The sequence below is a fragment of the Pseudarthrobacter equi genome (assembly GCF_900105535.1).
Classification (GTDB): Bacteria; Actinomycetota; Actinomycetes; order Actinomycetales; family Micrococcaceae; genus Arthrobacter; species Arthrobacter equi.
In genome coordinates, this window is the sequence record NZ_LT629779.1 from 4,158,185 (window position 1) to 4,271,441 (window position 113,257).

103 protein-coding genes and 1 riboswitch (2 of these 104 cut by a window edge) are annotated in these 113,257 nt (G+C 67.1%); of the genes, 63 read left to right on the top strand and 40 right to left on the bottom strand.

Annotated features, from left to right (window positions below; genetic code table 11):
- From BLT71_RS18975 to BLT71_RS18985, 3 genes are all read left to right on the top strand, one after another.
- A protein-coding gene (locus BLT71_RS18975; RefSeq protein ID WP_091724193.1) for an exo-rhamnogalacturonan lyase family protein crosses the window boundary here: on the top strand, positions 1–2,553 show its 3' portion. 129 nt of this gene lie to the left of the window's left edge; only the last 2,553 of its 2,682 coding nucleotides appear in the window; its start codon lies off the left edge, out of view; it ends in the stop codon at positions 2,551–2,553.
- A gap of 251 nt (positions 2,554–2,804) precedes the next feature.
- Complete coding sequence (locus tag BLT71_RS18980; RefSeq protein ID WP_091723338.1) at positions 2,805–3,533, top strand: polysaccharide deacetylase family protein; 729 nt, start codon at positions 2,805–2,807, stop codon at positions 3,531–3,533.
- A 164-nt stretch (positions 3,534–3,697) separates the two neighbouring features.
- The gene (locus tag BLT71_RS18985; protein WP_091723339.1) at positions 3,698–4,699 is read left to right on the top strand and encodes an SRPBCC family protein; all 1,002 of its coding nucleotides are present in this window, start codon (positions 3,698–3,700) and stop codon (positions 4,697–4,699) included.
- A gap of 126 nt (positions 4,700–4,825) precedes the next feature.
- Here the strand turns inward: BLT71_RS18985 and BLT71_RS18990 are convergent, their stop codons facing one another.
- The 3 genes from BLT71_RS18990 to BLT71_RS19000 all read right to left on the bottom strand — a co-directional run bounded on the left by BLT71_RS18990 (position 4,826) and on the right by BLT71_RS19000 (position 10,049).
- Positions 4,826–6,826, bottom strand: a complete 2,001-nt coding sequence (locus tag BLT71_RS18990) for a rhamnogalacturonan lyase (protein ID WP_091723341.1) — start codon at positions 6,824–6,826, stop codon at positions 4,826–4,828.
- A gap of 461 nt (positions 6,827–7,287) precedes the next feature.
- Positions 7,288–8,604, bottom strand: a complete 1,317-nt coding sequence (locus BLT71_RS18995) for an MFS transporter (protein ID WP_091723343.1) — start codon at positions 8,602–8,604, stop codon at positions 7,288–7,290.
- Between the two features lie 14 nt (positions 8,605–8,618).
- Positions 8,619–10,049, bottom strand: coding sequence for a M20 family metallopeptidase (locus tag BLT71_RS19000; RefSeq protein WP_091723345.1), 1,431 nt, complete (start codon positions 10,047–10,049; stop codon positions 8,619–8,621).
- A gap of 127 nt (positions 10,050–10,176) precedes the next feature.
- Here BLT71_RS19000 and BLT71_RS19005 point away from each other — a divergent pair, with 127 nt between their 5' ends.
- Positions 10,177–11,073 (top strand): LysR family transcriptional regulator, encoded by an 897-nt coding sequence (locus BLT71_RS19005; protein WP_172830011.1) that lies wholly within the window; start codon positions 10,177–10,179, stop codon positions 11,071–11,073.
- 65 nt (positions 11,074–11,138) lie between these two features.
- On the opposite strand, the gene BLT71_RS19010 is transcribed toward BLT71_RS19005, so the two are convergent.
- Complete coding sequence (locus BLT71_RS19010) at positions 11,139–11,621, bottom strand: Lrp/AsnC family transcriptional regulator (RefSeq protein WP_091724195.1); 483 nt, start codon at positions 11,619–11,621, stop codon at positions 11,139–11,141.
- A 91-nt stretch (positions 11,622–11,712) separates the two neighbouring features.
- Here BLT71_RS19010 and hisC point away from each other — a divergent pair, with 91 nt between their 5' ends.
- The 3 genes from hisC (at position 11,713) to BLT71_RS19025 (ending at position 14,214) form a co-directional block, all read left to right on the top strand.
- Positions 11,713–12,807, top strand: a complete 1,095-nt coding sequence (gene hisC, locus BLT71_RS19015) for a histidinol-phosphate transaminase (RefSeq protein ID WP_091723349.1) — start codon at positions 11,713–11,715, stop codon at positions 12,805–12,807.
- A gap of 68 nt (positions 12,808–12,875) precedes the next feature.
- A complete protein-coding gene (locus tag BLT71_RS19020; RefSeq protein ID WP_172830071.1) occupies positions 12,876–13,502 on the top strand; it encodes a YitT family protein in 627 nt (208 codons plus the stop codon).
- A 70-nt stretch (positions 13,503–13,572) separates the two neighbouring features.
- A complete protein-coding gene (locus tag BLT71_RS19025; protein WP_091724198.1) occupies positions 13,573–14,214 on the top strand; it encodes an NADPH-dependent F420 reductase in 642 nt (213 codons plus the stop codon).
- 91 nt (positions 14,215–14,305) lie between these two features.
- On the opposite strand, the gene BLT71_RS19030 is transcribed toward BLT71_RS19025, so the two are convergent.
- The gene (locus BLT71_RS19030) at positions 14,306–15,286 is read right to left on the bottom strand and encodes an NHL repeat-containing protein (RefSeq protein ID WP_091723352.1); all 981 of its coding nucleotides are present in this window, start codon (positions 15,284–15,286) and stop codon (positions 14,306–14,308) included.
- Positions 15,287–15,440: 154 nt separating this feature from the next.
- Here BLT71_RS19030 and BLT71_RS19035 point away from each other — a divergent pair, with 154 nt between their 5' ends.
- Positions 15,441–15,779, top strand: coding sequence for a hypothetical protein (locus tag BLT71_RS19035; RefSeq protein ID WP_045731153.1), 339 nt, complete (start codon positions 15,441–15,443; stop codon positions 15,777–15,779).
- 37 nt (positions 15,780–15,816) lie between these two features.
- On the opposite strand, the gene BLT71_RS19040 is transcribed toward BLT71_RS19035, so the two are convergent.
- Positions 15,817–16,746, bottom strand: a complete 930-nt coding sequence (locus BLT71_RS19040) for a threonine/serine dehydratase (protein ID WP_091723354.1) — start codon at positions 16,744–16,746, stop codon at positions 15,817–15,819.
- Position 16,747: 1 nt separating this feature from the next.
- Positions 16,748–17,053 (bottom strand): hypothetical protein, encoded by a 306-nt coding sequence (locus tag BLT71_RS19045; protein WP_091724200.1) that lies wholly within the window; start codon positions 17,051–17,053, stop codon positions 16,748–16,750.
- 159 nt (positions 17,054–17,212) lie between these two features.
- On the opposite strand from BLT71_RS19045, the gene BLT71_RS19050 reads away from it, so the two are divergent.
- Together BLT71_RS19050 and BLT71_RS19055 are read left to right on the top strand one after the other, a co-directional pair.
- On the top strand, positions 17,213–17,830 hold the full coding sequence (locus BLT71_RS19050; RefSeq protein WP_091723355.1) for a nucleoside/nucleotide kinase family protein: 618 nt from the start codon (positions 17,213–17,215) through the stop codon (positions 17,828–17,830).
- 116 nt (positions 17,831–17,946) lie between these two features.
- Complete coding sequence (locus BLT71_RS19055) at positions 17,947–19,434, top strand: cation:dicarboxylate symporter family transporter (RefSeq protein ID WP_091723357.1); 1,488 nt, start codon at positions 17,947–17,949, stop codon at positions 19,432–19,434.
- A 111-nt stretch (positions 19,435–19,545) separates the two neighbouring features.
- Here the strand turns inward: BLT71_RS19055 and BLT71_RS19060 are convergent, their stop codons facing one another.
- Complete coding sequence (locus BLT71_RS19060) at positions 19,546–20,364, bottom strand: IclR family transcriptional regulator (RefSeq protein WP_091723359.1); 819 nt, start codon at positions 20,362–20,364, stop codon at positions 19,546–19,548.
- Positions 20,365–20,544: 180 nt separating this feature from the next.
- Between BLT71_RS19060 and BLT71_RS19065 the strand changes: the two genes are divergently transcribed.
- The 3 genes from BLT71_RS19065 to BLT71_RS19075 all read left to right on the top strand — a co-directional run bounded on the left by BLT71_RS19065 (position 20,545) and on the right by BLT71_RS19075 (position 25,025).
- Entirely contained in the window at positions 20,545–21,855 is a 1,311-nt protein-coding gene (locus BLT71_RS19065; RefSeq protein WP_091723360.1) for an MFS transporter, read from the top strand.
- 109 nt (positions 21,856–21,964) lie between these two features.
- Positions 21,965–23,173: an N-acetylglucosamine-6-phosphate deacetylase gene (locus BLT71_RS19070; protein ID WP_091723362.1), complete on the top strand. Its 1,209-nt coding sequence runs from the start codon at positions 21,965–21,967 to the stop codon at positions 23,171–23,173.
- Between the two features lie 139 nt (positions 23,174–23,312).
- Positions 23,313–25,025, top strand: a complete 1,713-nt coding sequence (locus tag BLT71_RS19075) for an HNH endonuclease signature motif containing protein (RefSeq protein ID WP_231994372.1) — start codon at positions 23,313–23,315, stop codon at positions 25,023–25,025.
- Positions 25,026–25,146: 121 nt separating this feature from the next.
- Here BLT71_RS19075 and BLT71_RS19080 read toward each other — a convergent pair whose 3' ends face one another.
- Positions 25,147–26,037, bottom strand: a complete 891-nt coding sequence (locus BLT71_RS19080) for a Rieske 2Fe-2S domain-containing protein (protein WP_091723363.1) — start codon at positions 26,035–26,037, stop codon at positions 25,147–25,149.
- Between the two features lie 335 nt (positions 26,038–26,372).
- Here BLT71_RS19080 and BLT71_RS19085 point away from each other — a divergent pair, with 335 nt between their 5' ends.
- Positions 26,373–27,320, top strand: coding sequence for a hypothetical protein (locus BLT71_RS19085; protein WP_091723365.1), 948 nt, complete (start codon positions 26,373–26,375; stop codon positions 27,318–27,320).
- Between the two features lie 22 nt (positions 27,321–27,342).
- Here BLT71_RS19085 and BLT71_RS19090 read toward each other — a convergent pair whose 3' ends face one another.
- Positions 27,343–27,711, bottom strand: a complete 369-nt coding sequence (locus BLT71_RS19090; protein WP_231994373.1) for a cupin domain-containing protein — start codon at positions 27,709–27,711, stop codon at positions 27,343–27,345.
- 519 nt (positions 27,712–28,230) lie between these two features.
- On the opposite strand from BLT71_RS19090, the gene BLT71_RS19095 reads away from it, so the two are divergent.
- Positions 28,231–28,719 carry a hypothetical protein gene (locus BLT71_RS19095; protein ID WP_091723368.1) on the top strand — a complete coding sequence of 163 codons (489 nt, stop codon included), beginning with the start codon at positions 28,231–28,233 and terminating at the stop codon, positions 28,717–28,719.
- 101 nt (positions 28,720–28,820) lie between these two features.
- Here the strand turns inward: BLT71_RS19095 and BLT71_RS19100 are convergent, their stop codons facing one another.
- Complete coding sequence (locus tag BLT71_RS19100) at positions 28,821–29,843, bottom strand: Lrp/AsnC family transcriptional regulator (RefSeq protein ID WP_091724203.1); 1,023 nt, start codon at positions 29,841–29,843, stop codon at positions 28,821–28,823.
- 137 nt (positions 29,844–29,980) lie between these two features.
- Here BLT71_RS19100 and BLT71_RS19105 point away from each other — a divergent pair, with 137 nt between their 5' ends.
- The gene (locus BLT71_RS19105; RefSeq protein WP_091723370.1) at positions 29,981–31,225 is read left to right on the top strand and encodes a M20 metallopeptidase family protein; all 1,245 of its coding nucleotides are present in this window, start codon (positions 29,981–29,983) and stop codon (positions 31,223–31,225) included.
- A gap of 73 nt (positions 31,226–31,298) precedes the next feature.
- Complete coding sequence (locus tag BLT71_RS19110; RefSeq protein WP_091723371.1) at positions 31,299–32,588, top strand: MFS transporter; 1,290 nt, start codon at positions 31,299–31,301, stop codon at positions 32,586–32,588.
- A gap of 104 nt (positions 32,589–32,692) precedes the next feature.
- Here the strand turns inward: BLT71_RS19110 and BLT71_RS19115 are convergent, their stop codons facing one another.
- A complete protein-coding gene (locus BLT71_RS19115; protein ID WP_091723373.1) occupies positions 32,693–33,745 on the bottom strand; it encodes a DUF808 domain-containing protein in 1,053 nt (350 codons plus the stop codon).
- Between the two features lie 285 nt (positions 33,746–34,030).
- Here BLT71_RS19115 and BLT71_RS19120 point away from each other — a divergent pair, with 285 nt between their 5' ends.
- From BLT71_RS19120 to BLT71_RS19170, 11 genes are all read left to right on the top strand, one after another.
- A complete protein-coding gene (locus BLT71_RS19120; RefSeq protein WP_091723375.1) occupies positions 34,031–34,831 on the top strand; it encodes a hydroxypyruvate isomerase family protein in 801 nt (266 codons plus the stop codon).
- Entirely contained in the window at positions 34,720–35,742 is a 1,023-nt protein-coding gene (locus BLT71_RS19125; RefSeq protein WP_407681225.1) for a 2-hydroxy-3-oxopropionate reductase, read from the top strand. The genes BLT71_RS19120 and BLT71_RS19125 overlap by 112 nt, the downstream gene beginning before the upstream one ends.
- A 176-nt stretch (positions 35,743–35,918) precedes the next feature.
- Positions 35,919–37,709 (top strand): glyoxylate carboligase, encoded by a 1,791-nt coding sequence (gene gcl, locus BLT71_RS19130; protein WP_091723378.1) that lies wholly within the window; start codon positions 35,919–35,921, stop codon positions 37,707–37,709.
- Between the two features lie 2 nt (positions 37,710–37,711).
- Complete coding sequence (locus tag BLT71_RS19135; protein ID WP_091723380.1) at positions 37,712–38,908, top strand: glycerate kinase; 1,197 nt, start codon at positions 37,712–37,714, stop codon at positions 38,906–38,908.
- Positions 38,901–40,244 carry an allantoinase AllB gene (gene allB, locus BLT71_RS19140; protein WP_056080894.1) on the top strand — a complete coding sequence of 448 codons (1,344 nt, stop codon included), beginning with the start codon at positions 38,901–38,903 and terminating at the stop codon, positions 40,242–40,244. Before BLT71_RS19135 ends, allB begins: the two co-directional genes overlap by 8 nt.
- Positions 40,245–40,349: 105 nt before the next feature.
- Positions 40,350–41,117, top strand: coding sequence for a winged helix-turn-helix domain-containing protein (locus BLT71_RS19145; RefSeq protein WP_091723382.1), 768 nt, complete (start codon positions 40,350–40,352; stop codon positions 41,115–41,117).
- 19 nt (positions 41,118–41,136) lie between these two features.
- Entirely contained in the window at positions 41,137–41,634 is a 498-nt protein-coding gene (bcp, locus tag BLT71_RS19150) for a thioredoxin-dependent thiol peroxidase (RefSeq protein ID WP_091723383.1), read from the top strand.
- A 353-nt stretch (positions 41,635–41,987) separates the two neighbouring features.
- Positions 41,988–43,499, top strand: coding sequence for a CotH kinase family protein (locus BLT71_RS19155; protein ID WP_091723384.1), 1,512 nt, complete (start codon positions 41,988–41,990; stop codon positions 43,497–43,499).
- A 126-nt stretch (positions 43,500–43,625) separates the two neighbouring features.
- Positions 43,626–44,105: a thioredoxin-dependent thiol peroxidase gene (gene bcp, locus BLT71_RS19160; RefSeq protein ID WP_091723386.1), complete on the top strand. Its 480-nt coding sequence runs from the start codon at positions 43,626–43,628 to the stop codon at positions 44,103–44,105.
- Positions 44,106–44,332: 227 nt separating this feature from the next.
- The gene (locus BLT71_RS19165; RefSeq protein WP_091723388.1) at positions 44,333–44,908 is read left to right on the top strand and encodes a GNAT family N-acetyltransferase; all 576 of its coding nucleotides are present in this window, start codon (positions 44,333–44,335) and stop codon (positions 44,906–44,908) included.
- A gap of 153 nt (positions 44,909–45,061) precedes the next feature.
- A complete protein-coding gene (locus BLT71_RS19170) occupies positions 45,062–45,727 on the top strand; it encodes a DNA alkylation repair protein (protein WP_091723389.1) in 666 nt (221 codons plus the stop codon).
- A gap of 197 nt (positions 45,728–45,924) precedes the next feature.
- Here the strand turns inward: BLT71_RS19170 and BLT71_RS19175 are convergent, their stop codons facing one another.
- On the bottom strand, positions 45,925–46,320 hold the full coding sequence (locus BLT71_RS19175; protein WP_231994380.1) for a hypothetical protein: 396 nt from the start codon (positions 46,318–46,320) through the stop codon (positions 45,925–45,927).
- 268 nt (positions 46,321–46,588) lie between these two features.
- On the opposite strand from BLT71_RS19175, the gene BLT71_RS19180 reads away from it, so the two are divergent.
- From BLT71_RS19180 to BLT71_RS19195, 4 genes are read left to right on the top strand one after another with little or no spacing between them, the layout of a single operon-like run.
- Positions 46,589–47,701, top strand: coding sequence for a PP2C family protein-serine/threonine phosphatase (locus BLT71_RS19180; protein WP_091723391.1), 1,113 nt, complete (start codon positions 46,589–46,591; stop codon positions 47,699–47,701).
- Positions 47,698–49,674 carry a glycosyltransferase family 2 protein gene (locus BLT71_RS19185; protein ID WP_091723393.1) on the top strand — a complete coding sequence of 659 codons (1,977 nt, stop codon included), beginning with the start codon at positions 47,698–47,700 and terminating at the stop codon, positions 49,672–49,674. The genes BLT71_RS19180 and BLT71_RS19185 overlap by 4 nt, the downstream gene beginning before the upstream one ends.
- On the top strand, positions 49,664–49,996 hold the full coding sequence (locus tag BLT71_RS19190) for an STAS domain-containing protein (protein WP_091723395.1): 333 nt from the start codon (positions 49,664–49,666) through the stop codon (positions 49,994–49,996). Before BLT71_RS19185 ends, BLT71_RS19190 begins: the two co-directional genes overlap by 11 nt.
- Positions 49,989–50,414 carry an ATP-binding protein gene (locus BLT71_RS19195; protein WP_091723396.1) on the top strand — a complete coding sequence of 142 codons (426 nt, stop codon included), beginning with the start codon at positions 49,989–49,991 and terminating at the stop codon, positions 50,412–50,414. Before BLT71_RS19190 ends, BLT71_RS19195 begins: the two co-directional genes overlap by 8 nt.
- Positions 50,415–50,485: 71 nt before the next feature.
- Here BLT71_RS19195 and BLT71_RS19200 read toward each other — a convergent pair whose 3' ends face one another.
- Positions 50,486–51,712, bottom strand: a complete 1,227-nt coding sequence (locus BLT71_RS19200) for a GAF domain-containing sensor histidine kinase (protein WP_091723398.1) — start codon at positions 51,710–51,712, stop codon at positions 50,486–50,488.
- A gap of 276 nt (positions 51,713–51,988) precedes the next feature.
- Here BLT71_RS19200 and uraD point away from each other — a divergent pair, with 276 nt between their 5' ends.
- The 4 genes from uraD to BLT71_RS19220 all read left to right on the top strand — a co-directional run bounded on the left by uraD (position 51,989) and on the right by BLT71_RS19220 (position 56,204).
- Positions 51,989–52,486, top strand: coding sequence for a 2-oxo-4-hydroxy-4-carboxy-5-ureidoimidazoline decarboxylase (gene uraD / locus BLT71_RS19205; RefSeq protein WP_091724205.1), 498 nt, complete (start codon positions 51,989–51,991; stop codon positions 52,484–52,486).
- Positions 52,483–52,821, top strand: coding sequence for a hydroxyisourate hydrolase (uraH, locus tag BLT71_RS19210; RefSeq protein WP_091723399.1), 339 nt, complete (start codon positions 52,483–52,485; stop codon positions 52,819–52,821). Before uraD ends, uraH begins: the two co-directional genes overlap by 4 nt.
- 157 nt (positions 52,822–52,978) lie before the next feature.
- Positions 52,979–53,788 (top strand): IclR family transcriptional regulator, encoded by an 810-nt coding sequence (locus BLT71_RS19215; RefSeq protein WP_091723401.1) that lies wholly within the window; start codon positions 52,979–52,981, stop codon positions 53,786–53,788.
- A 499-nt stretch (positions 53,789–54,287) separates the two neighbouring features.
- Positions 54,288–56,204, top strand: coding sequence for a BCCT family transporter (locus tag BLT71_RS19220; RefSeq protein ID WP_091723402.1), 1,917 nt, complete (start codon positions 54,288–54,290; stop codon positions 56,202–56,204).
- 325 nt (positions 56,205–56,529) lie between these two features.
- On the opposite strand, the gene BLT71_RS19225 is transcribed toward BLT71_RS19220, so the two are convergent.
- Together BLT71_RS19225 and BLT71_RS19230 are read right to left on the bottom strand one after the other, a co-directional pair.
- Positions 56,530–56,805, bottom strand: a complete 276-nt coding sequence (locus BLT71_RS19225) for a hypothetical protein (RefSeq protein ID WP_231994381.1) — start codon at positions 56,803–56,805, stop codon at positions 56,530–56,532.
- A gap of 275 nt (positions 56,806–57,080) precedes the next feature.
- The gene (locus tag BLT71_RS19230) at positions 57,081–57,761 is read right to left on the bottom strand and encodes a GntR family transcriptional regulator (RefSeq protein WP_091723404.1); all 681 of its coding nucleotides are present in this window, start codon (positions 57,759–57,761) and stop codon (positions 57,081–57,083) included.
- A 123-nt stretch (positions 57,762–57,884) separates the two neighbouring features.
- On the opposite strand from BLT71_RS19230, the gene purU reads away from it, so the two are divergent.
- The 8 genes from purU to BLT71_RS19270 all read left to right on the top strand — a co-directional run bounded on the left by purU (position 57,885) and on the right by BLT71_RS19270 (position 69,825).
- Positions 57,885–58,805, top strand: coding sequence for a formyltetrahydrofolate deformylase (gene purU / locus BLT71_RS19235; RefSeq protein ID WP_091723406.1), 921 nt, complete (start codon positions 57,885–57,887; stop codon positions 58,803–58,805).
- A gap of 54 nt (positions 58,806–58,859) precedes the next feature.
- Complete coding sequence (locus BLT71_RS19240; RefSeq protein ID WP_091723407.1) at positions 58,860–61,352, top strand: GcvT family protein; 2,493 nt, start codon at positions 58,860–58,862, stop codon at positions 61,350–61,352.
- A gap of 2 nt (positions 61,353–61,354) precedes the next feature.
- The gene (locus tag BLT71_RS19245; protein ID WP_091723409.1) at positions 61,355–62,026 is read left to right on the top strand and encodes a cyclodeaminase/cyclohydrolase family protein; all 672 of its coding nucleotides are present in this window, start codon (positions 61,355–61,357) and stop codon (positions 62,024–62,026) included.
- Positions 62,023–62,904 (top strand): bifunctional 5,10-methylenetetrahydrofolate dehydrogenase/5,10-methenyltetrahydrofolate cyclohydrolase, encoded by an 882-nt coding sequence (locus tag BLT71_RS19250; protein ID WP_091723410.1) that lies wholly within the window; start codon positions 62,023–62,025, stop codon positions 62,902–62,904. Before BLT71_RS19245 ends, BLT71_RS19250 begins: the two co-directional genes overlap by 4 nt.
- Before the next feature lie 197 nt (positions 62,905–63,101).
- On the top strand, positions 63,102–64,418 hold the full coding sequence (locus tag BLT71_RS19255; protein ID WP_091723412.1) for a molybdopterin molybdotransferase MoeA: 1,317 nt from the start codon (positions 63,102–63,104) through the stop codon (positions 64,416–64,418).
- Positions 64,406–65,299, top strand: coding sequence for a formate dehydrogenase accessory sulfurtransferase FdhD (fdhD, locus tag BLT71_RS19260; RefSeq protein ID WP_091723413.1), 894 nt, complete (start codon positions 64,406–64,408; stop codon positions 65,297–65,299). The genes BLT71_RS19255 and fdhD overlap by 13 nt, the downstream gene beginning before the upstream one ends.
- Positions 65,300–65,665: 366 nt before the next feature.
- Positions 65,666–67,072, top strand: coding sequence for an MFS transporter (locus BLT71_RS19265; protein ID WP_091723415.1), 1,407 nt, complete (start codon positions 65,666–65,668; stop codon positions 67,070–67,072).
- 245 nt (positions 67,073–67,317) lie between these two features.
- Positions 67,318–69,825 carry a GcvT family protein gene (locus tag BLT71_RS19270; RefSeq protein WP_091723416.1) on the top strand — a complete coding sequence of 836 codons (2,508 nt, stop codon included), beginning with the start codon at positions 67,318–67,320 and terminating at the stop codon, positions 69,823–69,825.
- Positions 69,826–69,988: 163 nt separating this feature from the next.
- Here BLT71_RS19270 and BLT71_RS19275 read toward each other — a convergent pair whose 3' ends face one another.
- From BLT71_RS19275 to BLT71_RS19285, 3 genes are all read right to left on the bottom strand, one after another.
- On the bottom strand, positions 69,989–72,340 hold the full coding sequence (locus BLT71_RS19275; RefSeq protein WP_091723418.1) for an FdhF/YdeP family oxidoreductase: 2,352 nt from the start codon (positions 72,338–72,340) through the stop codon (positions 69,989–69,991).
- Between the two features lie 98 nt (positions 72,341–72,438).
- Positions 72,439–73,059, bottom strand: a complete 621-nt coding sequence (locus BLT71_RS19280; protein ID WP_091723420.1) for an MBL fold metallo-hydrolase — start codon at positions 73,057–73,059, stop codon at positions 72,439–72,441.
- Positions 73,056–74,174 (bottom strand): S-(hydroxymethyl)mycothiol dehydrogenase, encoded by a 1,119-nt coding sequence (locus BLT71_RS19285; RefSeq protein ID WP_091723421.1) that lies wholly within the window; start codon positions 74,172–74,174, stop codon positions 73,056–73,058. The genes BLT71_RS19280 and BLT71_RS19285 overlap by 4 nt, the downstream gene beginning before the upstream one ends.
- Before the next feature lie 319 nt (positions 74,175–74,493).
- On the opposite strand from BLT71_RS19285, the gene BLT71_RS19290 reads away from it, so the two are divergent.
- From BLT71_RS19290 to purM, 3 genes are all read left to right on the top strand, one after another.
- Positions 74,494–74,808: a hypothetical protein gene (locus tag BLT71_RS19290; RefSeq protein ID WP_091723422.1), complete on the top strand. Its 315-nt coding sequence runs from the start codon at positions 74,494–74,496 to the stop codon at positions 74,806–74,808.
- Between the two features lie 104 nt (positions 74,809–74,912).
- Positions 74,913–76,583, top strand: a complete 1,671-nt coding sequence (gene purF, locus BLT71_RS19295; RefSeq protein WP_091723424.1) for an amidophosphoribosyltransferase — start codon at positions 74,913–74,915, stop codon at positions 76,581–76,583.
- Positions 76,580–77,737: a phosphoribosylformylglycinamidine cyclo-ligase gene (gene purM, locus BLT71_RS19300; protein WP_091723426.1), complete on the top strand. Its 1,158-nt coding sequence runs from the start codon at positions 76,580–76,582 to the stop codon at positions 77,735–77,737. The genes purF and purM overlap by 4 nt, the downstream gene beginning before the upstream one ends.
- 69 nt (positions 77,738–77,806) lie before the next feature.
- Here the strand turns inward: purM and BLT71_RS19305 are convergent, their stop codons facing one another.
- Both BLT71_RS19305 and BLT71_RS19310 read right to left on the bottom strand, forming a co-directional pair.
- The gene (locus BLT71_RS19305; RefSeq protein WP_091723427.1) at positions 77,807–78,571 is read right to left on the bottom strand and encodes a VOC family protein; all 765 of its coding nucleotides are present in this window, start codon (positions 78,569–78,571) and stop codon (positions 77,807–77,809) included.
- A 231-nt stretch (positions 78,572–78,802) separates the two neighbouring features.
- Positions 78,803–79,036, bottom strand: a complete 234-nt coding sequence (locus BLT71_RS19310; RefSeq protein ID WP_091723429.1) for a DUF3073 domain-containing protein — start codon at positions 79,034–79,036, stop codon at positions 78,803–78,805.
- 336 nt (positions 79,037–79,372) lie between these two features.
- On the opposite strand from BLT71_RS19310, the gene BLT71_RS19315 reads away from it, so the two are divergent.
- Positions 79,373–80,080 carry a septum formation family protein gene (locus BLT71_RS19315; RefSeq protein ID WP_091723430.1) on the top strand — a complete coding sequence of 236 codons (708 nt, stop codon included), beginning with the start codon at positions 79,373–79,375 and terminating at the stop codon, positions 80,078–80,080.
- Between the two features lie 36 nt (positions 80,081–80,116).
- On the opposite strand, the gene clpB is transcribed toward BLT71_RS19315, so the two are convergent.
- The 6 genes from clpB to BLT71_RS19345 form a co-directional block, all read right to left on the bottom strand.
- Positions 80,117–82,759, bottom strand: coding sequence for an ATP-dependent chaperone ClpB (gene clpB / locus BLT71_RS19320; protein WP_091723432.1), 2,643 nt, complete (start codon positions 82,757–82,759; stop codon positions 80,117–80,119).
- 273 nt (positions 82,760–83,032) lie between these two features.
- On the bottom strand, positions 83,033–83,785 hold the full coding sequence (locus BLT71_RS19325) for a S1 family peptidase (protein ID WP_091723433.1): 753 nt from the start codon (positions 83,783–83,785) through the stop codon (positions 83,033–83,035).
- A gap of 167 nt (positions 83,786–83,952) precedes the next feature.
- On the bottom strand, positions 83,953–85,038 hold the full coding sequence (locus BLT71_RS19330; protein ID WP_091724207.1) for a sulfate/molybdate ABC transporter ATP-binding protein: 1,086 nt from the start codon (positions 85,036–85,038) through the stop codon (positions 83,953–83,955).
- Entirely contained in the window at positions 85,035–85,910 is an 876-nt protein-coding gene (locus tag BLT71_RS19335; RefSeq protein WP_091723435.1) for an ABC transporter permease, read from the bottom strand. The genes BLT71_RS19330 and BLT71_RS19335 overlap by 4 nt, the downstream gene beginning before the upstream one ends.
- On the bottom strand, positions 85,907–86,701 hold the full coding sequence (gene modA, locus BLT71_RS19340) for a molybdate ABC transporter substrate-binding protein (RefSeq protein ID WP_091723436.1): 795 nt from the start codon (positions 86,699–86,701) through the stop codon (positions 85,907–85,909). Before modA ends, BLT71_RS19335 begins: the two co-directional genes overlap by 4 nt.
- Positions 86,698–87,108: a TOBE domain-containing protein gene (locus tag BLT71_RS19345; protein WP_091723438.1), complete on the bottom strand. Its 411-nt coding sequence runs from the start codon at positions 87,106–87,108 to the stop codon at positions 86,698–86,700. Before BLT71_RS19345 ends, modA begins: the two co-directional genes overlap by 4 nt.
- A 132-nt stretch (positions 87,109–87,240) precedes the next feature.
- Between BLT71_RS19345 and BLT71_RS19350 the strand changes: the two genes are divergently transcribed.
- Together BLT71_RS19350 and BLT71_RS19355 are read left to right on the top strand one after the other, a co-directional pair.
- Complete coding sequence (locus BLT71_RS19350) at positions 87,241–88,110, top strand: DUF4031 domain-containing protein (protein ID WP_091723440.1); 870 nt, start codon at positions 87,241–87,243, stop codon at positions 88,108–88,110.
- The gene (locus BLT71_RS19355) at positions 88,107–88,922 is read left to right on the top strand and encodes a 2-phosphosulfolactate phosphatase (protein WP_091723441.1); all 816 of its coding nucleotides are present in this window, start codon (positions 88,107–88,109) and stop codon (positions 88,920–88,922) included. The genes BLT71_RS19350 and BLT71_RS19355 overlap by 4 nt, the downstream gene beginning before the upstream one ends.
- Before the next feature lie 23 nt (positions 88,923–88,945).
- Here the strand turns inward: BLT71_RS19355 and BLT71_RS20480 are convergent, their stop codons facing one another.
- The 3 genes from BLT71_RS20480 to BLT71_RS19370 form a co-directional block, all read right to left on the bottom strand.
- A complete protein-coding gene (locus tag BLT71_RS20480; protein ID WP_157693512.1) occupies positions 88,946–89,269 on the bottom strand; it encodes a DUF4190 domain-containing protein in 324 nt (107 codons plus the stop codon).
- 231 nt (positions 89,270–89,500) lie between these two features.
- Positions 89,501–89,902, bottom strand: a complete 402-nt coding sequence (locus BLT71_RS19365; protein ID WP_091723444.1) for a YccF domain-containing protein — start codon at positions 89,900–89,902, stop codon at positions 89,501–89,503.
- 105 nt (positions 89,903–90,007) lie between these two features.
- The gene (locus BLT71_RS19370) at positions 90,008–90,619 is read right to left on the bottom strand and encodes a phosphoribosylanthranilate isomerase (protein ID WP_091723446.1); all 612 of its coding nucleotides are present in this window, start codon (positions 90,617–90,619) and stop codon (positions 90,008–90,010) included.
- A gap of 150 nt (positions 90,620–90,769) precedes the next feature.
- Here BLT71_RS19370 and BLT71_RS19375 point away from each other — a divergent pair, with 150 nt between their 5' ends.
- The 5 genes from BLT71_RS19375 to BLT71_RS19395 all read left to right on the top strand — a co-directional run bounded on the left by BLT71_RS19375 (position 90,770) and on the right by BLT71_RS19395 (position 93,560).
- Positions 90,770–91,336 (top strand): HutD/Ves family protein, encoded by a 567-nt coding sequence (locus BLT71_RS19375; RefSeq protein WP_091723447.1) that lies wholly within the window; start codon positions 90,770–90,772, stop codon positions 91,334–91,336.
- A gap of 102 nt (positions 91,337–91,438) precedes the next feature.
- The gene (locus BLT71_RS19380) at positions 91,439–91,969 is read left to right on the top strand and encodes a ferritin (RefSeq protein WP_091723449.1); all 531 of its coding nucleotides are present in this window, start codon (positions 91,439–91,441) and stop codon (positions 91,967–91,969) included.
- Positions 91,970–92,055: 86 nt separating this feature from the next.
- Positions 92,056–92,121, top strand: a riboswitch (guanidine-III (ykkC-III) riboswitch).
- Positions 92,122–92,130: 9 nt separating this feature from the next.
- Positions 92,131–92,454, top strand: coding sequence for a DMT family transporter (locus BLT71_RS19385; RefSeq protein WP_091723450.1), 324 nt, complete (start codon positions 92,131–92,133; stop codon positions 92,452–92,454).
- Positions 92,454–92,813: a DMT family transporter gene (locus tag BLT71_RS19390; protein WP_091723452.1), complete on the top strand. Its 360-nt coding sequence runs from the start codon at positions 92,454–92,456 to the stop codon at positions 92,811–92,813. Before BLT71_RS19385 ends, BLT71_RS19390 begins: the two co-directional genes overlap by 1 nt.
- 120 nt (positions 92,814–92,933) lie before the next feature.
- Positions 92,934–93,560 carry a nucleoside/nucleotide kinase family protein gene (locus tag BLT71_RS19395; protein WP_091723453.1) on the top strand — a complete coding sequence of 209 codons (627 nt, stop codon included), beginning with the start codon at positions 92,934–92,936 and terminating at the stop codon, positions 93,558–93,560.
- Positions 93,561–93,701: 141 nt separating this feature from the next.
- On the opposite strand, the gene BLT71_RS19400 is transcribed toward BLT71_RS19395, so the two are convergent.
- From BLT71_RS19400 to betT, 3 genes are read right to left on the bottom strand one after another with little or no spacing between them, the layout of a single operon-like run.
- On the bottom strand, positions 93,702–95,285 hold the full coding sequence (locus BLT71_RS19400; protein ID WP_091723455.1) for a GMC family oxidoreductase: 1,584 nt from the start codon (positions 95,283–95,285) through the stop codon (positions 93,702–93,704).
- A 2-nt stretch (positions 95,286–95,287) separates the two neighbouring features.
- Positions 95,288–96,787 carry an aldehyde dehydrogenase family protein gene (locus tag BLT71_RS19405; protein WP_091723456.1) on the bottom strand — a complete coding sequence of 500 codons (1,500 nt, stop codon included), beginning with the start codon at positions 96,785–96,787 and terminating at the stop codon, positions 95,288–95,290.
- Positions 96,784–98,958 carry a choline BCCT transporter BetT gene (gene betT, locus BLT71_RS19410; protein WP_091723458.1) on the bottom strand — a complete coding sequence of 725 codons (2,175 nt, stop codon included), beginning with the start codon at positions 98,956–98,958 and terminating at the stop codon, positions 96,784–96,786. The genes BLT71_RS19405 and betT overlap by 4 nt, the downstream gene beginning before the upstream one ends.
- A 298-nt stretch (positions 98,959–99,256) precedes the next feature.
- Here betT and BLT71_RS19415 point away from each other — a divergent pair, with 298 nt between their 5' ends.
- Both BLT71_RS19415 and BLT71_RS19420 read left to right on the top strand, forming a co-directional pair.
- The gene (locus tag BLT71_RS19415; RefSeq protein ID WP_091723460.1) at positions 99,257–99,559 is read left to right on the top strand and encodes a putative quinol monooxygenase; all 303 of its coding nucleotides are present in this window, start codon (positions 99,257–99,259) and stop codon (positions 99,557–99,559) included.
- A gap of 60 nt (positions 99,560–99,619) precedes the next feature.
- Positions 99,620–100,270, top strand: coding sequence for an MBL fold metallo-hydrolase (locus BLT71_RS19420; protein WP_091723461.1), 651 nt, complete (start codon positions 99,620–99,622; stop codon positions 100,268–100,270).
- An 85-nt stretch (positions 100,271–100,355) separates the two neighbouring features.
- Here the strand turns inward: BLT71_RS19420 and BLT71_RS19425 are convergent, their stop codons facing one another.
- Positions 100,356–102,242 (bottom strand): DEAD/DEAH box helicase, encoded by a 1,887-nt coding sequence (locus BLT71_RS19425; RefSeq protein WP_091723462.1) that lies wholly within the window; start codon positions 102,240–102,242, stop codon positions 100,356–100,358.
- A 326-nt stretch (positions 102,243–102,568) separates the two neighbouring features.
- Here BLT71_RS19425 and BLT71_RS19430 point away from each other — a divergent pair, with 326 nt between their 5' ends.
- On the top strand, positions 102,569–103,375 hold the full coding sequence (locus BLT71_RS19430; protein ID WP_091723464.1) for an SAM-dependent methyltransferase: 807 nt from the start codon (positions 102,569–102,571) through the stop codon (positions 103,373–103,375).
- Positions 103,376–103,384: 9 nt separating this feature from the next.
- Here the strand turns inward: BLT71_RS19430 and BLT71_RS19435 are convergent, their stop codons facing one another.
- Both BLT71_RS19435 and BLT71_RS19440 read right to left on the bottom strand, forming a co-directional pair.
- Complete coding sequence (locus tag BLT71_RS19435) at positions 103,385–104,770, bottom strand: MFS transporter (protein WP_091724208.1); 1,386 nt, start codon at positions 104,768–104,770, stop codon at positions 103,385–103,387.
- Positions 104,771–104,776: 6 nt separating this feature from the next.
- On the bottom strand, positions 104,777–106,096 hold the full coding sequence (locus BLT71_RS19440) for an MFS transporter (RefSeq protein WP_172830012.1): 1,320 nt from the start codon (positions 106,094–106,096) through the stop codon (positions 104,777–104,779).
- Between the two features lie 216 nt (positions 106,097–106,312).
- On the opposite strand from BLT71_RS19440, the gene BLT71_RS19445 reads away from it, so the two are divergent.
- Together BLT71_RS19445 and trmB are read left to right on the top strand one after the other, a co-directional pair.
- Positions 106,313–106,693, top strand: a complete 381-nt coding sequence (locus tag BLT71_RS19445) for a hypothetical protein (protein ID WP_091723467.1) — start codon at positions 106,313–106,315, stop codon at positions 106,691–106,693.
- 188 nt (positions 106,694–106,881) lie between these two features.
- Complete coding sequence (gene trmB / locus BLT71_RS19450; RefSeq protein ID WP_091723469.1) at positions 106,882–107,811, top strand: tRNA (guanosine(46)-N7)-methyltransferase TrmB; 930 nt, start codon at positions 106,882–106,884, stop codon at positions 107,809–107,811.
- Between the two features lie 34 nt (positions 107,812–107,845).
- On the opposite strand, the gene BLT71_RS19455 is transcribed toward trmB, so the two are convergent.
- Positions 107,846–108,292 carry a hypothetical protein gene (locus BLT71_RS19455; protein WP_091723471.1) on the bottom strand — a complete coding sequence of 149 codons (447 nt, stop codon included), beginning with the start codon at positions 108,290–108,292 and terminating at the stop codon, positions 107,846–107,848.
- A gap of 4 nt (positions 108,293–108,296) precedes the next feature.
- Positions 108,297–109,877 (bottom strand): fimbrial protein, encoded by a 1,581-nt coding sequence (locus BLT71_RS19460; RefSeq protein ID WP_091723473.1) that lies wholly within the window; start codon positions 109,875–109,877, stop codon positions 108,297–108,299.
- 184 nt (positions 109,878–110,061) lie between these two features.
- Between BLT71_RS19460 and BLT71_RS19465 the strand changes: the two genes are divergently transcribed.
- Together BLT71_RS19465 and BLT71_RS19470 are read left to right on the top strand one after the other, a co-directional pair.
- On the top strand, positions 110,062–110,892 hold the full coding sequence (locus tag BLT71_RS19465; protein ID WP_091723474.1) for a DUF1206 domain-containing protein: 831 nt from the start codon (positions 110,062–110,064) through the stop codon (positions 110,890–110,892).
- Between the two features lie 96 nt (positions 110,893–110,988).
- Positions 110,989–111,477 (top strand): SRPBCC family protein, encoded by a 489-nt coding sequence (locus BLT71_RS19470; RefSeq protein WP_091723476.1) that lies wholly within the window; start codon positions 110,989–110,991, stop codon positions 111,475–111,477.
- On the opposite strand, the gene BLT71_RS19475 is transcribed toward BLT71_RS19470, so the two are convergent.
- Both BLT71_RS19475 and BLT71_RS19480 read right to left on the bottom strand, forming a co-directional pair.
- Positions 111,474–112,247, bottom strand: a complete 774-nt coding sequence (locus BLT71_RS19475) for a zf-HC2 domain-containing protein (protein WP_091723478.1) — start codon at positions 112,245–112,247, stop codon at positions 111,474–111,476. The two genes, BLT71_RS19470 and BLT71_RS19475, sit on opposite strands and share 4 nt — an antisense overlap.
- Positions 112,244–112,744: a sigma-70 family RNA polymerase sigma factor gene (locus BLT71_RS19480; protein ID WP_091723480.1), complete on the bottom strand. Its 501-nt coding sequence runs from the start codon at positions 112,742–112,744 to the stop codon at positions 112,244–112,246. The genes BLT71_RS19475 and BLT71_RS19480 overlap by 4 nt, the downstream gene beginning before the upstream one ends.
- A gap of 178 nt (positions 112,745–112,922) precedes the next feature.
- Between BLT71_RS19480 and BLT71_RS19485 the strand changes: the two genes are divergently transcribed.
- Positions 112,923–113,257 carry the 5' portion of a COG4315 family predicted lipoprotein gene (locus BLT71_RS19485; RefSeq protein WP_091723482.1) on the top strand. Its footprint extends 205 nt past the window's final position, so 335 of the gene's 540 nt are visible here — the first part of the coding sequence; the start codon lies at positions 112,923–112,925; the stop codon falls past the right edge of the window.

The following is a 113,257-nucleotide window of genomic DNA, read 5'->3' on the forward strand; positions in this document are numbered from 1 at the left end:
GCCGGCGGTGCCCGCGTTCCCAGCCAGGCCTGGCCCCTGGCCACCTGGCCTGACGGTTCGCTGAAGTGGGCCGGGATCGCGCTTCCGGCAACGGATTCGCCGTCGGCCAGCTACCAGGTGAGGCACGACGCCGGCGCCGCACCTTCGGAAGGCGACGCGCCGCCGTCGGGCGTTCAGGAAGGCCAGGGCGCTCCGGAAGCCCTGGGCGGCGCCCGCGTCAGCGTCACCGAAAGCCCCGACGCGCTCACCGTGGACACCGGCGCCCTGCAGATGGTGATCAGCCGCAGCGGCTCCACGCTCTTCACCAGCCTCACGCGCGACGGCCGGACCGTGGCACGCGACGCACGCCTGGTGAGCCTTCTCCAGGACGGCATCCCGGAAGAGGCGGGCACCGCCAGCCGCCGGCAGTTCACCGGCGAGGTCACCGCCGTGGAGCTTGAACAGGACGGGCCGGTGCGCGCCGTGGTCCGGCTGGAAGGCCGCCACCGCCAGGACAACGCCGGCAGCGAGGGACGCAGCTGGCTGCCGTTCGTGGTCCGTTTCTATTTCTACGCCAACGCCCGCAGCGTGCGGATGGTGCATTCCTTTATCTGGGACGGCGACGCGTACAGCGACTTCCTGGCCGGCCTGGGCGTCCGCTTCACCGTGCCGCTGGAAGCCGAGCTGCACAACAGGCACATCCGGATCGCCGGGGCCGACGGCGGCTTCCTCACCGAGGCGGTCCGCGGGCTCACCGGCCTGCGCCGGGATCCGGGTGCGGACGTGCGCGCCACCCAGATCGCCGGACGCGCCACCCCCTCCCCGGACACCTGGAACCCCGAAGTCTCCGAACGCCTGCACCTGATCCCTTCCTGGGGCGACTACACGCTGACCCAGCTCAGCGCGGACGGCTTCGAGCTGCGCAAACGGACAGCACCGGGCCACGGCTGGGTGGGCATCTCCGGCGGGACCCGCTCGGCAGGTTTCTGCACCCTGAGCGATACGCGCGGCGGTTTGGGCATCGGCATCAAGGACTTCTGGCAGTCCCACCCCGGCCAGCTGGACATCCGCGGCGCCGCCGGAAACGACGCCACAGTAACAGCCTGGCTCTACTCCCCCGAGGCCCAGCCCATGGACCTGCGGTTCTACCACGACGGCCTGGGCCAGGACACGTTCGAAGAACAGCTCGAAGGCCTGGAAATCACGTACGAGGACTACGAACCAGGCTTCGGGAACCCCACCGGGATAGCCCGCACACATGAGTTAACTCTGTTCGCTTACGACGCCACTCCGTCCACCGAAAGCCTCGCCGCCGACGCCGCTGCGGCTTCCTCACCGGCGCTGCTTCAGGCCACCCCGGAGTACCTGCACTCGGTGGGTGTGTTCGGCGACTGGGATCCGGTGGACCGGGGCACCCCCGCGCGGGCACAGCTCGAGGACCACCTCGACTTCCTCTTCGATTTCTACGCCGGCCAGGTGGAACAGCGGCGCTGGTACGGGTTCTGGAACTTCGGCGACGTAATGCACACCTACGACTTCGACCGGCACGTGTGGCGGTACGACGTGGGCGGCTACGCCTGGGACAACTCGGAACTCTCCCCCGACCTCTGGCTCTGGTACTCCTACCTGCGCTCCGGCCGGGCGGACATCTTCCGCTTCGCCGAGGCCATGACCCGGCACACCGGCGAGGTGGACGTCTACCACTTGGGCCCGTGGAAGGGCCTGGGGTCCCGGCACAACGTGCAGCACTGGGGCTGCAGCGCCAAGCAGCTGCGCATCAGCACGCCGGCCTACCGCCGTTTCTACTACTACCTCACGGCGGACGAGCGCACCGGGGACCTGCTGACCGAGCTGGTGGACAGCGACCAGAACTTCCTGGGCCTGGACCCCGTCCGCAAGGTCCGCCCGGACGCAGACACCTACCGGCCCAACCGCGGCGCCCTGGGCGTGGGGCTGGGCACGGACTGGGGCTCGCTCGCCGCCACCTGGCTCACCGACTGGGAGCGCACCGGCAACCCCCGCTCCCGCGACCGGCTGCTGGGAACCATGGCCGATATTGGCGCCCTCAAATACGGCTTCCTCACCGGCGAAGCGCTGTACGACCTTGACAAGGGACGCTTCGATACCGGCCGGGAGATGATCTCCGTATCCCATCTCAGCGCCGTGTTCGGCCTGGTGGAAATCTGCAGCGAGCTGGTGGACCTGGTGGATGATCCGGAGTTCGAGCGGGCCTGGCTGCAGTACTGCCGGCTGTTCCTGGGTACCAAAGAAGAGCAGGTGGCGGAGGTGGGTGAGCCGCTGTCCGGCATCTACCTCACCCAGGCGCACAGCCGTTTGAGCGCTTATGCGGCGGCGCGTTTGCAGGATCGTGACCTGGCAGCCCGCGCCTGGGAGAGCTTCAGCGAGGGCGGCGAGCACCTGAACCACGAATCCGCGTTCACGCTGCGGACCATCGAGCCGCCCCATGTGCTCCTGCCGGTGGACGAAGCACCCACGGTTTCCACCAACGACACCGCGCAGTTCGGCTTGGCCGTCATCCAGAACCTGGCTCTGATCGGCCAGCACCTGCGCTGATACGCGATCCCTCGAACCAACCCGCGACGGCGGCGCCCGGACCTTTCATGCAAGGCCGCGCGCCGCCGTCGTCCGTCTACCTCACGCCGCCCTTCAAAGGCCCTCCAAATAACGCCCACATAACGGCCTTTTCGTGCCGCCAGATGTTACCCAGTCGAGGCCCGGAGCGTGTTTACACCGCCTTTCAGGGCGCCATAGGGTGCTTCACCTAAACAAGGTTCAGGAGGACCTTGGGAAGGGAAACGAGCACCATGAAAAGCAAATTTGCCGCCGTGGTCCTGGCTGCCGCGAGCTTGGCTGCGGCCCTGCTGATGGGCAGCCCCATGGCGGCCAACGCAGCGGACAAGCCGCTGATCGGCCTTACCTTCGACGACGGCCCGTCAGTCCAGCGCACGGCCTTCGTCCTCGACGTCCTCAAACAGAAGGGGGTCAAGGCCACCTTCTTCCTCCAGGGCAACCATGCACAGCAGTACCCCGACCTCGTCCGCCGGATCAAGGCCGAGGGGCACGTGATCGGCAACCACTCGTGGGATCACGCCAACTTCCCGGAACTGAGCCAGACCAGGCAGCGGCAGGAGGTTGACCGCACCAACGCCGCGATTTCGGCCATTACCGGCGCAACGCCCAAGCTGATGCGCTTCCCGTTCGGCAACAGCACGTCCTACTCGCTGAACTACATCAGGAGCATCGGCATGAGCGGCGGAATCCAGTGGCGCTGGCATGTGGGCCAGCCCGGCGATTTCGAATGCCCTGGTGCGGCCGGCGTGCAGAAGTACGTCCTGGATGAAGCGGCACCCGGTGCGATCATCCTGCTTCACGACGGCAACGATGTCCTGTCCTGCCCCGCGTCGCAGTGGTCCTACCTGGCCCGGACCATCGACGCTTTGCGGGCACGGGGTTACGACTTTGGCGTGGTGGCACCCTCCGCGACCGCCAACCCGCTGAACGAGGGGTCGTACGGGGTGGTGGTGGCACCCTGACAGAAGCCGCCGCCTGACCCTGGCGCCGCCGCCGTCCGCTTCTCCTGGCACTCCGCCGCCCAAAATCAGGGGTGGAAACCTGCTCCTCCGAAAGGTAACTTGGTAAGCATGCTGATGATTTCTACAGATCCATCGGCTTCCGGTAACAGAGCAAAGGAGACGTTATGAGCACGAAGGTGGAAAAGCGCATTCTGGTGAACGTTCCGGTGAGCACGGCCTACAACCAGTGGACCCAGTTCGAGGAGTTCCCGCACTTCATGGGCGGCGTCAAGAGCGTCACCCAACTCAGTGACGACCGGCTGGAATGGGTGGCCGAGATCGGCGGCATCCGCCGGCAGTGGGAGGCCAAGATCCTTGAGCAGGTGCCGGACCGCAAGGTTTCCTGGGCCGCCACGGAGGGCGCAACCAACGCCGGAGCCGTCGAATTCGAGGATGTGGGCGGCGGCCAGACCTCCCTCCGGCTGACGCTCGAGTACGAACCCGAAGGCGTGGTGGAGAAGATCGGCGACAAGCTGCATGTTGTGGACCGCCAGGCCGAGTCCGACCTGCAGAAGTTCAAGGAATTCATCGAGGACGAGCGTTACGCGAGCGGAGCCTGGCGCGGCAGCGTCAACCCCGGCGCATCGATGGGTACGCCCGGCGTTGAGCACGCCGGCACCTCCCGCGGTGACTCCGGCAAGGCAGGCGTCTCAGGCAAGGTGGCAGCCGGCGTCGGCGTAGCCGCAGTGGCCGGCGCTGCAGCGGCCATGGCTGCCAGCGGCAACAAGGACACCGCGGTGGGCGCCGACGAAACGGTCACCCCCGTGGCTCCCGGCGAACCCGTCACCGTCACGCCGATTCCCACGGACACGACCACCGACACCACCGGCAGCGGCGCAGGGGTGACAGGCAGCGGCGGCGCAGGGGTCAATGGCAGCGGCGCTGGCGTAACAGGCACGACGGCGGCAGCCGGCTCCACCGGCACGGTCGCCGACGGATCGGTCGCCGACCTCGGCGATGACAGGATCGGCCACCCGTTCGACCAGACCAACGGCCTGGTGGACACCGCGGGAGAATCCGACGAAACGCGAGAAGGCGAAGAATTCAGCGCCGGCGAACGCCGCGAGGATGAGCGCCGCCCCGACGGTGGCCTGCCCCCGGTAGGCGGCAACCTCGGCCAGCACTGACCGACGCCGCGCCCCGGCTGACGGCCCGCCCAAGGCGGGTGCCGTCGTCGTACGCCGCACTTAGAAACAGAAGCACCGCCCGCCTCTTCCCGAGGCGGGCGGTGCTTTGCTGTCCAGCGGTGTTTGCTACTTCGTCTTGCCTGCGTAGAAGACGGACGGCGCGGCCGGCGTCTCCATGCCCTCGCCGATGAAGAAGCTCGGGTGCGGCGGCTGGTTGTAGCCCACGGTCTCGCGTGCCACTCCGGTCCGGTACATCGGATCGTGCATCAGCGTGCGGAGCCGGACCTCGGTGGGCGAGGTGCTGGTGTAGATCCGCAGTTCGGTGCTGTCGGTGGACGGGAAGACCAGTTCCTCGCGCCAGTCGCCCAGCAGGTCGGCCTGGAGCGACGGGTTGCCCTTGGTGTGGTTGTTGGTGCGGGCGCCGGTGGCGGTCAGCAACCGGTCGCTGGTTTCGGTCTCCCAGTTCCACTTGGAGATGGTGGGTACGCCCATGCCTGCTTCGGCGTCGAACTCGTGGTCCACGATTTCGCGCAGCAGGTCGCCGTCCCACCAGGCCATGAAGTTGGCGGCCGGAATCTTGTCCGAGATCCGCTCGCCCTTGGCGGACTTCAGGAAGCCGACCGGCGAATTCCAGGCAGCGTCGCCGCCCACGGCCCAGCTTTCGGAGCCGGGGAACCGGGGATCGATGTCGCCTGTGGCGCCGCGGCCGGTGTCCTTGATGGCCGGGATGCTCCACAGCACTTCGCCGGTGGCGGCATCGCGGAAGGTGGCACCGCGGTTGCCGCTCTGGCTCATGCTCTCGTGTACCGCGAAGGTTTCCAGGCCGGGCCGTGACGGGTCCAGGTCGCCGGTGTGGATGGCGTCGCCGTGGCCCAGCTTGGTGTTGTAGAGGGGCTTGCCGTCGTCGTCAATGGTCATGGAACCGAAGACGAACTCGTCCTTGCCGTCCTGGTCCACGTCCGCCACGGACAGGTTGTGGTTGCCCTGGCCCTTGTATTCGGCGCCGGCGATGTCCGAGTCGAAGGTCCAGCGTTTTACCAGCTTGCCGTCCACCAGGTCATAGGTGACCAGGACGGTGCGGGTGTAGTAGCCGCGGCTGAACATCAGGGACGGCTTTTCGCCGTCGAGGTAGGCGACGCCGGCCAGAAACCGGTCCACGCGGTTGCCGTAGCCGTCGCCCCAGGCCGAGACGTTGCCGCGCGGAGGGTCGTAGGGAACGGTGTCCATGATGGTGCCCGTTGCGCCGTTGAAGACCGTCAGGAACTCCGGGCCGGACAGGACGTAGCCGGCGCTGTTGCGGTAGTCCGCCGTGGCGTCGCCGATGACGGTACCTGCGGCGTCTGTGGTGCCGTCTGCTGTCTTGAACGACACCTCGGCCTTGCCGTCGCCGTCGAAGTCGTAGGCCAGCATCTGGGTGTAGTGCGCGCCGGCGCGGATGTTCTTGCCCAGGTCGATGCGCCAGAGCTTGGTGCCGTCCATCTTGTAGGCATCGACGTAGACGTTGCCCGTGAAGCCGGACTTGGAGTTGTCCTGGGCGTTGGACGGGTTCCAGAGCTGGATGATCTCGTAGGTGCCGTCGCCGTCCAGGTCTGCCACCGTGGAGTCGTTGGCGCTGTAGGTGTAGGGCTTGCCGTCCTTGCTGACGCCGTCCGCCGGCTTGTCCAGCTTGATGGCCAGGTAGTTCTGCGCCAGCGGGGTGAACTCGGCGCTGAGCTTGTCCTGCCCGTTGCCGTTGCCCACGGTCTTGATGACGTACTTGGACTGGGCCGTTCCGTCGGGGTCAACGAAGGTGGTGGTATCCCGGATGGGCTCCTTGGTGATCTGCTTGCCGTCACGCAGCACCTGGAAGCCCACGCTGTCCTTGTCCAGGCCGAGCATGCGCCAGCCCAGGGTGACGCCCTGGTCCGTCAGCACGGCCACGGGCGCGCGGTCCAGGTTCTCCACCTGGCGCTTGAGGGCCGGCTTTGCGGCCTGGCCCGGCGCTGTGGACTGATCTGCCTGGGCCAGCGGAACTCCGGTAAAGGCGAGTGCCGCGGCAGTGAGGGACGCCGCCGCTGCGGCCAGTGGTGCTGCTTTCCAGGCCCTGCCGGCCCGGGATTTGGGGGAACACTGCGAGTGGTAAACCAAAAGAACATCTCCTTTGATGCGGCGGCAGCTGAGTCTGCCGCTCAACAGTTTGGAACGTTTCAACCGTGCGGAAGCGCACCGCTTTGTAGGGGTGGGCTGGGGTCCGCGTCGGATGGAAAACGCTTTCTGCCCTTCTGGTTTATCAAGGGATGACAAAGCTGGTCAAGGGTTTGACCGTTAATGATTGGGAGAAATTGTTCCGTTACGTTCCTTCTCCCCCGAGACGCGCGCTCACTTTTGGCGGCTATTCCCCACACGCCCGCTCACTTTCGGCGGCTTTCACGGCAACGCCCGCTCACTTTCGGCGGCTTTCACGGCAACGCCCGCTCACTGTTGGCGGCTTTCACGGAAACGCCCGCTCACCTCTGCTCCAGATGGAGGAAGGTGAGCGGGCGTTTCACAAATCTGCCGCACCGTGTGGGCGTCGCGGGCCCCGCCGCAGACGGGCGGGCACCGGGCGCCTACCGGATGCCGCGGAGTTTCACGCCGGCAGCGAGTGCAACGAGGCTGATGATGGCCACTACGGCCAGGTAGTAGCCCGGCGCCACGGCCTGCCCCGTCTGCTGCACCAGGAACGCGGCAATCATTGGCGTGAATCCGCCGAAGGCCACCACGGCCGTGTTGTAGCTGAAGGACAACCCTGTTGCGCGGGTCCTGACGTCGAAGGAATCCGACATGACGGAGGGCAGCGCGCCGAAATAGGCCGCCTTGAGCAGGCCAAGAATGGTCATCACCAGTGCCAGCACCAGGAAGGACTTCGCGCTGATGACCCACATGAAGAGAGGTACGACGGCGAGCAGCAGGACCACCACGGTGGGCACCATGATGTTGAGCCGGCCGTACTTGTCCGAGAGGTGCCCCACCACCGGTGTTCCGAAGGTCAGGATGACGCCGGTAATGATCAGCGAGGTGAACGAGATACCCGGCTCGAGCCCCAGTTCCTTGATGGCGAAGGTTGGCATGTACTGCAGGATGAAGTTGAGCGCCGTTGATACCGCCAGCGCACCACCGGCCAGCAGTATTCCCGTCTTCTGCGTGGCGAACACGTCCCGGATGGGGGAATGCTTCTGCTCCGCAGCGCCCCGCTGGACGGGCACTTCCTTCATCTCCCTGCGGATCAGGAATCCGGCCGGTCCCACCAGCAATCCGAAGAGGAAGGGAATCCGCCAGCCCCATTCGGTCATCTGCGCATCGGTCAGGACCGTTGTCAGGACGGCGACAAAGATCGCTGCGATCAGGCTTCCCAGCCCCTGGCTGGCGAACTGGAAGCTGCCCAGGAAGCCTTTGCGTTTGCCGTTCTGGGCGATGAGGTAGGCGGTGGCGGCGCCGAACTCGCCACCGGCGGAGAAGCCCTGGATTAGCCGCGCCAGGACAATGCCGATGGGGGCCAGGATCCCGATGGTGCCGTAGTTCGGCATGAAGGCCAGCAACGCGGTGCCCAGGACCATCAGCCGGATGGTGACAGTCAGGCCTTTCTTCAGCCCATGGCGGTCCGCGAACGAGCCCAGCACCAGTCCGCCCAAAGGACGGATGAGGTAGGAGACGCCGAACACGGCAAACGCCTGGATAAGTTCGACGCCGGGATCACTGCTGGGGAAGAAGTTCCGGCCGATGTAGATGGCCAGCAGGGCGTAGATGGCAATGTCGAACCATTCGAGGGCGTTACCGATGGTGGCGGCAACGATCCCCCGGGTGGCCGCCCGGGAATCGGGCGCTGCGACCGGCGCATCGTCGGCAGCGCGGGCCGTGGGCTGGTTCTTTTGCTGGGGCATGGTCATGGAAACTCCAGGGTTCAGGATACGGAGCTGACGGTCAGGGAGGGCTGGTCCGCGCCGGTGGACGCGGGGCTGTGTGAATTGGCGAGGTCGAAGAACAGGCCGCTGGCGATCTGCAGGCCTTCCCGGGCCACCTCCACCAGGAGGTGTTCGTCCGGGGCATGCTGCTGGCACCCCGGGTGGGAGTGCGGGATCCAGAGGGTTGGAAGGCCCAGGGCATCTGCGAAGACGTAGCTGGGAAGCGAGCCGCCGATGTTGGGCAGGACGGTGGCCTCGCGGCCGGTGCTTGCTGCCAGTGAGTTTGCGGCCCAGGCCACCCAGGGATTGTCCGGATCGATGCGGCTGGCGGCGAACGAGGTGCCCATCTTTAGCTCCACCATGCCGAAACCCGCCGAGTCCAGGTGCTTGCGGATGGCCGCTTCAAGGTTGTCCACGTCCGTGCCCGGCACGAACCGCAACTGCAGTGCGGCCCGCGCGGTCCCGGGAATGGCGTTGACGGGCTTGTCCGGGTTGCCCGCCCCCAGTGCCAGTACCTCGAGGGTGTTCCAGGCGTAGAGGCGCTCGGCCGGGCTGAGGGTCCGGTCTCCCCAGGCCGGGTCCGTCCGGGGGTCGCCGGGATTCGGCAGCAGGTCCAGTACGTCCAGCGCAGCGGCGACGGAGTCCGGGATACCGGCCGGAAGCAGTTCGGGCAGCTGGATGGTGCCGTGCCCGTCAACCAGGGACGCGACGGCGGCTGCCACCGTGGTGGCCGGGTTCCGCAGGAGCCCGCCCCAGTTTCCTGAGTGGTACGAGCCGGCGCGCAGATCGGCAATCAGTTCGAAGCTGACGCCGCCGCGTGCACCCAGGAAGACCGTGGGGCTTTCGGCGGCGAGGCGGGGGCCGTCGGAGCCGATAAAGACGTCGGCCCGGAGCAGGTCGTGGTGTTCGGCCGCAAAGTCGGCGAGGTCCGGGGAACCGATCTCCTCCGCCCCTTCCAGCAGGAACACCAGGTTGAAGCCGAGGCGGCCCTGCTGTTCGAGCAGCAGCCGGAGCGAGACGATGTTGATCCAGTGCTGGCCTTTATTGTCGGCGGCGCCGCGGCCGTACCAGCGGTCACCCTCGTCGCTGAGCGCCCAGGGGCTGCGGCCCGCACTCCACTCTCCGGCCTGGCCGTCGGTGACATCGGCGTGGCCGTAGCAAAGAACGGTGGGCAACTCTGGATCCTCGTGCCGGGTGGCCACCAGGAAGGAGTTGGCGCCGCCCCGCCAGGCGTCGAACCGGTTTACGGTGCAGCCCATCTCGCGGAACGCGGGCTCAACAACATCATCAAGGTATGACTTCAGTGCAACGCGTCCCTGCGGGCTGAAACTTTCCGTCGGGTAGGAGACCAGCCGGGCCAAATCCTCCCGGAAGCGGCCGGAGTCCACAAACTCCGCTGCTGTGGCCAATAGTCCCGTGCGTTCCTGCATTCGGTTGTTCCTTTGCTCGTATGGCGTGAGTCCAAAGTTAGGTGCCCCGGGAGCAAACAACCAGTATCGTTTTGTCGATGAGCGTTGACTTGAATGCAAACCTCTGGGTCGGACCGCGAGGATGAACATGCTGACTCCGGCGCTGCTGTACTTCGACGCCGTTGCGCAGGAAGGCACGCTCACCGAGGCCGCAACAAAGCTGCACGTGTCCGCGTCCGCCATCAGCCGCCAGATCAACAAGCTGGAAACCTCGCTGGGCATGCCGCTGTTCCACCGGCATGCCCGGGGCGTGGAACTGACGGAGGCGGGAAGGCTCCTGCTGGCTTACGTGCGGCGGGCAGAGGCGGAAGGTGCCGCGGTCCGGGAGGAACTGCTGGTCTCCATGCAGCGGAAGACGAGGACCTTGCGGGTGGCCTGCGCGGAAGGCTTCGCCAGGGTGTGGGTCCCCTCGGCGATCGCCGGCCTCAGCCGCCAGCATGACGACGTCGAGTTCCATCTCGACGTCGTCTCCTCCTCCGAAGGGACCCGCCGCGTGGCGGAGGGCGAGGCCGACGTCGCCGTGGTGTTCTCGCTGGGCCCGCAGTCGAAGGTGACCGTGGAACACTCCACGCCAACCCCTGTGGCCTTCGCGCTGGTGTCCCCGGACCACCCGCTCGCCGCGCAGCAGACCACCACCCTGAAGGACCTGTGCCGCTACAAGCTGGCGGTCACGGCGCCCGGTTCAAGCCAGCGGGAGTTGTTCGACCTCGCCATGCAGATCGAGGGCCTCACCCCGTCGATCACGCTGCAGTCGGACCACATCAACCCGGTGATCCAGTTTGCCCGGTCCGGCGTTGGCGTTTCGCTGGTGGGCGGCCTCTCCCTGGACCGGCGGGACCGCGAGGAACTGGTGGCGGTTCATCTGGACCATCCGGTGTTGCGGCAACGGCACGGGCAGATCCAGACCATGACCGGCCGTGCCCAGCCCGCCATCCTCACCGCGTTCGTGGATGCGCTCATCGACGCTCTGGAGCTGCTCGCCTGACCACGGCACCAGTGAGCGCGCGTCGGCGAAATAGCCGCCACAAGTGAGCGCGCGTCGGAGGGGGGCTACTTGGGGTGGGCCACCGCTTCGAGGAGGGGCAGCGTCCGGGTGGGCATGACCTCCACCAGGGACATTGCCGTGCTGGTGCGTACGACGCCGGCGATCGCCAGCATCGCGTTGGTCACCCGGTGCAGGTCGGCCGGGTCCTTCGCCGCCACTTTCGCGAGCAGGTCCGCGTCGCCGGTGGTGGCGTGCATCTCGATGATTTCCGGAACCGTCCGCAGCGCCGCCGTGGCTTCGTCGCTGGCGGACTGGCTGATGGAGATCGAGATGAACGCGATCAGCGGCAACCCCAGGGCCTCGGTGCGGACCCGCTGGCTGAACGGCGCCAGGCTGCCGTCGTTCACCAGCCGCCGCAACCTCGCGTGGACGGTATTGCGGGCCACGCCCAGCGACCGGGACAGCGAAAGGACTGTGGCCTGCGGGTCCCGGTCGAGTGTGAGGAGGATCTCTGCGTCAAGAGCGTCGATGCGGTGCATAGTGAGCATTTTGCCACCAACCGGCGCCATAACGGCGGTTTCTGTCCTGCCGGAATCGGCTGTGTTGCGCAAACGCCCGAATTTGCCCCACGATGCTGGCATGACCAGCACCCTTCCCGAAGCGGCCGCTCCCGCGCTCCGCGCCGCCGTCGCACAGCTTCCCGCGTACGTTGCCGGCAAGAGCGCCGAGTCCGAACTGACCGCCGCCCTGGCCTCCAACGAGAGCCACTTCGCTCCGCTGCCCTCCGTCGTCGACGTCGTGGCGGCCGAGGCCTCCCGAATGCACCGGTACCCGAATATGGGCGTGGTGGATGCACGTGAGGCAATCGCCGGGCACGTGGGCGTCACCGCGGATGAAATCGCCGCGGGCCCCGGCAGTTCCGGCGTGCTGCAGCAGATCATTTCCGCCGTGTGCGATGCCGGTGATGAAGTGGTCTTCGCGTGGCGTTCCTTCGAGGCCTACCCTATCCTGGTCACGGTGGCCGGCGCCCGGCCGGTGCCGGTCCCGCTGCTGGACACCGAGCACCACGATCTCCCCGCCATGGCTGCGGCCATCACGGACCGCACCCGCCTGGTGATCCTCTGCTCGCCCAACAACCCCACCGGGGTGTCCATCGAAGCGGACCAACTGGAGGAGTTCCTGCAGGCAGTGCCGCCGCACGTCCTGGTGGTGCTGGACGAGGCGTATGTCGAATACCAGCGCGGCACCGGCCTGGACTCGCTGGCGTTCTACCGCCGGTACCCAAACCTGTGCATCCTGCGCACCTTCTCCAAGGCCTACGGACTGGCGGGGCTGCGGATCGGCTACGCCATTGCCCGCCCGTCAGTGGCGGACGGCCTGCGCCGCACGGCCATCCCGTTCGGAGTGAACCGGATGGCCCAGGCCGCCGCCATTGCTTCCCTGGCAGCCACGGACGAGCTTGCCGCCCGCACCGACGCCGTGGCGGAAGAACGCACCCGCGTGATCGAAAGCCTCCGGGAGTCCGGCTGGGACGTCCCGGACAGCCAGGCCAATTTCTACTGGCTCCGCACCTCCGACGAATTGCGCGGGCAGCTCCTGGACGCGCTGTCCGCGGCCGACATCCTGGCCCGCGGCTATGCCGGCGACGGTGTTCGGATCAGCCTCGCGGACCGGGCAACGAACGATCGCGTGCTCGCTGTCCTCGCCCACCGGGAACGGTTCGGCGCCCAGTGAACACCTCAACCCTTCGCACGCCAACGCCGGCGGCCCCGGCCCCGGCTGACGCAACGCCCCAGCAAGGCATGACGACGGCGGGACCCGCCGTGCCGCCGTCGGCCGTCCGCCATTCAGTGGTGGAGGACGTCCTGGGCATCCTGACGGGAACGTTCGCCGCGTCGCTTGGCCTGTTCCTACTCAAATCCAGCGAGGCCGTGACCGGCGGTACCGCGGGGCTGGCCCTGCTGCTCAGTTACACCGTTCCATTGCCGTTCGGAGTCATTTTCACGGCGGTCAACCTGCCGTTCTTCGGCCTCGCCATCTGGAAGAAGGGCTGGAATTTCGCCCTCCGCACCGGGGCGGCCATTGCGCTGGTCTCGGTGATGGCCAGCCTGCATCCGTGGGCTTTCGGGTCCCTGGAGCTGGACCCTGCCTACGGCGTTGCAGCCGGGAACCTGCTGGCCGGCGTGGGACTGCTGATCCTGTTCCGGCACAAGTCCAGCCTGGGCGGCTTCAACATCCTGGCGCTGCTGCTGCAGGACAAGCTGAAATGGCGGGCCGGGTATGTGCAGATGGTGCTGGACGTGGCCATCGTGCTGGCGGCGCTGGCCCTCGTGTCCCCGCTGATGGTGCTCCTCTCCGCCGCCGGCGCCACCCTGCTGAACCTCATCCTGGCGCTGAATCACCGGCCGGGGCGGTACCTGGGAAAGTAGCTGCTTCCCCGCCGTTTTATTCCCGAAGGTTGCCTGAAATAACTTTGTGGGTGCCGCTGTTGCCGCCGATATGACAACAATCGGAATCATCGGTGCAGGACACATTGGAAGCCAGGTTGCCCGGAAGGCGGTGGAGCTGGGCTACGACGTAGTCATCAGCAACTCGCGCGGACCGGAAACCCTCACGGACCTCGTGGCAGAGCTTGGCCCGAAGGCACGGGCCGCCACCGCAGCTGAGGCCGCCGCAGCAGGCGACTTCGCCGTGGTCACGGTGCCACTGAAGAACTACAAGGACGTTCCGGCGGAGCCGCTGGCAGGCAAGATCGTCATCGATACCAACAACTACTACTGGGAGCGCGACGGCCGCGTCCCGGCGCTGGACAACGGTGAAGCCACCACCTCCGGCCTGCTGCAGGAACACCTGCCCCAGTCAAAGGTGGCCAAGGGCTTCAACCACATCATGGCCAAGGACATCACCACGGACGGCACCCCGGCAGGCACGGACAACCGCCGCGCCCTGGCCACCGCCAGCGACTACCCGGAGGCCGCCGAACTGGTCACGAACCTGTACAACGAATTCGGCTTCGATACCGTCAATGCCGGTCCGCTGGAGGAAAGCTGGCGGGTTGAGCGCGACCGGCCCGCCTACGTGAAGCGGCAGAACGCCGCCGAACTCAAGGACAACCTGGCGAAGGCACCCCGCACCGTCTAAGCACTATCTGGCCCGTGCTGGCCCCAGCTGGCTGGCAGCAGCCGTCGCAAAACCCGGTTTTAGCGACGGTTTGCTGCCAGCCAGGGCCTTGTCAGTCCTCGTCCTGATCGTGGCTGCTGTCCTGATCCTGGCTGCGGGCAGGGACCAGCACCACTTCATACTGCGTGGGTGGCGGCATCTTGTTGAACTTCGCGTTGACCGCGGCGAGCGTATCGCCGAACCTGGCGACGGTGGTGGGGACGTCAAAGTTCTTGCTGGTGATCTCTTCCTTGAGCTTGCCGGATGAGAGATCGCCGGACAGCTTGATGCGGGCGATCTTGTTCTGCTGGTTCTGGACGGCCCACAGGGTGCGGCCCTTCACCAGGATGCCGTCAACGTAGGGCAGTGCCGGAGTGTCGATCTTCGCGGTGTCGCCGGTCCCGGGATCCACGGTGTAGACGGCCTCGTTGAAGGTATGGGCAACGATCAGGACTTTCCCGCCCTTGGCCGACGCAATGCCGTTGAGGCCGAACTGGTTTGCCGGATCAGACAGGGCGAGCGACGGATCATTGAGGGTCCTCGTCTCCATCTTTCCCAGCTTTCCTGAGCGGCTGACGGGGACGAAATACAGCTCCGGGCGCTTGGAGTTGGTGAACCACGCGCCGTCTTTGGTGACGGTGACGTCGTTGATGAAGCCCGGCGCCAGGTCAACGGCGCCGGCGTCCTTGCCGGTCTTCGCGTTATAGACGAAGGCCTTGCCGGTACCGCCGCCCGCTACGAAGAGCAGGTTGGTGCGCTCGTCATACTTGAGTCCCACAGCCATCCGGGGGTTTGAGTCGAAGGTGGAGACATCGATGAAACGCTCAGCTTTCCCGTCACGGATGTCGCCTTTGAAAATGTCACCGGTCATCAGCTCGCCGGCATAGAAAGTAGTCCCGCGGCCCTCGGCAATGCCCTCGGCGGAATTGGCGCCGTCGAGCACTATGACGTCGCGGAAAGGCGTCGAGGCCGAGGCGGGGACGGCGGATGGCGCAAGCAGCGCGAAGAGGGCGATGAGTCCTGCGGCGGTGCGGCGATGTGCTGTTCGGCGCATGCTGGATCCTTAGTTGGCGGGTGATGCGCGGGGCCAACCTGCGGCAGCTCCGCACGATGGTCTAGTAATTTTAAGCGCCCGCGGCATGCCCGCCAAGGCATCGAAGCCCCCATTCTGCTTACAATCGAACCCTCAATCGACTACTGAGGGATCCATGAAGAAACTCGCCACAGTCCTGTTCGCCGCAGGCCTCCTTGCCTCCGCCACGGCCTGCTCCGCTTCCCACCAGCTTTCCACCACCGAAACCTGCGAGCGTATTCAGTCCGTTGTCTCGAACCCCGCCAACGGTGCCGGCAAGACGGGCATGAACCGCCTGGCCAACCAGATCCGCCCCATCCACGCGGTCGCCTCGGATGACCTCAAGCCCGCGCTGCAGTCCATCCTGGAGTACACGGATGAGCAGGCGAAGGAAACCCCGGACGAGGCCAAGCTGGCCGAACTCCAGTCCGGTTACGAGCAGGCGAGCGGCACCTACAGCCGCTTCTGCAGCTAACCAGCGCGGCGGTTAACTACGCGGCGGATCCGGCCGCCTACAACGTGGCCGGATCCGTGTTGGCCCCGCACAGGAGCACGGCCACGCGTTCGCCCGGTCCCGGCACATATGCGCCGGACAGCAGGGCGGCGTAGGCAGCCGCGGCACCGTGCTCCACCACGATGCGGTAGCCGTTCCAGAGCGCGCTCCGGGCGGCGACGATGTCCGCATCCGTCACCAGGACGCTTTCGACGCCGGTGCGGACCGCCACCGCGAAGCCGATGGCACCAACGCTGCGGGCACCCAGCGAGTCCGCCGCGACACCGGAAACGGCAACGTCCACCGGGATCCCCGCACGCAGCGCAGCATGCAGGGTGGGTGCGCCTTCCGGTTCCACTGCCACCACTTTGGCGCGCCCTTCCACGGCCGCGGCAATGCCGGCCATCAGTCCCCCACCGCCCACGGCCACCAGGACCGTGTCCACACCGGGCACCTGGTCCAGCAGTTCCAATCCCACCGTTCCCGCGCCTGCAGCGATCTCCGGCTGGTCATAGGCGTGGCAGTACACAGCGCCGGTCTCGGCAGCATGCGCCACCGCTGCCTCGTAAGCCACTGCGTATTCCGCACCGCCCTGCACGACGACGGCACCGATGTCCCTGAGCTTCGCGACCTTGACGGCGGGGGCCGCTTCGGGGACGAAGACCGTCGCAGGCACGCCGAGCCGGGCGGCCGCGTAGGCGTTTGCCAGGCCGGCATTGCCTCCGGAAGCCACCACGATGCCCGCCGGGGTCAGCTCCCCGCGTTCCTGGCTGGCCAGTATCCGGTTCAGGGCACCGCGTGCCTTGAAAGTTCCGGTGTGCTGCAGGAATTCGCACTTGAACCAGACCGGGCCCGGGTACTGGCCGCGGTCTGCCTCCAGCACGGGCGTCAGCCGGGTGAGGCCGGCAGTCCGCTGGGCGGCCTCGTCCACATCTGTACGGCTGATCATCCTAGACGTCGTCGTCCCAGGTTCCGGGATCCTTCAGCGCTTCCTCAGGCTTGCGCTCCTGCCCGCCGTCCGCAGGGGCCGCGGCCTCGCTGCCGGCAGCCTCGCCGCTTCCCACGTACGACGCCGGCACGGTCCCGGCAGCGTGGGCCTGCTGCTCTTCCCGGATGTTGGCGGCGTGGGGCTGCTCCGGGTGCTGGCCGCTTTGCGGGGCCTCGGTGACCTGTTCCGCGTTGTCCCGGGCTTCGTCCGGGTCGCCGGGTCCACGGAGGTCCGCGGTGTTGCGGGGCTCATCGTTCGGTGTGCTCATGATCCTGCCTTCCGTTGTTGCTGGCTGGTCCTGCGGGCGGTTCCGGGGAAGCACGCCGCGAGTTCCAGCCTACTTTCTGCCGCGCTTCCTGTGAGTTCGGCCTCAACCGGGACGTTGGCCGGCCGGCCGGCGTTGTAGGAGATGGCGGAAGGAGGCCACATGATCATCGTTCTCACCGGCATCGACGGTTCGGGCAAGTCGACGGCGGCCCGCGCCCTGGTGCAGGCTGTCCGGGCACGCGGCGGCAAGGCAATGCTGCTGAGCAACCATGCGGGCCGGCGCACCATGTCAGTCCTGGCCGCCCGGATGGGCGTGCAATTGCCGCCCCGGGCCACGGATGCCGTCGAAACACTCCTGCGGGTCTCCAACGTGCTGGTGTCCCACCTGCGGGCCCAATGCTTCGATGGCGTGGTGGTCATGGACCGCCACCTCCACTGCCAGCTTGCCCTGCGCACCACCAAGGGACTGCCGCGCGGGCGCTTCCTGCCCTGGCTTCTCGCGGCACTTCCCCGGCCTGCCGCCGTCGTACACCTGGACCTGGAGCCGGCCGAAGCGCACCGCCGGATCGCAGCGAGGGGGACCGATTCCGAAACCCTTGCGGACCTGTCCGCTTTCCGGGATGCCTACGCAGGGCTGCCGGAATTTGGCAGCTTCGTCCAGGTGGATGCTTCGCTTCCCGCCGCTGAACTGGCACAACGCGTGCTGCAGGCTGTGGCCACGCTTCAGGGCGGTCCAGGCGACTCAGGGAAGGACGCAGCAGTCACAAACCGAATTTAGGCATTTCGCATTGTGGAAATGGATTTTCCCCTTGCGGAATAGATGTGACCGGGGTTACTTTTGCCTTAAGCCCCGGGCGTCCCCGGGCTGTTCCCGAATCGAAGAGGCAAAGGTCAATGAAGATCCCCAACCCTGAGGCACTGAAGGCGAGTTCGGTGCCCGCGAAGAGGAAGCCGCTGTACAAGTCGCTCTTCTTCCAGATTCTGATCGCCGTCGTGGCAGGTGTCCTCATAGGGCATTTCTGGCCGGACCTCGGATCACAGCTGAGGCCGCTCGGAGATGGCTTCATCAAACTCATCAAGATGATCATCGCGCCGCTGATCTTCCTGGTGATCGTCACCGGCATTTCGGCCGTAGGCGACGTTAAGGCGGTTGGAAGGGTTGGGGTCAAGGCCCTGGTCTATTTCACGGCGGCCACCCTGTTCGCGCTCCTGTTCGGCCTGGTCGTGGGAAACCTGGTCCAGCCCGGCGCGGGACTGAACATTGACCCGGCAACCCTGTCGCAGGCTGACCTGAACGCCAAAACCGGCTCTGCCGCCCCCAAGGACGCAGCATCCTTCATCCTGGATGTCATCCCCGCCAGCGTGATCGGGGCCTTCGCCAGCAACAGCCTCCTGCAGGTCCTGTTCTTCTCGGTGTTCTTCGGCGCAGCCATTGTGGTTATCGGCCGGGAACGGTGCATGCCGGTCATCAGCCTGATGGAAACCATCCTCGAACTGATCTTCAAGATCATGTCCTGGATCATGAAGGTGGCACCCATCGGTGCCTTCGGCGCCATGGCCTTCATCATCGGCCAGTACGGCCTCAGCACGCTCAGCACCTACGCCGTCCTGATCGCCGCCTGCTACGGAGCCGCCGTGGTGTTCATCGGCCTGCTCTTCGTGGTCGCCTGGATCACCGCCCGCGTGCCGCTGTGGCAGTTCCTCAAGTACACCCGGGAGGAATTCCTCCTGGCCCTGGGCACCGCTTCCACCGAGGCCGTCATGCCCCGGATCATGACCAAACTGACCAACGCCGGCTGCTCCCGTGCCACCACCGGCCTGGTGGTACCCACCGGATACTCCTTCAACCTCGACGGCGCAGCCATCTACCTCTCGATTTCCCTGCTCTTCCTGGCGCAGGCCTTCGGCCACAACCTGGACCTCGGCCAGCAGCTTGCCGCACTGGGCGTCCTGCTGCTCACGTCCAAGGGCATGGCGGGCGTCCCGGGCTCGTCCTTCCTGGCGCTCTCCGCCACGGCCGCCGCGCTGGGGATCTTCCCGGTGGCCGGCGTGGCGCTCCTGCTCGGTGCGGACCGGCTGATGGACTCCATGCGCGTGGTGGTCAACCTGCTGGGCAACTGCGTAGCCACCTTCGTGGTCTCCAAGTGGGAAGGCCAGTTTGACCGCAGCGTCATGGTCCGGGCCTTCAAGGGCGAAATCACCAACCACGACTCCGCGGTGATGCTCGGCAAGGAAGAAGACTTCCAGGACCAGGAACTGCAGCGGATCAGCGAGGGCCAGGCCCCGTCACCCAAGTTCCGCGGCGGCCCCAACCCCGGCGACATTCCGCGGTTCCAGATGAGCAAGTCAACCCGTGCCGGCACGGACAGCAGCCCGGACTGAGCATTGCCAACCCGGCCGCTCTCTCAGCGGCCACCCCATTGCGCACGAAACAGGCGGGCAGGACCACCAGGGCCTGCCCGCCTGCTGTCATGCGCGCATCGTCCCGTCGCGCTATAGCGCCACCGGATGCCGCCACGCGCCGCTGGCTTTCCCCTGGTGCCCCAGGCTCCGGGAGATGGCGAGGGCCGAGGCACGCACCAGCGGCACCATTTCATGCGCCTGGGTGGCGGCATCGGGCACCACGATGGACAGCGCCGCCACAACGTCGCCGCCGGCGCCCCGGATGGGTGCCGCCACGGATACCGTCTGCGACGGATGGGTACGCCTCACGACGGCGGCGCCCGCCTGCTTGACCTCGGCCAGCAGGGCACGCAGGTCCTTGGCGGGGACCCTGCCCGGTCCGACGTCCTGCGCTTCCGGCTGCGCCAGCAGTTCTGCCTGCACGTCCGGGGCGGCGTAGGCCAGGAGGACCTGCCCGACGGCGGTGGTGGACAGGGGCATCCGGCCACCTACCCTGTACGCGACTTCGGTGGCGGTGCGCGAGGAGAGCCTGTCGATCAGGACAGCCTCATGGCCTTCGCGAACGGCAAGAAGGACGTGGTGGCGGGTCACTTCGTAAAGATCCTCGAGGTAGGGCAGGGCGATCTGCCGGACGCCGTGGCCGCGGGGCGACAGCGACGCAATCTCCCACAGCCGCACTCCCACCACGTAGCGCCCGTCCTCCAGCTTTTCCAGCGCTCCCCATTCCGTCAGGTGGCGCACCATGCGCAGTGCGGTGGCGGGCGCCAGGTCCGCGAGGCGGGACAGCTCGGACAGGTTGAGGGCCCTCCGCTGTTCGGTGAACTGGGCCAGCAGGCTGAGCGCGCGGACCACCACGGGCTGCCCGGGAACCCCCGGCACGGCCCCCGCCGCATTGCGTGCTCCCACCACGTGGCCTCCCCTCACCTTTGATTGACGCCCTTACCTTCTTCGAGGCTCTACTTTGTGGCCCGTGACACAAAGTGCATTTTCACTCAGTGAAAAGTACGATTTCGGCGATGCCCACCGGCGGGCATGCTGATGGACGACCCGCCGGGGACTGCCTGGCGTCTTATCCGATTGGAATCAACGATGAACTCCAATGCCCCCAGGAAATCCCTGGCCGTCATCTTCGTGCTGTGCTGGCTTGGCCTGCTCGCGGACGGCTACGACCTCTACGTCTACGGCGCCACCCTCCCAGGCCTGATTGGACATCCGCCGTTCAACGTCACCCCCGCCGCCGCTGGTGCCGTCGGCTCCATTGCGCTCGTGGGGATGCTGCTTGGCTCCCTGATCGTCGGCACACTGACGGACCGGCTGGGCCGGCGCCGCATCTTTGTCAGCGCCCTTGCCCTCTTCTCGCTGGCCATGCTGGCCTGCGCCGCAGCGCCCAGCTGGGAGCTTTTTGCGGTGTTCCGCTTTGTCGCATGCTTCGGCGTGGGCGGTTTGCTTCCGACGGCGGTGGCCCTCACCAACGAGTTCGCCCCGCCCGGCAAGAAATCGCTGGTGCTCGGCGCCGTGCTGACGGGCCCGGCCGTGGGGACCGTGGTGGCATCCCTCAGTTCGCTGGCCCTCCTGGAGGGAAGCGGCTTCCGCCCGGTGTATGCCATCGGCGCTGCCGGCCTGTTGATCGTCCCGTTCGCCTGGTTCCTGCTGCCGGAATCGCCGTCGTTCCTCCGCACCCAGCTCCGCACCGCCGAGGCGGACAGGCTCGAAGCCGCTTACGGGCTGCCCGGCAGCGCCGCCGCCCCGATCTCATCCGCCGTCCCTTCCGCCAGGATCTCGCCCACGCGTGCCCTGTTCGCCGAGGGGACGGCCCGGACCACCGTCCTGTTGTGGGCCGTTACCATCCTGAGCCTGCTGACGATCTTCGGCGTCAGCACCTGGCTCCCCCAGATCATGCGGACGGCCGGCTTCGGCGTCGGCTCTTCCGTGTCGTTCCTGCTGGCCTACTCGGTGGGCGCCGTCGTCGGCACCGTCCTTGCGTCCATCGCCAGCCAGAAGTTCGGGCCACGGCCGCTGGTGATCGTCGGCTTCGTGAGCGCGGCGGCAGCCCTCCTGCTGATGTCCACCAACCCGCCGGCCGCCCTCATGACGGTACTTGCCGCCGTCGCGGGTTTTGGCGGACTGGGAACACAGAACATGATCAACGACTTTATTGCCCAGTACTACCCTGCCGCTACGCGAGCCACCGGCCTGGGGTGGGCTTTGGCCGTGGGCCGTCTCGGCGCTATTGCCGGGCCCACCTACGGCGCGTTGCTGGTGGGCTTTGGTGGCGGAGTACCCGTGGCCGCCATGGCATTCGCGGCACCCGCCCTGATCGGTGCCGTGCTGATGCTCGCCCTGCGCACCAGGGCTGCGCGGCGTCCTGCGGTCGCGGCCGACGCGGAACTGGTGGCCTGACACATTGACGCAGGGACGCGAGGTCCCTGCGCTGAACCCAGGATGCCCCGGCCGGTAACCGGCCGGGGCATCCTGCTGTGGAATAATCCGCTGCGGGAGGCCAGACGACGTGAACAATGAACTGATCCTGCGCGGGCGTGTGGTCACCGGACGCCTGGACATCGCCGATGGTGTGGTGGCTGTGGACGGCCGCCGCATCACGTACGCGGGTCCGGCGTCGGACTTCCCCGGAGGGTCCCTGCCTGCCCGCGATCCCGCTGCCGCAGCACGCATCCTCCTCCCCGGCCTGGTGGACCTGCATTGCCACGGCGCGCACGGCAACGACTTTTCGGAAGGATCTGTGGACGGCGCCCGGGCCGCGGCACAGTACCTGCACAGCCGGGGCACCACAACGCTGCTGGCCAGCCTGGTGACGGGGTCGCCGCGGGACCTGCTGCGCAATCTGACTGCCCTACGGACGGTGGCCGGCGAAGGTCTGACTGCCGGGTCCCACCTTGAGGGGCCCTTCCTGGCTTCGTCCCAGTGCGGCGCCCACGACCCCGGGTTGCTGCTGGAACCAGACACCACCCTGATGGAGCAATTGCTGGAAGCCGCCGGGACCTCCCTGGCATCCATGACGCTCGCCGCAGAGCTTCCGGGCGCATCCGCGCTCCTGGATCTGCTGGCCTCACGCGGGGTGATCCCATCGCTGGGGCACACGGCCGCCGGGCATTCCACTGCCGCGGCGTTCCTCAGCCGTGCCGCTGTGGAACTTGGTAGTTCGTCCAACGGCACGGGCAGGCTGCGGCCCACAGTGACGCATCTGTTCAACGCCATGCCGCCGCTGCACCACCGGTCCCCCGGCCCCGTTGCAGCAAGCCTCAGCGCCGCCCGCGGCGGGCAGGCAGTGGTGGAACTGATCGGCGACGGCGTCCACGTGGCTCCCGAGACCACCAAGCTGGTGTTCGACCTGGTGGGTGCAGGGAACGTCGCACTGGTCACCGATTCGATGGCCGCGACGGGACTGCACGACGGCGGCTACCGGCTTGGGAGCCTGGCGGTCACCGTTGAGCAGGGCGTGGCACGGGTGGACGCCACGGGTGCCATCGCCGGCGGTACGGCCACGCTGCTGGATGTGGTGAGGGTGTCCGTGGCCGCCGGGGTCCCGCTGCAGGATGCGGTGCTGGCGGCGAGCAGTGTTCCGGCCGCAGTCCTCGGCCTGTCTTCCGAGGTGGGCGACCTTGCCGCCGGGATGCTTGCCGACGTTGTGGTGGTTGACAGCGGGCTTGCGCTCACCGGGGTGCTCCGGCACGGCGAATGGGTCTCCCCGCTCGTGTAAGGGTGCCGGGCTGGTTCTGCTGCACAGCCGGTTCTGCTGCGTTGCCGGTTTCACTGCGTTGCTGGTGAGAATCCGGCGATGAGTTAGAGATGAGTTGGAGCAGCCCCTGAATGTCAGACCCTCGCGCGATGATGCCTTTATGGGAAACGCAGTGGTTGGGGCAGCGGCGATGGAGGGTCTTCGGGCCACTGTCGCCGGCCTCGACGCGTTGTTTCTGGGTGAGTTCGAGCTGGACCGGGATGCCCCTGACACCGTGGCCCGTGAAGCAATCGATGTGTTGGAGCGGAAGTCGGAGCTTCGGCTGCAGCGGCTGGCGTTCTGGAAGCAGTTGGCGGCCCAGGCCGCGGCCGGAATGGCAGCGGACGCCACGGATTTCGCGGAGTTCCAGGAGGCGATGACACCGCCGGAGGCCACAGGTTCGGAGCGGGCGTTCGTTGAGATGTCCACGACGGCGGAGGTCGCCGGGGTCTTAACCCTCAGCCCTGGCGCCGCGGCGGCGTTCATCAGCCAGTCCCGCAAGGTCTGTGCGATGCCGGCGGTAGCGGCGGCACTGGCGGCGGGTGCGGTGTCGTGGCGGCACGCGGTGATCGTGGCCGACGAAACGGACTGCCTCGCCCCCGAGAATGCTGAGGCGTTGGTGGCGCATTTCTTCGACCCGGACGCCCCGAACCCGGCCCGCGGGTCTGCGCCGGGTGACCTGGTGGCGCACCTGTTCCGCCGGAAAGTCAGGACCTGGCGAGAACGCAGCTACCCCGCCTCCGTTGCAATCCGGCATGCGAAGTGTGTGGCGGAGCGGCGGATGGAGTACCGCCCCGACGCCGATGGGATGGCAACAATTACCCTGGTCCTGCCCGGGGACACCGCCTGCGCCATCTGGAACAAAACCACGGCCATCGCCCGCGGCCTCCAAGGCCCCGGCGAAACCCGCACCCTTACCCAGTTGCGGCCGGACACCGCAGCAGCGCTCCTCTTGAGCGCCCACACCGGGGCCGCTGCCACAGGCCGGTCCATCGATGGCCAGGAAACCGGCGCCGGGACCGACCCATACTTCGTTGACCTCAGCAAGATCCCCGCGCCGAAAGCCGACGTGCTGGTCACTATCCCGATATTTACAATGTTGGGCAGCACCGACGAACCGGCAGACCTCGACGGATACGGGCCAATCCCGGCAGCCATGGCCCGCAAACTCGTCGCCGACGGGGCGACCTCGTTTTACCGGGTCCTCGTCGACCCCCGTACCGGTGCGCCGCTCGAGATTGGCAGGACCAGTTACCGGTTGTCGGAGGCGATGAAACGCTGGATCAGGATGCGCGACGGACACTGCACGTTCCCCGGCTGCACCAACCCCACCACGGACAACGACACCGACCACCTCACCGCCTGGCAACACCACGGCACAACAGGAGTCAGCAACCTGGCACAGCTCTGCCCCAAACATCACCGTCTCAAACACCACAGCGGCTGGACCCCCACACCAGCCACCACAACCGAACCACCCGGCTGGACCTCACCCACAGGCCGCCACTACCCGGGCCAACACCCCGACCCCCAACCACCCCACTGGCCACCCCGACTCCCCGAACAGGACCAAGCCCTGACCGGAGACCCAGTCACGGCTGAAGCGCCCGACCCAGCTGAAAAGCCTGGCACGGCAGCGGGGGCAGGCACGGCACCGGACAGACACCTGAGAACGGTCGGAGACCTTGGGCCAGTTGGAGACCTTGCGCCCGCCGGAGACGTTGTCGCTGCGGGTGGGCCCGGCTCGACCAGAGAATCAGGCGCGCCGTCAGGCAACCAACCGGAAGAACTAAGCCCGCTCGAACAAGCACTCACGGACTACCTCGCCGCGTGAATCGAGGCAGCCGCAAGGCGGACCTACTAGTCGCCCGTCAGGCATTGCTGCGTGCCCCGTCAGCAGCCACGGCCTGACAAAAGGGCGTGGTTCGTCGGCAATCATGATTTGTCGGCAGTTCTTACCCATCCGCTCCGGGAAGGCTGACCTCCACAATGCCATCGGTGATGCGGGTGTCGAACCGCGGCTGTCTCGCTGTGGCCGGACCTGCAACAACTTCGCCGGTCCGGAGGGAGAACGTGCTCCGGTGCCAGGGGCAGACGACGCAGGGGCCGCCGTCGTCCGCAAGGTTGGAGCTCTTCAGCTTGCCCTCGTGCAGCGGGCCGGAGAGGTGGCTGCAAACGTCGGAGAGCACGCTGACGCTGTCCCCTTCGCGGAAGACAAGCAGGTTCAGCCCGGCGACCACGCGCTTGTCGAGCTTTCCGTCGGGCAATTCCGCAAGCGGCGCCAGGGCATGCCACCCCGATGGGAACCGGTGCGGAATCTCTTCGCTGTGGTTCACGCCGGCTGCCTGCCGGTACGTCAGATGGCCGCCAAGGAAGCCTCCGCCGCTCACCACGGCGAGGCCCAGGTAGCCCAGCACCTTGCCGCTCGAGTGGCTGCCCCTGGCGCGCTGGACCAACGATGCCGAGTACAGGGTTGTAGCCGCAATGTTGGCTGCCGCATGGATCAGCCCCACGCGCTGCTGCTGGGGATGCAACTGCGTCCAGTCCGTGAATCCGGCCACGGCCGACGGAACGGCGCTCAGGGCGCCCACACCCACCAGGATCTTTGCCGCCTGCTCGGTCCCGGGAACAGCGTCGAGAACTGCGGCCGATATCCACGCGCCCATGGGGACCTGAACGGCCAGCGGGTGCACGGGGTGTCCCACGGGGACGCCGTGCAGGACGTCGCGCATCCAGCCGGGCGGGATGATTTTCTTGACTGCCTTCCGCACGCTCTTGGCCACTGGATCAAGCCATTCGGCGTCCTCAAAGCGGGTTACTAGCTCAAGCGCAGGCAGCGGTTTCATGGAACTCCCTTACCCCGAAATCTCGTATGCAGTCGATGCACCCAGAGCATAGCGGGGAACCCTGCTGTTCAATAGGGCCGGAAACGGCCATGGCAGTCCTGGCTGAACGAACGCAGGATTGCAGCCGGACACGGGCAGGGGAAAGCAGACTTGGCTGGATGCCGGCGCCGCGGCGACCGTCGTCACCGCGGGCAGCGCGACCAGCGCGGGCGGTACGGCTGCCTGAGGCAGTCCGGGCACACCCCGAGAAGGCTTTAATCCAGACGATGTAGAATATCGATCTTGGCTTTCTTCCACCAGCCGGTGGGAAGCGAATCCGCAATCAAAGGCCCGCCGTGAAATTTCCCCCACCGGACGCTGCATCCGCCCCGGCCACTACGCCCGCCCGCGGTGCTGCGGCAGAAGCAGCTATCGCCCTGCTGTTGGGCATCCTGTCCGCCCTCCTCGGGTTGGTCCCGTGGCTGGTTACCGGGGCGCGGTTGCCTTTGCAGAACCTGTGGGCGGCCGAGGTTTTGCCGGAGGCGATGCCGGTGGCGTTCCTTCCCCTCAGCCAGTACCAAACCACCACCATCGTGGCGCTACTGACGCTGGGTGGTGCCCTGGCCGGCTTGGCTGTGCGGGTGTGGAGGCCGGCCCGGCGTGGACTTGCATCGGGCTTCGCTGTGGCAGGTATGGCACTTGTCCAGGGCATCGCCGTACTGCAGGCGTTCGCCGTGCTGGGTGCTGGCCTGCTTGGGGGTTCGATGGCCACCATCTACTTCACAGGGCTGCTGGCGGGCACACTGACCGCCATCGCGGCGGCTGCAGTGGCCTTGCTTATGCTGGCTGCACGCTCCAAGCCTGTGGCAGCCTTGGGAATCGGACTGATGGCTGTCCCGGCTGCTTCCTGGCTGGCCGCCGCTGCCACCTACTTGGCGGGCCCGCAAGGTGTTCCCATTCCCCTGACGCTTGCCTGGCGCTGGCTTCCGGCCGTTGTGGTGGGGCTGGCCCTTGCCTGGTGTGGGGTGCGGCCATTCGTACGCCTTCTGGTGTGGGCTGCCAACCTTCTGCTGCTGTGGCTTGTTCCTGCGCTCTTCACCAGCATCAATTACGTGCTGGGTACTCGCGGCTCTTTGGGCGACGTCAGCGAGATGGGCCTCCTGGCCCGCCAGATCCTCGCAGCCACCCTGGGGCCTGGCGGCGGAGGCGGACCGACCGTGGCGCTGGCACTGGGCATCGGACTCGTGGGAGCAGGCGCCCTGGAAGTGCGCCGCAGGCACGCAACCCCCGCAGCGCAGGAGTGAACCCGGCTCGAACCTGACGGACCTACATCAGCGCATGCATGCCGTAGCTTCGCGGCCGCCCGAAGGATGCAGCGCCAAGGAATTCGACGGCGACGAACGGCTCGTCGCCCACCACCCACTCGTCATGCCCGGGAGGGAGCGCGTAGGTATCGTGTGCGTGGATTGACGAGGACCCGCCGTCGGACGTTTCGATATCGAGCCGGCCTGAGATGCAGTACCCCAGGTGGTGATGCTCGCAGAAGGCCGTCAGCTCTGCGGGCTTGGCGGATTCCGACCAGCGCCAGCCAGGGGCGAGGATCAGGCGGGCCACGGTGTAGTCGTCAACGGTGACAAGGTCGAACTCGGCCTTGTCCGGGCAGCGCTTCCGGTCCGGAAGATCAAGTGATTTCACTGCCAGAGCTCTGATGAAATTAGCGGTCACCGGAACACATTCTGTGGATCAGGGGATGGAAGCCCACTGTGGAGCGGGCCATGTATTGGATACCGATGAAGCGGTTTTGTGGAGATCGAGACCTATCGCCGCATGCGCCTTTGCCCCCGGCGCATGCCCATTTGCCAGACAGCTGGTTACCTCTTACCGTAACCCTGCCGGACCTGAAGTCAATGGAAAATTCCTGGCAGCTGCGTCACCCTGAGCGGCTCCCTGAGCGGACCGTAAAAACCAGCCAAAAAGGTACTTCGGCATATGGAATATGACAGTGTTCGGGTCCACGCTTTAATGACCGGAACACAAACTCCGGGGAGTCAAGCCCCCCGCTTAGTCGGGCGTGCTGTTTGAAATGGGACAGGCAGGCTGCGGCCGCCACACTGGTCAATCGCGACTTGCCCGGTCGCGCGCTCAGCGCTGCCTTCGCAGGGACACTCGCACCCTGCGCAAATGGGAAAACGCATCCTTTCCAGGAGCAATAAAATGTCAATCACTCCAACACTCAAAACCCGGTCCATCAGGGCAAAAATGGCGCTGGTTCCAGCTCTCACGCTGGGCCTCCTTGGAGGCGCGGCGGCAGTGGCCACACCGGCCCAGGCCAACGACAACCACAGAAGCGGTTGTACCGTGGACCCCCTGGCGCCGACCGACCTGCGCGGCAACAGAGTCGACTTCAAGATCAAGGTCGACTGTTATGGCGAGCGGACCGTCCAGATCCGCCAGCTGCGCTATGAGGACGAGCGCGGCCCGCGTCACAGCGACGACTTCCTGGGCGGCTCCTACTTCTACGAGCACTTCAACCGGCACGACGGCGCCAGGACCCTCCACAGCGTTGACCGGGTGCCGAACCTTGACCGCAGGGGTGGCGAAGAGGTTTACCACATCGTCTCCTTCCGCGTGAGGGACGACAGGGGACACTGGTCCGACTGGACCCGGTGGGAAAAGAGCCCGGTAGCTGACGTACACCGCTAGGGCTAAGTGAACCGTTAGGGATCTACCCGCACCCGAGCCAGGGGCCAAGCCCCTGGCTCACCTCTGTCACCGCCGCCCGCACCGGCCGCCGGGGACGTGCCTCAGCCGGCCATCTCCAGGCCGCCGGCATGGACGACGGCGCCACTCGCCGTCGTATCCCGGTTCAGCAGCCAGCCCACGCGTTTGACGGTGCTGAGCATGACCACGCTCTCCACCAGGTCGATGCCGGGGACCTTTTGCTGCAGCGTCAGTTCCGCCGTCATGACATCGGCCAGGGAATGCAGCCACATGATGATCACGAAGTTCGTGGGCCCGGTGGTGGAGGCACTGAGCCTGACGTTACTGATGGTGCGGATGGCTGCCGCTGCTTCCTCGTGCCGGCCTGCCGGCACATTGGCGAACCACTGGCAGGTCACGGGGTAGGAGGACAGCCCCTGGGCCACCTCGCAGCGGAACAGCAGGATGCCGCTGCCCAGCACCCGGTTGAGCTGCCGCTGCACCGTGGCAGGCTGACGTCCCAGGCCGCGGGCAATCTCCGCTGCGGTGGCCCTGCCGTCCCGCGCCAGGTAGGGAAGCAAATCCAGGTGGCTGGCAGGAAGCTGGGCCGCCGCAGGGCTGCCGCCGGACGCGGCCTGGTTTCCGAGCGTCCGCAGCGTCGCCTGCTGTGATTTGTCGAGAATGTTGAGCCGCCAGGCATCACCGCTGCTGTGCAGCCGGGTGCACAGCGCGGTCTGGTACTTGGTCAGCCCGTCGATGGCCTTGAGCCGGGCCACCACCTTCTCGCTGAACTCCTCAAGTGTTTTGGTGATCACCGTAAGCATGAGGTCCCGGTGGCTCGCGGCTTCCTCGACGGTGACGATCTCCGGAATGGCGGTGAGCTGCGCGGTCACGGCTTCCCGCTGGTTCATCTCGCAGTCAACGGCCACGAAGGCCAGGAGCATCTGCTGCGGATCACCCGCCAGGTGGGCCGTCACCCAGGCGGTACCACTGGATTTCAGCCGCTCCCACCGGGCCGCGAGGGTGGTGGCGTGAACGTCCAGTACTTTGGCCGCATCAGCCCAGCCCAACCTCGGTGAGGTCTGCAGGACCTGGATCAGGGCAAGATCCTCCTCGCTGAGCTCCATGGGATCGCCTTCTTCGTAGTGCATGAATCGTGGGGAAAACCCGTTCGTGCAGCATATTTCCTGCGCTGAACGCGAATGTGAACCACGCCACTCCAGAATAGTCGACGAGAAGGACTGACCGACGCCGAGGAGCTGGAATGACGATTACCACCGATGCCAAGGACCTGCAGGAAGACCTGGTCCGCCTGCGCCACGACCTGCACCGGCAACCGGAAATCGGTCTCCAACTTCCCCGGACCCAGGAGAAGGTCCTCAAGGCATTGGACGGCCTCCCTTTCGAAATCACCTTGGGCAAGGACACGACGTCGGTGACAGCGGTGCTGCGCGGAGGAGCCGGCCGCGGTGAAGACGGAGGTCCACAGGAGCCCGCCGCGCAGCGGCCCGCGGTCCTGCTCCGTGCGGACATGGACGGCCTTCCCGTCCAGGAGAAGACCGGGGTGGACTTCACCTCCCAGGCCGAGGGCGCCATGCACGCCTGCGGCCACGACCTGCACACGTCCATGCTGGCCGGAGCCGCCACCCTCCTGGCCGAGAAGCAGCACCAGCTGGCCGGCGACGTCGTCCTCATGTTCCAGCCGGGCGAGGAAGGTTTCGACGGCGCCAGCTACATGCTCCGCGAAGGTGTCCTGGACGCCGCCGGCCCCCGCGTCCAGGCGGCCTACGGCATGCACGTGTTCTCCTCGTTGGAGCCGCACGGCACGTTCTGCACCAAGCCGGGCGTCATGCTCAGCGCCTCGGACGGGCTGGAGGTCACCGTGCTGGGCGCCGGCGGCCACGGTTCGGCACCGCACTCGGCCAAGGACCCCGTGACGGTGGCAGCGGAAATGGTGACCGCCCTGCAGGTGATGGTCACCCGGCAGTTCAACATGTTCGATCCCGTGGTCCTGTCCGTGGGCGTGCTGCATGCCGGCACCAAACGGAACGTCATCCCGGAGTCGGCCCGCATCGAGGCCACCATCCGGACGTTCTCCGAAGCGTCCCGCGTGAAGATGATGGAGGCAGTGCCGCGCCTGCTCAAGGGGATCGCCGCCGCACACGGGGTGGAGGTCGCCGTCGACTACCTGCAGGAGTACCCGCTCACCATCACCAACGAGGACGAAACGCACACCGCCGAGAAAGTCATCGGCAACCTCTTCGGCGAGCGCCGGCTGGCCCGGTGGGCCACCCCGCTCAGCGGTTCCGAGGACTTCTCCCGGGTGCTGGCCGAGGTCCCCGGAACCTTTATCGGGCTCAGCGCAGTCGCTCCCGGGGCGGACCATGCCGCCTCACCGTTCAACCACTCCCCCTACGCAACGTTCGACGACGGCGTGCTGGCTGATGGAGCCGCGCTCTACGCCCAGCTCGCCATCTCGCGGCTGGCCACCCTCGCCGCAGCTTCATAGCCGACAAGATTCACAGCCGGCAGCAGCGCCGCTGCCCGGCACCACCACCCGAACCGACCACCAGGAAGCCACCATGTCCATTGCAGTAACCAAGCAGCAGACTGGACGCATGTCCACCGCCAAGACCGTCGTCGGCACCGGCATCGGCAACGCCGTCGAATGGTACGACTGGGCCATCTACGCCACTTTCACCCCGTTCATCGCCAGCCAGTTGTTCAGCAAGCAGGACCCGGCTTCGGCCGTGCTGTCCACCCTGGCGATCTTCGCCGTCGGCTTCGTGGCACGCCCGTTCGGCGGCTTCCTCTTCGGCTGGATCGGAGACAGGGTGGGCCGCAAAGCGTCCATGACCCTCGCCGTCGGCCTCGCCTCCCTGGGCAGCCTGATGATCGGCGTTGCGCCCACCTTCGCCGCCGTCGGCGCCTGGGCATCCCTGATGCTCCTGGTGGCCCGGCTGGTCCAGGGCCTGGCGCACGGCGGCGAGCTCCCGTCGTCGCAGACGTACCTGTCCGAGATGGCCCCCAAGGAGCACCGCGGATTCTGGGCCACCCTCATCTACACGTCGGGAACCGTAGGCATCCTGTTCGGCACCCTGCTGGGCGCAGTCCTGAACATGACAATGACTGCCGAGGCCATGAATGCCTGGGGCTGGCGGATCCCGTTCCTGCTGGGCGCCGCGATGGGCCTGTACGCGCTGATCATGCGGTCACGGCTGCACGAGACCGAGGCGTTTGAGGGCGAGTCAAAGACGGAGAAGCGTGCCCCGATCTGGCCGCAGGTTGTCCAGTACCGCAAGCAGGCCCTGCAGGTGATCGGGCTGACCGTCGGCCTGACGGTGATCTACTACATCTGGGGCGTCGTGGCACCGAGCTACGCCACCACCGCGCTGAAGATCGACCGCGGCGAAGCCCTGTGGGCCGGCGTGGTTGCCAACATCGTGTTCATTGCCGCCCTTCCCGTCTGGGGCAAGCTCTCGGACCGCATCGGCCGCAAGAAGGTGCTGTGGGCCGGCGCCATCGGCTCTGCGGTGTTCCACTTCCCGATGACCTGGCTGCTGAAGGATTCCGCGTGGCAGCTGGCGGTATCGATGTCCGTCATGCTGATTTTCATCGCTGCGAGCGCCGCCATCGTTCCCGCCGTCTACGCCGAGCTGTTCCCGACCTCGATCCGCACCGTTGGCGTGGGCGTCCCGTACTCCATCTGCGTGGCAGTGTTCGGCGGCACCGCACCCTACCTGCAGCAGTGGCTGGGTACCTCACTCGGGGCACCCCAGGTGTTCAATGTCTACGCGGTGGTGCTGCTGGTCATCAGCGCCGCATTCGTCTTCAGCATCCCTGAGACGAAGGGCAAGGACCTCACGCACTAGGGCCGCACAGGCTTCACCGACGACGGCGGGCTCCGCACCTGATCTGGTGCGGAGCCCGCCGTCGTTGTTCTCTTTTCGTTCGCACCTGCATCGGTGCGCTGCGGCTAGGAGGCCGTTCCGCCGTCGTTCTTCGCCGGCGGCTGGGCTGCGGCGGCGTGGTTGCCGTCCGCCGCGGCACTGTCTGCGTGACCGTGACCATGGTCTTCATTAGCCTTGGCCTTGTTGGACGGCAGCGCCTTGAGCAGCGGCGTCACCACAGCCATCACGATGGTTCCCCAGATGACACCCAGCACTGCGGAACACAGGGTGTTCACCAGCCAGGCCAGGAAGCCGCCCACTACCGCGAAGCCGGCGAACGGGTGCTCGAGGGCATGGACCAGGTCGTACAGGGTGTGCCAGCCGAGATCATGCGTTCCCTGCAGCATGATGTGGCCGCCCACCCAGAGCATGGCGATGGTTCCGATGAAGGTGATGGCGCCGAGCACTGCGGGCATCCCCCGGACCAGGAGCTCGCCGAAGCGCTGGGAGCCCGCGGAATCCTTCGCGGCCAGGTGCATGCCGACGTCGTCCATCTTGACGATGAGCGCCACGGCGCCGTAGACGGCCACGGTGATCACAATCGCGACGACGATGAGGATGAGCGCCCGCACCCACAGGGAGGCATCGGGGACCTCGTTCATGGCGATCACCATGATCTCGCAGGACAGGATGAAGTCGGTGGTGATGGCGCCCTTGACCACTTTGGACTCCGCCTCGGGACCCCGGTCAACGGCAGGCGAATCCTCATCCGCTGAGTGGTGGCCGCGGAGCTTGTGCCACACCTTCTCCGCACCCTCGTAGCAGAGGTAGGTGCCGCCGAGCATCAGGATGAACGGAATGGTCCACGGGATGAAGGCACTGATCAGGAGCAGCGCGGGCAGGATGATCAGGAGCTTGTTGCGCAGCGAACCCCAGAAGATCTTCTTGATCATCGGCAGCTCGCGGGACGGGTCGGCCCCGGAGACGTACTGCGGGGTGACGGCAGCGTCGTCGATGACCACGCCCGCCGCCTTCGCACCGGCCTTGGCTGCCCCGGCTGCGACGTCGTCCACCGAGGCCGCTGCGATACGCGCCAGGGCCGCAATGTCGTCGAGCAGGGCGACGAGTCCGCCGCTCACAGCTCCGCCCCGGATCGTGTGGGGGCTGGTGGCGTCACTTGGGTGTCTCGGCTGAGGCGCGTGGTTGGCATGTTCGGAGTATATGTTGGCGGGCCGCCGGACATGCGGCTGCCGTGGCCCCTCACACCATCCCGCCCCCTTGACTCCATGCCCCACACTTCCCTACACTTTTCATAAAGCAGAATCTAAATTCCACAAAGCGGAATAAAGCAAAGAACCGGCGACGGTCCCCACGCTGACCGCAAGGGAAGATAGATCAAAGCCCCTCCCTCGGAAGGACCTACGATGACGTACACAGTGAACTGCTCCATCCTCCTCACGGAACTGCCCCTGCTCGAGCGCCCCGCGGCGGCCAAGGCAGCAGGCTTCGACGCCGTCGAGTTCTGGTGGCCCTTCGAGACCTCAGTCCCTGCCGACAGCGAGATCGCCAAGTTCGAGAACGCCATCACGGACGCGGGTGTGCAGCTCACCGGCCTGAACTTCAACGCCGGCAACATGCCCGGCGGTGACCGCGGCCTGGTCTCCTGGAAGGGACGCTGCTCCGAGTTCAAGGACAACATCGACGTGGTGGCCGGCATCGGCGAGCGCCTCGGTTGCACGGCCTTCAACGCCCTCTACGGCAACCGGCAGGACGAATTCACCCCCGAAGAGCAGGACGAACTCGCCGTCAGGAACCTCGTGGCAGCAGCTGAAGGCGTGGCCCGCATCGGCGGCACCGTCCTCCTCGAACCCGTCAGCGGCGCACCCAGGTACCCGCTCCTCACCGCCGACGACGCACTCAGGGTCATCGCCCGCGTCAAGGCGGAAGCCGGCGTCGGGAACATCAAGCTCCTCGCCGACTTCTACCACCTGGCAGTCAACGGCGACGACGTCGAATCGGTCATCGAAAACCACGCCAAGGACTTCGGCCACATCCAGATCGCGGACAACCCCGGCCGCGGCGCACCCGGCACCGGCACACTCCCGCTGGGCGAATGGATCGCCCGCAGCCGCGAACTCGGCTACGACGGCTACATCGGCCTCGAGTACAAGGAACCGCAGGAAACGGCCTTCAGCTGGGCCATCCGCGAACACGCCGCCAAGTAATCCCCCGCAGACTTTCCAGAAAGAGAACCATCATGAGCAACGTTGCAGTCATCGGACTCGGAATCATGGGCCTGCCCATGGCCATCAACCTGGTCAAAGCCGGCCACACCGTCACCGGGTTCAACCGCAGCCAGGACAAGATCGACAAGCTGGTCTCCGAGGGCGGCCAGGGCGCCTCGAGCATCGCGGACGCCGTCAAGGATGCCGACGTCGTCATCACCATGGTGCCGGACTCCCCCGACGTTGAGGGCGTAGTCAGCGGCAAGGACGGCGTCTTCGCCAACGCCAAGCAGGGCACCCTGTGGATCGACGCCTCCAGCATCCGCCCCGACGTCGCCAAGCGCCTTTCCGATGACGCCCGCGAAGCCGGCATCCGCCCCCTCGACGCCCCGGTCTCCGGCGGCGAGCAGGGCGCCATCGACGCCGTGCTCTCCATCATGGTGGGCGGCGAGAAGGCAGACTTCGACGATGCCCAGGACGTCCTGAACGCCGTCGGCAAGACCATCGTCCACGTGGGCCCCTCCGGCTCCGGCCAGACCGTCAAGGCTGCAAACCAGCTGATCGTGGCCGTCAACATCGAGGTCCTCGGCGAAGCCATCGCTTTCCTTGAGGCCTACGGCGTGGACACCGACGCCGCCCTCAAGGTCCTCGGCGGCGGCCTGGCCGGCTCCAAGGTCCTGGACCAGAAGGGCCAGAAAATGCTGGACCGCAACTTCGATCCCGGCTTCCGCCTCGCCCTCCACCACAAGGACCTGGGCATCGTCACCGCCGCCGCCCGCGAAGCCAACGTCGCCGTCCCCCTCGGCGCCGTCGTCGCACAGCTCGTCGCCGCCACCGTCAACCAGGGCGACGGCGCGCTGGACCACTCCGGACTCTTCAAGCAGGTCCTCCAGCTCAGCGGCCGCAAGTAACCCAGGCCTGAAGCAGCCCCGCCAAAACGGGGCACTTCGACACGGACACGCCGGCCGCCGTCGTCCATTACGACGGCGGCCCTCCCCAAAGCGCCCCGCGACCGCCGGGCCTTCCCTCAGCACACCCAAAAACACCCAGACTTCGCCCTCCCAAGGGGCACAACAAGGAGCACACCATGAGCAAGATGCGTACCGTTGATGCAGCGGTGGCCATCCTGGAAAAGGAAGGCGCCATCGAGGCGTTCGGCCTGCCAGGCGCTGCCATCAACCCCTTCTACTCCGCAATGCGCGCCCACGGCGGCATCCGCCACACGCTGGCCCGCCACGTTGAAGGCGCCAGCCACATGGCCGACGGCTTCAGCCGCGCCAAGGACGGCAACATCGGCATTTGCATCGGCACCTCGGGCCCCGCCGGCACCGACATGATCACCGGCCTGTACGCCGCCTGGGCAGATTCCATCCCCATGCTCTGCATCACCGGCCAGGCACCGGTGGCCAAGCTGCACAAGGAAGACTTCCAGGCTGTGGACATCGAGTCCATCGCCAAACCCGTCACCAAGATGGCCATGACCATCCTGGAACCCGGCCAGGTGCCCGGCGCCTTCCAGAAGGCCTTCCAGCTGATGCGCTCCGGCCGCCCCGGCCCCGTCCTGCTGGACCTGCCCATCGACGTGCAGATGGCCGAGATCGAGTTCGACATCGACACCTACGAGCCCCTGCCCGTCGAAAAGCCCAAGGCCTCCCGCAAGCAGCTGGAAAAGGCCCTGGACATGCTGCTCGCCGCCAAGCACCCGCTGATCGTGGCCGGCGGCGGCATCATCAACGCCGGCGCCTCCGCGCAGCTGGTGGAGCTGGCCGAGACCCTCAACGTTCCCGTCATCCCCACCCTGATGGGCTGGGGCACCATCCCGGACGACCACCAGCTGATGGCCGGCATGGTGGGCCTGCAGACCAGCCACCGCTATGGCAACGAGAACTACCTGCAGAGCGACTTCGTGATCGGCATCGGCAACCGCTGGGCCAACCGCCACACCGGCGGCCTGGAGACCTACACGGCCGGCCGCAAGTTCGTGCACATCGACATCGAGCCCACGCAGATCGGCCGCGTGTTCTCGCCGGACCTGGGCATCGCGTCCGACGCCGGCGCGGCGCTGGCAGGGCTCGTTGAGCTCGCCAAGGAACGGGCTGCTGCCGGTTCCCTGCCGGACTACAGCGCCTGGGTTGCCGAATGCCAGGACCGCAAGGCCTCGCTGCACCGAAAGACCCACTTCGAGAACATCCCCATCAAGCCGCAGCGCGTGTACGAGGAGATGAACAAGTCCTTCGGGCGCGACACCACCTACGTGTCCACCATCGGCCTGTCCCAGATCGCCGGCGCGCAGATGCTGCACGTCTTCGGCCCGCGCAAGTGGATCAACGCCGGCCAGGCAGGCCCCCTGGGCTGGACCGCCCCGGCAGCCCTCGGCGTCGCCCGCTCCAACCCGGACCAGACCGTGGTGGCGCTCTCCGGCGACTACGACTTCCAGTTCATGATCGAGGAACTGGCCGTGGGTGCGCAGTTCAACCTGCCGTACATCCACGTGGTGGTGAACAACTCCTACCTGGGCCTGATCCGCCAGTCCCAGCGCGGCTTCAAGATGGAGCAGAACGTCTCCCTGGCGTTCGAGAACATCAACAGCTCGCACCTGTCCGAAGAGACCCGCGGCTACGGCGTGGACCACCTGAAGGTGGCCGAGGGCCTGGGCTGCAAGGCCGTCCGCGTGGAGGACCCCAACGACCTGGGCGCCGCGTTCGACAAGGCCAAGGCCCTGATGGGCGAGTTCCAGGTTCCCGTGGTGGTGGAAGTGATCCTGGAAAAGGTCACCAACATCTCCATGGGTGTGGAAATCAACGCCGTCAACGAGTTCGAGGAACTGGCCGAGTCCGCCGCTGACGCCCCCACCGCCATCCTGGCACTGCAGGCGTAACCATGCGGATCGTGATTGCCCCGGACAAGTTCAAGGGATCCCTGTCCGCCCCGGAGGTGTGCAGGTTCCTGGAAAAGGGCCTGCAGCGCGGAGCAGGCGGGAACCTGGATGTCCTCCGGATTCCGGTGGCCGACGGCGGCGAGGGCACCCTCGACGCCGCCGTCGGCTCCGGCTTCACCCGGCGCACGGCCACGGTGGCCGGGCCCACCGGGCAGCCGGTGGAAACCGAGTTCGCCGTCCGGGGCCACGACGCCGTCATCGAAATGGCCACAGCATCCGGGCTGGCGCTGGTCCCCCGCGTACAGGACGGCGGCCGGCCCGCCTCGGCGGATGCCACCACGGCCACCAGCCTGGGCACCGGGCAGCTCATCCGTGCCGCGCTGGACGCGGGTTGCCGCCGCATCGTGCTGGGCGTTGGGGGCAGCGCGAATACCGACGGCGGTGCTGGGCTCCTGCAGGGCCTCGGCGCCAGGTTCCTGGACAGCCGCAACAACGAACTCCCCCCCGGGGGTGCGGCGCTGGCCAACCTGCACAGCATCGACTTCACCCACTTTGAACCCCGCCTGGTGGACACCCGCTTCGTGCTGGCATCCGACGTCGACAACCCCCTGCTGGGCGCCCAGGGCGCCGCGGCGGTTTTCGGCCCGCAAAAGGGTGCCACACCACAAGACGTCGGCATGCTCGACGCCGCCCTGGCCAGGTTTGTCGAAGTCCTGGCCAGGGAAATCGGATTCCGCGCCGTCAAGGCCGCCGAGGCTCCCGGAGCCGGAGCAGCCGGCGGCGTGGGCTACGCCGCCATCGCAGCCCTGGCCGCAACGCGGCGGCCGGGAATCGACGTCGTCCTCGAATTCACGGAACTGGCGGACCGGTTGGCCGGTGCCGACCTGGTGATCACCGGCGAAGGCAGCCTGGACGAACAGAGCCTGCTCGGCAAGACCCCCATGGGCGTTGCCAGGGCCGCAGCAGCACGGGGCATCCCCGTCATCGCGGTGTGCGGGCGGACCACCCTGGAGCACAGCCAGGCCGCCGCCGCGGGATTCGAAGACGTCTACGCTTTGACCGAACTCGAAACCGATGTAAACAGGTGCATATCAGAGGCTGGCGAGCTTCTGGAGCAGCTGGGCACCCAGATCAGCAAGCGGCTGGCGGCCGGACGGCCCGCCAACGCTGCAAGTACAAAGGAGGACCTCCGTGTCTGAAGAACGTTTTGACCTGGTCATCCGGGGCCAGCGCATCCTCACCACCGCCGGCATCGCCCCGCGCGAAGTGGGCGTCCGCGGCGGCAAGATCGTCGCCATCGAGCCGCTGGGCAACGGCCTGGCCGGCACCGAGATCATCGAACTGGCTGACGACGAAACCCTGCTCCCGGGACTGGTGGACACCCACGTCCACGTCAACGAGCCCGGCCGCACCGAGTGGGAAGGCTTCGCCTCCGCCACCCGCGCCGCAGCAGCAGGCGGCGTCACCACCATCATCGACATGCCGCTGAACTCCGTCCCGCCCACCACCACCGTGGCCAACCTCAAGCTCAAGCGCGAGGTGGCCGAGGACCAGGCGTTTATCGACGTCGGGTTCTGGGGCGGCGCGATCCCCGGCAACAAGGCGGACCTGCGCCCGCTGCACGACGACGGCGTGTTCGGCTTCAAGTGCTTCCTCCTCCACTCCGGCGTGGACGAGTTCCCGCACCTGGACGCGGACGAGATGGAAGAGGACATGGCCGAGCTGAAGTCCTTCGACTCGCTCATGATCGTCCACGCCGAGGACTCGCACGCCATCGACCGGGCACCGCACCCCGGCGGCGACCACTACGAAACCTTCCTGGCCTCCCGCCCCCGCGGCGCCGAGAACAAGGCCATCGCCGAGGTCATCGAACGGGCCCGCTGGACCGGTGCCCGCGCGCACATCCTGCACCTCTCGTCGTCGGACGCGCTGCCCATGATCGCCTCGGCAAAGCGCGACGGCGTCAAGCTCACCGTGGAGACGTGCCCGCACTACCTGACCCTCATGGCCGAGGAAATCCCTGACGGCGCCACCGCGTACAAGTGCTGCCCGCCCATCCGCGAGGCCTCCAACCGGGAGCTGCTGTGGCAGGGCCTTCAGGACGGCACCATCGACTGCATCGTCTCGGACCACTCCCCCTCCACACTGGACCTCAAGGACCTGGAAAACGGCGACTTTGCCGTGGCCTGGGGCGGAGTCTCGTCGCTGCAGCTGGGCCTCTCCCTGATCTGGAGCGAAGCCCGGCACCGCGGCATCCCGCTGGAGCAGGTGGTGTCCTGGATGGCGGAGAAGCCCGCCAACCTGGCCCGCCTCACCAACAAGGGGCAGCTGGCCCTGGGCTACGACGCCGACTTCGCGGTCTTCGCCCCGGATGAGGCCTTCGTGGTTGACGTGTCCAAACTCAAGCACAAGAACCCCATCACGCCTTACGACGGCAAGACCCTGGCAGGCGTGGTCCGCAAGACTTTCCTGCGCGGCGCCGTGGTGGACGGCCAGACCCCCACGGGCAAGCTGATCCGCCGCGGCGGCGTCTAGGGACGCGCCATGGCAGTGGAAGCACACCATCCACGGGCGGCTTTCCCTTCGGGGATGCCTTCCCGCCCGCGGATGCCCCACAGCCGGCAAATGGCGGAGCCTTCCATGACACAGCCCCCTCGTTCAGGCCAGCCCCCGCGGGCGGTCCAGCCCAAAGCTGTGGCCCGCGGCCTGGCCGTCTGGGTGGTGCCGGAAGAAGGAACCAGCCCCGAAATCCTGGCCCGGGCCGCCGAACTGGTGCTCGCCCGTGCCCTGCAGACTGCTCCGGAGGCGGAAGTCCACTGGCCTGCCGCCGGAGCCCCCATGTCCGGGGCCTCCGCCGGGGAGGGAGCCACAGACCACTCCTCCCGCACTCCCTCCACGGCGGAGGACCCCGGCGCTTCAGCCCGTGATTCATCGGGTGATCCAACCGGTGATCCAACCGGCCATCCAACGGATAAGGCCGGCGGCAACGCTGCCGGGACTGCTGCGGCGGCTGCTGCGGTGGAAGCCGGGACGGCAGGCAGCGCAGTCGACGACGCTGCCTACCTGCCGCCGTCGGCCGGGCCCGTCAGCACCGTGGCCGTGGACCTCGCCGCCGATACCGTCCTCCTGGATGGCGTGCCGGTCTCCCTGACCGGCGTCGAATATAAGGTTCTGCGGTTCCTGGTCACCCACCTGTCCCGCACCGTCAGCCGGGAGGAGCTTCAGGAATTCCTGGAGTTCCTGAATTACCCCGGCGCCACCGCCCGGTCCATCGACGTCTACGTGGGCCGGATCCGGCGGAAGCTTGGCAACGCCCGCCACGCCGTGGCAACCGTCCGAGGCGGCGGTTACCAGTTCATCCCCGGCCCGCACGCCACCGTGCGCGGGCCCGCCGAATACTCCATCTGAAACCCCACCGAGGAGCAGCATGACCACCGCGCCCAACAACACCGCGCCCTTTACTGCCCGGCTCCAGCCCGGCAGCCCCGCACCGACCTTCACGCTTCCGGACGCCGCAGGGAACCCCGTATCGCTCGAGTCTTTCCAGGGCCGGAACGTGATCGTGTATTTCTATCCGAAGGCCGCCACCCCCGGCTGCACCACCGAAGCGTGCGACTTCCGCGACAACCTGGCCTCGCTGCAGGGCCACGGCTACGAGGTCCTCGGCATCTCCCCCGACGCCCCGGAAGCCCTGGCCGGCTTCACCGCAGACCACGCCCTGACGTTCCCGCTGCTTTCGGACCAGGACCACGCCGTGGCCCGGGCGTACGGAGCCTGGGGCGAGAAGCTGGTCAACGGCGAGATCCTCGAAGGCGTCCTGCGCTCCACTGTGGTGGTCGGGCCGGACGGCCGTACCGTCCTCGCGCAGTACCAGGTGGAGGCCCAGGGCCACGTCGCGGCGCTGCGGGAAGAACTCGGCCTCTAGCCCAAACGCCCGCTCACTCGTGGCGCCCAAACCCCAAACGCCCGCTCACTCGTGGCGCCCAAACCCCAAACGCCCGCTCACTCGTGGCGCCCAAACCCCAAACGCCCGCTCACTCGTGGCGCCCAAACCCCAAACGCCCGCTCACTCGTGGCGCCCAAACCCCAAACGCCCGCTCACTCGTGGCGCCCGTCGGATGGTTGCGCCATCAGTTGGGGCACTTTAGACCCGGGTTTGGGGACGCTGTCTGATGGCGCATCCGGTTTGCATACCGGCCGCATGGCACCAGCACAGCAACGGCACAGCTGTGCCCGGGAACGTGGATGGAACAGATCCCCGAGCCTGAAGCAGGACCCATGCGACGTTTCCCCGGTGCCATCCTTTCCTCCTCCGCCCTGGCGGTAGCCCTTGCCCTGACCGGGTGCGGTGTTGGGGCCGGCGCGGAGTCTTCCGGCACGCAGGCCACGTCCGCAGCGTCAGCCAGCGCGGGAGTGGATGCCGGCAACGGCACCACGGACACCACGACGCCGGACTCCACCCTTTTCACGGAGGGCGCCTCCCACACCGTCAGCGTCACGTGGAACGAGGACGACTACGCCGCGATGATCGCTGCCTATGAGGCCGACGGGTCGAAAGACTGGATCGCCGCGGACATCACCATCGACGGCACCACCGTGTCCAACGTGGGCGTGCGGCTCAAGGGCAACTCCACGCTTCGGAGCCTGAGCGGCAACGGCGCGGGTGGCGGCGGGATGGGCGGGAACGCGGCGTCGTCCAGGATCTCCTCCGACGTTCCAGAGTCCTTGCCCCTGCTGATCCGTTTCGACAAGTACGTGGACGGCCAGACCTACCAGGGGCTGGGCGAGGTGTCGTTGCGCCCCGGCTCCCCCGTCCTGAATGAGGCGCTGGCCCTTGCCCTCACGGGGGCCAGCGGTCAGGCCACGCAGAGGTACGCCTACACCACCTACTCGGTGAACGGCAGCCCCACCCAGACCCGGCTGCTGGTGGAAAACCCCGATGAGGACTACGCCGACTCCCTGTTCGATACCCCGGGAGTCCTCTACAAAGCCGATGCCGACTCCAGCTTCACCTACCAAGGCGACGACCTGGCCACCTACGAGGACCAGTTCAAGCAGCTCAACAACGGGGACAGCGAGACAGTCCAGCCCATCGTCGACTTCCTCAAGTGGCTGTCCGAAGCCACCGACGAGGAATTCGACGCCGGCCTGGCGGAGCGCGTGGATGTGGAGTCCTTCGCCCGCTACACCGCTACGATGAACCTGCTGGTCAACGGCGACGACATGGCCGGGCCCGGCCAGAACTACTACCTCTGGTACAGCCTGGACACCAAGAAGATCTCCGTCATTTCCTGGGACCTCAACCTCGCCATGACCGGCGACGCCACGGCATCGCCCGAGGCGCAGCTGTCCATCGGCGGTGGCGGCGGTGGCGGCGCAGGGAATCAGGGTGCGGGAGGCGGCATGCAGCCTCCCGGAACGGACGACGGCGGGTGGGCACCTTTTGCGGGAGCCGCAGCGGACGCTGACGGCACGGCAGGAGCAGCGGGCGGAACGGGTCCAGGAGCCGGAGCGGCCGCGGGGGCTGCAGCCGGTGGAGGAGGCCGGGGCGGCAACGAACTGAAGGAAAGGTTCCTGACTTCGGAGGCCTTCCAGTCAGTGTATGACGCCGCCTACGCGGATCTTTACGCGCAGCTGTACGCCAGCGGAACCGCGGCCAGCCTCCTCGACTCAATTGCCGCCGTCGTACCCCTCAGCGACGGGCTCACCGCCGAGGAACTGGCTGGTGAAACGCAGACCCTGCGCACTTTCATCCAGCAACGCACTGACGCGCTTAAGGACCAGGTTTAGGCAGCCGGAAAGGCGTCCGCGGCAGGGGTGGCGGAATACCGGGTGTGACGGCGGAGTTGTTGCTGATAGCGGAAAACCGCTTCACTTGATGTTGGCCATTATTGACCGAATCTCCAAAGGAACGCCATGAGCCAGACCTTGACCACCAAGCTTCAGCCCGGAACCCCGGCTCCCGACTTCACCCTGCGGGATGCCCAGGGCCGGGAAATCTCCCTGGCCGATTACCGTGGCAAAAATGTCATTGTGTACTTCTACCCCAAGGCCGCAACCCCCGGCTGCACCACCGAAGCCTGCGATTTCCGCGACAGCCTGGGCGCGCTGCAGGGCCAGGGGTACGAGGTGGTCGGCGTCTCCCCCGACGCCCAGGAAGCCCTTGCCGGCTTCAGCGGCGACTTCTCCCTCACCTTCCCGCTGCTCTCCGACCAGGACCACGCCGTCGCCCTCGCCTATGGCGCCTGGGGCGAGAAGCTGGTCAACGGCGAGATCGTCGAGGGCATCGTCCGTTCCACTGTTGTGGTGGACACCGAGGGCAAGGTGGTCCTGGCCCAGTACCAGGTGAAGGCCGACGGCCACGTGGCCCGGCTGAAGGAAGCCCTGGGACTCTAGTTTCCGCTGACGGGTAACGCGTCTACGGCAGCCGCTACTGGGAACCTGTCATCGAAAGAACGCCTCCGCGCGGAAAGTGCGGGGGCGTTCTTCGTTGGCGGGCGGCGTTGGCGGGCGGCGGTGGGGTTGTTCGGCGGTGCGGTTGTTCGGTCACGGATGCGGTGCCAGGAAGCGGAAGCGCCCGCGGAACCGTTGCCGCACCCCCCGGCCGGTGACAGGATGGCGGCATGGCGATCGAAATCCGTCCGGCCACCGATTTCGCGGACGTCAAAACCCTCGTGGGCCCCAAGCGGCCGGATGCGAACGTGTGTTGGTGCCTGAGCTACCGCATCCCGTCGAAGCAGAACCAGCAGCTTCACGGAACTGAGCGCGGGGAGTTCGTGAAAAAGCTGGTGGCGGAGGATCCTCCGCCGGGAATTTTGGCGTACGACGGCGGCGAGCCGGTTGGGTGGGCAGCGGTCCACCCCCGCGCGGACACGGGTTTCGCCACCAACCGGCGGATCCCGCACGTGGACGCCCGGGAGGTGTGGTCCATCTGGTGCATCCGGGTCCGGCCAGGGCATCGCGGCAACGGAATCTCGCACGCCCTGCTGGCGGGAGCCGTGGACCTCGCACGGACCTACGGAGCACCCGCCGTCGAAGGCTATCCGGTGGACAACGCCGGGCAGAAAGTGGGCCTCACCATGGCCTACGTGGGCACTCGGAAGCTCTTCGAGGACGCCGGTTTCACGAAGGCCGCGGACACTGAGTCCGTGCTCAATGGCTTTCCGCGGGTGCTGATGCGGCTGGACCTGGCTCAGTAGCGGCCCCGCACAGTGAGCTATGCGGTGGGCCCCGGCGCTGACAGCCCAGGCGGTGGCAGGCATGGCGGTGGCAGGCACGGCAGTGAGCCCGGGCCGGTGGATCGATGCCCGGCCGTAAGCTGATACTTCACGGCAACGCATGCGGAGGTAGGGATGTCCCAGGCAGTGGATGAGGTTCTGGCCGAACTGGCGGAGCTCGAAGATCCCAAGTTTCGCGAAGCCAATGAGAAGCGCGGGGACGATCACGGCATCAACCTGGGCAAGCTCCGGGCCGTGGCCAAGCGGCTGAAAACCCAGCAGGACCTGGCACGGCAGCTGTGGGCCTCCGGGGATACCGCGGCGCGGCTCCTGGCGCTGCTGATCTGCCGGCCTAAGGACTTCAGCCGCGAGGAACTGGACGCAATGCTGCGCGAATCCCGGGCACCGAAAGTCCACGACTGGCTGGTCAACTACGTGGTCAAGAAGAGCCCGCACGCCGAAGCACTCCGCGTGGCCTGGACGGCAGACCCAGACCCCGTGGTAGCCAGTGCAGGCTGGGCCCTCACCACTGAGCGGGTGGCCAAGAAGCCGGACGGACTTGACCTGCCGGGCCTGCTGGACACCATCGAGGCGGAGATGAAGGCCGCCCCGGACCGCCTGCAGTGGGCCATGAACCACACCCTTGCGCAGATCGGGATCGAGCATCCGGACCAGCGGGCCAGGGCCATCGGCATCGGCGAGCGCCTGGAGGTCCTCAAGAACTACCCCACACCGCCCAACTGCACGTCACCGTTCGCGCCAATCTGGATCAACGAGATCGTGAGCCGCCGCAGCGCTTAGGCCGGACGCCGGCCGCGGGTGAGGCGTCTACTTCCTTCGCCAGTACTTGCCCCAGTCCACATCCATGGCCCACAGCGCCAGGAGAAGCGCGTCCATGGTCATGAGTCCTGCCAAAAGGTAAGCCCAACCTGCCATCCAACCCACCGCAATCTCCTGACTGTTTCCCCCAGCCAATCGATTGCTCCTCAGTGTGGCATCTAAACCGCCTGGACGGAACGCCCCCGGCCCACAGTTTTGAAGAGTCCTTCCAGCCGGTGGTGCGCGTCTGTCTCCACCCTCAACCGGTGGGTCAGCTTCTCCACGTGCTGCGACATCTCGTCCCCTACGGGCAGGCGGTCTCCCGGCCAGTTCCAGACGTCCCTGGACTCGGCCAGGGCATCCGCGAGGTCGCGGGCAGCGGCCCGGACTTTGCGGGCATGGACGTGAAGGCACCATAGTGCCCGGGCCTTGGCCGCGCCCACCTCCAGGACTTCCTTAACGATCAGGTCCAGGCCAACACCCGGACCAGCTCCGACGTCCAGGCCGGCGGCGCCACCCCGGGCCGGCGCACTCTGGGCAGGCGCACCCCGGTTCGTATTTTTGGTCTGTTCCATGGCTTCCCCCGCGATCCGCCAGCCAGGCAACTTCCGGCGGGGACCGCCGTCGTGTCCCCTGCTGCCCGGAAGCTGCAGCCTTGGTCCGAGTGTCCCGGTCCATGCTCAACGTCTGGGCAAGCCGGTCCCAAGATTTGCGCAAGATGCCCTTCAGCGGGTCCACGGCGCCGTCGTCATGGCTGCATTCCGCCGCTGAACAGCGGATTCGCTGGAAACTGTGAAGCGCTGAGACATGCCCCGTCCGCCTTAATACGGTAGAAGTAGAGCTATGGTCTCTCCCCCTGAAGTTCGTCGTGCCGTTGTCATCGAGGATGACCCGGACATCCGCGGGCTCCTGGTCCGCGTGCTGACCAAGCAGGGCTTCGAAGTCACGGAGGCCGGTACGGGCCTGACCGGCGTCGAGGAAGTCCGGCGCAGCCAGCCGGACCTGGTCACGCTTGACCTGAACCTCCCGGACCTGGACGGCCTGGAAGTCTGCAAACTCCTCCGCGAATTTTCCGATGCGTTCATCGTCATGCTGACCGCCCGCGCGGACGAGCTGGACAAGCTGACGGGCCTGGACAACGGCGCCGATGAATACATCAGCAAGCCGTTCAGCCCGCGTGAACTGCAGTCACGGATCAACGCCCTGTTCCGCCGCCGGCCCTCCCCCGCCGCTGACACGGCATCGCGCAGCGAACTCCAGCGTGCCACCGAGGTCCAGCTGAGCCTCCTGCCCAAGGAGGACATCCGTGTTGAGGGGTACGACGTTGCCGGGGTCTTCCGTCCCTCACGCAGCGTGGGCGGGGACTTCTACGACTGGTACCAGACACCCGAAGGCCTGCACCTGACCTTTGCCGATGCCATGGGCAAGGGCATGGGTGCGGCCCTGATCGCCGCTACGGTCCGCGCCGTCATGCGCTCCACCGGCCGCCGGCAGGACCTGGACGGCGCGTTCGCCTCCGCCAGCAAGGCGATCGCCACGGACCTTGATTCCTCCAACTCCTTTGTTACCCTCTTCCACGCCCGGCTGGACGCGGCGTCGGGCAAGGTCAGCTATGTCGACGCCGGCCACGGGCTCGCGCTGCACGTCGAGTCGGGCGGGGCAGCACACCGCCTTCCTTCGGGAGGGCCGCCGGTGGGGGCCTGGTCCGGGTCCGAGTGGCCCCAGTCCGGCCTCGACCTGGCGCCCGGCGACTGCCTGGTGGTGGTCAGTGACGGCGTGCTGGATGTCTTCGAATCCGTGGAGGACTTCACGGAGGCCGTCCGGCGGGCCACCCAGGCCGAGGATTCCGCGCAGGCGGCCAGCAGCGCCATCCTGTCCCTCGCCCCGGCCGAGACCGCTGAGGACGATGTGACGGTGGTTGTGGTCCGCAGGCTCCCCCAGGATGTGGCGGTATGACCCGGTTCTGGACCCGCGTGGTGGTGGTGCTGACCGTTATCACCGGCGTGAACTACATCGCCTGGCGGTGGATGGCCTCCCTGAACTGGGAAGCCTGGTGGATCGCCCTGCCGCTGGTCATCGCCGAAACGTACAGTCTCATCGACGTGATGCTGTTCGGCATGACGGTGTGGAACCTGAAGATCCGCAAGGGCGCCCCGGAGCCACCGGCCGATGCCACGGTGGACGTCTTCATCACCACGTATAACGAGGACCTTGACATGGTGCTCACCACGGCGCTGGCGGCCCAGCGGATCCGGCATCCGCACAGCACCTGGATCCTCGACGACGGCGCCCGCCCCGAGATGAAGGCACTCGCCGAACGGCACGGGCTGGGTTATGTGACCCGCAGCGAGGACTGGACCAAAGACCTGCCCCGCCACGCCAAGGCGGGGAACCTGAACAATGCGCTGATGCAGACCGACGGCGAGTTCCTGCTGATCCTGGATGCGGACCAGATCCCCGAACCGGACATCCTGGAAAAGACGCTGGGCTACTTCAACAACAGCAAGGTGGCGCTGGTCCAGACCCCGCAGTACTTCAGCAACGTCCCGGCCGACGACCCCCTGGGCAGCCAGGCCCCGCTGTTCTACGGCCCCATCCAGCAGGGCAAGGACGGCTGGAACGCTGCCTTCTTCTGCGGCTCCAACGCCATCCTGCGCCGCGAAGCGCTGATGCAGCTGGGCCTGGTGGGCTACGTGAAGGAGACCGAGAAGAGCATCCGCCGCGCGCTGGCAGCCTCCCGGCAGGCCATCCGGCAGGCGCGCAAGTCCACGGACATGGACTCGCTGGTGGCGCAGGTGCTGGACGAGGTGGAAGCCGCCACTGTTGAAGCGCAGCAGGAACTGGACTCCGGCATGGCGCTCAGCGAGATCACCTACCGGGTGCGCCGCCGCGTGGACACCGCCGTCCAGACCCTGGTGCAGGCAGACGTCGAGGCACTGCAGTCGGACCTCGAGGAAATCGCGGCCATGGAACTCGCCCACGTTGGCGAGGCCGGCGTTCCGGTGGTGGCCGACGACGCTGTGCAGCGCATGTCCGCCCGCGACTGGTCCCCGCTGGGCGCCCTCGAATCGGTCCAGGCCGTCCTGGATGCGCTCTCGGTGGAACGCAACGACGAAGCCCAGCCGATCATGCCGCTGGCCACCATTTCGGTCACCGAGGACATGGCCACCGCCATGCGCATGCACGCCATGGGCTGGCAGAGCGTCTACCACCACGAGATCCTGGCGTACGGCCTGGCGCCGGAGGACCTGAAGACCATGCTCACCCAGCGGCTCCGCTGGGCCCAGGGCACCATCCAGGTGCTGCTCCGGGAGAACCCGCTGGTGCAGAAGGGCCTGAAAATCGGCCAGCGGCTGATGTACTTCGCCACCATGTGGACCTACCTGAGCGGCTTCGCGGCGGTTATCTACTTCGCAGCCCCCATCATCTACCTGCTGCTGGGCATCCTGCCCGTCACCAGCCTCAGCTGGGACTTCTTCATCCGGTTCATTCCGTTCATGGTGGTCAACCAGCTGCTGTTCGCGGTGGCCGGCCGCGGCATTCCCACGTGGCGCGGCCAGCAGTACAGCCTCGCCCTGTTCCCCACGTGGATCAAGGCGTGTACGACGGCGGCCCGCAACGTCTGGTTCGGCCGTCCCCTGGGGTTCGCGGTGACGCCCAAGGCGCGCCAAAGCGGCGGACCCAGCTGGAGCCTGATCCAGCCCCAGATCGTGGTGTCCATCCTGCTGGCCGTGGCCGCCGTCGTCGGAATTGTCCGCCTGGCCACCGGCCTGGCAGAACCGCTGGGCACCCTGGTGAACGTGGCCTGGGTGATCTTCGACCTGGTGGTCATGTCCATCCTGGTCCGCGCCGTGCTCTACAAGGGCTTTGAACCGCCCGCAGAATCCGCAGAACCAACACAATCCGAGAGGAATCCCGATGGAGTTTAGCTATGAGGTCAAGGACTCATATGCCGAGGTCAAGGCGGACGGGCGGCTGAACATGGTGTCCGCGCCCAAGCTCCGCGAGTTCGTCACGGACGTGATCGCCGGCGGGTCCAACCGGATCGTGGTCAACCTGGAGAACACCGCCTTCATGGATTCGTCCGGGCTGGGCGCCCTCATTGGCTGCCTGAAGGCTGCGCGGCAGGCCGGCGGGGACCTGCGGATCGCGGCAGTCCAGCCGCAGGTGAAGATGGTCCTGCAGCTCACCAGCATGGACAAGGTCCTCACGGCCTACCCGTCGGTCGAAGAGGCGTTCGGCAATGACTGAAGTGCTCGCCTCGCGCAGCTTCCGCGGGCTCGCCACCGAAGACGCCATCAACGATGTCCACAACGACATGGACAGCCTGTGGCTCGATGTGCCGTTCGTGAATGACATGGACCAGATGACGTTCACCACGGCGGTGATCGAGTCAGCGTCCAACATCGTCCAGCACGCCGAACCGGCGGGCGCGGATCCGGTGGAACTCGGCGTGGACATCACCGTGGAGCCGCTGCTGCTCCAGGCCCGCGTGAGCGCCTACAACGCCAAGCCGCCCTTCGGCCCCATGGAACCGGCAACGCCCGGCGAGGATGCCGAGTCCGGCCGCGGGCTTGCCCTGATCCAGGCCCTGGTGACCACCGTGACGTTCGAACGGCAGGACGGCACCAGCACCTGGGTCCTGTCCCGCACGTCTTCCCAGGACTGACTGCTGCCTGACGGTTGGGTTTGCCGGAACCCGGTTCCGGCAAACCTAACCACCGGCACTACGCCCGCACGCTACTGCGCGGCGGGGAACAGCACTGAGACGGTGGCTCCACCGCCTGGAGTTTCACTGATGCTCAGTTCGCCTCCGTGTGACTGGGCAATCCGCTGGCAGGTAGCCAGGCCCAGGCCTGTTCCCGGGCCGTCGCCGGGCCGGTGAAGCCGGACCAGCGGTTCCACCGCCCGTCCCCGGTCCGCCGGCCTGATGCCTTTGCCGTTGTCCGCCACATGGACGGTGACGCCGCCAGGGCAGGTGGTGGCGGTGATGGCCACTTCCAGGCCCCGCCCGGGCTCCCGGTAGTTCAGCGAGTTGGCCAGCAGGTTCTGGATCAGGGTGCGCAGCTGCTGGCGGTCGGCGGTGAGTTCCGCATCCTCGCACAGGAAACCGCTGCCCAGCCCCAGGTCCACCCCGAGGTCCTGGGCCGCTTCTGCCGTGACGGCCAGCAGGGACACCCGCTCCAGATGCAGCTCCCCATCCGCGCGGGCGTAGTTGAGCACGTCTTCGAGGGTTCCCAGCATGCGCCGGCCGCCCGTTCCGATCAGTCCCAGGTATTCGGCTGCCGGGTGGTCCGGGGCCATGCCGGGATCGTCCTCGGCCAGCTCAACGTAGCCCAGGATGGTGGTCAGCGGAGCGCGGAGGTCATGGCTCACGCGGCCGGCGAACTCGGACAGCATGGCGTTGCTGCGACGCAGCTCCACCAGGGCATGGTCAAGCTGGAGCGTCCGGTGCTGGAGTTCGAGGAGTTCCACCACCTGCTGGGCCAGCACCTCCACCAGGTCTATCTGCTCCGGCGTGGGGAGTTCGGCCTGGTCCGAAAAGACGCACAGCGAACCCAGCACCAGGCCATTAGACGTTCGCAGCGGCACGGAGGCGTAGAAGCGGACATCCGCGATTTCCCCCGTGACGAACGGGTTGGCGGCAAAGCGCGGGTCCAGGGAAGCGTCCCGCACCACAGTGGTTCCTGGATCCAGGAACACGGAGGCGCACATGGAGTCCTCGCGCGAGCAGATGCCGGCCGCGGTCCCGGACGCCGCAATCTGCAGCTGCTGGTCCGAGGTGATGATGTTGACCACGCCGTACGGCACCCCGCACAGTGATGCCGCCACGCGGACCAGGTTGTCGAGGGCGCCCTGCGCCTGGCGGTCAATAAGTATGGGGATAGTCCCCTCGTGGGCCGGCAGTAATCCGTATTCCTGCAGGCCAAGATCGCGTCCGGCGTCCTGATCGGTCAGCGTCTGCATAGCGTCCCGTCCATATTCTGTTGACTCCCCAGTCTGTGTCAGCAGGCCTTTGAAAGGCCTTTCCGTGATGATACCGGGTAGGCCGCGGCGGTGTTGTAGTCTCTTGACACCACACCCTTCCTGCCCTTAGATATTACGTATGCTGAAATAACAGTTCCATGATGCGGAACCTTAGTGGACATGCCTCGGCGAGTCCGTCACGAAGGCGCCGGGCAATCCGGCCTCCGCATAGCCGTCACCATGGATGCCAGCATCGCTACCGAGGAACCAGCCAGCATGAAGCTTGCCGAATTCAACAGCGCGGACCCCTCCTCCGCCGCAGACACCCTCAAGCCCTGCATCGATGTCACCCGCTGGGTGGATGCCGTCACCGCAGCCAGGCCCTTCGACACCAGGGAAGCCCTTTTGGCGTTCGCGTCCGGGGCCGCCAACCCCTTCACCCCCGCCGAGGTGGAGGCCGCCATGGCCCACCACCCCAGGATCGGGGAACGGCCGACGGCGGGTACAGCCGAGGCGTCCATGTCCCGCTCCGAGCAGGCCGGCGTGGATCCCGCGGACGCCGCGGCGGCGGAGGCGCTGGCCCGCGGCAACCGGGAGTACGAGGAAAAGTTCGGCCGGGTGTTCCTTATCCGCGCCGCCGGCCGTACCGCGCCGGAAATCCTTGCGGCACTCAACAGCCGGCTCGCCAACACCCCCGCAGAGGAAGACACCATCGTGGCCCAGCAGCTGCGCGAAATCGCCGTACTCCGGCTCGAAGGACTGATCACCGAATGAGCGTCTCCCACGTCACCACCCACATCCTCGACACCGGTGCCGGGCGCCCGGCGGCGGGCGTCGCCGTCGTCCTTTCGAAGAACGACGCCGGCACCTGGCGTGAGCTCGCCGCCTCCACTACCGATGCGGACGGCCGCGCGAAGGACCTTGGCCCCGAGCAGCTGGAACCGGGCCACTACAAGCTGAACTTTGACACCGGCACGTATTACGCCGGCCTGCAGACCGCCACTTTCTTCCCCGAAGTGGACCTGGTTTTCGAAGTATCGGGCCCTGAGCACTACCACGTCCCGCTGCTGCTGAGCCCGTTCGCCTACTCCACCTACCGGGGCAGCTAGCACCCGTCCCGCTGCACCTTCGGCCTACGTCGCAGACCGTCCTGCCGGACACCGTGTCGTGCCGGTCACAGATCCCGGCATAGGATCGAATGGAGAAATCGACCAGCGCTTGCGGCCCTCCGGCACGCAAGCGGCAGCGACGACGTGGGAGCGCCTGATGGCTTCGAACAACCACCCCGAACCCGACGCGGACGCCGAAAGCGGCCCGTCCGGCGGGGTGCAGTCCGTGGAGCGCGCCCTCGCGGTCCTGGAAATCCTGGCACGTGAAGGCCAGGCCGGAGTCAGTGAAATTGCCGAGGAAATGGGCATCCACAAGTCCACGGTGTCCCGGCTGATGGGATCCCTGGTCAGCCGGGACATGGTCCAGCAGAACAGCGACCGCGGAAAATACCAGCTGGGATTCGGCATCCTCCGACTCGCCAGCGTCATCCCCGGCCGGCTCAGCCTGGTCCACGAGGCACGGCCAGTCCTGGAGGGCCTCGCGGCCGAGTTCAAGGAGACGGTCAACCTGGCTGTACTGCGCTCCAACTACGCGGTCAACGTGGACCAGGCCATGGGACCCTCCACGCTGGCCACCTACGACTGGGTGGGCAGCCTGACCCCGCTGCACGCCACGTCCAGCGGAAAGATCCTCCTGGCCGCACTGGCTACGGAGGAACGCGACAGGATCCTGAAGGAGACCGGCCTCCCGGCCCGCACGTCCCGCACCGTCACCAACCGGCAGGAACTGGACCGCCAGCTGCTGGAAGCCGGCAACAAGGGTTACGCGGTGGTCCGCGAAGAGTTCGAGATCGGCCTGAACGCCATAGCGGTGCCGGTGCTCAACCACCAGGGCAACGTGGTGGGCTCCATCAGCATTTCCGGTCCGGCCTTCCGCTTCGACCCGGAAAAGATTCCGGGCCTGGTGGAGGCACTCCGGGAGGCAGGCCTCCAGATCAGCGCCAACATGGGGTACTCCAGGCGCTAAGCACCCCTAAGAATGGCCCTGGCCCGTATGGGTCGGGGCCATTCTTGTGTCCATTTCGGGCGATTTTGGTTCCCCCTGCGCAACCGTCGCCGCAGTGTGCAACAAATAGATTTCGCTTTCCTCACTGTCAAGCGGCCGGGTCTTGTTCCACCGGCAAGGTGAAATACCTTGACTTTAAATGTGGCGTAGCGCACTCTGTTGCCTAACGCGAATACTGTTGACCCTTGCGAAACACTCCCCAGGTGCTTTACCCGTCCGCCATCCCGGTCCGTCGGTATCTTCCAGCCGCCGCGACCCATACCAGAGGTAACTCCACGCACCACGCCTGCCGGCGCCGGGAAGAGACTGCCGGCAAGCACCTGCCTTAAAACAGCTACGCACCATCTACGGCGACATCATGGCCTTCAACTCCGGCGAAGTCCCCCAAGCTTCGATCCGGCGGACGCGCCAGGCCCTGCCATTGCGCATGTCCATGACCGCCGAGCAAAGGATCCAGCTCATGGCTATCAATAGTGAATTAACCACCCCTAAACCCGGGCGTCCCGAGGACGACCAGGACAGCATTCCCGCCGAGGACGCACTCACGGAACCCCTCCCGGACACCGAGGAGTACGACCAGATCCTCGAGGAACTGCGCCAGACCAAGACCGAACATGCGGTGTCCCAGCGCCGCAACCGCAAGCTCACCCTGGACAAGGCAACTTTCGGAATCACGGGCGCCATCGCCGTCGCCTTCGTGCTCTGGGGTTTCTTCGGCAAGGACAGCCTGGCCGCCACCTCCAAGGACGCCCTTGATTGGGTCATGGAGTACACGGGCTGGCTCTTCATGGTCCTCGCCTCCCTGTTTGTCGTCTTCGTCCTGTGGCTGGCCATGGGGAAGTTCGGCAACATCCCCCTCGGCAAGGACGGCGAAAAGCCCGAATTCCGCACCGTGTCCTGGATCGCCATGATGTTCGCGGCCGGCATGGGCATCGGCCTGATGTTCTACGGCGTCGCAGAGCCGCTCTACCACTTCATCTCGCCGCCACCCGGAACGGTTGACGGCCGCACACCCGCCGCCATCCAAACCGCCATGGCCACCTCGATCTTCCACTGGACCCTGCACCCCTGGGCCATGTACGCCGTGGTGGGCATTGCGATGGCCTACGGGACCTACCGGCTGGGCCGCAAGCAACTGATCTCCGCAGCGTTCACGTCACTGTTCGGCATCCGGACGGTTGAGGGACCGGTGGGCAAGTTCATCAACATCCTTGCCATCTTCGCCACGCTCTTCGGCACCGCCGCATCGCTGGGCCTGGGCGCCCTGCAGATCGGCAGCGGCCTCACCTCCAACGGCTGGGTGGGCGAAGTGGGAACCCCGGCACTGGTGGCCATCGTGGCCATCCTGACGGCATGCTTCGTGGCGTCCGCAGTCTCCGGCATCAGCCGCGGCATCCAGTGGCTGTCCAATATCAACATGGTCCTGGCCGTGGTCCTGGCGCTCATCGTGTTCATCGCCGGCCCCACCCTGTTCATCCTGAACCTCATCCCCTCGGCCGTGGGCGACTACGCCCGCGATCTGGCGGAGATGTCCTCCCGCACCGAGGCAGTTGGGGACGAGGCCCTGCGCACCTGGATGTCCAGTTGGACCATCTTCTACTGGGCCTGGTGGATCTCCTGGACGCCCTTCGTCGGCATGTTCATCGCCCGCATCAGCCGCGGCCGCACCATCCGGCAGTTCGTCACCGGCGTCCTCCTGGTTCCCAGCGTTGTCAGCGTGATCTGGTTCGGAATTTTCGGCGGGGCAGCATTCGATGTGCAGCAGAAAGCTGACGAGGCAGGCCAGCCCGGCCTGATGACCGTCACCGACGGCGTGGCTTCGATCGACTTTGACGGGGCACTGTTCAACCTGGTGAAGAACCTGCCGATGCCGGGCTGGCTGACAGCCGCGGTGATCGTGCTGGCGATGGTCCTCGTAGCCATCTTCTTCATCACGGGCGCGGATTCAGCCTCACTGATCATGTCCTCCCTCAGCTCCAACGGAGCCTCGGATCCCAAGCGCGGACTCGTGATCTTCTGGGGCGCCCTCACCGGCGCCGTGGCCGCGGTGATGCTGCTGGCCGGCGGCGATGAACCGTCCGAAGCGTTGTCAGGCCTGCAAAGGATCACCATTGTGGCGGCGCTGCCGTTCGTCGTGGTGATGCTGCTGCTGTGCTTCGCCCTCGCCAAGGACCTGCGGCGGGACCCGCTGTCGCTGCGCCGCCGCCTGGCGACGTCCGTCGTCGAACGCGCCATCCGCACCGGCGTCGAACAGCACGGCGGCGTCCAGTTCGACCTAGTGACCCGGCACGAACACAGCGAGAAGTGCGCGGAAGGGGAATCCTGCCCCGGCACGGGTTCCAGCGCTGTTTCCAGCGCCGAGGCCAGCAAGAACTAGCCAAACCACGCAAAAGAAGGTCCGGCCCTGGTGGATTTCCACCGGGGCCGGACCCTTTTTGCTTCCCGCGCCCTTCAGGCGAGGACCAGGCTTTCCTCCGGTTCCACGGTGGATCAGCCGAACTGTCCACCGAGGCGCCCGCCATGGGCCGGCTGCAGTGGCCGGGTGCAGGCACTGGCCGGGCGCATGGAGGTGGACCTCCTGCCGGGGTGGGGTTCGGGCATTTCCGTTGTGCTGCCGCTCGACCCGCCAGCGGCGCCGGGTGACGTCGCCGGCTGGAACCTGCTCCAAACGGTTTGGCCGCCAAGACAGCTTCAGTACGGGCCTAAACCCAGATCTGGTAGCCGGTGCCCTTGTCGAAAAGGCGGCGGGTATCGGCGCCGGCGCCGGCGAGCCACAGGACCGAATCGTCGTCCGCGGCCTGGTCCACCACGCCCGTCGCCACGTGCTCCCCGAGCAACCACACCTCCACGGTGTGTCCGGGAAGGCGGGCCCAGTCGGCCCGGACTCCCTGCACCGGCACGCTCTTTCCGCGGCCGTTCAGCCTTGCCTCGAGGGTGCTGCTTCCGGCATCCGCGACGGCGTGCACGCTGGGGTTCATCTCTTCCTCCGGATAGTGCGGTCAACCCTTCTGGGTTCGCATTGATATTTTTTTGATATATCAATGGTGATCAAAGTATGACCCGGGTCACACGGGGCGTCAACACCGTTCCGGAATGTCGGCGGCATCGGCAGGAAATACGCCGCGCGCACAGCTGAACGGCAGCGCGATGGTGGCGCGGGCTGCTGGAGGGCGTGCCCCAACAGCGCCTGACGGTCGGCGTAATTGCAGGGCATCCGCTGACGGGATCCCCGTGGACCGACCCAAGGAGGCACTCAGGCGCTGAACAATGCCTCACGGACGGCGCGCTCGAACCCGCTGACGTGCACGCGCGCCAGATCGGCCGCGCTGTCCTCATCGCCGTCGATGACCGCCCGCAGCAGGTTCAGGTGTTCATGCACATGGACCGAGAGGTCCGGCAGGCGGTCCACCACCATGCACCAGATCCTCGTTGCCAGGTTGTCGTAGCGGATCAGGATGTCTTCGAGGTGCGGGTTGGCGGCTGCCGCATAGATGCTGTGGTGGACCCGGGAATCCAGCTGGAGGGTTTCCACCACGGAGGCTGCGCTGACATCGAAGGCCTCAACCTCGGCCAAAATGTCTTTGAGGTTCGCCCGGACGGCCGGCGAGGCAACACGCGCTGCGCGCGAAGCTGCCAAGGGCTCCAGTTGCGCGCGGATCTCAGAGATGAACGAAAGGTCGGTCACATCCACGCGGGTGGCGAAGGTGCCGCGCCGGGGGTAGGTCACCACCAGCCTGTCCAGTTCCAGCCGCTTGAGGGCCTCGCGAACGGGCGTCCGCCCCACGCCCAGTGATTTGGACAGCGCATCGTCGTTAAGCAGGTCGCCCGGCTTGATGTCCAGCATCAGCAGCCTGTCGCGGATGCTTTCGTAGGCCACGTCCGCTAGCGATTTCCTGGCGGCATCTTCCGCGAGCGCCAAAGTTTCAATTGCCATCGCAGGACCTCTTCCCCTTGAGTCGAAAAAACCTATTGACCTCACCCACCGACCAGTATACGCTGATCTCCAACCTAATATATCAGTACGCAACACAGGAATATATCTATAGAAGGAGGAGACATGACCCTGGTGGAAACAGCCTCATCGACGGCCCTCGGCGGGACCACGCTTACCGAAACGGTTGAGCAGCCGACGGATCAGAAGTTTGTCCTGACCCTGTCCTGCGGCGAGCGCGCCGGCATCGTCCAGGCCGTGACAACCTTCCTGTTCGACCGCGGCTTCAACATTGACGAGCACCAGCAGTTCGATGACAGCCTCCGCGAAACGCTGCACCTGCGTACCGCGTTCTCCGGTTCGCCGGCCTACACCCGGGAAACGCTCGAAGAAGAGTTCCGTCCCATCGCAGACCGGTTCGACATGAAGTTCAGCTTCAACGACCAGACCCAGCAGCGCGTGCTGGTGATGGTGTCCAAGTTCGGGCACTGCCTCAACGACCTCATCTTCCGCTGGCGCGGCGGCACCCTGGGCGGTGACCTCGTTGCAGTCGTGTCCAACCACGAAACCCACCGCGCGATGGCCGAGGCCGCCGGCCTGCCGTTCATCCACATTCCCGTCACCGCGGACACGAAGGCGGACGCCGAGCAGCGCCTGCTGGACCTGGTGGAGGAATACGACGTGGACCTGGTGGTCCTGGCCCGCTACATGCAGGTCCTGTCCAACGATCTGTGCCGTGCCCTCGAAGGCCGCGCCATCAATATCCACCACTCCTTCCTGCCCGGCTTCAAGGGTGCAAAGCCCTACCACCAGGCCCACGCCCGCGGCGTCAAGCTCATCGGTGCCACCGCGCACTACGTCACCGCCGATCTGGACGAGGGTCCCATCATCGAACAGGAAGTCATCCGGGTTGACCACAGCTTCGGACCGGGCACCCTGTCCACCGTGGGACAGGACGCCGAAGCCCTCGCCCTGTCCCGCGCCGTGCGGTGGCACTGCCAGCACCGCGTCCTGCTGGACCAGACCAGCACCGTGGTGTTCCGCTAGCCGGCGCCGCACCCAGCACACAGCACATCAATGACTTTTCAGCAGGAGAACCACATGGAATCGACGCCACGCATTGTCATCATCGGAGCTGGCATTGTCGGCACGAACCTGGCGGATGAACTGGTCACCAGGGGTTGGAACAACATCACCGTCCTGGACCAGGGCCCGCTCAACATGCCGGGCGGCTCAACGTCCCACGCCCCCGGCCTGGTCTTCCAGACCAACCCCTCCAAGTCCATGGCGCTGTTCGCCAAGTACACGGTGGAAAAGCTCCTCTCCCTGACCGAGGACGGCGTCAGCTGCTTCAACCAGGTGGGCGGCCTCGAAGTTGCCACCAACGAAACCCGCCTGGCCGACCTCAAGCGCAAGCTCGGGTACGCACAGGCATGGGGCATCGAGGGTTCCATCCTCTCCCCGGCCGAATGCAAGGAGCTCTACCCGCTCATCAACGATGAGGACATCCTCGGCGGCCTCCACGTTCCCAGCGACGGACTCGCCAGCGCTGCCCGCGCCGTGCAGCTGCTGATCAAGCGCACCGAAGCCGCCGGCGTGAAGTACCAGGGCAACACCACTGTCACGGGGATAGAACAGTCCGGCCGCCGCGTCACCGGCGTGCAGACGCCCGACGGCGTGATCCCGGCAGACATCGTGGTCTCCTGCGGCGGATTCTGGGGTGCCAAGATCGGCGAACTGATCGGCATGTCCGTGCCGCTGCTGCCCCTGGCCCACCAGTACGTCAAGACCACTCCGGTCCCGGCCCTGCAGGGCAAGAATGAGCTGCCCAACGGCGCACAGCTCCCCATCCTCCGCCACCAGGACCAGGACCTCTACTACCGCGAGCACGGTGACCGGTACGGCATCGGTTCCTACGCCCACAAACCCATGCCCGTGGACCTGGACGAACTCGGCAGCTTCAAGCCGGACGAGATCAGCGAGCACAACATGCCGTCCCGGCTGGACTTCACCGTGGAGGACTTCCTCCCCGCTTGGGAAGCCACCAAGCAGATCCTGCCCGCCCTGCGCGAAAGCGAAATCGAGGACGGCTTCAACGGCATCTTCTCCTTTACCCCTGACGGCGGCTCCCTGGTGGGCGAATCCAAGGAACTGGACGGATTCTTTGTTGCCGAAGCCGTCTGGGTCACCCACTCGGCCGGCATTGCCCGCGCCGTGGCCGAGTTGCTGACCACCGGCAAGTCCTCCATCGACTTGGGTGACTGCGACATCCACCGCTTCGAGGAAGTCCAGCTGACCCCCGAGTACGTCAGCGAAACCTCGCAGCAGAACTTCGTGGAAATCTACGACGTCCTGCACCCGCTCCAGCCCAAGCTGTCCCCGCGCAACCTGCGCGTCAGCCCCTTCCACGCCCGGCACAAGCAGCTGGGCGGCTACTTCCTGGAAGGCGGCGGCTGGGAACGCCCTTACTGGTTCGAGGCCAACGCCGAACTGCTCAAGGAGATGCCCGCAGACTGGCAGCCGCCGGCACGCGATGCCTGGTCCGGCATGTTCAGCTCGCCCATTGCGGCTGCCGAAGCATGGAAGACCCGTACCGCCGTCGCCATGTACGACATGACGCCGCTGAAGCGCCTCGAGGTCTCCGGCCCGGGCGCCCTGAAGCTGCTGCAGGAACTGACCACCGCGGACCTCAACAAGAAGCCGGGAGCCGTCACCTACACGCTCCTGCTTGACCACGAAGGCGGCGTGCGAAGCGACATCACGGTGGCCCGCCTGAGCGAGGACACGTTCCAGCTCGGCGCCAACGGCAATATCGACACCGCCTACTTCGACCGGGCCGCACGGCACCAGACCGAAAGCGGCACCGCCAGCGACTGGGTCCAGGTGCGCGACACCACCGGTGGCACCTGCTGCATCGGCCTCTGGGGACCCCTCGCCCGTGAGGTGGTCGGCGCGGTCAGCAAGGACGACTTCACCAACGACGGCCTGAAGTACTTCCGGTCCAAGCAGGTTGTCATCGGCGGTGTCCCGGTCACCGCCATGCGGCTGTCCTACGTCGGCGAGCTCGGCTGGGAGCTCTACACCAGCGCAGACAATGGCCAGCGCCTCTGGGACGCGCTGTGGAAGGCCGGCCAGCCCTTCGGCATCATCGCCGCAGGCCGCGCCGCCTTCAGCTCACTCCGCTTGGAGAAGGGCTACCGCTCCTGGGGAACGGACATGACCACCGAGCACGATCCGTTCGAGGCGGGCCTGGGCTTCGCCGTCAAGATGGCCAAGGAGAACTTCGTCGGCAAGGCCGCCCTGGAAGGACGCACGGAGGAGACGTCGGCGCGGCGCCTGCGCTGCCTGACGGTCGACGACGGCCGCAGCATTGTGCTGGGCAAGGAACCGGTGTTCTACAAGGACCAGGCGGTGGGTTACGTCACCAGCGCGGCCTACGGATACACGGTGGCCAAGCCCATTGCGTACGCCTACCTTCCCGCCGAGGTATCGGTAGGCGACGCGGTGGAAATCGAGTACTTCGGCCGCCGCATCGTGGCCACCGTCACGCAGGATCCGCTGTACGATCCCACCATGTCCCGGCTGCGCGGCTGACCATGGCCGAACAGCAAGCGGACAGCGCAGGTTCCCCCGGCCCGGCGTCAATAGGCGCAGAGACCATCAGCGGCTACCTCGCCCGGCTCGCCTCCCGGCAGCCGACCCCCGGGGGCGGCGCCGCTGCGGCCCTCCATGCTGCGCAGGGCGCCGCCCTGGTGGCCATGGTTGCCCGGTACACCACGGGTCCCAAGTATGCGGAACACGCGGCGCTGGTGGAGCGGATCACCGGCATCGCCGACGAACTCGCCACCGAAGCCCTGCGGCTGGCGGATTCGGATGAGCAGGTCTTCCAGGCGGTCATCGATTCCTACAAGCTGCCTGCCGACACGGAGGAACTGAAGGCTGCCAAGAGCGGCGCCATCCAGGCGGCCCTCGTCCAGGCAGCGCAGACCCCGGCTCAGCTCATCAAACTCGCCGGTTCGGTGGTGCAACTCGCCACCGAACTGGGCGAGGTGGCAAACCCGAACGTCATCAGCGACGTCGCAGCAGCGGCGGATGCCGCCCGGGCCGCCGCAACCACCGCCAGGGTGAACATCGACATCAACCTCGTGGCCATCAAGGACCCGTCCGTCAGGTCGCTGCTGGCCGACCAGACGGACGGCCTCGCAGACAAGGTTGTTGCGGCAGCGGACAGCCTCGCGGCCCGGGTACGGGAAAGGATCCTTCGATGAGCACCTCGACTACCACAACACTGTCCGGAAAAGCGCTGGCCGGAGTCATCCGGCAGCGCGCCCAGGACGAAGCCCGGGCACTCGAGCGGGACGGTGGGCATCCGTCCCTGGCCGTGGTCATCGCCACCGACGACGAGTCAACGCACTGGTACGTCCGCTCCATCGAACGGGCGGCTGAAGCTGCGGGCATCGGCTGCCGCATCATCGACCTCGGGCACGATGCCACCGAGCAGGTGCTGGCCAACGTCCTGCGGGACCTCAGCGCGGAGCCCTCGGTCCACGGCATCATCCTGCAGACGCCACTGCCGGCAGGAGTCCGGAGCGATGCCCTGGTGGGCCTGATCGCGCCGGAAAAGGACATTGACGGCGCCAACCCGCTTAGCCTCGGCAGGCTTGCCGTGGGGCAGCCGGCCTTTGCACCGGCAACCGCCCGCGCCGTGGTGGAAATCCTCGACCACTACGACGTCCCCGTTGCAGGCCGCAGCGTGGCCGTGGTGGGCCGGTCCGCCGTCGTGGGCAAACCCCTGGCGCTGCTGCTGCTGGAACGCGACGCGGCCATCACCGTGTGCCACTCCCGTTCCGGCCCGCTGGAACGGCACACCAGGCAGGCGGACATTGTGGTGGTGGCCGCCGGAAGGACAGGGCTGGTGAACGGCAGCCACATCTCGCCGGACACCGTGGTGGTGGACGTTGGCACCAACGTCCTCCCAGACGGCTCCTTGGTGGGCGATGTGGACGGGGCAAGCGTGACCGGCATCGCCGCCGCACTGACCCCGGTCCCCGGCGGCGTCGGCTCGGTGACCACCGCGCTGTTGCTGCTGCACACGGTGGAGGCTGCCCGGCAGCAGTCGCCGGTCCAGCTCCTGGAAAACGCCTAGCGTTCAAAAAAAGTGTGGACACGGCATCCACTACTCACCTAACATAACTGATATATCTTTAGTCGCAAGAATGAGATATCAGTCGCCCGTTGCTCGTAGACGGTGCTTCGATGGCCTGAAACCTGGGGAGGTATTCCTCGTCGAAGCACCGCTTACGGGCAACGGGCGTTTTCGCTTCAACTCCGCAAGGGGCATCCATGATGACGTTTACGCCCATCGCAGATCCCACGTCCCCAATGGCGGGGACCGGACTGCACTCGATCGATTGGCCGGAAGCCAGGCGCCTTGCCTACGACTGCGCAGGACCCCTCCCCTCCGTTCAGGTTCCGCTCCATCAAGCGGCCGGACGAACCCTCTCCAGCGCAGTGACCGCGTTGCAGGACCTGCCCCACTACGCCTCTTCGGCAATGGACGGCTGGGCACTGAACGGGGATGGACCCTGGCTCCTGGCCGGCGGGCAGCATCCACTGGCGCCGGGAACGGCCGCAGTCATCGCCACCGGCGGCCTGGTTCCGGACGGCGCAACAGCGGTGCTCCGCAAGGAAAGCGGCCTGGTGGCTAAGGACGAAACGGGGCGTCCCGCCCTTACCGTCCGCGCCGACGCGAAGCCGGGCGAACCCCGGCCGGGCCAGCACGTGCGCCCCGCAGGGACCGAGGCATTGGCCGGCGAAACGCTGATCCCCGCGGGCACAGTCCTCAACCCCGCCCACCTGGCCCTTGCCGCCGTGGCCGGCCATGACCAGGTGGAGGTGCAGTCACAACCGGTGGTTTCCGTCGTCCTGACCGGCTCCGAGGTAGTGACGTCAGGCATTCCTGCCCCCGGAAACGTCCGGGACACCTTCGGACCGCAGCTGGGCACCGTCATTTCCCAGCTGGGCGGCATACCGGGCACTTTCATCCGCATTGGTGACTCCTTCGATGCTTGGCTGGAGGCGCTGGAAGGCTCCGGTGCCGGTTCGAAGTCGCGGTCCGACGTCGTCATCACCACCGGGGGGACCGGCAAGTCCGGCACCGACCACTTCCGGGACGCGGTGGCCGCGCTGGGCGGACGCCTGCTGCTGGACGGCGTCGCCATGCGCCCCGGACACCCTGCCGTCCTGGCCGAACTGCCCGACGGGCGCTTCGCCGTCGGACTTCCCGGAAATCCCCTGGCCGCCATGATGGCGCTGGCCACCATCGGCGCCCCCTTGCTGGCCGCGCTGGGGAACCAGCCCCTGCCGCAGGTCCGGCACGCCGCCTCCGGCAATGACTTCGGCCCCGACGGCGGCTGCAGCGACGGGAAGGGGCGGACGCGGCTCATCCCGTGCCGGTTCCTGTCCGGGCTGGCCTTTCCCGTGGACCACACCGGACCGGGCATGATGCGCGGCCTGGCGTGGGCGGAGGGCGTCATGGTGGTGCCGCCCGGCGGCGTCGACTCCGGGGAACCGGTGGCGATACTGCCTCTTCCCTGGACCCCTGCAGCCGCCACCCCGATGGGCGCGAACGCTGGAAGGAGCACGCTTTGGCACGCATGACGCAGCGCCGCAAGATCCACCGCTTCCAGCTGGACGGCTCGGGCACGGAATATCCGGTCCGGTTCAAGGAGGATGTGATCGCCGCGGAAGAGCCCTTGGAGATCCGGCTGGGCGGCCGTTCGTTCGCCGTCACCATGAGGACGCCGGGCGACGACTTCGACCTCGTGGCCGGGTTCCTCGTCTCCGAAGGTGTAATCCGGGACGGGTCCGAGCTGGTGTCCCTGCGCTTCTGCGCCGGCGGTCCCGACGAAGTGCAGAACTTCAACGTGGTGGACGCCCAGCTGCGTCCGGACGTGCCCCTGCCCGAAACGATGCGGCATGTCTACACCTCCAGCTCGTGCGGCATCTGCGGAACGGAGTCCATCGAGGCAGTGCGGAAGACCCTGCACTACGATCCCTCGGCGGACCCGCTGAAGGTCCCGGTTGACGCACTCGCCGCCCTCCCGGACAAGCTCCGGGAAGCCCAGGCCGTATTCGACAAGACCGGCGGTGTCCACGCTGCCGGCCTCTTCCGGGTGGGGGGTGGCGAGCCCGAGCTGCTGTGCCTGCGCGAGGACGTGGGCCGGCACAATGCCGTGGACAAGGTGGTGGGGTGGGCCCTCCGGCAAGGCCTGCTGCCCCTGCGCGGCACGGTGCTGCAGGTGTCCGGCCGGGCGTCGTTTGAACTCGTCCAGAAGGCCGCACTTGCCGGCATTCCAGTGCTCTCCGCGGTGAGCGCCCCGTCAAGCCTGGCCATCGACCTGGCGGTTGAAACCGGCCTCACGCTGGCGGGATTCAGCAGGGGCCACAGCCTGAACGTCTACGCGGGCCGGGACCGGTTGGACCCGCCACGTGCCGTAACAGAAGACCTTCTCCAGGCAGGCGCCGGCCAGAACAACTAACGCCCCGCGGCGCCAGTTCGAGCCTGCCACTCCCCCGTCGCCGGGGGCGCGATTCCTGCTGCCCATTTTCAGGGCGGGCGCCAGTGCTGGGCATCGCAATTACCGGCCGACATCTTCTTGACAACGGGTGTGACCTGGCGCACTGTTTTGTTGCATAACACGAAGCATGTTGATCATCCCGGAACGAGTACCTTCTCAGATGCGCGTACTTCCCATTCCTCGGCACCGGGCCTAGGCAACTGGGACGCGATCACTTCAACGAGAAACCCGACCTTGCGGTGGCCGCTGGTGGAGGAACCCTGCTCCCCAGCGGCCCCCGCTGCGGCGAGCATCCCGCTGCCGCAACAAAACCCGAAGGAACTGTTGATGACAATCCAAGGTGGCAGCACCATCGATCAAAGCAGAGCAGAAAGTACCAGCTCCACGTTCAAACGCCGCTTCATGATTCGGCTTGTCGCTGTCTTCATCGGCGGGATGTTCCTCGACGGTTACATCCTCGGAATCATCGGTCCCGTCACGGGACTGATGCGGTCAGACCTCCAGCTCGACGCACTGTCGCTGGGCATGATCGCCGCCGGCCCGCTGGTGGGTATCTTCGTCGGTTCCCCGTTGGCCGGCTGGGCTGCCGACAAGTTCGGACGCAAACCGATGTTCCTCGTGGACATGGGCCTGTTCCTGGCCGCCTCAGCAGCGCAGTTCTTTGTAACCTCCGGCGACGGCGCCGTGATCCAGCTGGCCATCATCCGGTTCTTCATGGGCGTCGCGATCGGCGGCGAATACTCAATCGGCGGACCCCTGCTGTCAGAGTTCTCCCCTCCAAAGCTCCGCGGGCGGCTGCTCGGACTGACCCTGGTGGCCTGGTACGTCGGCTTCATGATGGCGTTCATCATCGGCACGCTCCTGCACGACGCCGGCGCACCATGGCGCCTCGTCCTCGGCTCGAGCACGATCATCGCAGCCGTCCTGTTCGTCGCCCGCATCGGCCTCCCCGAATCGCCGAGCTGGCTCATCACGAAGGGACGGCGGGAAGAGGCACTGGCGATCGCGCACCGGTACGTCGAATCGCCCCAGATGCACGACAGCATCACCGAAGAGATCGACCTCAGGATGATTCAGGAGGCCCAGGCCGCGAAGAGCAGGAGCAAAATCAAGACCGCCTCCGTGGGGATGCTGTTCTCGAAGCAGTACTGGCGCACCACCCTCTTCACCTCAGGTTTCTGGTTCTGCGCTGTCACCCCGTACTTCGCAATCGCCACCTTTGCCGACGAAGTGCTCAACCAATTCGGTTTCGGCGGCGGCTGGGCCGGTGGAGTGGGCCTGTCCGCCCTTGCAACCGCAGGTGTTGTCACCTCAGTGCTCCTGATTGACCGGCTCGGCCGCCGGATCCTTACCGTGCCCGGGCAGTGGCTGTGCGCAGGCATCCTGCTGGTCATCGGCGTCTGGGCAGACGCACCAGCGATCCTGATACTCGTCCTGTTCTTCGCGTTCTCCTTCTTCAATGCCGGCTACACCACGATGACCCAGGTCTATCCGTCCGAGGTATTCCCCGGCCACCTGCGCGGCATCGGAACGGGCTTCGCGGCCGCCTTCAGCCGCATCGGCGCCGCACTCGGCACCTTTGCCCTGCCGTGGGCGATCAGCAACATCGGCATGGGCCCGAGCATGGTGGTAGCCGCCGCCGTCGCACTGCTCGGCGCAGCGCTCTCGCAATGGCTCGCGCCAGAGACGAAGGGGCGCACCCTCGCCGAGATCTCGGCAGACTTCTCCCACTGACCCGGGACTGCTCGAAACGACCCGGGGCATAACCGGGCCGCCAAGGAGAGGCCTTCGCCGCATTTGCGGCGGGGGCCTTTCTCTTTGCCCCCGAAATACTCCCGCCGGCTCCGCAACAAAGCAGGCAGCCCCTTGACATCTGATGTGAGCTGCGCCACCGTGTTGCATATGGTGATGTGCGTTGCTCATAGCGAAGCGACAGCGCAGCTCCCACTTAACACCGCCAACCAGGAGATCCACACGCCATGACCGCATCGCCCCGCGTCGTCATCATCGGAGCCGGCATCGTCGGCACGAACCTCGCCGACGAACTCGCCAGCCGCGGCTGGACCAACATCACCGTGGTGGAACAGGGACCGCTTGAACTTGCCGGCGGTTCCACCTCCCACGCTCCTGGCCTGGTGTTCCAGAACAATGGGTCAAAGACGATGACGGAGTTCGCCACCTACACCGTCAACAAGCTGCTCTCGCTCAGCAAGGACGGGGAGTCCTGCTTCAACCAGGTGGGCGGCCTTGAACTGGCCACCACCCCCGAGCGGCTTGCGGACCTCAAGCGCAAGATGGGCGTAATGACCTCCTGGGGTGTCGAAAGCCGGATCATCGACGCTGATGAATGCGAAAAGATCTACCCGCTGCTGAACACCGGCACGCTCACCGGCGGCCGCGAGGTCCTGGGCGGCCTGCTAATTCCCACCGACGGGCTCGCGCTGGCCGCCCGGGCGGTCCAGCTGCTGATCGAACGTTCCCGGGAACACGGCGTCACCTACCTTGGTTCCACCACCGTCACCGGCATCGCCCGGGAAGGCGGCAGGGTCACCGGCGTCGAGACCCCCGACGGCGTGATCCCGGCGGACATCGTCGTGTCCTGCGCAGGGTTCTGGGGCCGGGAGCTCGGCAAGATGGTGGGCCTGGAGGTCCCCCTCCTGCCACTGGCCCACCAGTACGTCGTCACCACGCCGCTTCCCGAACTTGAGGGCGTCAACGAGCTCCCCAAGGGAGCCAGCAAGCCCATCCTGCGCTACCAGGACAAGGACCTGTACTACCGCGAATGGGGCGACAGCATCGGCATCGGCAGCTACGCCCACCGTCCCATGCCCGTGGACATGTCCGCCCTGCCGAAGGTGGCCGCCGACGAGATGTCCGACCACCGCATGCCGTCCCGGCTCGACTTCACCCTCGAGGATTTCGTGCCCGCGTGGGAAGACAGCCAGGACCTGCTGCCGGCACTGCGCAGCGCCGGCATCCAGGACGGGTTCAACGGCATCTTCTCCTTCACCCCGGATGGCGGCCCGCTGATCGGTGAACACCCGGACCTGGCCGGCTTCTTCGTGGCCGAAGCTGTTTGGGTGACGCACTCCTCCGGCGTGGCCAAGGCTGTTGCCGAACTGCTCGTGGAAGGCCGCTCCCGCACCGACCTGCACGGAACGGAGCTCACCCGCTTCGAAAAGGTGCAGACGTCCGATTCGTACGTCAGCGAAACCTCACAGCAGAACTTCGTGGAGATCTACGACATCCTCCACCCGCTGCAGCCGCGCAAGTCGCCGCGGGACCTGCGGGTCAGCCCGTTCAACGTCCGTCAGAAAGAGCTCGGGGCGTTCTTCCTGGAGTCCGCCGGCTGGGAGCGCCCGCACTGGTTCGAAGCCAACCGCGGGCTCCTGGCGGAGCTGCCCGAGGAATGGCGCGCGCCCGAACGCGAGGAGTGGGCCGCCATGTTCCACTCCCCCATCTCCGCCGCCGAAGCGTGGAAGACGCGCACCGCCGTCGGACTCTACGACATGACGCCGCTGAAGCGGCTATCCGTGACCGGCCCCGGGGCGCAGGCGCTGCTGCACCGGCTCAGCACGGGCAACATCGCCAAGAAGCCCGGCGCCGTGACCTACTGCCTCCTGCTTGAGCACGACGGCGGCATCCGCAGTGACGTGACCGTCGCCAGGCTCACCGAGGAGGAGTTCCAGCTGGGCGTCAACAGCAATGTGGACTTCGACTACCTCCGCGTGGAGGCCCGCCTGCAGTCGGCTGCGGATTCGGCCCAGTGGGCGCACGTCACCGACATCACCGGCAGCACCTGCTGCATCGGCCTGTGGGGCCCGCTGGCCCGCGAGGTGATCGGCAAGGTCAGTGCGGACGACCTGACCAACGACGGCCTGAAGTACTTCCGCACCAAGGAAATCTCCGTAGGCGGCATCCCCGTCACCGCCATGCGCCTGTCCTACGTGGGCGAACTGGGCTGGGAGCTCTACACCACCGCCGAGTACGGCCTGAAGCTCTGGGACCTGCTGTTCGAGGCCGGCCGGGAGCACGGCATCGTTGCCGCCGGACGCGGCGCCTTCAACAGCATGCGGCTGGAGAAGGGCTACCGGCTGTGGGGCACCGACATGACCTCCGAGCACCACCCCTACGAGTCCGGCCTGGGCTTCTCCGTGGCCAAGGACAAAACCGGGTTCGTGGGCGCCGAAGCCCTTGCATCGCGCAAGGAGCAGCCCGCCACCCGGGCCCTGCGCTGCCTGACGGTCGACGACGGCACGTCGGTGGTGCTCGGCAAGGAACCTGTGTATGTGGGCGGGGAAGCCGTTGGGTACGTCACCAGCGCCGCCTACGGCTTCACCGTGCACAAGCCGATCGCCTACGCGTGGCTGCCTGCCGGCGTCGAAATCGGTGACGCCGTGGAGGTCGAATACTTCGGCAAGCGCGTGGCGGCCACCGTCTCCGCTGAGCCCCTGGTGGACCCGGGCATGGAGCGCATCCGCGGCTGATTCACTTTCCTCCCACAGGGTGGTTGGGCCTGCCTGAGACCTGCAGGCCCAGCCACCCTTTTGTTTGCCGGCAGAAAGGAAAAGCCGCTCAACAGCAGAACGCCGGCCAGCAGCAGAACGCCCCCGCCTCCTTCCGGAAGCGGGGGCGTTCGTGTGGTGAAACCTAGACGCCGCTAGCCTGCAGCGACGCGGGCTCTTCGGCCACGGCCGCCTCATCCTTGTGCGGTTCGAAGCGGACGAACATGGCCTTGAAGCCGGGGGTGTTGGATTCGCGGGCCACGTTTTCCTTGTGGACCAGGGCGTTGGCTTCGGGGAAGTACGCCGCTGCGCAGCCCTTGGCGGTGGGGTAGGCCACCAGGCGGAACTTGTCCGCGCGGCGGTCGACTCCCTGGAACGTGCTCACCACGTCCACGAGTTCCCGGTCCTGGAAGCCCGACTCGGCAAGGTCCTCCGGGTGGATCAGGATGACGCGGCGGCCGCCGGAAACGCCGCGGTAGCGGTCGTCCAGGCCGTAGAACGTGGTGTTGTACTGGTCGTGGCTGCGGATGGTCTGCAGCACCAGGTGGCCGGCTGGCGGCGTCAGGTACTCCAGCGGGCTGACCGTGAACCGGCCGCGGCCGATGTCCGTGGCGAAGGAGCGGGTGTCGCGCGGCGGGTTGGGCAGCACGAAGCCGTTCCTGGTCCGGACCCGGGCGTTGAAGTCCTCGAAGCCGGGCAGGACGCGGGAGATGTGGTCGCGGATCACGTCGTAGTCCTCGGCCATGCCGCGCCAGTCAACGGAGTGGTCCTTGCCGAAGGTAGCCTCGGCCATCCGGGCCACGATCACGGGTTCCGCGAGCAGGTGCTCGGACACCGGCGTGAGGCGGCCCTGGGTGGAGTGGACCACGGACATGGAGTCCTCCACGGAGAGGAACTGCGCGCCCTTGGGGTGTTTGTCGTCCTTGTCCGTGCGGCCCAGCGTGGGCAGGATCAGGGACGTGCGGCCGTGCACAATGTGGGAGCGGTTGGGCTTGGTGGAGATGTGCACGGTCAGGCCGATGCGCTGCATGCCCGCTTCCAGCGCCTCGGTGTCCGAGCAGGCGAGCGAGAAGTTGCCGCCCATCGAAACGAAGACGTCCACCTCGTCGCGGTCGAAGGCCTCCATGGACTCCACGGCGTCGTGGCCGTGGTGCCGGGGGGACGTAATCCCGAACTCGGCATCGAGGGCCGCGAGCAGCCATTCCTTGGGCTTTTCCCAGATGCCCATGGTCCGGTCGCCCTGGACGTTGGAGTGCCCGCGGACGGGGCACGCGCCCGCGCCGGGCTTGCCGAAGTTGCCCTGCAGCAGCAGGACGTTGACCATTTCCTTGATGGTGTCCACGGAGTGCGGCTGCTGGGTGACACCCAGCGCCCAGCAGAAGATGGAGGCCTTGGAGGCCAGCAGCATCCCTGCCACCTTCTCGATCTGCGCCCGGTCCAGGCCGGTGGCCTTCTCCGTCTCGTCCCAGTCCAGGGTGCGGCGGGCGTCGCGGTAGGCGTCGAACCCGTCCGTCTGAGCGGCGATGAAGGAATGGTCGACGACGGTTCCCGGGTTCTTCTCCTCGGCCTCCAGCAGCAGGTGGCCGAGCGCCTGGAACAGGGCCAGGTCCCCGCCCACCTTGATCTGCAGGTATTCGTCGGCCAGCGGCGTGCCGCCGCCCACCACGCCGGACACCGTCTGGGGGTCCTTGAAGTTGAACAGGCCGGCCTCGGGCAGCGGGTTCACGGCCACCACCTTGCCGCCCTTGTCCTTGCACTCCTTGAGTGCGGAGAGCATGCGCGGGTGGTTGGTGCCCGGGTTCTGGCCCACCACGAAGATGAGTTCGGAGTCGTGGATGTCGTCCAGGGACACGGTGCCCTTGCCGATGCCGATGGTCGGGTTCAGCGCGGAGCCGGAGGACTCGTGGCACATGTTGGAGCAGTCCGGAAGGTTGTTGGTACCCAGGGCCCGCGCGAACAGCTGGTACATGAAAGCAGTCTCGTTGGCGGTGCGGCCCGAGGTGTAGAACACGGAGCGGTCCGGCGTGGTGGCGCGGATGTGCTCACCGATCAGCTCAAACGCGTCATTCCAGGAGATGGGCGAATAGTGCGTTTCGCCTTCCCGGATCACCATGGGTTCGCTGAGCCGGCCCTGGTTTCCCAGCCAGTATTCGGTCTTCTCCGACAGTTCAGCAATGGAGTGCTTGGCCCAGAACTCGGCGCCCACGGTGCGAAGGGTGTTCTCCTCGGCCACGGCCTTGGCGCCGTTCTCGCAGAACTCGGCAGCCTTGCGCTTCTTGTCCGATTCCGGCCATGCGCAGCCCGGGCAGTCGAAGCCGCCGCGCTGGTTCAACCGCAGAAGGGACTGCGCCGTCCGGGTCACGCCCGCCTGTGCCACCGCGCGCTCCAGCGCCACCATGACGGCCTTGACGCCTGCGGCCTCGGTCTTGGGCTTGTGGACCTCAAGCAGGTCCTCATTGATGTCCGCCACCGGGGCGGGCTGCTTACCGAACTTCATCGTTCCAACTTCCTTACCGGCATATGTTGATCTATTGCTGAGGGAGGCGTGCCGGGGTTTCCCGGCACGCCTCCACTGCGCGCTCTTCTGGACTGCGCCTACTCCGCGATCTTGGCCAGGGTTTCCTGTTCGGCCGCGATGGTGGTGTTGTCACCGTGGCCGGTGCGCACCACCGTGTCGGCCGGCAGGGTCAGCAGCCGTTCGCGGATGGAGGTGAGGATGGTGGGGTAGTCGCTGTACGAGCGGCCGGTGGCACCCGGTCCGCCGTTGAACAGGGTGTCCCCCGTGAACACGGTGCCTTCGCTCGCCAGGTAGAAGCAGGTGGATCCCGGCGAGTGGCCCGGCGTGTGGATGGCCTTGAGCACGGCGCCGCCCACTTCGAACTCGTCGCCGTCCCCGTGGTACTGGTCCGGGGCGGCGTCCGGGTATTCCTGTTCCCAGAGGACCAGGTCCTCCCGGTTCAGGATGATCGGTGCACCCACGGCTTCGGCCACCTCGCGGGCAGCGCTGATGTGGTCGTTGTGCGCGTGCGTGAGGATGATGGCCTTGACCGTGCGGCCCTTGACCTGGTTGATGATGGCCGCGGCGTCATGCGGGGAATCGATGATCACGCATTCGGTGCCGTTGCCCACGATCCAGACGTTGTTGTCCACGTCCCAAGTGCCGCCGTCGAGCGAAAAAGTGCCCGAGGTGACCAGGTTCTCGATGGTGACGCTCATGCGGAGGCACCCGCGGTTCCGGTACCGGCCTGGATTTCGACGACCGAGCGCAGGACCTTGCCCTCGTGCATCTTGCCGAAGGCCTCCTCCACCTGGTCGATGGTGATCCGCTCGGAGACGAAGGCGTCCAGGTCCAGGTTGCCCTGCTTGTAGTGGGACACGAGCATGGGGAAGTCCCGGGACGGCAGGCAGTCGCCGTACCAGGAGGACTTCAGCGACCCGCCGCGGCCAAAGACGTCCAGCAGCGGCAGTTCCAGCTGCATCTCCGGCGTCGGAACGCCCACCAGGACCACGCGGCCGGCGAGGTCGCGGGCGTAGAAGGCCTGCTTGAAGGTTTCAGGACGGCCGACGGCGTCAATCACCACGTCCGCGCCGTTGCCTCCGGTGAGGGCCTGGATGGCCTCCACGGCGTCCTGCTGCTTGGAGTTGACGCCGTGGGTGGCGCCGAGGTTCTTGGCCATGTCGATCTTGTTGTCATCGATGTCCACGGCGATGATCGTGGTTGCGCCGGCGAGCTTCGCCCCGGCGATCGCCGCGATGCCCACGCCGCCGCAGCCGATCACGGCCACGGATTCGCCGCGCTTGACCTCACCGGTGTTGATGGCGGCGCCAATGCCGGCCATCACGCCGCAGCCCAGCAGGCCCACAGCGGCAGCATCAGCCTCGGGATCCACCTTGGTGCACTGCCCGGCGGCAACGAGGGTCTTTTCAGCGAACGCCCCGATGCCCAGCGCGGGAGACAGCTCGGTGCCGTCCTCAAGGGTCATCTTCTGGGTGGCGTTGGCGGTGTTGAAGCAGTACTGGGGCTGGCCCTTGGCGCAGGCGCGGCACTGGCCGCACACCGCACGCCAGTTCAGGATCACACGGTCACCCGGCGCCACCTCGGTGACGCCCTCGCCCACGGCGTTGACCACGCCGGTGGCCTCGTGGCCCAGCAGGTAGGGGAAGTCATCGCCAATACCGCCCTGCTTGTAGTGCAGGTCGGTGTGGCAGACGCCGCAGGTCAGGATGTCCACCAACGCCTCGCCCGGGCCCGGATCCGGCACCAGGATGGTCTCCAGCGACACCGGAGCGTTCTTCTCACGGGCAATGACAGCTTGAACTTTGTGAACCATGGTTCTGTGTTCCTTTCCTGGATCCGGCCGGATCCGGTGAGTCGGCACCAGCTGCCAATCTAGCCGACACGGCAGGGTGGCTGCCCGCCGGCGACTTGGTCGGCACGCGCCGCATGTATTGCGCATTACACAACACGGCGCACATAGTGCTACTAGAGAATATGACAGCGGCCACAGTTGGTGTCAATAGATATATCAGTCATATCGCTGGGCGGACAGTGCCGGCCCTCCCCTTCCCGCGCGCCGCACGCCGGCGCCGGGCCTCCCGGCTCCGCGGCCGCATTACGCGCACCAAATCTCCGGCAGTAGGCTGGATGGCATGTCTTCGAACCAACCCCCTGCCGAGCGGCGCGAGGTAACTGTCCGCCGGGCCCCCAAATTCGTACCGTTCCTGGTCCTGGGCGCACTGGTGGGCTTCGCAGCAGCTGCAATCGCGGCATTCGGGGTGCCCGCGGACGAGGACTTCGATCCGGGCGCCGTTTTCGGCTTCCTGATGATCACGTTCGGCGCCGCCGGAGCCGTCCTCGGTGCGGTCCTGGCGCTGATCCTGGACCGCCGGAGCGTGCGCAGGCAGCAGCGCGTCGTCGTCGAATCCGTTCCGGACTCAGAACCGGACACCGACCCGCAGCCGTGACCTCCGCCACCGGCAGCATGCCCCGGCGTCCGGGCGCGTGACGCTGCCGGGTCACAAAGGGGAGCGGGAAAAAGTCCTACCCCATGTCGTGCGATAATCGATCAGTGGCACGCGGCGATGGAAAACTTTCCCATGATCTTCTTCCCGGCGAAAAAGGCCCGCAGGACGCCTGTGGCGTCTTCGGCGTCTGGGCTCCCGGTGAAGAAGTAGCAAAACTAACCTATTACGGGCTGTACGCACTGCAGCACCGTGGCCAGGAGTCGGCTGGTATCGCTACCAGTGACGGCAAACGGATCAATGTCTACAAGGACATGGGGCTGGTGTCCCAGGTCTTTGACGAGACAACCCTGAACACCCTCACCGGGCACCTGGCGGTGGGGCACTGCCGCTACTCCACCACCGGAGCCAGCCACTGGGCCAACGCCCAGCCCACCCTCGGCGCCACCTCCACCGGCACCGTCGCCCTGGCGCACAACGGCAACCTGACCAACACTGCCGAGCTCAACGCCATGATCACCGAACGCAACGGCGGCCAGCTCACCGGCGAAATGAAGCAGGGCAACACCTCGGACACCGCCCTGGTCACGGCCCTCCTTGAAGGCGAGCCCGGCAAGACCCTTGAGGAAACCGCCACCGAACTGCTGCCCAAGATCAAGGGCGGCTTCTGCTTCGTCTTCATGGACGAAGGCACCCTCTACGCAGCCCGCGACACCTACGGCATCCGCCCGCTGGTCCTGGGCCGGCTGGAACGCGGCTGGGTAGTGGCGTCCGAGCAGTCCGCACTGGCCACCGTGGGCGCCAGCTTCATCCGCGAGATCGAGCCCGGCGAATTCATCGCCATTGACGAAGAAGGCGTGCGGTCCAAGAAGTTCGCTGAGCCCACTCCGGCCGGCTGCGTTTTCGAGTACGTGTACCTGGCCCGCCCGGATGCTGCGATTGCCGGCCGTTCCGTCTACGAATCCCGCGTGGAAATGGGCCGCCAGCTGGCCCGCGAAAACACCCACGAAGCGGACATCGTCATCCCCGTCCCGGAGTCGGGCACCCCCGCCGCGGTGGGTTACGCCGAAGAATCCGGCATTCCGTTCGCACACGGCTTCGTCAAGAACTCCTATGTGGGCCGCACCTTCATCCAGCCCTCGCAGACGCTGCGCCAGCTGGGTATCCGGCTCAAGCTCAACGCCCTTGAGTCCGTGATCCGCGGCAAGCGCGTGGTGGTGGTGGACGACTCGATCGTCCGCGGCAACACCCAGCGGGCCATCGTCCGGATGCTGCGGGAAGCCGGCGCCGCCTCCGTGCACGTCAAGATTTCCTCCCCGCCCGTGCAGTGGCCCTGCTTCTACGGCATCGACTTCGCGTCCCGCGCCGAGCTGATCGCCAACGGCGCCACCATCGAGGAAATCTCCCAGGCCATCGGGGCCGATTCGCTGGCCTACATTTCCGAAGACGGCATGATCGACGCCACCCGCCAGCCCCGGGAACGCCTCTGCACCGCTTGCTTCACCGGCAAGTACCCGATTGCGCTGCCGGGTGCCGACAAACTGGGCAAGAACCTCCTGGAACGCACCGACCTTGTTGGCCTGGCGCCGTCGCCGTCCGCCCTGCCGGGCGAAACCGCAGCCCTCGCCGTTGACTCGGTAGAGGACCCTGCCGAAAAGGCCGGCGCTACCGGTTGCGATCCCGGCCCGGACTCCGAGTTTGAAAACCTGCTGACCGACGCCGACATGGTGCCAGACGTACACGCCGCCGCAGGCACTGACAAGAAAGAGTCCGTATGACTTCCGCAAACACTGCCGCCGGTTCCGCATCAGAGAAGGCAGGCATCACGTACGCCTCCGCGGGCGTCGATGTCGAAGCCGGCGACCGTGCCGTCGAGCTCATGAAGGGCGCCATCAAGGCGACCCACAACCCGTCGGTGATCGGCGGAGTGGGCGGCTTCGCCGGCCTCTATGACGTCTCAAAGCTGCTGACGTACAGGAAGCCGCTGCTGGCCACCTCCACGGACGGTGTGGGAACGAAGGTTGCCATCGCCCAGGCCATGGACATCCACGACACCATCGGCTTCGACCTCGTTGGCATGGTGGTTGACGACATCGTCGTCGTAGGCGCCGAGCCGCTCTTCATGACCGACTACATCGCCTGCGGCAAGGTGGTTCCCGAGCGCATTGCCGGCATTGTGCGCGGCATCGCCGCCGCCTGCTCCGTGGCCGGTACCGCCCTGGTGGGCGGCGAAACCGCAGAACACCCCGGCCTGCTGGGCGAGCATGAATACGACGTGGCCGGTGCTGCCACCGGCGTCGTCGAAGCAGATGCCCTCCTCGGACCGGACCGCGTCCGCACGGGCGACGTCGTGATCGGTATGGCCTCCTCCGGCCTGCACTCCAACGGCTACTCGCTGGTCCGCCGCGTGATCAACCACGCCGGCTGGGCTCTGGACCGCCAGGTCTCTGAGCTGGGCCGCACCCTGGGTGAAGAACTGCTCGAACCCACCCGCGTCTACGCTGCCGACTGCCTGGACCTGGCCCGTACCTTCCCGGTCACCGGTTCTGCAGCGGTCCACGGCTTCAGCCACGTGACCGGTGGTGGCCTCGCAGCCAACCTGGCCCGCGTCCTGCCGCAGGGCCTTGTAGCCACCGTGGACCGCGCCACCTGGGAACTGCCGGCCATCTTCAAGCTCGTTTCCGAACTCGGCAATGTGCCGCTGGCGGACCTGGAACGCACCCTGAACCTGGGCGTGGGCATGGTGGCCATCGTCTCCCCCGAAGCCGCGGATGCCGCCGTCGCGCGTTTGAACGAACGCGGGCTGCCGTCCTGGGTGATGGGCACCGTGGCCGCGGACTCGGATTCCATCCTGAAGTCCGGCCCGGACTACGTCCAGGGCGCCAAGGGCGTGGACGGCGGCGCAGTCCGCATGGTCAACGCCTACGCGTAGCCAACACTCATCGGGTCCCCGCCGGCGCGCTGCCGGCGGGGACACGCTGTTTAAGAAGCCAGCCGTAGCTTAGCCGGCAACCTCGATCAGGCTCAGGACACCGCCCTGCGGGTCGCGGATGGTGGCCGGCCCCTCGCCGGAGCTGTCGTCCGGTGCCACCAGGACCTCGCCGCCCGAGTCCCTGACGGCCTGCACGGCAGCGCTGAGGTCCGCCACGCCAAAGTAGATCTGCCAGCCGGCCGGTCCCTCGTCCGGTGCCACCCCGGCCACTTCCGTGCCGTCCACCATCAGCGTGCTGTACGTGCCGCCGTCCTCCTGCGGGTACTCCGTGACGTCATGCCCGAACAGGTGCTGGAAGAATCCGATGGCGGCCTGGGGCTCCGGGGTAAGCAGCTCGGCCCAGGACAGTGCACCGGGCCCGTTGTACCGTCCTGAGCCACGGTGTGTTCCGGCCTGCCACACTCCGGTGGTCCCGCCGCCCGGCGGGTCCAGGAAGACCATGACGCCGGTGTCCGCCACCTCTTCGGGGCCGAACTGCACGGCACCGCCGGCGTGCACTGCTTCGCCGGCTATGCTGCGGGCGTCCTCCGCGGCCAGGTAGACGTTCCACTGGGCAGCCGGACCAGGTGCCTGCATGGGGCTTTGCGGTGCGATGGTGGCCACCACGTCGTTGCCCAGGAAGGCCATCGCGTAGCTGCGGCCATCGGGAGTTGGGTGGTCCTCGAAACGCCACCCGAACACCGCTGCGTAGAACTTCTTGGCGGCGTCGATGTCCGGCGTCTGAATGTCAGCCCAGCACGGGGCACCCTGGGGGTAGGTGTTCACAGTTGGCATGCGACCAACGCTACACGGACGCCTGTGGGAAGCCCCGGCCGCCGTCCACGCGGCATCCGGTCGGTGCGCCGTGGAGTTGAACGGTAGTCCCGGAGGCGGCAGAGGCGGCAAAGGGCATGACGACGACGGAAAGGCCCGTGGGCACGCACTGTGAAGAGGCGTGCCCAAACGGGCCTTGTGACCGAGGTCAGCAATAATGGTGCTGCAAAAGAATTCGCTCAGTGGCGGCGACTAGCCGATGCGACGGGTGTCTACCTCGTCGTCGTCATCTTCCAAATCATCCGCGTACTTATCCACATAAGCCGAATAGTCCGGTTCCACCGGCTCATTGGCGTAATGGCTCGTTGCACGACTGCCTGGGCCCGTCAGCTCGCGCTGAAGTGCAGTGTAGTCAGTGTTCGGGGAGTAGTACTTGATGTCCCGAGCCTGCTTGGTAGCTTTTGCCTTTTGACGGCCGCGCCCCATGGCGTGACCCCCTTTTGTACTTGGACCGGAGGTGGTCACCTTGGCGATCGGTGAGGCCCCGGAATGTTTGGTCAATTTGTCGTACACCTAGATTACATGCTTTCTGCGGCCCCTGCTTGCCGCCCGATGCGCTCCCGTGGGCGTTTGGGTTACCATTCCCCGGTCCGCCCGCGGGTTTCCGGGTTTTTTCTTCGGTAGAGTCGCTTCAGGTAGCTGCCAAAACCCTTCGGATAGCGGGTTTTTTCTTCGGTAGAGTCGCTTCAGGTAGCTGCCAAAACCCTTCGGATAGCGGGTTTTTGCAGTACTGACGCGACGACAACGCAGGAGGATGCAGCCGTGAACCCCCAGGACGTCCCGCCGAAACCAGCCTCCCCGCCAACGGCCGGCATCCCCAGGGTAGAAGCCGCCCCAGCCCCGGCCTCCGTGACGTGGCCCCCGCAGCATGCCGAACCCGCCCCCTCGGCCTCCGGAGCCTCCGATTCCACCCCATCCGGCGCCACCGCACCGAAGCAGGCACCCAAGGCAAAGGCACTGTGGAAGGCGCTCTTCGCCGTCGTGCTCATTGCCGTGGTGGGCGGCCTCGTGTGGCTGGCCCTGTGGCTTAACTCGGGCGCAGCATCCCCCGAGGCCCAGGGCGGCCAGGCCAGCGTCCTGGAAACCACCCCCACCCCGCGGGCGACGCCGCTGCCGCTGCCCAGGGACGGCGTCAAGCCTGCTGACTACGCCGTGGGTGACTGCTTCAAAGACTTTGACCCGGAATCGCTTACCTCGACAGCGGTGCCCTGCGACACGGGCCATTCCGCGCAACTGGTGGGCGTCTTCCGTTATCCCGCAGATGAGCGCTATCCCGGCGCCGAAACGCTGAAGGCCAAGGCCCTGGAGATCTGCCAGGCCACCAAGCTGGGTCCTGCCGCCAATAACTTCCAGCTCAACTACCAGCGCAGCTTCCCCAGCAGCACCAGCTGGGACGCCGGGGACCGCAGGGCGGACTGCTACGTGACGGCCCCGAACGGCAACGTCATCAACGCGAGCGTGCTGCCCTGACGGTTACCCGCCCGGACAGCACGCTGTGAGGGTCAACTAGTCCTTCCGGCGCACCGACAACCCGGACGACGGAGCACCGGTAAGGGCGTCCACGTTGCCGTTAGTGAGCTCGCCGGGATCGGCCGCGGTGTCCACCACCACGGTGTCGCCGTCGTTGATGTCACCGGCGAGGATGGCCTTGGCCAGCCGGTCGCCGATCTCGCGCTGCACCAGGCGGCGCAGCGGGCGGGCACCATAAGCGGGGTCGAAGCCGGACAGAGCCAGCCAGGCTTTGGCCCCTTCCGAAACCTCCAGGGTGAGCCGGCGTTCGTGCAGCCGGCGGCCCAGCTCGTCCACGTGCAGTTCAACGATGTGGCCGAGTTCCTCCACCGTGAGGGCGTCGAACAGGACCACCTCGTCCAGCCGGTTCAGGAACTCCGGCTTGAAGGACGCGTTCACCGTGGCCATCACGGCGTTCCGCTTGGCCTCGGCATTGAGGGTCTGGTCCACCAGGAACTGGCTGCCCAGGTTGGACGTCAGCACCAGGATGACGTTGCGAAAGTCCACGGTGCGGCCCTGGCCGTCGGTGAGGCGGCCGTCGTCGAGCACCTGAAGCAGGATGTCGAACACCTCGGGGTGCGCCTTCTCCACCTCGTCCAGCAGCACCACGGAGTACGGACGGCGACGGACGGCTTCGGTGAGCTGGCCGCCCTCCTCGTAGCCGACGTAGCCCGGAGGGGCGCCCACCAGGCGTGACACGGAGTGCTTCTCGCCGTACTCGGACATGTCGATGCGCACCATGGCACGCTCGTCATCGAACAGGAAGTCCGCCAGGGCCTTGGCCAGCTCGGTCTTGCCCACGCCGGTGGGGCCCAGGAACAGGAACGAACCGGTGGGCCGGTTGGGATCGCTGATGCCGGCACGCGCACGGCGGACGGCGTCCGAGACGGCAGTGACAGCTTTGGCCTGCCCGATCAGCCGCCGGCCCAGTTCCTCCTCCATGTGCAGCAGCTTCTGGCTTTCGCCCTGCAGCATGCGCCCGGCGGGGATGCCGGTCCAGGCGGAGATGACCTCGGCGATGTCATCGGCGGTCACCTGTTCGGCCACCATCTGGGATGACTTGTCCGTCACGGCGGCCTCGGCCTCGGCGGCGGCGGTGAGCTCGCGTTCCAGCGCGGGGATCTCGCCGTAGAGCACGCGGGAGGCGGTTTCCAGGTCGCCTTCCCGGGCGGCTTTCTCGTACGCGCCGCGCAGTTCATCGAGCTTGGCCTTCAGGTCACCCACCCGGTTGAGGCCGGCCTTCTCGGCTTCCCAGCGGGCCTTGAGACCGTTGAGTTCCTCCTCGCGGTCAGCCTTGTCAGCCCGCAGCGCGGCGAGCCGCTCCACGGAGGCGGCATCCTTTTCGTCCTGAAGGGCCAGTTCCTCCATGGTGAGCCGGTCCACCAGGCGCTGGAGCTGGTCGATCTCTTCCGGGGCGGAATCGATCTCCATGCGCAGCCGGGACGCGGCCTCGTCCACGAGGTCGATGGCCTTGTCCGGAAGCTGCCGCCCGGAGATGTAGCGGTTGGACAGGGTGGCGGCGGCCACGAGGGCGGAGTCCGCGATGGTGACCTTGTGGTGCGCCTCGTAGCGCTCCTTCAGGCCGCGGAGGATGCCGATGGTGTCCTCGACGCTGGGTTCCCCCACGTAGACCTGCTGGAAGCGGCGCTCCAGGGCCGGGTCCTTTTCGATGTTTTCGCGGTATTCATCCAGGGTGGTAGCACCGATCAGCCGCAGCTCCCCGCGGGCCAGCATGGGCTTGAGCATGTTGCCGGCGTCCATGGAGGAGTCGCCGGTAGCGCCGGCGCCCACCACGGTGTGGATCTCGTCGATGAAGGTGACGATCTGGCCTTCGGAGTTCTTGATCTCCTCGAGCACGGCCTTGAGCCGTTCCTCGAATTCGCCGCGGTACTTGGCGCCGGCCACCATGGAGGCCAGGTCCAGGGCAATCAGGGTCTTGCCGCGCAGGCTTTCAGGGACGTCGCCCGCCACGATGCGCTGGGCGAGTCCCTCCACCACGGCGGTCTTGCCCACGCCTGGCTCGCCGATGATCACCGGGTTGTTCTTGGTGCGGCGGCTCAGCACCTGGACGATGCGGCGGATTTCGGTGTCGCGTCCGATCACCGGGTCCAGCTTGCCGGAGCGGGCCATGGCCGTGAGGTCAGTGCCGAACTTTTCCAGCGACTGGAAGGTGTTCTCCGGGTCCTGGCTGGTGACTTTCCGGTCGCCGCGGACGCCGGACAGGGCGGCCACCAGGGCTTCGTGAGAGGCTCCGGCTTCGCGGAGGAGGCGCCCGACGGCGTCACTTCCGGCAGAGAGGCCCAGCAGGAGGACTTCGGTGGACACGAAGGTGTCGCCGAGGTTTTCGGCCTCGGTCTTGGCATTCTGGATGGCCTGCAGCGCCGGGCGCGAAAGCTGGGCCTGCTGGGAAGATCCGCCCGAAGCCGAGGGAAGGGACTTGATGGCGCTGCTGGCCTGGACACTAACGGCATCCGGTTCGGCACCGGTGGCTTTCAGCAGTGCCACCGCCACACCCTCGCGCTGGTCCATCAGCGCCTTGAGGATGTGGGCGGGCTCCACCTGCGGGTTGCCGGCCGTTGAGGCGTTCATGGCGGCAGCCGAAAGAGCCTCCTGGCTCTTGGTGGTGAATTTGACGTCCAAAGAGGGCTCCTTTCAGGGGCGGGTTTTTCTTAAGGTTGAGTGTACTACGCTCAACTTTGAAAAACGCAGTCCTTTGGCCCTGTTTTCCCAGAGCGAACCTTCGGCGCTTCACTGCAGAGTCCCCGCCGGGGCCGGTTTCGCGGCGGGACGCGCAAAAACCGGCGGGCGGCTCCCCCAACAAGCCACCCGCCGGCCGGCCGGCCCCACGGAACCCCCGGGAACCGGCACCGCCCGCCCCTTACCGGGACGGGCGGAATTCGCGAAGACCGGAACTCAGGAGGCGCCCACCCCTGAGACGCTGGTGATCCAGCTGAGGTTGCGGGACACGGATGCATGATCGTTGTAGTACCTGGTGAAGCTGGACGGGTTGGGGCTGGGCAGGATGCTCGACGTCGACAGGACACCTGCCAGCTTGCCGTTGACAATGAGCGGGCCGCCGGAGTCGCCGCCCAGGGTGTGCCCGCTTTGGGACTGCGTCCGGACGGAGGGTCCGCCGTAGGTGTCCGTGCCCTGGCCGGCCACGGTGACGTCGGCCGTCTTGAGGTTGTAGGACATGGTGCCCGCGCCTTCGGTCTGGTCTCCCCAGCCGTACACCTTCGCCGGAGCCCCGATGGCGGGGAACGAGCCGGAGAGTCCCACGTAGGAGCCGTAGTGCGGGGTGGACAGTTTCAGCAGCAGGACATCGCCGGTGCTGGAGGCGTAGCGGGCGGCCACGGTCTTCACGGTGCCGCCGGCCTCCAGATAAGTGGTCCCCAGCCGGACGGACTGCAGGGAGGCGGAATTGCAGTGCTTCGCCGTGATCACCCAGCTGGCCGAGATTTGGCTGCCGGTGCATCCCACGTTGGTGCCGGTGGCATCGAAGGAGATCTGCGCTGCATAAGGGGCTGCGGAAATGGTGGTGGTGCTGCCGCCCGCAATGTCGGGGCTTGCCGTGTCACCGCCCGGCGCGGGCGCGGCCTGTGCGGACAGCGGGCCCATCAGCGCTGCAGTCGCGGCAACGGCGGCGAGGATTCTGGCGATTTTCACAGCGGTGGCTCCTTCGCAGGTGACCCCGCACCGCTGCCGGTTGAGGCGCGGACGGGGTCAGTTCCGGTTGATGGGTGGAGGCGATGGCCTGCCGCCCATCCGAACGGTACCGGAAGGCTGTGAAGTTTGTCACTGATCTTGACAGAATATGTAAATAACTTTGGACATCACGTCGCGTAGATGAAAACAGCCGCGGACTTGATCACGAAGTGGGCCCGGACCCCCGGCGCCAGGCCCAGCTCTGCCGAGGCCGCGGGTGTGATGTCCGCGGCCAGGCCGCCTCCCCGCACCCGGATCTGGTCTCCATGGGGCTCCAGCTCGGTGACCTCCACGGGAAAGGAATTGCGGGGGCTTCCGTGTGCGTCCGTCAGGAATACGGACACGGCCGACGGCGGAAACACGGCCGCGCCCGGCAGCCCGGCGGCGCCTGCCTGGCCTGTTTCGCCCGGCTCCTCCAGGTGCCCCGCGATCTCCAGGCCGGGGCCGATTCCCTGGCCGCCCGCCGTCCGGATCCCGGAAGCCGTCAGCGTGCCGGTGACGAAGTTGAGCCCGGCCAGGCCGGCGGCGAACGGGCTGCGGGGCCGCTCCAGCACCTCGCGGGTGGGCCCGTCCTCAGCGACGCGCCCATTCTCGAGGACCACCACGCGGTCCGCCAGCATGAGCGCATCCAGCACGTCGTGGGTGACGATGATGGCCTGCCGGTCCGCGAGTACCCGCTTCAGCAGCCGCCGCAGCAGCGGAGCCGAATGGATGTCCAGGGCCGCCATGGGCTCGTCCAGCAGGAGGAGGCCGGGGTCGGCAGCGAGGGCACGGGCGACCGCGACGCGCTGCGCCTGGCCGCCGGACAGCCCGGCTGGGCGGCGGCCAGCCATGGCTTCAGCCTCTACTTCGGCCAGCCACTGGAGGGCGCGTTCCCTTGCCTTTCGCGGCGGGACCCCGGCGCTCCGGGGCCCGAAGGCAACATTCTCCGCCGCTGTGAGGTGCGGAAAGAGCAGGGGTTCCTGGGCCAGGAGTGCCGTTCCCCGGCGGTGCGGCGGAGTCCACTGATGGATCCCGGACCCCAGATGGAAGAGCGTCCGGCCATTGAGCTCGGCCCGCCCGGAGTCCGGCCGGACCAGGCCCGCGATGCTGGACAGCAGGGTGGATTTGCCCGCGCCGTTGGGCCCCATCACCGCCACGGTTTCGGTGGGCCCCAGCGCGAGGGACACGTCAAAATCCCGCTGGGCCACGGCAGCCTGGAACGAAAAGCTCACCGGACCGTCCCGCCCGCGGTGCCCGCCGTCGTCGGGCGCTGGGAAGAGCCGCCCCATAGTGCCGGGCCTTGACGCTGCAGTCCGCCGGGGCGGCCGTAGGCAAGTGCCACCACCGCTACCGCGACGGCCACCAGGACAAGTGACAGGGCGACGGCGGCGTCGGGATCGGTTTCACGCTGGAGGTAGATTTCCAGCGGCAGTGTGCGGGTGACCCCCTGGAGGCTGCCGGCAAAGGTGAGCGTGGCGCCGAATTCGCCCAGGCTGCGGGCAAACGAAAGCACTGCTCCGGAGGCCAGCCCGGGAAGGATCAGCGGGAGGGTGACGCGGCGGAACACGACGCCCGGCGGTGCGCCGAGGGTGGCTGCCACGGCCTCATACTTCTGCCCGCCGATCCTCAGCGCCCCTTCTAGGCTGACCACCAGGAACGGCAGTGCCACGAAGGTTTGCGCAAGGACCACGGCGGCGGTGGAGAAGGCGATCTGGATGCCGAGGACCTGCAGGGCGCCGCCCAGGAGTCCCTGCCGGCCGAAGGTGTAGAGCAGCGCAATGCCGCCCACCACCGGCGGCAGCACCAGCGGCAGCAGCACGAGGGAGCGGAGCAGCCGCTGGAAGGGGAAGCTGCCGCGGGCCAGGACGAGGGCGAGGGGGACACCGAGCACGATGCACAGGAGCGTGCTCGCAGCCGACGTGCGCAGGCTCAGGGCCAGGGCGTCCAGCGCGGACTCAGAAGTGACCAGCGGGATGAAGTTTGCCCAGTTGACCCGTGCCACGATGGCTGCCAGGGGCAGGACCACCACCAGGGCCGCCAGGACAGCGAGTCCGGAAACCCACCGAGGGATGCCGGTATACGGCTGCCGCGCCCGGAGTTTCATTGTCCGCCTGCGCCGAACCCGGCTTTGGCGAGAACCTGCTGGCCGCCGGGCCCCAGCACGAGGTCAATAAAGGCCTTGGCGGCTTCCTTGTCCTTTGCTCCGGACAGGGATGTGATGGGGTAGCTGTTGACGGCCGCTGCGGCCTCTGGGAACGGGATGCTGTCCACCTTGTCCCCGGCTGACCTGACGTCCGTGACGTACACCAGGCCGGCGTCGGCTTCGCCGGAGGTGACTTTGCCCAGGACGTCGGTCACCGCGTTTTCCTCGCTGACCGGGCGGAGGGCAACCCCTGCCTTGCCCGCCACCGTAGCTGCGGCCGCACCGCAGGGCACCTGCTTGGCGCACGTCACCAGCCGGAGGCCGTCCCTGGCAAGGTCCTGGAACCCGGTGACATGTGCGGGATTCCCGGCCGGGACCGCAATGGCCAGGGTGTTGGTTGCGAAAACCCGGGGCTCGCCGCCGGCCAGGCCCGCCCCGGTGACTTTGTCCATGTTTTTGGTGTCCGCGGAGGCAAAAACGTCCGCGGGGGCGCCCTGGTTGATCTGGGTGGCGAGGTCCGAGGAGCCGGCGAAGCTCAGGTTGACGCGGGTGCCGGGATGCTGCGCCTCGAACGTGTCTGCCAACTCGGTGAAGCTGGACTTGAGTGACGCAGCGGCGAAGACGGTCAGGGTTATGGCGGCAGCGTCAGATGAGGTGCCTGCGCCGCCCGCCGGTGCGCTGCCGCCCGCGCATCCGGCCAGTCCGGCCGCCAGCGCCAGCGCCGCGACCGTCGCCGTAATGCTTCGTTTCATACCGTTCCCTTCCCCTGCGGGGTTTCGATGATGACGGTGGTGGCCTTGACCACGGCCGTGGCCACCGAACCCAACTCAAGCCCCAGGTCCCGGACGGCTTCGCTGCTCATCAGCGACACCACCCGGAAGGGCCCGCACTGGAGTTCCACCTGCGCCATGACTTTGTCTGCCGTAATGCCGGTCACCAACCCCACGAACCTGTTGCGCGCCGAACTTCCGGTCCGGTGCGGGTCGTCGGGAAGCTGGGCGAGTTTCTGGGCGTGCCGGGCGAGCTCCAGCCCGTCCACGGCCAGCCGGCCGGACTCGTCCCTGAGGGCTGTGAGGGAACCGTTGTCCGTCCAGCGGCGCACGGTATCGTCACTGACACCGAGGAAGCGTGCGGCCTCCGAAACGCGAATGAGATTCATGCGCCCATCGTAGTTCGTATTTGCGGACAAAATCACCGATTCATTCCGCAGATCGGATTGTGAGTGCAGCGTTGTTTCCGGCGGGTGTCGCGCTGCCGGGCGGCGGCGGGGCCGCGGCACTACACTTCCTGCATGGCCATTTACCTGGACCCGCCATTGTGGCCTGCCCACGGAACACACTTCTCGCACCTGGTGTCAGACACGTCGCTGGATGAGCTGCATGCCTTCGCCGGCGCAGCGGGCATCCCGGAGCGGGCGTTCGACGGCGACCATTACGATGTGCCGGAGCGCCGCTTTGATGACCTGGTGGCTGCCGGCGCGGTGCCCGTTGAGGCCCGCGTCCTGGTGCGGAAGCTGATCGCCAGCGGCCTGCGGATCCCGGCGCGGCAGCGGAACAAATCCCTCAAGGTGCCGCTGCTGAACCGGTGGAACACCATCATGGACGGCCATGACGCCCTGTTCCTGGACCTGCTGGACCGCTGGAGCGAACCGCACCGGCACTATCACGGCTGCACCCACCTGCTCTCGGTCCTCGAGTCGCTGGACCTGCTCACGGAGCCCGCCGAACCTCCACGCACGGTGCTGCTGGCCGCCTGGTTCCATGACGCCGTCTATCGCGGAATCGCCGAACAGGACGAGGAGGAATCGGCCCGCCTGGCCGAGGACCGGCTGGCGGAAGCCGGGCTCCCCGAAGCTGACGTGGACGAGGTTGCCCGACTGGTGCGCCTGACCTCTGACCACCGGCCAGAACCGGGGGACGACGGCGGCGCCCTGCTCTGCGACGCGGACCTTTCCGTCCTCGGCGGGGAACCGGACCAGTACGCGCGCTACGTGGCTGCCGTGCGCCAAGACTATGCACACATCGGCGACGCCGACTTCGCCGCCGGCCGTGCCGCCGTCGTACGCCATCTGCTCGAACTGGACCCGCTGTTCCGCAGCCCCCGCGCAAAGGCGCTGTGGGAGGACTCCGCGCACCGCAACCTGAAGGGCGAACTGGCATGAACGCACCCGGCTCGAACCCGCGGCACACCAGGACGGCGAATGCCGCGCACTGGCAGCTTCCCTATACTGTCCGCTTCGAGTGGGGACCGGATGCAGCCGCCATCACTTCCGGCGCCGACCTTGCCGTGGTGGTGGACGTCCTGTCCTTCACCACCTGTGTGAGCGTGGCGCTGGACCGCGGCGCGGAGGTGCTCCCCTACGCGTGGAGGGACACCAGCGCCGAGGACTTCGCCGCCCACCACGGGGCACAGCTTGCCGGACCGCGCGACGGCGGCGGGCTGAGCCTGTCCCCCGCCAGCCTCCGTGCCGCGGACTCCCTGGACCGGGTGGTGCTCCCCTCCCCCAACGGCTCAGCGCTCTGCCATGAACTGGCCGGCCACGTTCCGCTGGTGGCCGCGGTGTCCCTCCGCAACGCGGCGGCAACGGCCGACTGGGTGGCTGAGAACGTGCCGGAGGACGCAGTGATCGCCGTGATCGCCGCCGGCGAGCGCTGGCACGACGGAACCCTCCGCCCCGCCGTTGAGGACCAGATCGGTGCCGGCGCCTTCATCGCAGGCCTGGCGGCCTCGGGCAGGGGCGGCTACGACGCGGATGAAGGCAGGGACGGCCGGCACGGCTACTCGCCCGAATCAGTGGCGGCGATGGCGGTCTACGAGGCGGCCGAACCGCGGTTGCGGGAGATGCTGCACGGGTGTGCCAGCGGCCGCGAACTGGCCGGCGCCGGCTACGCCGCGGACGTGGACATCGCCGCGGAGCTGGACGACAGCGACGCCGTGGCCATCTTGGCGGACGGGGTCTTCCGGCGCAGGTGAGGAACGGTACTGCGAAGGGCCGGCTACTGGGTGAACTGCTGGACGGCACCCGGTATGGAACCCAAAGTGCTGATCAACGCCAATGTGGCAATCCCGTAGCCGATCACCAGGGCCGCGATTGCCAGCAGCTTTCCCCGCTCGCCCCGGAGTCGGATTTGATTCAAGGCAACATGCCCGGCACCCACCGCAAAGACTGCAAGGACGGCCACCCCGAAAATCCACAACCCTGATGCTGCTACCGCAGCCAAAACCAGGGCTGCGACAGCAAATTTGTTCAATTCACCGGTTGCCGTGTGCGTCGGTTCTGTCGATGTGCTCATCCTGGTCCCCCAACCTTTGGTGTGCATGGGAGTCTAGCCTGACCCGGGTCCTGGCAAATGACCAGCCCGCAAAGCGGACGGCGCCTGGAGGTCACGCCACGCGCCAGGACTCATATCCTGTCTGTATTTGGAAAGCCGAAAGTGGGGGCATGAATGGATGCGAGAGTTCTTCGCGGAGAAGAACTCTTCTGAGGAATTTCAGGCGCATCAAAGCGGCCCGGGTCAATGACGTCCCGTTCGTCATGACCAGGGCCGGGACTAGCGGTAGGTGCTCACGAACGGGGTGCTGGTGGGCACAATCTGCTTGCCCAGCGGCATCAGCGATACCGGGATGAGCTTCAGGTTGGCGATTGCCAGCGGGATGCCGATGATGGTGATGGCCATGGCGAAGGCGGTGACCACATGTCCCACGGCAATCCAGATGCCGGCCACCAGCAGCCAGATGACGTTACCCAGCAGCGAGAAGACACCGTTGCCGCCGGGCTTGTCCACCACCATGCGCCCAAACGGCCACAGCGTGTAGGACGCGATCCGGAACGAGGCGATGCCCCACGGAATGGTCACGATCAGCAGGCAGCAGATGACCCCGGCCGCGAAGTAGCCCAGGGCCAGCCAGAAGCCGCCGAATACCAGCCAGATGATGTTGAGCAGTGTCTTCATGCATCCATTGTCCACCGCGTCTGCGGACCGGAACGTGGGGGATCCCCCTGAGCGGACCCTGAATTGGCCCGGCTGACAGCGCCGGCAACAGGGTTCCGGGCAGCCCTAGACCTTCGCGCCGGCCTTCGCGGCACCAACGAAGGCACGGATCTTTGCCAGGTCCTTGACGCCGCGGGATGCCTCCACACCGGAGGACACATCAACGCCCCAGGCGTGGGCTGCCAAGGAAGCGTCACGGACATTGCCTGCGTCCAGACCGCCGGCGAGCAACCACTGGCGGCCCTGCAGGACGGGGAGGTCCGCCATGGACGCGTAGTCCCAGCTCTCACCCGAGCCGGGCACGGCGGCATCGATCAGGAGGAGGTCTTCGCCCCAGTCCTTCAACTCATCCGGCCCGGCACCAACGGTGACGGCCCTGACCAGCTTCATGCCGGCGTCGTGCACTGTGGCAACATCCGCGCGGGTGCGCTCGCCGTGCAGCTGGATCCACTGCAGTCCCGCAGCGCGGGCAATGGCAATGGCGTCGGCCACGGGCTCGTGGCGGAAAACAGCAATGGGGGAAACGTTAGCCGGCACGTCCGCCAGCAAGGCGGCAACCTGGCCCGGCGAGACCACCCGCGGGCTGGCGGTCAGGACGAATCCCACCGCGTCCGCCCCGGCATCCACCGCTTCCCGGATGGATTCAGACGTGCTGAGACCACACACTTTGACGAACATTCCCGGGCTCCTTCAGGCTGTTTTCGTGTTGACCCCCCGCAGGAGAGTAGCAGGGACGGGTCCAACCTGCGATGCGTGCCCACGTAACCAAACCGCACACTGGCCAGGCGGCGGGACCGGTCAGCGCCGGCCGCGAACTAGGCTGGGCAGATGCAGATCATCCGCTTCGCAGAACTCAAGGCCCAACCCTGGCGCAACGGCGGCGGCGCCACGCGGGAAATCCTCAGTGGCCCGGCAGACCAGGCTGACGGATGGGGCTGGCGGGTCAGCCTCGCCGATGTCACCAAGGCCGGTGATTTCTCGGCATTCCCGGGTTGCGAGCGCGTGCTCACCGTGGTGGAGGGCGAACTCCTGCTGCTCAGCGTGGACGGCTCCGAACGTCCCGTCGAAAAGTACCGGCCCTTCCGGTTCGACGGCGGCGCTCCCACCACCGCCGCGCTGCCCACCGGAGACATCCGGAACCTGAACGTCATCACCAGGTCCGACGCTTTCAAGGGCTACGCATCCGTCATCGAAATTTCGAAGAAGCGCGCCCACCCGGTCTTTGCAGGACAAATCGCCGTGCTGCTGCAGGGGCAAGCCACGGTGGGTGACGGAGACGGCGGCTCCGCTGACCTGGGACGCTATGACGCGGTGGTGGGATCCGATGATGCCACTCCGGAGGTCACCGGCCGCGGGTTCCTGGCCGTGGTGTCCATCGATCCTGCAGCGGACTGAACCGCCCGCGAACCGGCCCCAGCAAGGGACACGGACAAACCTTGCGAGGCCCGAAATTTCCCCCTCTGGTGAGGGCTCCGGTCCGTCCCTACACTCGGCACTATGACCACAACAACGTTCAACGCGCTCCTGTCCACCCAGATCGGCAACGAGTTCACGGCGTCCCAGCAGTACATCGCCGTTGCCACGTGGTTCGCCAACGAGGACCTGCCCCAGTTGGCCCGCTACTTCTACCGCCAGTCCGTGGAGGAGCGGAACCACGCCATGATGATGGTCCAGTACATGCTGGACAGGGACATCCCCTTTAACATTCCAGGCGTTCCTGCAGTCCGGACCGACTTCGCCAAGGTCACCGAGCCGCTGGCCCTTGCGCTGCAGCAGGAAAAGGAAGTCACCAGGAACATCGAGGACCTGTTCCGTGCTGCCCGCACCGAAAATGACGCCCTGGGCGAGCAGTTCATGCTCTGGTTCCTCAAGGAACAGGTGGAGGAGGTGGCGTCCATGACCACCCTGCTGAACATCGCCGAACGCGCGGACAACCTCTTCGACATCGAAAACTTCATCGCCCGGGAAACCGTCGGCGACGGCGGCCGCGACGCCAACGCACCGGAAGCCGCAGGCGGCGCGCTCTAACCCCCGGCCAACTGGGTAGCAGGCACCCGTGGTGAGCTTGGGCACCAACGGTGGCCACCCGGCGTCGGGCATTGCTATGTTGTAAACCAAGGCTCCGCACCCGAGCCTCCGGACGACGGTTCAGTACCCGGCACGCGACAAGACTGGCCAAAGGATCTGTCATGTCGTGGTTAATCCTGGTTCTCTCCGGGGCGCTCGAAGCAGTCTGGGCCGCCGCCCTGCACCGCGCAGCGCAGGCAACCGGCAAACGCCGCATCGCCCCCTCCATCCTCTTCCTGGTCTCCGTCGCCGCCAGCACCGGCGGCCTGGCCCTCGCCATGCAAACCATCCCCACCGGCACCGCCTATGCGGTGTGGGTGGGCGTCGGCGTGGTCCTGACGTCCGCCTACGCGATGGCCAGCAAGGTTGAACGCCCGACGGCGGCGCGCCTGCTCCTGCTGACCGGCATCGCCGCGTGCGTGGTTGGCCTGAAGGTGGTGGCGTGATGTTGAAGCGTTCAGCTCCGTGGCTGGTGCTGCTGGCATCGGCCGTCCTCGAAGCGGTCTGGGCTACTGCGCTGGGCCTGTCCGACGGCTTCAGCAAGCCGTTGCCCACGGCGGTCTTCCTGGTCACCGCCACCCTCAGCATGCTGGGCCTGGGCCTGGCAATCCGGTCCATCCCGCTGGGCACCGCGTACGCCATCTGGGTAGGCATCGGGGCTGCCCTGACAGTTGGCTGGGCCATGGCCACCGGCGTGGAACCTTTCAGCGTGCTGAAGCTGCTGTTCATCGCCGGGATCGTGGCCTGTGCCGCCGGACTCAAGGCATTGCCCACTGAGAAGAAGCAGCCGGCTCCCGCGCGCTGACTTTCACCACCTTTGAGGCGGGCTGGCGGCGTGTCCCGGCGACCCGCCGCCGTCCGCCGCCATGGTGGCCGCAAAGGTGGGGAGGTTCAGCGGCGCTGCCCTGGCCTTTAGGCTTTTGCCATGGACTCCCCCGAGATCGCCCAGGCCGTGGACGCGCTCCGGCGCCGGCTGGCCCAGGGAACCCGCACCATCCTGGGCATCGCCGGGGCGCCCGGTTCCGGAAAATCCACCCTTGCAGCCTGGCTCCAGCAGCAGTTCGGCGGCGGAACGGCGGTGGTGGTGCCGATGGACGGCTTCCACTTGGGGAACGCCATCATCGATGGCACCCCGCTGCGGCAGCGCAAGGGCGCCATGGACACGTTCGACGCCGGCGGGTACCTTTCGCTGCTCCGGCGCCTGGCGGCCCGGGACGAGGCAGTCGTCTACGCGCCGGAATTCCGGCGCACCCTTGACGAGCCGGTGGCGGCATCGATCGCGGTGCCGGCCGACGTTCCGCTGGTCATCACCGAGGGCAACTACCTGCTGGCCAATCAGGAACCGTGGAAAGAGATCCGGGCGCAGCTGGACGAGGTTTGGTTCCTGGAGACGCCCCACGGGCTGCGGATCAGCCGTCTGGTGGCCCGCCACGTCTCATTCGGTATGGCGCCGGACGCCGCGGAAGCGTGGGCCAACGGGCCGGACGAGGCCAACGCGGTCCTGATCCGGTCCAACCGACACGCGGCCGACCGTATCATCCCCTGGCTCTGACCAACCCGCGTTCCAAGCGGCCAGCCTGGCGGCAGCGCTGCTGAGTTTTCCCACCTTTGAGGCGGGCCGACGGCGTGTCCCGGGGACACGCCGTCGTACCTGCCATCCTCACGGCGAAAGGTGGGGAGTTTCAGCGGAAGGTCAGGCTGTGCGGGCCGCCCGCACCAGCTCGGCACACCGTTCGCCGATCATCATCGTGGTGATGTTCGGGTTGACGGTGGTCAGCTCCGGCATGACGGACGCGTCGGCCACCCGCAGGCCGGTGACGCCCTTGACCCGGAGTTCGGGATCCAGGGGTGACATGGCGTCGTCGGGCGCTCCCATCCGCACAGAACCCGCCGGGTGGTACACCGTGTTGTGGGTCTGGCGGATGTATTCGGTGATCTCTTCATCGCTTTGGATGTCGGCGCCGGGGTACAGCTCGGTTCCCACCCACTCGGACAGCGCCGGCTGGGCGGCGATCTCCCGGGCTTTCCGGATGCCGGCCACCATCACGCGCATGTCGTGGCCCTCGGGATCGGTGAAGTAGCGGGGGTCCACCTTGGGCTTGTCCCGGAAGTCCTTGCTGCGCAGTTTCACGGTCCCGCGGCTGCGCGCGTGCGTGACGTTGGGCGTGAGGCAGAAGCCGTTCTCCGTAGTGGGGAAGCCCTGGCGCAGGGTGTGCATGTCGAACGGCACGGACCCGTAATGGAACATCAGGTCCGGGCGGTCCAGGCCGTCTTCGGTGGTGGTGAAGATGCCGGCCTCCCACCACTGGGTGGACGTCTGCGTCATGGGCTGCTTGGCTTCCCACTGGATGACGCCCTCGGGGTGGTCCTGCAGGTGCTCGCCCACGCCGGGTGAATCCACCCGGACGGGGATGCCGAACTCCTCAAGCTGGGCCGCCGGGCCGATGCCGGAGAGCATCAGCAGTTTGGGCGAATCGATGGCACCGGTGGACACCACCACTTCGGCGCGGGCGGTGAGCTGGTGCGTTTTGGCGAAGGCGTTGTCCACCACTGCCACGCCGGTGCAGCGGTTGGCGTCGTCGAACGTGAGCTCCTTGGCGCGCAGGCCGGTCAGGAGGGTGAAGTTCTTCCGGTCCATGATGGGGTGGATGTAGGAAACCGAGCTCGAGGACCGGGTGCCGTCGGCGCGGCGGTTGATCTGGAAGAAGCCGGCACCGTTGATGACCGTGTCTCCGGTGTTGAAGTGCGCCTTCGGGATTCCGGCCTGTTCGCAGGCTTCCAGCATGGCCCGGCCCGTGGGGTCCGACGCCGGGACGTTCATCAGGTGCACCGGTCCGGAGTCGCCGTGGTGCGGTGCGTCCGGGCCGGCGTCCTGGTTGGTTTCCAGCTGCTTATACAGGCGGTAGGCCAGGTCCGAGGTCCAGCCGGTGGCGCCGAACTTCTGCTCCCACTCATCAATGTCCTCGCGGGGCGCCCAGAAGGCGATGCAGGAGTTGTGGCTGGAGCAGCCGCCCATCACCTTGGCCCGTGCATGGCGCATGAAGGAGTTGCCGTTTTCCTGCTCTTCGATGGGGTAGTCCCAGTCGTAGCCGGATTCCAGCAGTTCCATCCAGCGGTCCAGCTGCAGGATCTCGGGGAGGTCGCGGTCGTCCGGACCGGCTTCCACCAGGGCAACCTCCAGCGAGGGGTCTTCGCTGAGGCGGGACGCCACTGCCGCCCCGGCCGAGCCGCCGCCGATCACGATGTAGTCGAAGTCTGTCTTTGCTGCTGCGCTCATGGTCAGTTCCCCTCTGCAGTTGCGGCGGCGTGGTCAGCGAACCAGCCGGTGACCTGCGGATCGATGTTCTGGTAGACGTGCTTGGCTTCCTGGTACTCGGCCAGGCCGGTGGGGCCCAGTTCACGGCCGACGCCCGACTGCCCGAAGCCGCCCCATTCCGCCTGCGGCAGGTAGGGGTGGAAATCGTTGATCCAGATGGTGCCGTGGCGCAGGGCCCGGGCCACCCGCTGGGATTTGCCGGCGTCCTGTGACCAGACGGCCCCGGCGAGGCCGTAGTGGGTGTCGTTGCCGAGCTTCACGGCCTCGGCCTCGCTGGTGAAGGTTTCCACCGTCACCACGGGCCCGAACGCCTCGTCCACCAGCACGGACATTCCGCTGGTGACCTGGTCCAGGACGGTGGGCAGGTAGTAGAAGCCCTTTTCCAGGTCCCCAGTTCCCCAGGCGCCGCCGCAGCGCAGGCGGGCACCCTCGGCAACGCCCTTGTCCACGTAGGCGGTGACCTTGTCGCGGTGGGCTGCGGAAATCAGCGGGCCGGTCTCGGCGTCGGGGTCGAACGGGCCGCCCAGCCGGATCTGGCCTGCACGGCGCACCAGCTCATCGACGAACTTCTCCGCAATGGATTCCTCCACGATCAGGCGGGCACCTGCGGAGCAGACCTGGCCGGAGTGGACGAACGCCGCGTTGAGGGCGTTGTCCAGGGCGGCGTCGAAATCAGCGTCGGCGAAGACGATGTTGGGGTTCTTGCCGCCCAGTTCCAAGGCAACCTTCTTGACCGAGGCGGCCGCCGAGGCAGCAATCACCTTGCCGGTTTCCAGTCCGCCGGTGAAGGAGACCAGGTCCACGTCGGGGTGGCTGGACAGTACGGCGCCCACGGTCTTGCCGTCGCCCAGGACCAGGTTCGCGACGCCGTCGGGCAGTCCCAGCTCCTGGAGGACGTCCATCATCAGAATGGAGGTGTGCGGGGTCAGCTCGCTGGGCTTGAGGACGAAGCTGCAGCCGGCCGCCAGCGCCGGGGCGATCTTCCAGGCCGCCTGCAGCAGCGGGTAGTTCCACGGCGCGATCAGGGAGCAGACACCCACGGGCTCGTACTCGATGCGGCTGACCACCATGGGGCTGCCGGCATCCACCAGGCGGCCGGATTCCTGCCCGGCCAGCTTGCCGAAGTATTCGAAGCAGTTGGCGATGTCGTCAATGTCGATCTCGCTTTCCACCAGGCGCTTGCCCGTGTCCAGCGTTTCGGCGCGGGCAAAGTCATTCTTGCGGTCGCGCAGCCGGTCGGCCACCTTGAGCAGGAACGAGCCGCGCTCCAGCGGAGACTTCCCGGACCACTCGCCGGCGTCGAAGGCAGCACGTGCAGCCAGCACCGCGCGGGCGGCGTCGTCAGCCGTCCCCTCCGCGACGGTGCCCACCAGCTCGCCGTCCGCCGGGCAGTGAATGTCCCGCGTGCCGCCGTCGGACGCTCCGGTCCAAGTGCCGCCGATGAATAGCGTTGAGGCGCTCATTTCGTTTCCTCCTGCATGTCGAAATCGGATTCCCAATTGTCTTTAGCCACCTGGTCCTCGACCAGGACGGTGTTTCCGGGCGCTGCACGGTTCAGGTGCAGGAATTCAAGGTGCTGCTCGTAGTGGTCCAGGACATCGGTGATGACCTGTTCGCGTGTGTATCCCATGAGGTCGTAGCCGTGGCTGCCTTCCTGCGAGAACACTTCCATCCGGTAGTAGCGGTCCTCCGGATCGGCACGGCGGGTGGCGTAGCTGGGCGTCTCGTACTGGACCGGGTAGATCTGGTACTTGAACGCCCGCTCCTCCCCCATGGCCAGCTGCAGGTCGATGCTCTGGATGCCGCAGGGCTCCACCGTGGCTACCGTCAGCGACGTCTCAGCGCCCTGGGATTTGAGCTCCGCCTCGACGTCCTTCAGCGCCGGAAGTGCCACGGTTTCGGCAAACCGGGTTGTCTGTCTGCGGCCCGGGTAGCTCATGGCGCGGGTGAGCCGCTGCCGCCAGGTCCGTCCGCCGCGCTGGTCCAGGGACCTGCCCGTGATGATGCCGGGCAGGCTGGCGCGGTAGCTGTCGTTGAGTGAGTTCTCCACCCGCAGCGCCTTGTAGAGCCCCAGCATGATCAGCACCAGCAGCAGTGAGAGCGGCAGGCCCATGATGATGGTGGCGTTCTGCAGCGTGGGAACGCCGCCCACCGTCAGCATGGCAAGGGTCAGCAGGCCGGTAGCCACCGCCCAGAAGACGCGCATCCACTCGGGGCCGTCGGAATCGGCGTCCTTGAGGTGAGAGGTGAAGTTGGACATCACCAGGGCGCCGGAATCGGCCGAGGTCACGTAGAAGAGCAACCCTGTGAACGTGGCCACGGCGGCGGTGACGGGTACGGCGGGGAACTGTTCCAGCAGGCTGTAGAAGCCGCGTTCCGGGTGGCTCATGGCCGCCTCGCCGAACGCCGCGTTGCCGTTCATGATCAGGTCAAGGCTGGAGTTGCCGAAGATGGAGATCCACAGCACGATGAAGATGAAGGGCACGGTCATGGTGCCCAGGACGAACTGGCGGATGGTGCGGCCACGGGAAATGCGGGCCAGGAACAGTCCCACGAACGGGGCCCAGGCGATCCACCAGGCCCAGAAGAACAGGGTCCAGGCGTTCATCCAGTCCGTGGGCCGGTCATAGGCGAAGGTGTCCAGGGTCATGGCTGGGAACCGGCTCATGACGTCGCCGATGTTCTGGGCGATCCCATCCAGCAGGAAGCTGGTTTTGCCGGTGACCAGGACGAAAAGCATCAGGGCGACGGCCAGGATCACGTTGAGTTCGGAGAGCCGCCGGATTCCCTTCTCGACGCCGGAAACCACGGACACGGTGGCCATCACCACGGACAGGACGATCAGGCCGATCTGCACGGCCAGGTTCTCGGGAATGCCGAACATAAAGTTCAGCCCGTAGTTGAGCTGGACGACGCCGATGCCCAGTGACGTGGCGATCCCGAAGATGGTGCCAAGGAGGGCCGCGATGTCCACCGCGTGCCCCACCGGCCCCTCGATCTTCTTGCCGAAGATCGGGTAAAGGGCGGAGCGGATGCTCAGCGGCAGGTTGTGCCGGTAGGAGAAGTAGCCCAGCGCGAGCCCCATGAGGGCGTACAGCGCCCAGCCGGTGATGCCGTAGTGGAACAGCGTCCACACCAGGGCCTGGCGGGCGGCCTCCGGGGTTCCGCCCTCGCCCTGCGGCGGGGCCAGGTACTGGCTGACCGGTTCGGAGACGGAGAAAAACATCAGGTCGATGCCGATGCCGGCGGCAAACAGCATGGCCGCCCAGGTGAACATGCCGAACTGTGGTTTGGAGTGGTCCGGCCCGAGCTTCGTCTTTCCCACCCGTGACAGGGCGGCCACCAGGACGAAGATGACCACGGCGGTGACGATCATGAAGTAATACCAGCCCATGTTTGTGGACACCCAGCCCACCATGGCCCCGATGACCGCCTCCGCGTTGTCCTTGGCCAGAATGGCCCACAGGGCAATCGCCACCACACCGGTGGCGGAGCCCAGGAAGACTGTCTTGTTGACCCGGGTTTTGGCTGCCGGGCCGGCGCTGTTGGTGGTGTCTCCGCCGTTCGCGGGTGGCTTTCGTTCTTCTTTCTCAGGACCCGTGGTGTCCACGGGCGGTACTGCATTCTGGCTCATCAGATCCCGTTCCAGTTTTGAGGCTGCGGTCCAGACGCCGGGCGTACGGTGCCGCTCAGGGCACACCGAATGAAGATCAGGCCGGGCGTCGCATTGAGTCTGGCTTGGCTTTCGACGCTATCAACCGGTCCACGGAAGGGCAGACTTTTATGAATCCGGTCACGGCCGCCCGTGATGCGGCCAACGGCAGAAATCACGCGGATGCGCCCGGGTTCGCGGGGGAAGAAACCGGTCCCGGTGCTGGTTGCAGCAGTAGGGTTGGCTGGACCGGCCTTACTCCCACAAGCCAAGGAGCACCATGCCCGCCATTGTCCATTTTGAGGTTCGGATCGATCCTGCACGCCGGGATGAGGCCGCGAAGTATCTGGCCGAAACCCTCGCCGCCACCCGCGCCTGGCCCGGCAACCAGGGCATCGAGGCGCTGGTGGACGACGCCGATCCCTGCCACATCCTGGTGGTGGAAACTTGGGCCACAACGCAGGACCATGACGACTACGCGGCCTGGCGCACCACTCCGGAGGGCAAGAGCACCCTGGGCGAGATCCTGGCAGCACCCCCGTCCAAGCAGGTCTACTCGGAAACCCTGCCGCTGGGCCTGTAGCGCCGGTATGGCGGCCCGGGTTCCGGAGCCCGGGCGCCCGGCGTCCCTAGACTGAAGCCTATGGACTCACTTCTGTACGACCTGCCGGCACTGACCATCCGCAGTATCTCCGTCAGCGAGATGGACAACAACGTGTACCTGCTGACGGCGAAGGAGAGCGGCGCCCAACTGTTGATTGACGCCGCCGACGACCTCCCGGCCATCCGGCAGCTCATCGCGGACGGCGCCGCGGACACCAAGGCCGAGCCGCACTTGGCCCTCATCGCCACCACGCACCAGCACTGGGACCACGTACGGGCGCTGAAGGAACTCGTGGAGGCTACCGGGGTACGCACCGCCGCGGGAACGGACGACGCCGAGGCGCTGCCCGTTCCGGTGGACGTCCGGCTCAGCCACGGCGACGTGGGCACCTTCGACGGCTTCAATGTGACGGCGGTGCACCTGCGCGGCCACACACCGGGCTCAATCGCGTTTGTGTACGAGGACCCTGAAGGGCCGGCGCACATCTTCTCCGGCGACTCCCTGTTCCCGGGCGGCGTGGGCAACACCCAGAAGGACCCGGAACGGTTCGCCCAACTCCTGGACGACGTCTCGGAGCGGCTGTTCAACGCCTACCCGGACACCGCCGTCGTCCATCCCGGCCATGGCAAGCCCACCACCCTGGGCGCCGAACGGCCGCACCTGGAGGAATGGCGCGCCCGCGGCTGGTAGCCCTTAAAAACGAGTGCTCCGTAACTGCCCTTATGAAGCTTCAAAAGGACAGTTACGGAGCACTCGATGAACTATCTAGCGGGGATTAGCGTCCGCGGCGCTCGTTCGACGCGGGCGCGGAAGCGCGGCGGGGACCGCTGCGTGCCGGACGGCCGGAACCGTTACCCGAGCCAGCGCTGTAGGAACCGCCCGAGGTGCCGCCGGTGTTGGAGGACCAGACTGCCTTGGAACCGCCGCTGGCTGCTCCGGCGGAACGCTGGCCACGGCCACCGGACGCACCGGCTGCTGCACGCTGGCCGGTAGCCGGACGTCCGCTGCGCTGCCCGCCGCCCGAAGCGGGACGGCCGGAGCCGCCACGGGGTGCCTCGCTGCGGGTAATGCGTGAATCGGTGCGGCCCTCCGAAGAGCGTCCGTCCGAACCGCGGCCGGCAGCTGCACGGCCGCCTGCTGCGGGGACGTCGTTGCGGTGGGTGCTGGCGGTGCCACGGCCGCGGGCATTGCGCCGGGCAGCTGCTGCCGCCACGGAGCGGTCCTCGTTCTGCTCCCGCACGGCGTCGACCGCGGCGCGGGCCTCGGTGCGGCCTTCGAAGGCAGCAGCGCGGCGCTGGGCGCGGGGAACGTCGGTACGGGTGGGCTCGGCGGAGACCTTGCCCCTGCCGCCACGGCCGCCGCGGCCACCGGCCGACGGGGACGCCTGGCGGCGGGCGCGCTTGCGCTCGGCGTTGGCACCGGTGGAGGTGCCGCCGCCCTGCTGCGCAGCCTTCTTGGCCAGCAGCGCAGCGCGGGTCCGCGGATCGATCTTGTCAGCCATTTCGCCCACCAGGTCGGCGACCAGCGGGGAGTTTGCGGTGACGCGCTCGAAGCTGACCTCAACACCGGCGGCCTTCATCAGCTTCTTCACGTCGGACTGCTGCTCCGGCAGGGTCAGCGTGACCACGGTGCCGTCGGAACCGGCGCGGGCGGTACGGCCCGAGCGGTGCAGGTACGCCTTGTGCTCGGTGGGCGGGTCCACGTGGATAACCAGTTCGACGTCGTCCACGTGCACACCGCGGGCGGCGACGTCGGTGGCCACCAGGACGCGGACGTCACCGTTGGAGAACTCGGCCAGGTTGCGGTCACGGGCGTTCTGCGAGAGGTTGCCGTGCAGGTCGACGGCGGGAATCCCGGCGTCGGTGAGGGTCTTGGCCAGCTTGCGGGCGTGGTGCTTGGTCCGCATGAAGAGGACGCGGCGGCCGGCGCCGGAGGCGAGCTCCACGATCAGCTGCTTCTTGACGGTCTGGTCGTTGACCACCAGCACGTGGTGTTCCATGGTGGTCACCGCTGCCTGCGGATCATCCACGGAGTGGGTCAGCGGGTTGGACAGGTAACGCTGGACGATCTTGTCCACGCCGTTGTCCAGGGTGGCCGAGAAGAGCAGGCGCTGGCCCTGGCTGGGGGTCATGTCCATCAGCTTCTTGACCACGGGCAGGAAGCCGAGGTCCGCCATGTGGTCTGCCTCGTCGAGGACGGTGATTTCCACGGCTTCGAGGGTGAGGATGCGCTGGCGGATCAGGTCCTCCAGGCGGCCGGGGCAGGCGATGACGATGTCGACGCCGGCGCGCAGCGCCTTCTCTTGGCGGGCCTGGGAGATGCCGCCGTAGATCACGGTGGTGTTCAGGCCGGCGGCCTTGGCCAGCGGCTCGATGGTGGCGTTGATCTGGGTGGCCAGTTCACGCGTGGGTGCCAGCACCAGGCCCATGGGGCGGCCGGGCTTGCGGAAGTGCTTGGCTTCCCGCTCAGCGAGTCTTGCTACAAGCGGGATAGCGAAAGCGATGGTCTTACCGGAGCCGGTCCGGCCGCGGCCCAGGACGTCGCGTCCTGACAGCGTGTCCGGAAGGGTCTTGACCTGAATGGGGAACGGCTCAACAATTCCCTGCGCGGTAAGGGTGTCTGCAAGTGCCTTGGGAGTTCCGAGGGCAGCGAAAGTAGTCATGTATATATACGGTCTTTCAGGCGGTATCCAGGCGGATATCGGCCCCCGGCACCGGTTGGACCAGGGGTTCGCCGAAGAAAAGTCAGGTGATCAACCGTGCTGCTGCATAAAGGGGCAGCCAGCCGGGACCAAATGGAACGCGTTCATCGACGCAGGATGTGCCTCTCACATGAAAAAAGCCCTGTCCCTAAATGAAGGGTTACCAGGGCATCACTGCACATCAAGTTCCACTATCGTAGCATCCCTGCCCCATCGGCGTATAAGTGGCGGCCTCCGAGGCCAGTTCAGCCGTTGCCCTGCGGGGTGCCACAGGGCAGGGTTGAGGCATGAGCGAACACGCGGCGCACCACCACGAAACGCACGACGACGGCGCCTCAACCGGCGGGCACGGCACCAACGCGGACAGCACCAGTGCGGACCACCACAGTGCTGACGGCACCAGCGCGGAACATTACGGAGCCGAAGGCGCCATGGCCGCCATCGATCCGGCCGCGGCCTGGGACGAGCGGTACCGCACCAAGACGCAGCTCTGGAGCGGAGACCCGAACCCGCAACTGGTCCGTGAAGCCGGGGGCCTGAAACCGGGACACGCGCTGGAACTGGGCTGCGGCGAAGGTGCCGACGCCATCTGGCTGGCCCATCACGGCTGGACGGTCACCGCCGTCGACGTCTCAGCGGTTGCCCTGGAACGGGCGCGGTCCCACGAAAAAGCCGTGTTCGCGCGCGAGAGCGTGCAGGCTGCGGAGGGTGCGCCGGCCAGCCGTATCACCTGGCAGCAGGCCGACCTGGAACAGTGGCAGCCTGAGGGCGCCTTCGACTTGGTGACCTCGCAGTTCCTGCACTCCGAGGAACTCGACTGGCGGCTTCCGCTGCGGACCGCAGCAGCGGCCGTGAAACCCGGCGGGACGCTCCTGGTGGTTGGGCACCACCCGGACCGGCTGCCGCCGTGGGGCGGCGGGCACCACCACGGGGACATGTTCTACAAGGGTGAGGACCTAATCCGGGAACTGTCCCTGGAGGGCCCGGGCTGGCAGGTGGAAGTGCTGACCAGCCGGGAGCGCCCGGTTACGGGGCCGGAGGGCCAGCAGGCCACCATCGCGGACGTCGTGCTGCGGGCCACCCGGCTCCCCTGACCGGAGGGCTCACCCCGCGCGGGAGGTGACCCGCGGCGCCACCACCGCCGCGGCGACGCCCACCAGCGCAGCGAAGGTGAAGACGCCGGCGAAGGATGCCGCCGTCGTCGTGAACGCCGTGAAGACGATGCCCGTGGTGGCCAGGGCGAGCGCCCCGCCGAGGGAGTCGGAGATGGACATGGCCGAGGAGTTGAAGCCTTCGTTGTCCTTTGTGGACAGTGCCAGGGTCATCACGCTGAGCCGCGGATAGAGCAGGCCCATGCCGCCACCGGCGAAGATCCAGCCCACGATCGCAACGGCGGCGGGCCAGTGCAGCGCGGTGGTGGCCAGCGCGAGGATCACCGCGCCGAGGACCATGAACGCCCCGGTGCGGACCGCGCCGGGGTGGGACAGGCGGTCACCCAGCCGGCCCTGCACGGCGGCGGCCGCCGCCCAGGCCAGCGCGCCGCCGGTGAGGGTGAGGCCGGCGAAGGTGGGCGAGAAGCCATACTGTTCGATCAGCAGGTACGGCAGGTAGACCTCGGCGCCGAAGAACGAGGCTGACGCGAGTCCGCGGGCCAGGATGACGCTCGGGAGCCCGCGCTTGGCGAGGAGGGTGCCGCGGGGCACCAGTGGCCGGACGGCGGCGAGGGCAAGCGCGACGGCGGCGACGGCCAGGACCGCAGTGGCGGCTGGAAAGCCCTGGATGCGGACCTCGGCGGACAGGTTCAGCCCCAGGACCGCGACGGCGGCGAGCGCCGCCCAGCCCAGCCGGCCGATGGCCCACGGCGTTGCGGGTGCCGCCGCTCCCGGCCGGTCCATCCCCTTCAGCACCGGGGCAATCATGAGCAGGGCCGGAATGACGAGGCCCACGACGCCCAGGAAGACCCAGTGCCAGCTGAAGACCTGCGCCACGATGCCGGCGGCAAACGGTCCCACGAGTGACGGGATCACCCAGGCGGCGGAGAACGCCGCGAAGATCTTGGGGTGGAGCGCGCCCGGAAAAATCCGCGCCACCAGGACGTAGAGCGCCACGGTCAGGGCGCCGCCGCCGAGGCCCTGGACCAGCCTGCCGACTACCAGCATCGGCATGGACACGGCGGTGCCCGCGATCAGGAGGCCAACCACGAACAGGGCCACGGAGGCGTAGAGGGGAACGGTGGGGCCGCGGCGGTCGGACCAGTTGCCGGCGGCCACGTTGCCGATCACCCCCGCGGCCAGGGGGCCGGCGAAGGCTAGGGCGTAAAGGCTTGCGCCGTCCAGTTCGCGGCTGACCAGCGGCATGATGGTGGTTACCGCCAGCGATTCGAAGGCAGCAAGGAAGACCAGCGCGCAGGTCCCCACGGTGACCCACAGGTAGGGCCGCTGCAGGATGCCGGGCGTGGGCTCTGTTGCGGGGAGGGTGGAGTCGTGCACTGCCACCTACCCCACGTACCTGTTGCGGCCGGCGCGGTAGCCAAAGACTGCGGCGAGCAGCCCCACCACGAGGAACAGGAAGCCGGCGGCGGCAAACGATCCTGTTCCCTGGTGCAGCTGCCCCACCATCAGGGTCCCGGTGGAGCCCAGGCCGTACCCGACGCCCTGCATCATGCCGGACAGGTGCGCGGCCGTGTGCCCGTTGCGGGTGCGGAGCATGATCATGGTGAGGGCCACCGCGGTGAGGCTGCCCTGCCCCAGCCCCAGCAGGCCCGCCCACACCCAGACCAGGTCCAGCGGCCCGAAGATGCTCAGCGCGAAGCCGCCTCCGGTCATCAGGGCAACAACGGTATTGATGGCCCGCTGGTCCCGGAGCCGTGCCGCCAGGGCGGGGGCGAACAGCGAACCCAGCATCTGCAGCACGATGCTCACCGAGACGATCAGCCCGGCAGTGGCGCCGTCCACGCCGCGTTCCCGCAGGATGGGGGCCAGCCAGGCGAAGACGCTGAAGGACATCATGGCCTGCAGCACCATGAAGATGGTGACCTGCCAGGCCACCGCTGAACGCCACACGTTCACGCCGTCCCTGACGGCCTGGTGCCGGTCCGGGTGCTGGCGCAGGGCCACAGGAAGGAACAGGAGAAGCACGACGGCGGCCGGCAGCGCCCAGAACCACAGCGCCACGGTCCAATCCCCCGCAGCCGAGTAGACCGGGTAGGTGAAGCCCGCCCCAAGCGCGGCCGAGGCACAGATAGCCGTGGTGTACAGCCCGCCCATCAGGCCCAGCCGGTGCGGGAAGTCGCGTTTGACCAGGCCGGGGAGCAGGACATTGCACAGCGCGATGGCCGCACCGCACGCCGCAGTTCCGGCGAGGAGGCCGGGCAGGTGCCCTCCGGGAAGTCCAGGGTCGGCCGGGCGGAGCAGCAGCCCCGCGGTCAGCACGGCCATGGCACCGAGCAGCACGCGTTCGGCGCCGAACCTCCGCGCCAGCACCGGCGCCAGCGGCGCGAACACGCCCAGCAGGGTGACCGGTACCGTCGTCAGCACCACGACGGCCCAGCCGGGGAGGGACGCCTGCGCCGTGATCTCGGGGAGCACCGCCGAGAAGCTGGAGAACACGGTGCGGAGGTTCAGCCCGATCAGCACCAGGCACAGTCCCAGGTAGGCCAGTTGCCTGCGGCTGCCCACCCGGGTTGGTGCGGGGGCGGGCGTTTCGTCGATCTCGGCATCCACCAGGCTGCTGCCGCCTGGGCGCATCCTGGGGCTCAGGTCATCCGGTTCCTGTTGCCGCTGCTTCCTTGCCCCAGCACTCGTTGCTTCCGTCACCCGCCCATTCTTGCAGCACCGGCGCTGGCGGGTGCCCGCCGGGGCTCCGGCAACTTGCCGCTGCCAGTCCGCACCCGGAGGTTATCCACATACGGGCGCCGGTGGCTTTTGGGGCGGCCTGCGCTTTCCTAGTTTGGAGACGCGGACCACTGCCAAACGAAGTCCTTTACCCGTCCGCTGCCCAACTACCGGCCGCTCCGGCCCAGCAGGGAGAACATGAGCGCGCAGCCCCTCCAAGAGTCCATTCCGCCCGTCCCCGGACAGCGGGTTTCCGCGAAGGCCATCGCCAGCCTGGTGCTATCCATCGTGGCACCGGCCACGCTCTACATTTCCAGCCCCTTGGCGTTTATCGCCGTGCTGATGACCTATCCGGATGAAGGTCCGTCGCATGCGCCCTGGGTGGCGCCGCTGGTCTTCCTGAGCCTGCCGCTGGCCTGCTGGCTGGTGGCCGTCCCGTTGGCTGTATCGGTCATCAGGAAGTCCACAGGCCGATCGGGCGGTTGGGGGCTGGCGGTGGCATCACTCTGGGTGTCCGGCGCCCTCTTCGTGATTGCCCTGGTCCTCTCGCTGAGGTATGTGCCCATGCTGTTCTACTGATCCCGCAGGGTCCGTGCGGGTTCGCGAGTCCATCCGTCCGCCTGCGGCCGGACCGCGGGCGGGCAGCGGGCGGACGGCTGCAGCGGTGGGACGGGCGGACGGCTGCGGCGGTGGAGCGGGCGGGCGGCGGGGCCGGCCAAGCAAGGCAGGGCGGGCGGCCGGCGTTGCCTGCCGGTATTCTGGAAGGGATGAGCGATTCCCCCGAAAACCCCCAGCAGCCGCATGTTCCCAGGCCGGTGACGCCCGGAACGCAGGCGTCCTTCGGCACCTACGGTGGCCGGCCGGTCAGCTTCGTGCGCCGCGGCACCCGCCTCCAGGGCCGGCGACAGACCGCCTGGGAGGAGCACGCAGAACGGTGGGCCGTGGACGTCCCCCGGCACGTCGCCAATACGTCGGTCCACCCGGACTACACGTTCGACGCCGAGGCGGAGTTTGGCCGCAAGGCGCCGCTGGTGGTGGAAATCGGCTCGGGCCTGGGCGATGCCATCTGCCACGCCGCCGAACAGAACCCGGGCACGGATTTCCTGGCTGTTGAGGTCTACACGCCCGGCCTGGCCAACACCATCATCAAGATCAACGGCCGGGGCCTCACCAACGTCCGCGTGGTGGAGGCCAACGCCCCCGAGGTGCTGGCCACCATGCTGCCCGAGGGCTCCGTCGATGAACTCTGGGTCTTCTTCCCGGACCCCTGGCACAAGTCACGGCACCACAAGCGCCGGCTCATCCAGCCCGAGTTCGCCGGACTTGCCTCCCGTGCGCTGAAGCCCGGCGGACTGTTCCGGATTGCCACCGACTGGTCCAACTACGCCATCCACGTCCGCGACGTGATGGCAGGGTCCGCCGACTTCGAGAACCTGCACACCGGCGAGCGCCGCGGACCGGAGAGCCCGCTGACGCAGGTGTGGCAGTCCGGCGTCGAATCCGTGGTGGGCGGCGCCCCCGTCCGCGAGGGCCGCGCCCCGGTCAGCACCGGCCACACCGGTCCCAACGAGGGCGTTGACGAGACCGGCGGCTGGGCTCCCCGGTTCGAGGGCAGGATCAGGACCAGCTTCGAGGCGAAAGCCCATGAAGCGGGCCGGCTGATCTTCGATCTTTGCTACCGCAGGCGCCAGGCCTGACAGCCGGGCGCTGCAACCGCGCCGGCCGAACGATTCAGCTGACGTTGATGGCGGAGACGACGTCCTTGAGCAGGTCCAGGCGCGGCTCCGCTTCGGGGCTGGCGTAGGGCCAGATCACCACGACGCCGATGAACCGGCCGTTTTCCAGCACGCCTACGGTCGCTGCTACTTTGGGTGATCCCTGTGCGTCGCTGTAGCCAGCCACCACGGCGTACGCGGACTTGCCCGGCAGGCCGAGCTCGCCTTCAGCCAGCAGTGTTCCGCCGCGCTCCTCCAGGTAGAACCCTGCCATCAGGTGCGCCCAGCCCGTGGCCTGCGGCGCGTCCTGCACCGAGTTGTCGTCCTTGATGACGGTGACCAGGACTCCGCCCAGCAGGCCGTATTGCTCCGTGTTGGGACCGGCGCTGGAATCATCCAGGACCTGGGTGTACTCGGGGAAGTCTGCGGTAAACCCCAGCGGGGATTCGATGTGCACTGACATGGGTTCAGAGCCTCTCGAGCTTGGTGTCGTTGGGGACCTTATAGTACGTGGACACGTTGGTGGTGGCCGAACTCTCGGTCTTGACCTCCACCTCGCCCAGCTTCACGTCGAAGCCGGCCTCGTTGGAGGCGGTTACCACGCTGTTGACCTGGACGGTGGCCGAGCCGGCCTCGTACAGCTTGGCGGCGTCACGCGCTGCACCGTAGTCGTTGCCCAGGGCGACGTTGCGCAGGTAGCTGTCCACCACTGCCCGGTTCTCCGGGGTGTAGTCCACGTTGATCTTCACGGTGCCCTGGGTTCCCGCGGACACGGAGGATTCCACCTTGGCCGCCTTCACGTCGGTTCCCTCGGTAACGCCCTGCGCCACGGTGCCTTCCATCGAGACCGTCACGGAATCGATGTTATTGCCTTTGTCCATGTTGACCTGCAGGCCACCCTTGCCGGAGGCTTCGAACGTCCGACCGTCCAGGTTGAGCTTGCCCTGGGCTGACACTTCGCCGCTGGCGGTGGCCGTGCCGTCCGTGAGGTTCCGTTCGTAGGAGAGGTCCAGCTTGGCTGAACCGGAGGCTGCCCCGCTCTCGCCCTCTGCCTCGAGGGACAGCGTGCCCTTGGCCTTGTCCGTCTGGCCGGTTGAGCCGTTGTCCCCGGCGGCATCGTTGATGGTGTCCAGGACGTAGCCGGGCGGGTTGCCGGCGACGTCCTTGATGTCGCCGATGCTGTCCGGCGGCAGGTCCCGGTACATCTGGGCCCGCGCAGCCATGGCTTCCTCCACGCTGCCGAACTTGTACTCGCGGGAGACTTCGCCGCTCAGGGTGACGCCGGCCGTGCCCGAGGTGTCGTTGACGCCCAGGCCCATGTTTCCGTAGACCTTCATGGTGGCGGAACCGTCAGCGTTCTCCACCACCTCGGTGCCCACTTCGGCACCGCCGTGCACCCAGGCGACGCGGGCTTCGATGGAGGCTTTGCCGGTCTCCGTGTAGACCGGAATGTCCGCTTTGGCCAGTTCCTGCAGGTGTTCCTTGGCCAGCTGCTGCGCGGACTCGGGAATGCCGCCGTCCATGCGCATGAGGTCTTTGGCGAAGGGGCCGTTTTCGCCTTCGCCCTCGATCAGGTACTTCCGGTCCGCCTCGGAGAGGCTTGCCCACCACTTGGCCTGCTCCTCGGGGCTGGCGTTGAGCATCTTGTCCAGGCCTGACTCAAGTTCCTTGCGGTGCTCGGCCGCTGCCGCTGCGGCCGCTGCCTGCTCCTGCAGCCAGTCCCGCGCCTGCCCGGCCAGGGACTTGATCTTGTCCCAGGTGCCGCCCCCGCCGCCTCCGCCGGAAGAGTTGGAGGATTTCTCCTGCTCGTCCGCGTGCTTCATCAGGATCTTGGAGTTGGCCCGGAGGCTGGAGACCACCTTCTCCAGGTTGGGCCGGTGGCTGGAGCTCCAGTCCTGGCGGAAACGGGCGCCGTCGGCCCCTTTCCACGGTGCGGACTGGATCTGGCCCTGCAGCGAACCTGCGCGGCTGCTCAGCAGGGAGGCGGCCTGGTCCACTGCCTTGGCCAGCGCCCGCAGCTGGCTGACGTCAGCGCCGTAAAAAGTCATGGTGTTCCCCCGGGTGGTTCGCGGTGAGTGTGAATCGCTGAAGCTTATGGTTGCACAACCGCCGGACCGGGGCGATGGGGATCCCTCCCCATCACCCGGACCCGTGGCACGATTACCTTATGTGGGGCACGCCTACCGGTGAACCACAGCGCCGCCGCCCGGCGCATGCACAAAAGGAACTGCCATCAAAAGAGAACTCAAGCAGGCCGCCGATGCCGCTGAAACCGTCACCAACTCACGGGCACTGGAAGTGCTGGCCAGGGCGGGATTCGCGGCCAGCGGCATACTGCACCTCCTGGTGGGTGCCATTGCCATCCGCCTGGCCACCGGCGGAACCGGCAGCGCGGACTTCAGCGGTGCCGTGGCCGAGCTGGCCACCCAGCCGGCCGGACCGTTCCTGCTGTGGGCCAGTTTCGCCGCCTGCGCTGCCCTGGCCATCTGGCAGGCCAGCGATGCGATCTTCGACTACACCCACCTTCCCACCAAGCAGAAGGCCGCCAACAAGGCCAAGGCCGCAGCGCAGGCCGTGGTGTTCGCCGGCATGGCCCTGACGCTGATGTCCTTTGCCATGGGCACCGGTTCCGATGGCGACAACCGAAAAGCCGCCAGCGACCTGACTTTCTCGCTGATGAAGGCCCCGGGCGGCGTCGCCCTGCTGGTACTGCTGGGGACCGCCATCGCCGTCACCGGCGTCGTGTACGCCATCCGCGGGCTGCGGAAATCGTTCGAAAAGCACCTGGTACTGCCCAGCAATCCCACCGCCAGGACCGCCGTCACGGTGCTGGGCGTGGCAGGCTACGTGGCCAAGGGAACGGTGCTGTTGCTGACCGGGCTGCTGATCGCCATTGCCGCGTGGCAATCCCATCCTGAACAATCCACAGGCCTGGACGGCGGCCTGCGCGGCCTGCGGGACCAGCCCCTGGGGGTCTACCTCCTGGCTGCGGTGGGGGCAGGGCTGATTTGCTACGGCGTGTACATGATCGTGCGGGCCAAGATCGCCCGGATGATCAAGTAGTCCGGCAGGACGTACTTGAGGTGGCCGGGCATGGCCGCCTCGAAGATCCGGGCCGGCGCGGCCGGGGGTTGCTGCGCGTGTCGCTAGGGTTGGACCATGCCCCAGGTACGCGCTGAACGCCATATCCGCACCGATCCAGAGACGGCCTTCGCTTTCTCCCAGACCACGGGTTCCTTCCGCTTGAAATGGGACCCGTTCATCTCCGCGCAGGGCTTCCTGGACGGAGCGGCCCAGGCCGGCAAGGGGGTCAGGACCCGGACGCGGTCCCGCCCTGGCCTGGTGATGGTCAGCGAATACGTCTCCTATTCGCCGCCCCGCAACGTGGGGATGACCATGGTGGCCGGGCCCTGGTTCTTCGAAAACTTCGGCGGGGGCTGGCGCTTCACCGCGGACGACGGCGGCACCCGGGCCGTGTGGAAGTACACCTTTTCCTGCCGCCCGGCGCTGCTGCGGCCGCTGATGGAAAGGATCGGCACCTGGCTGCTGGGCCGGGAGATCGAAAAGCGGATCGAGGCGTTCGCACGGGCGTGCGAGGACGCCGGCCTCCAGGCGGAGTTCCGGGAACTCCACGACCGGACCGCCTAGGGAACGGTGATGACGGCGACCGCCTGCTGCGTCCCGTCCCGCAATTCCACACTGGAGATCCTGCCCAGCTGGATCGGCGTGGCGCCGGTGACCTTGACCCGGCCGCTGGGCGTGGCCGTCCAGGCGCAGGCGCGGTCCTCGCCGCCGTCGCGGTCCCTGACCCACAGCGAGAGCGTCCCGTCGGACGGCAGGCTGCTGCCGTTCACCGCCAGTTCGGTTCCCCAGGTCTTCCGGGCCAGGTCGATGCGGAACTGCAGCCCTCCACCGGACTGCACCGAGTAGGTGGCATCAGGCTGCGGCGCCCGCACCAGCAGCGGTCCCACGGCGAGGCCAACCGCAAGGCAGGCAGCGGCGGCCGCGCCGGCGAGCGCTACCCACCGCCGTCGCAATGTCCGGCGACGGCGCGCAAGTTCGTGCAGCAGCGGCTGCGAAGCGGGAACCTGGTCCGCGGCCGGGCGGGGAAAGGCTGCCGGCAAGGCGTCCGCCAGCCCGGCCGCAGGCACTGGCTCCATGACACCGGGCTCCTTGAAACTAGGCTCACTGGCACCGGGCTCCGCGACACCGGATTCCGTGGCGCCGGGAACCGACGTGAGGGCCAGGGCGTCCGGCACGGGAAGGGCGTCGAGCAGCGCGGGGAGTGTCTCCAACCCGGCCAGTTCGTCCCGGCATTCGCGGCACTGCGCCAGGTGCGATTCGAACACTGCCGTGTCTCCGGCGTCGAGCCCGCCCAACAGGTAGGCACCCAGCAGGTGGTGGGGGTCCGAGGTCATGGTTCCACCCCCATCTCGTCGAGGATAGTCCGCAGGGCCCGCACGGCGTAGTAGGCGCGGGACTTCACGGTGCCGCTGGGGATATTGAGCTGGGCGGCGGCCTCGTTGACCGTGAAGCGGCGGTAGTGCAGCGCCACCAGGACGTCCCGGTGTTCCTTGCTGAGGCGCAAGAGGGCCTCCTCGATCAGCACCCGGTTCAGCAGGCCGTCCACGCGCTCCATAACCCCGGCCTGGCGGGTTGGCTCGCCCTCCAGCGTTTCGGCGGGGCGGCGCTGGGCGCGCCGGTAGTTGTCGATCATGATGTTCCTGGCCGTCCGGTAGAGGTAGCTGCGGATGCTGCCGTTGATGTCAGGTGCCTGCTGCCAGACGCGCAACACGGTTTCCTGCACCACGTCCTCGGCCAGCTGCGGGTCCCGCGATGCACTGAGCACGAACCGCCGCAGCGCCGTGCCGTGTTCACGGTAGAGGGACTCCACCGCATCCTCGTCGAGCGGCATCCCATCCTCCTGCCCGCGTTCATCCGCTGTTTGTCCATTCAGACGCCGTTTCCGGGCAAATGGTTCAACCGCACGGGCCTACCCTGTTTTGCCACCGCCTTGAACCATTCTTCACCCGGAGGCGTCATACCGGTTAGCGTCCGGTGATCCGACGCCGGACACCAGCAAAGGAGCAACCATGAAATCCCGTTTGGGTGCAGGTTTCGCCATTTTGGCCCTCACTGCTGCACTGGCCGCCTGCGGCGGAAGCAGCGGAACCACGCCGGCTTCCACCCCGGCCGGCACGGCCAGCGCCCCGGCCACGTCCGCGGCGCCTTCCGCCACCTCCACCGGTACCTCGAGTGCCGCCGTCGACCTCAAAACGGAGTCCTCCAGCGCGGGCACCATCGTTGTGGATGCCAAAGGCATGAGCGTCTATTTCTTCACGAAGGACACCAAGGACTCAGGTACCAGTGCGTGTGCTGATGCCTGCCTGAAGGCGTGGCCGCCGCTGACCACCACGTCCTCCACACC

Coding starts and splice junctions, on each gene's coding strand:
- BLT71_RS18980 (WP_091723338.1), top strand. CDS start 2,805: ATGAAAAGCAAATTTGCCGCCGTGGTCCTGGCTGCCGCGAGCTTGGCT.
- BLT71_RS19170 (WP_091723389.1), top strand. CDS start 45,062: ATGTCCCAGGCAGTGGATGAGGTTCTGGCCGAACTGGCGGAGCTCGAA.
- BLT71_RS19335 (WP_091723435.1), bottom strand. CDS start 85,910: ATGAAACTCCGGGCGCGGCAGCCGTATACCGGCATCCCTCGGTGGGTT.
- BLT71_RS19355 (WP_091723441.1), top strand. CDS start 88,107: ATGAACGCACCCGGCTCGAACCCGCGGCACACCAGGACGGCGAATGCC.
- BLT71_RS19305 (WP_091723427.1), bottom strand. CDS start 78,571: ATGCCAACTGTGAACACCTACCCCCAGGGTGCCCCGTGCTGGGCTGAC.
- BLT71_RS19475 (WP_091723478.1), bottom strand. CDS start 112,247: ATGACCTCGGACCCCCACCACCTGCTGGGTGCCTACCTGTTGGGCGGG.
- BLT71_RS19345 (WP_091723438.1), bottom strand. CDS start 87,108: ATGAATCTCATTCGCGTTTCGGAGGCCGCACGCTTCCTCGGTGTCAGT.
- BLT71_RS19350 (WP_091723440.1), top strand. CDS start 87,241: ATGGCCATTTACCTGGACCCGCCATTGTGGCCTGCCCACGGAACACAC.
- BLT71_RS19245 (WP_091723409.1), top strand. CDS start 61,355: ATGGCCGAACAGCAAGCGGACAGCGCAGGTTCCCCCGGCCCGGCGTCA.
- BLT71_RS19095 (WP_091723368.1), top strand. CDS start 28,231: ATGTCAATCACTCCAACACTCAAAACCCGGTCCATCAGGGCAAAAATG.
- BLT71_RS19145 (WP_091723382.1), top strand. CDS start 40,350: ATGACACAGCCCCCTCGTTCAGGCCAGCCCCCGCGGGCGGTCCAGCCC.
- BLT71_RS19030 (WP_091723352.1), bottom strand. CDS start 15,286: ATGCGCCGAACAGCACATCGCCGCACCGCCGCAGGACTCATCGCCCTC.
- BLT71_RS19180 (WP_091723391.1), top strand. CDS start 46,589: ATGGTCTCTCCCCCTGAAGTTCGTCGTGCCGTTGTCATCGAGGATGAC.
- BLT71_RS19020 (WP_172830071.1), top strand. CDS start 12,876: ATGACGACGGCGGGACCCGCCGTGCCGCCGTCGGCCGTCCGCCATTCA.
- BLT71_RS19290 (WP_091723422.1), top strand. CDS start 74,494: ATGTCTTCGAACCAACCCCCTGCCGAGCGGCGCGAGGTAACTGTCCGC.
- BLT71_RS19045 (WP_091724200.1), bottom strand. CDS start 17,053: ATGAGCACACCGAACGATGAGCCCCGCAACACCGCGGACCTCCGTGGA.
- BLT71_RS19010 (WP_091724195.1), bottom strand. CDS start 11,621: ATGCTCACTATGCACCGCATCGACGCTCTTGACGCAGAGATCCTCCTC.
- BLT71_RS19370 (WP_091723446.1), bottom strand. CDS start 90,619: ATGTTCGTCAAAGTGTGTGGTCTCAGCACGTCTGAATCCATCCGGGAA.
- BLT71_RS19225 (WP_231994381.1), bottom strand. CDS start 56,805: ATGAACCCCAGCGTGCACGCCGTCGCGGATGCCGGAAGCAGCACCCTC.
- BLT71_RS19185 (WP_091723393.1), top strand. CDS start 47,698: ATGACCCGGTTCTGGACCCGCGTGGTGGTGGTGCTGACCGTTATCACC.
- BLT71_RS20480 (WP_157693512.1), bottom strand. CDS start 89,269: ATGCACACCAAAGGTTGGGGGACCAGGATGAGCACATCGACAGAACCG.
- BLT71_RS19075 (WP_231994372.1), top strand. CDS start 23,313: ATGGGAAACGCAGTGGTTGGGGCAGCGGCGATGGAGGGTCTTCGGGCC.
- betT (WP_091723458.1), bottom strand. CDS start 98,958: ATGAGCCAGAATGCAGTACCGCCCGTGGACACCACGGGTCCTGAGAAA.
- BLT71_RS19120 (WP_091723375.1), top strand. CDS start 34,031: ATGACGTACACAGTGAACTGCTCCATCCTCCTCACGGAACTGCCCCTG.
- BLT71_RS19230 (WP_091723404.1), bottom strand. CDS start 57,761: ATGGCAATTGAAACTTTGGCGCTCGCGGAAGATGCCGCCAGGAAATCG.
- BLT71_RS19135 (WP_091723380.1), top strand. CDS start 37,712: ATGCGGATCGTGATTGCCCCGGACAAGTTCAAGGGATCCCTGTCCGCC.
- uraD (WP_091724205.1), top strand. CDS start 51,989: ATGAAGCTTGCCGAATTCAACAGCGCGGACCCCTCCTCCGCCGCAGAC.
- BLT71_RS19420 (WP_091723461.1), top strand. CDS start 99,620: ATGGACTCACTTCTGTACGACCTGCCGGCACTGACCATCCGCAGTATC.
- BLT71_RS19380 (WP_091723449.1), top strand. CDS start 91,439: ATGACCACAACAACGTTCAACGCGCTCCTGTCCACCCAGATCGGCAAC.
- hisC (WP_091723349.1), top strand. CDS start 11,713: ATGACCAGCACCCTTCCCGAAGCGGCCGCTCCCGCGCTCCGCGCCGCC.
- BLT71_RS19215 (WP_091723401.1), top strand. CDS start 52,979: ATGGCTTCGAACAACCACCCCGAACCCGACGCGGACGCCGAAAGCGGC.
- bcp (WP_091723386.1), top strand. CDS start 43,626: ATGAGCCAGACCTTGACCACCAAGCTTCAGCCCGGAACCCCGGCTCCC.
- BLT71_RS19050 (WP_091723355.1), top strand. CDS start 17,213: ATGATCATCGTTCTCACCGGCATCGACGGTTCGGGCAAGTCGACGGCG.
- BLT71_RS19005 (WP_172830011.1), top strand. CDS start 10,177: ATGCTGACTCCGGCGCTGCTGTACTTCGACGCCGTTGCGCAGGAAGGC.
- uraH (WP_091723399.1), top strand. CDS start 52,483: ATGAGCGTCTCCCACGTCACCACCCACATCCTCGACACCGGTGCCGGG.
- BLT71_RS19425 (WP_091723462.1), bottom strand. CDS start 102,242: ATGACTACTTTCGCTGCCCTCGGAACTCCCAAGGCACTTGCAGACACC.
- BLT71_RS19080 (WP_091723363.1), bottom strand. CDS start 26,037: ATGAAACCGCTGCCTGCGCTTGAGCTAGTAACCCGCTTTGAGGACGCC.
- bcp (WP_091723383.1), top strand. CDS start 41,137: ATGACCACCGCGCCCAACAACACCGCGCCCTTTACTGCCCGGCTCCAG.
- modA (WP_091723436.1), bottom strand. CDS start 86,701: ATGAAACGAAGCATTACGGCGACGGTCGCGGCGCTGGCGCTGGCGGCC.
- BLT71_RS19385 (WP_091723450.1), top strand. CDS start 92,131: ATGTCGTGGTTAATCCTGGTTCTCTCCGGGGCGCTCGAAGCAGTCTGG.
- BLT71_RS19190 (WP_091723395.1), top strand. CDS start 49,664: ATGGAGTTTAGCTATGAGGTCAAGGACTCATATGCCGAGGTCAAGGCG.
- BLT71_RS19275 (WP_091723418.1), bottom strand. CDS start 72,340: ATGAAGTTCGGTAAGCAGCCCGCCCCGGTGGCGGACATCAATGAGGAC.
- BLT71_RS19055 (WP_091723357.1), top strand. CDS start 17,947: ATGAAGATCCCCAACCCTGAGGCACTGAAGGCGAGTTCGGTGCCCGCG.
- BLT71_RS19430 (WP_091723464.1), top strand. CDS start 102,569: ATGAGCGAACACGCGGCGCACCACCACGAAACGCACGACGACGGCGCC.
- BLT71_RS19155 (WP_091723384.1), top strand. CDS start 41,988: ATGCGACGTTTCCCCGGTGCCATCCTTTCCTCCTCCGCCCTGGCGGTA.
- BLT71_RS19000 (WP_091723345.1), bottom strand. CDS start 10,049: ATGCAGGAACGCACGGGACTATTGGCCACAGCAGCGGAGTTTGTGGAC.
- BLT71_RS19390 (WP_091723452.1), top strand. CDS start 92,454: ATGTTGAAGCGTTCAGCTCCGTGGCTGGTGCTGCTGGCATCGGCCGTC.
- BLT71_RS19405 (WP_091723456.1), bottom strand. CDS start 96,787: ATGAGCGCCTCAACGCTATTCATCGGCGGCACTTGGACCGGAGCGTCC.
- BLT71_RS19415 (WP_091723460.1), top strand. CDS start 99,257: ATGCCCGCCATTGTCCATTTTGAGGTTCGGATCGATCCTGCACGCCGG.
- trmB (WP_091723469.1), top strand. CDS start 106,882: ATGAGCGATTCCCCCGAAAACCCCCAGCAGCCGCATGTTCCCAGGCCG.
- BLT71_RS19035 (WP_045731153.1), top strand. CDS start 15,441: ATGAAGAAACTCGCCACAGTCCTGTTCGCCGCAGGCCTCCTTGCCTCC.
- BLT71_RS19455 (WP_091723471.1), bottom strand. CDS start 108,292: ATGTCAGTGCACATCGAATCCCCGCTGGGGTTTACCGCAGACTTCCCC.
- BLT71_RS18995 (WP_091723343.1), bottom strand. CDS start 8,604: ATGACCATGCCCCAGCAAAAGAACCAGCCCACGGCCCGCGCTGCCGAC.
- BLT71_RS19445 (WP_091723467.1), top strand. CDS start 106,313: ATGAGCGCGCAGCCCCTCCAAGAGTCCATTCCGCCCGTCCCCGGACAG.
- BLT71_RS19280 (WP_091723420.1), bottom strand. CDS start 73,059: ATGAGCGTCACCATCGAGAACCTGGTCACCTCGGGCACTTTTTCGCTC.
- BLT71_RS19285 (WP_091723421.1), bottom strand. CDS start 74,174: ATGGTTCACAAAGTTCAAGCTGTCATTGCCCGTGAGAAGAACGCTCCG.
- BLT71_RS19040 (WP_091723354.1), bottom strand. CDS start 16,746: ATGATCAGCCGTACAGATGTGGACGAGGCCGCCCAGCGGACTGCCGGC.
- BLT71_RS18985 (WP_091723339.1), top strand. CDS start 3,698: ATGAGCACGAAGGTGGAAAAGCGCATTCTGGTGAACGTTCCGGTGAGC.
- BLT71_RS19125 (WP_407681225.1), top strand. CDS start 34,720: ATGGATCGCCCGCAGCCGCGAACTCGGCTACGACGGCTACATCGGCCT.
- BLT71_RS19110 (WP_091723371.1), top strand. CDS start 31,299: ATGTCCATTGCAGTAACCAAGCAGCAGACTGGACGCATGTCCACCGCC.
- BLT71_RS19310 (WP_091723429.1), bottom strand. CDS start 79,036: ATGGGGCGCGGCCGTCAAAAGGCAAAAGCTACCAAGCAGGCTCGGGAC.
- BLT71_RS19220 (WP_091723402.1), top strand. CDS start 54,288: ATGGCTATCAATAGTGAATTAACCACCCCTAAACCCGGGCGTCCCGAG.
- BLT71_RS19270 (WP_091723416.1), top strand. CDS start 67,318: ATGACCGCATCGCCCCGCGTCGTCATCATCGGAGCCGGCATCGTCGGC.
- BLT71_RS19100 (WP_091724203.1), bottom strand. CDS start 29,843: ATGGAGCTCAGCGAGGAGGATCTTGCCCTGATCCAGGTCCTGCAGACC.
- BLT71_RS19105 (WP_091723370.1), top strand. CDS start 29,981: ATGACGATTACCACCGATGCCAAGGACCTGCAGGAAGACCTGGTCCGC.
- BLT71_RS19255 (WP_091723412.1), top strand. CDS start 63,102: ATGATGACGTTTACGCCCATCGCAGATCCCACGTCCCCAATGGCGGGG.
- purM (WP_091723426.1), top strand. CDS start 76,580: ATGACTTCCGCAAACACTGCCGCCGGTTCCGCATCAGAGAAGGCAGGC.
- BLT71_RS19400 (WP_091723455.1), bottom strand. CDS start 95,285: ATGAGCGCAGCAGCAAAGACAGACTTCGACTACATCGTGATCGGCGGC.
- BLT71_RS19480 (WP_091723480.1), bottom strand. CDS start 112,744: ATGCCGCTCGACGAGGATGCGGTGGAGTCCCTCTACCGTGAACACGGC.
- BLT71_RS19460 (WP_091723473.1), bottom strand. CDS start 109,877: ATGACTTTTTACGGCGCTGACGTCAGCCAGCTGCGGGCGCTGGCCAAG.
- BLT71_RS19065 (WP_091723360.1), top strand. CDS start 20,545: ATGAACTCCAATGCCCCCAGGAAATCCCTGGCCGTCATCTTCGTGCTG.
- BLT71_RS19195 (WP_091723396.1), top strand. CDS start 49,989: ATGACTGAAGTGCTCGCCTCGCGCAGCTTCCGCGGGCTCGCCACCGAA.
- BLT71_RS19375 (WP_091723447.1), top strand. CDS start 90,770: ATGCAGATCATCCGCTTCGCAGAACTCAAGGCCCAACCCTGGCGCAAC.
- purU (WP_091723406.1), top strand. CDS start 57,885: ATGACCCTGGTGGAAACAGCCTCATCGACGGCCCTCGGCGGGACCACG.
- BLT71_RS19175 (WP_231994380.1), bottom strand. CDS start 46,320: ATGGAACAGACCAAAAATACGAACCGGGGTGCGCCTGCCCAGAGTGCG.
- BLT71_RS19025 (WP_091724198.1), top strand. CDS start 13,573: ATGACAACAATCGGAATCATCGGTGCAGGACACATTGGAAGCCAGGTT.
- BLT71_RS19200 (WP_091723398.1), bottom strand. CDS start 51,712: ATGCAGACGCTGACCGATCAGGACGCCGGACGCGATCTTGGCCTGCAG.
- BLT71_RS19395 (WP_091723453.1), top strand. CDS start 92,934: ATGGACTCCCCCGAGATCGCCCAGGCCGTGGACGCGCTCCGGCGCCGG.
- BLT71_RS19365 (WP_091723444.1), bottom strand. CDS start 89,902: ATGAAGACACTGCTCAACATCATCTGGCTGGTATTCGGCGGCTTCTGG.
- gcl (WP_091723378.1), top strand. CDS start 35,919: ATGAGCAAGATGCGTACCGTTGATGCAGCGGTGGCCATCCTGGAAAAG.
- BLT71_RS19470 (WP_091723476.1), top strand. CDS start 110,989: ATGCCCCAGGTACGCGCTGAACGCCATATCCGCACCGATCCAGAGACG.
- BLT71_RS19165 (WP_091723388.1), top strand. CDS start 44,333: ATGGCGATCGAAATCCGTCCGGCCACCGATTTCGCGGACGTCAAAACC.
- BLT71_RS19240 (WP_091723407.1), top strand. CDS start 58,860: ATGGAATCGACGCCACGCATTGTCATCATCGGAGCTGGCATTGTCGGC.
- BLT71_RS19265 (WP_091723415.1), top strand. CDS start 65,666: ATGACAATCCAAGGTGGCAGCACCATCGATCAAAGCAGAGCAGAAAGT.
- BLT71_RS19250 (WP_091723410.1), top strand. CDS start 62,023: ATGAGCACCTCGACTACCACAACACTGTCCGGAAAAGCGCTGGCCGGA.